Source organism: Sinorhizobium kostiense (genome assembly GCF_017874595.1).
Lineage (GTDB): Bacteria > Pseudomonadota > Alphaproteobacteria > Rhizobiales > Rhizobiaceae > Sinorhizobium > Sinorhizobium kostiense.
In genome coordinates this window covers 402,096-517,438 of the sequence record NZ_JAGILA010000003.1, presented here as the reverse complement: position 1 = coordinate 517,438, position 115,343 = coordinate 402,096, and the positions used below count along the sequence as shown (strand labels likewise).

104 protein-coding genes and 6 pseudogenes are annotated in these 115,343 nt (G+C 60.1%); 53 read left to right on the top strand and 57 right to left on the bottom strand.

Features of this window, described 5'->3' with window-relative positions:
- Positions 1-6: 6 nt before the first annotated feature.
- Positions 7-283 (top strand): annotated as a pseudogene (locus J2Z31_RS29340) (family 16 glycosylhydrolase); the annotation flags it as partial.
- A gap of 36 nt (positions 284-319) precedes the next feature.
- On the top strand, positions 320-592 hold the full coding sequence (locus J2Z31_RS29830) for a hypothetical protein (RefSeq protein WP_328243453.1): 273 nt from the start codon (positions 320-322) through the stop codon (positions 590-592).
- A 59-nt stretch (positions 593-651) separates the two neighbouring features.
- Here the strand turns inward: J2Z31_RS29830 and J2Z31_RS15150 are convergent.
- Positions 652-2,392 (bottom strand): annotated as a pseudogene (locus J2Z31_RS15150) (EAL domain-containing protein).
- A 478-nt stretch (positions 2,393-2,870) separates the two neighbouring features.
- Between J2Z31_RS15150 and J2Z31_RS15145 the strand changes: the two are divergent.
- The 8 genes from J2Z31_RS15145 (at position 2,871) to J2Z31_RS15110 (ending at position 9,044) form a co-directional block, all read left to right on the top strand.
- Entirely contained in the window at positions 2,871-3,242 is a 372-nt protein-coding gene (locus J2Z31_RS15145; protein ID WP_209602414.1) for an ArsR/SmtB family transcription factor, read from the top strand.
- On the top strand, positions 3,242-3,745 hold the full coding sequence (locus tag J2Z31_RS15140; RefSeq protein WP_209602440.1) for an arsenate reductase ArsC: 504 nt from the start codon (positions 3,242-3,244) through the stop codon (positions 3,743-3,745). Before J2Z31_RS15145 ends, J2Z31_RS15140 begins: the two co-directional genes overlap by 1 nt.
- A gap of 76 nt (positions 3,746-3,821) precedes the next feature.
- The gene (locus tag J2Z31_RS15135) at positions 3,822-4,520 is read left to right on the top strand and encodes an aquaporin (RefSeq protein ID WP_050577655.1); all 699 of its coding nucleotides are present in this window, start codon (positions 3,822-3,824) and stop codon (positions 4,518-4,520) included.
- A 2-nt stretch (positions 4,521-4,522) separates the two neighbouring features.
- Positions 4,523-4,948: an arsenate reductase (glutaredoxin) gene (gene arsC, locus J2Z31_RS15130; protein ID WP_209602439.1), complete on the top strand. Its 426-nt coding sequence runs from the start codon at positions 4,523-4,525 to the stop codon at positions 4,946-4,948.
- On the top strand, positions 4,875-5,648 hold the full coding sequence (gene arsH / locus J2Z31_RS15125; protein WP_209602413.1) for an arsenical resistance protein ArsH: 774 nt from the start codon (positions 4,875-4,877) through the stop codon (positions 5,646-5,648). Before arsC ends, arsH begins: the two co-directional genes overlap by 74 nt.
- A gap of 431 nt (positions 5,649-6,079) precedes the next feature.
- Complete coding sequence (locus J2Z31_RS15120; RefSeq protein ID WP_209602412.1) at positions 6,080-7,981, top strand: potassium transporter Kup; 1,902 nt, start codon at positions 6,080-6,082, stop codon at positions 7,979-7,981.
- 360 nt (positions 7,982-8,341) lie between these two features.
- The gene (locus J2Z31_RS15115; protein ID WP_209602411.1) at positions 8,342-8,512 is read left to right on the top strand and encodes a hypothetical protein; all 171 of its coding nucleotides are present in this window, start codon (positions 8,342-8,344) and stop codon (positions 8,510-8,512) included.
- A 364-nt stretch (positions 8,513-8,876) separates the two neighbouring features.
- The gene (locus J2Z31_RS15110; RefSeq protein WP_150852081.1) at positions 8,877-9,044 is read left to right on the top strand and encodes a hypothetical protein; all 168 of its coding nucleotides are present in this window, start codon (positions 8,877-8,879) and stop codon (positions 9,042-9,044) included.
- A gap of 89 nt (positions 9,045-9,133) precedes the next feature.
- Here the strand turns inward: J2Z31_RS15110 and J2Z31_RS29825 are convergent.
- Positions 9,134-9,484: pseudogene (locus J2Z31_RS29825) on the bottom strand (hypothetical protein); the annotation flags it as partial.
- A gap of 466 nt (positions 9,485-9,950) precedes the next feature.
- Here J2Z31_RS29825 and J2Z31_RS15105 point away from each other — a divergent pair.
- Entirely contained in the window at positions 9,951-10,229 is a 279-nt protein-coding gene (locus tag J2Z31_RS15105; RefSeq protein ID WP_209602410.1) for a hypothetical protein, read from the top strand.
- 582 nt (positions 10,230-10,811) lie between these two features.
- Here J2Z31_RS15105 and groL read toward each other — a convergent pair.
- On the bottom strand, positions 10,812-12,440 hold the full coding sequence (gene groL / locus J2Z31_RS15100) for a chaperonin GroEL (protein WP_209602409.1): 1,629 nt from the start codon (positions 12,438-12,440) through the stop codon (positions 10,812-10,814).
- Between the two features lie 55 nt (positions 12,441-12,495).
- Positions 12,496-12,810 carry a co-chaperone GroES gene (groES, locus tag J2Z31_RS15095; protein WP_209602438.1) on the bottom strand — a complete coding sequence of 105 codons (315 nt, stop codon included), beginning with the start codon at positions 12,808-12,810 and terminating at the stop codon, positions 12,496-12,498.
- 1,051 nt (positions 12,811-13,861) lie between these two features.
- Between groES and J2Z31_RS15090 the strand changes: the two genes are divergently transcribed.
- Positions 13,862-14,134 carry a hypothetical protein gene (locus tag J2Z31_RS15090; RefSeq protein WP_209602408.1) on the top strand — a complete coding sequence of 91 codons (273 nt, stop codon included), beginning with the start codon at positions 13,862-13,864 and terminating at the stop codon, positions 14,132-14,134.
- Positions 14,135-14,185: 51 nt separating this feature from the next.
- On the top strand, positions 14,186-14,371 hold the full coding sequence (locus tag J2Z31_RS15085; protein WP_209602407.1) for a hypothetical protein: 186 nt from the start codon (positions 14,186-14,188) through the stop codon (positions 14,369-14,371).
- Between the two features lie 24 nt (positions 14,372-14,395).
- On the opposite strand, the gene J2Z31_RS15080 is transcribed toward J2Z31_RS15085, so the two are convergent.
- The 5 genes from J2Z31_RS15080 to J2Z31_RS15060 form a co-directional block, all read right to left on the bottom strand.
- Positions 14,396-14,539 carry a hypothetical protein gene (locus J2Z31_RS15080; protein WP_209602406.1) on the bottom strand — a complete coding sequence of 48 codons (144 nt, stop codon included), beginning with the start codon at positions 14,537-14,539 and terminating at the stop codon, positions 14,396-14,398.
- 533 nt (positions 14,540-15,072) lie between these two features.
- Entirely contained in the window at positions 15,073-15,246 is a 174-nt protein-coding gene (locus tag J2Z31_RS15075; RefSeq protein WP_234939446.1) for a hypothetical protein, read from the bottom strand.
- A gap of 983 nt (positions 15,247-16,229) precedes the next feature.
- On the bottom strand, positions 16,230-16,721 hold the full coding sequence (locus tag J2Z31_RS15070) for a DNA ligase-like domain-containing protein (RefSeq protein ID WP_209602404.1): 492 nt from the start codon (positions 16,719-16,721) through the stop codon (positions 16,230-16,232).
- Positions 16,722-16,799: 78 nt separating this feature from the next.
- The gene (locus J2Z31_RS15065; protein WP_234939445.1) at positions 16,800-17,105 is read right to left on the bottom strand and encodes a hypothetical protein; all 306 of its coding nucleotides are present in this window, start codon (positions 17,103-17,105) and stop codon (positions 16,800-16,802) included.
- Between the two features lie 530 nt (positions 17,106-17,635).
- Entirely contained in the window at positions 17,636-17,938 is a 303-nt protein-coding gene (locus J2Z31_RS15060) for a hypothetical protein (RefSeq protein ID WP_209602402.1), read from the bottom strand.
- A gap of 360 nt (positions 17,939-18,298) precedes the next feature.
- On the opposite strand from J2Z31_RS15060, the pseudogene J2Z31_RS15055 reads away from it, so the two are divergent.
- The 3 genes and pseudogenes from J2Z31_RS15055 to J2Z31_RS15045 form a co-directional block, all read left to right on the top strand.
- Positions 18,299-18,544 (top strand): annotated as a pseudogene (locus J2Z31_RS15055) (IS110 family transposase); the annotation flags it as partial.
- A 468-nt stretch (positions 18,545-19,012) separates the two neighbouring features.
- Positions 19,013-19,606 (top strand): DUF6088 family protein, encoded by a 594-nt coding sequence (locus tag J2Z31_RS15050; RefSeq protein ID WP_028002879.1) that lies wholly within the window; start codon positions 19,013-19,015, stop codon positions 19,604-19,606.
- The gene (locus J2Z31_RS15045; RefSeq protein WP_028002878.1) at positions 19,599-20,636 is read left to right on the top strand and encodes a nucleotidyl transferase AbiEii/AbiGii toxin family protein; all 1,038 of its coding nucleotides are present in this window, start codon (positions 19,599-19,601) and stop codon (positions 20,634-20,636) included. Before J2Z31_RS15050 ends, J2Z31_RS15045 begins: the two co-directional genes overlap by 8 nt.
- Before the next feature lie 192 nt (positions 20,637-20,828).
- Here the strand turns inward: J2Z31_RS15045 and J2Z31_RS15040 are convergent, their stop codons facing one another.
- From J2Z31_RS15040 to J2Z31_RS15030, 4 genes and pseudogenes are all read right to left on the bottom strand, one after another.
- A complete protein-coding gene (locus tag J2Z31_RS15040; RefSeq protein ID WP_028002877.1) occupies positions 20,829-21,032 on the bottom strand; it encodes a cold-shock protein in 204 nt (67 codons plus the stop codon).
- A gap of 65 nt (positions 21,033-21,097) precedes the next feature.
- Positions 21,098-21,169: pseudogene (locus tag J2Z31_RS30120) on the bottom strand (recombinase family protein); the annotation flags it as partial.
- Entirely contained in the window at positions 21,166-21,393 is a 228-nt protein-coding gene (locus tag J2Z31_RS30115) for a recombinase family protein (RefSeq protein WP_028002876.1), read from the bottom strand. The pseudogene J2Z31_RS30120 and the gene J2Z31_RS30115, both read right to left, overlap by 4 nt.
- A 220-nt stretch (positions 21,394-21,613) precedes the next feature.
- Positions 21,614-21,961 (bottom strand): hypothetical protein, encoded by a 348-nt coding sequence (locus tag J2Z31_RS15030; RefSeq protein ID WP_028002875.1) that lies wholly within the window; start codon positions 21,959-21,961, stop codon positions 21,614-21,616.
- Positions 21,962-22,446: 485 nt separating this feature from the next.
- Between J2Z31_RS15030 and J2Z31_RS15025 the strand changes: the two genes are divergently transcribed.
- Positions 22,447-24,078, top strand: coding sequence for a RecQ family ATP-dependent DNA helicase (locus J2Z31_RS15025; protein ID WP_209602401.1), 1,632 nt, complete (start codon positions 22,447-22,449; stop codon positions 24,076-24,078).
- Positions 24,079-24,520: 442 nt separating this feature from the next.
- Here the strand turns inward: J2Z31_RS15025 and J2Z31_RS15020 are convergent, their stop codons facing one another.
- Genes J2Z31_RS15020 through J2Z31_RS15010 form a run of 3 tightly spaced genes read right to left on the bottom strand, consistent with a single transcriptional unit; the run spans position 24,521 to position 30,093 of the window.
- Positions 24,521-25,270: an NYN domain-containing protein gene (locus J2Z31_RS15020; protein WP_028002874.1), complete on the bottom strand. Its 750-nt coding sequence runs from the start codon at positions 25,268-25,270 to the stop codon at positions 24,521-24,523.
- 60 nt (positions 25,271-25,330) lie between these two features.
- Positions 25,331-28,831, bottom strand: coding sequence for an AAA family ATPase (locus J2Z31_RS15015; protein WP_028002873.1), 3,501 nt, complete (start codon positions 28,829-28,831; stop codon positions 25,331-25,333).
- The gene (locus tag J2Z31_RS15010; RefSeq protein ID WP_028002872.1) at positions 28,831-30,093 is read right to left on the bottom strand and encodes a metallophosphoesterase family protein; all 1,263 of its coding nucleotides are present in this window, start codon (positions 30,091-30,093) and stop codon (positions 28,831-28,833) included. Before J2Z31_RS15010 ends, J2Z31_RS15015 begins: the two co-directional genes overlap by 1 nt.
- On the opposite strand from J2Z31_RS15010, the gene J2Z31_RS15005 reads away from it, so the two are divergent.
- The 5 genes and pseudogenes from J2Z31_RS15005 (at position 30,058) to J2Z31_RS29810 (ending at position 34,267) form a co-directional block, all read left to right on the top strand.
- The gene (locus tag J2Z31_RS15005) at positions 30,058-30,297 is read left to right on the top strand and encodes a hypothetical protein (RefSeq protein WP_150852078.1); all 240 of its coding nucleotides are present in this window, start codon (positions 30,058-30,060) and stop codon (positions 30,295-30,297) included. The genes J2Z31_RS15010 and J2Z31_RS15005 overlap by 36 nt on opposite strands.
- 67 nt (positions 30,298-30,364) lie before the next feature.
- Positions 30,365-30,667, top strand: coding sequence for a hypothetical protein (locus J2Z31_RS15000; RefSeq protein ID WP_150852077.1), 303 nt, complete (start codon positions 30,365-30,367; stop codon positions 30,665-30,667).
- A 67-nt stretch (positions 30,668-30,734) separates the two neighbouring features.
- Complete coding sequence (locus J2Z31_RS14995; RefSeq protein WP_028002871.1) at positions 30,735-31,721, top strand: hypothetical protein; 987 nt, start codon at positions 30,735-30,737, stop codon at positions 31,719-31,721.
- Between the two features lie 12 nt (positions 31,722-31,733).
- Positions 31,734-33,557, top strand: coding sequence for an ABC transporter ATP-binding protein (locus J2Z31_RS14990; protein WP_028002870.1), 1,824 nt, complete (start codon positions 31,734-31,736; stop codon positions 33,555-33,557).
- Between the two features lie 239 nt (positions 33,558-33,796).
- Positions 33,797-34,267, top strand: a pseudogene (locus J2Z31_RS29810) (NUDIX hydrolase).
- Between the two features lie 158 nt (positions 34,268-34,425).
- Here the strand turns inward: J2Z31_RS29810 and J2Z31_RS14980 are convergent.
- On the bottom strand, positions 34,426-34,803 hold the full coding sequence (locus J2Z31_RS14980) for a winged helix-turn-helix transcriptional regulator (RefSeq protein ID WP_028002869.1): 378 nt from the start codon (positions 34,801-34,803) through the stop codon (positions 34,426-34,428).
- An 87-nt stretch (positions 34,804-34,890) separates the two neighbouring features.
- Between J2Z31_RS14980 and J2Z31_RS14975 the strand changes: the two genes are divergently transcribed.
- The 9 genes from J2Z31_RS14975 to J2Z31_RS14935 all read left to right on the top strand — a co-directional run bounded on the left by J2Z31_RS14975 (position 34,891) and on the right by J2Z31_RS14935 (position 43,144).
- A complete protein-coding gene (locus J2Z31_RS14975) occupies positions 34,891-35,508 on the top strand; it encodes an FMN-dependent NADH-azoreductase (protein ID WP_028002868.1) in 618 nt (205 codons plus the stop codon).
- A gap of 20 nt (positions 35,509-35,528) precedes the next feature.
- Complete coding sequence (locus tag J2Z31_RS14970) at positions 35,529-36,173, top strand: SDR family oxidoreductase (RefSeq protein WP_028002867.1); 645 nt, start codon at positions 35,529-35,531, stop codon at positions 36,171-36,173.
- Between the two features lie 316 nt (positions 36,174-36,489).
- A complete protein-coding gene (gene gcvA, locus J2Z31_RS14965) occupies positions 36,490-37,407 on the top strand; it encodes a transcriptional regulator GcvA (protein ID WP_028002866.1) in 918 nt (305 codons plus the stop codon).
- Between the two features lie 219 nt (positions 37,408-37,626).
- Positions 37,627-37,908: a hypothetical protein gene (locus J2Z31_RS14960; protein ID WP_028002865.1), complete on the top strand. Its 282-nt coding sequence runs from the start codon at positions 37,627-37,629 to the stop codon at positions 37,906-37,908.
- 42 nt (positions 37,909-37,950) lie between these two features.
- Positions 37,951-39,105, top strand: a complete 1,155-nt coding sequence (locus J2Z31_RS14955; RefSeq protein ID WP_028002864.1) for a flavin monoamine oxidase family protein — start codon at positions 37,951-37,953, stop codon at positions 39,103-39,105.
- A gap of 13 nt (positions 39,106-39,118) precedes the next feature.
- A complete protein-coding gene (locus J2Z31_RS14950) occupies positions 39,119-40,159 on the top strand; it encodes an alcohol dehydrogenase catalytic domain-containing protein (protein ID WP_028002863.1) in 1,041 nt (346 codons plus the stop codon).
- Positions 40,146-40,826, top strand: coding sequence for a cupin domain-containing protein (locus J2Z31_RS14945; protein WP_028002862.1), 681 nt, complete (start codon positions 40,146-40,148; stop codon positions 40,824-40,826). Before J2Z31_RS14950 ends, J2Z31_RS14945 begins: the two co-directional genes overlap by 14 nt.
- A 40-nt stretch (positions 40,827-40,866) precedes the next feature.
- Positions 40,867-42,093: an MFS transporter gene (locus tag J2Z31_RS14940; protein WP_209602400.1), complete on the top strand. Its 1,227-nt coding sequence runs from the start codon at positions 40,867-40,869 to the stop codon at positions 42,091-42,093.
- A gap of 283 nt (positions 42,094-42,376) precedes the next feature.
- The gene (locus J2Z31_RS14935) at positions 42,377-43,144 is read left to right on the top strand and encodes an alpha/beta hydrolase (protein ID WP_158500214.1); all 768 of its coding nucleotides are present in this window, start codon (positions 42,377-42,379) and stop codon (positions 43,142-43,144) included.
- An 8-nt stretch (positions 43,145-43,152) separates the two neighbouring features.
- Here the strand turns inward: J2Z31_RS14935 and J2Z31_RS14930 are convergent, their stop codons facing one another.
- Complete coding sequence (locus J2Z31_RS14930) at positions 43,153-44,052, bottom strand: LysR family transcriptional regulator (RefSeq protein ID WP_028002860.1); 900 nt, start codon at positions 44,050-44,052, stop codon at positions 43,153-43,155.
- Between the two features lie 116 nt (positions 44,053-44,168).
- Between J2Z31_RS14930 and J2Z31_RS14925 the strand changes: the two genes are divergently transcribed.
- From J2Z31_RS14925 to J2Z31_RS14870, 12 genes are all read left to right on the top strand, one after another.
- Entirely contained in the window at positions 44,169-45,407 is a 1,239-nt protein-coding gene (locus J2Z31_RS14925; RefSeq protein WP_028002859.1) for a MalY/PatB family protein, read from the top strand.
- Between the two features lie 12 nt (positions 45,408-45,419).
- Entirely contained in the window at positions 45,420-45,887 is a 468-nt protein-coding gene (locus J2Z31_RS14920; RefSeq protein ID WP_028002858.1) for a RidA family protein, read from the top strand.
- 114 nt (positions 45,888-46,001) lie between these two features.
- On the top strand, positions 46,002-47,018 hold the full coding sequence (locus tag J2Z31_RS14915; RefSeq protein ID WP_028002857.1) for an amino acid ABC transporter substrate-binding protein: 1,017 nt from the start codon (positions 46,002-46,004) through the stop codon (positions 47,016-47,018).
- Positions 47,019-47,130: 112 nt separating this feature from the next.
- Positions 47,131-48,384: an amino acid ABC transporter permease gene (locus J2Z31_RS14910; protein WP_028002856.1), complete on the top strand. Its 1,254-nt coding sequence runs from the start codon at positions 47,131-47,133 to the stop codon at positions 48,382-48,384.
- A 1-nt stretch (position 48,385) separates the two neighbouring features.
- Complete coding sequence (locus J2Z31_RS14905; RefSeq protein WP_033058307.1) at positions 48,386-49,675, top strand: amino acid ABC transporter permease; 1,290 nt, start codon at positions 48,386-48,388, stop codon at positions 49,673-49,675.
- A 26-nt stretch (positions 49,676-49,701) separates the two neighbouring features.
- Positions 49,702-50,478: an amino acid ABC transporter ATP-binding protein gene (locus J2Z31_RS14900; RefSeq protein ID WP_028002854.1), complete on the top strand. Its 777-nt coding sequence runs from the start codon at positions 49,702-49,704 to the stop codon at positions 50,476-50,478.
- Positions 50,479-50,715: 237 nt separating this feature from the next.
- Positions 50,716-52,500 (top strand): hypothetical protein, encoded by a 1,785-nt coding sequence (locus J2Z31_RS14895; RefSeq protein WP_028002853.1) that lies wholly within the window; start codon positions 50,716-50,718, stop codon positions 52,498-52,500.
- On the top strand, positions 52,500-53,027 hold the full coding sequence (gene larC2 / locus J2Z31_RS14890; RefSeq protein WP_028002852.1) for a nickel pincer cofactor biosynthesis protein LarC2: 528 nt from the start codon (positions 52,500-52,502) through the stop codon (positions 53,025-53,027). The genes J2Z31_RS14895 and larC2 overlap by 1 nt, the downstream gene beginning before the upstream one ends.
- A gap of 15 nt (positions 53,028-53,042) precedes the next feature.
- Complete coding sequence (gene larC / locus J2Z31_RS14885; protein WP_028002851.1) at positions 53,043-54,350, top strand: nickel pincer cofactor biosynthesis protein LarC; 1,308 nt, start codon at positions 53,043-53,045, stop codon at positions 54,348-54,350.
- On the top strand, positions 54,347-55,150 hold the full coding sequence (locus J2Z31_RS14880; protein ID WP_050577642.1) for an asparagine synthase-related protein: 804 nt from the start codon (positions 54,347-54,349) through the stop codon (positions 55,148-55,150). The genes larC and J2Z31_RS14880 overlap by 4 nt, the downstream gene beginning before the upstream one ends.
- A complete protein-coding gene (larB, locus tag J2Z31_RS14875) occupies positions 55,150-55,830 on the top strand; it encodes a nickel pincer cofactor biosynthesis protein LarB (protein WP_028002849.1) in 681 nt (226 codons plus the stop codon). Before J2Z31_RS14880 ends, larB begins: the two co-directional genes overlap by 1 nt.
- A gap of 50 nt (positions 55,831-55,880) precedes the next feature.
- The gene (locus J2Z31_RS14870) at positions 55,881-56,927 is read left to right on the top strand and encodes a HoxN/HupN/NixA family nickel/cobalt transporter (protein ID WP_028002848.1); all 1,047 of its coding nucleotides are present in this window, start codon (positions 55,881-55,883) and stop codon (positions 56,925-56,927) included.
- An 89-nt stretch (positions 56,928-57,016) separates the two neighbouring features.
- On the opposite strand, the gene J2Z31_RS14865 is transcribed toward J2Z31_RS14870, so the two are convergent.
- From J2Z31_RS14865 to J2Z31_RS14805, 13 genes are all read right to left on the bottom strand, one after another.
- Positions 57,017-57,322 (bottom strand): antibiotic biosynthesis monooxygenase family protein, encoded by a 306-nt coding sequence (locus J2Z31_RS14865; RefSeq protein WP_028002847.1) that lies wholly within the window; start codon positions 57,320-57,322, stop codon positions 57,017-57,019.
- Positions 57,319-57,735, bottom strand: a complete 417-nt coding sequence (locus J2Z31_RS14860; RefSeq protein WP_028002846.1) for a cupin domain-containing protein — start codon at positions 57,733-57,735, stop codon at positions 57,319-57,321. Before J2Z31_RS14860 ends, J2Z31_RS14865 begins: the two co-directional genes overlap by 4 nt.
- 10 nt (positions 57,736-57,745) lie before the next feature.
- Entirely contained in the window at positions 57,746-59,146 is a 1,401-nt protein-coding gene (locus J2Z31_RS14855; protein ID WP_028002845.1) for an NAD-dependent succinate-semialdehyde dehydrogenase, read from the bottom strand.
- A 63-nt stretch (positions 59,147-59,209) separates the two neighbouring features.
- Complete coding sequence (rraA, locus tag J2Z31_RS14850) at positions 59,210-59,683, bottom strand: ribonuclease E activity regulator RraA (protein ID WP_028002844.1); 474 nt, start codon at positions 59,681-59,683, stop codon at positions 59,210-59,212.
- Between the two features lie 13 nt (positions 59,684-59,696).
- Positions 59,697-60,335, bottom strand: coding sequence for a 3-oxo-tetronate 4-phosphate decarboxylase (gene otnC, locus J2Z31_RS14845; protein WP_028002843.1), 639 nt, complete (start codon positions 60,333-60,335; stop codon positions 59,697-59,699).
- The gene (gene otnK / locus J2Z31_RS14840; RefSeq protein WP_209602399.1) at positions 60,332-61,603 is read right to left on the bottom strand and encodes a 3-oxo-tetronate kinase; all 1,272 of its coding nucleotides are present in this window, start codon (positions 61,601-61,603) and stop codon (positions 60,332-60,334) included. Before otnK ends, otnC begins: the two co-directional genes overlap by 4 nt.
- Positions 61,604-61,635: 32 nt before the next feature.
- Positions 61,636-62,577 carry an amidohydrolase family protein gene (locus tag J2Z31_RS14835; protein WP_028002841.1) on the bottom strand — a complete coding sequence of 314 codons (942 nt, stop codon included), beginning with the start codon at positions 62,575-62,577 and terminating at the stop codon, positions 61,636-61,638.
- 50 nt (positions 62,578-62,627) lie between these two features.
- Positions 62,628-63,287: an aspartate/glutamate racemase family protein gene (locus J2Z31_RS14830; protein ID WP_028002840.1), complete on the bottom strand. Its 660-nt coding sequence runs from the start codon at positions 63,285-63,287 to the stop codon at positions 62,628-62,630.
- A 66-nt stretch (positions 63,288-63,353) separates the two neighbouring features.
- Positions 63,354-64,430, bottom strand: coding sequence for an ABC transporter ATP-binding protein (locus J2Z31_RS14825; protein WP_028002839.1), 1,077 nt, complete (start codon positions 64,428-64,430; stop codon positions 63,354-63,356).
- Complete coding sequence (locus J2Z31_RS14820) at positions 64,423-66,183, bottom strand: ABC transporter permease (RefSeq protein ID WP_028002838.1); 1,761 nt, start codon at positions 66,181-66,183, stop codon at positions 64,423-64,425. The genes J2Z31_RS14825 and J2Z31_RS14820 overlap by 8 nt, the downstream gene beginning before the upstream one ends.
- A 63-nt stretch (positions 66,184-66,246) precedes the next feature.
- Positions 66,247-67,353 (bottom strand): ABC transporter substrate-binding protein, encoded by a 1,107-nt coding sequence (locus tag J2Z31_RS14815; protein ID WP_028002837.1) that lies wholly within the window; start codon positions 67,351-67,353, stop codon positions 66,247-66,249.
- A 118-nt stretch (positions 67,354-67,471) separates the two neighbouring features.
- On the bottom strand, positions 67,472-68,566 hold the full coding sequence (locus J2Z31_RS14810; RefSeq protein ID WP_028002836.1) for an isocitrate/isopropylmalate dehydrogenase family protein: 1,095 nt from the start codon (positions 68,564-68,566) through the stop codon (positions 67,472-67,474).
- An 87-nt stretch (positions 68,567-68,653) separates the two neighbouring features.
- Positions 68,654-69,604: a GntR family transcriptional regulator gene (locus J2Z31_RS14805; RefSeq protein WP_234939444.1), complete on the bottom strand. Its 951-nt coding sequence runs from the start codon at positions 69,602-69,604 to the stop codon at positions 68,654-68,656.
- Positions 69,605-69,766: 162 nt separating this feature from the next.
- Here J2Z31_RS14805 and acnA point away from each other — a divergent pair, with 162 nt between their 5' ends.
- Complete coding sequence (gene acnA / locus J2Z31_RS14800; RefSeq protein WP_028002834.1) at positions 69,767-72,343, top strand: aconitate hydratase AcnA; 2,577 nt, start codon at positions 69,767-69,769, stop codon at positions 72,341-72,343.
- 315 nt (positions 72,344-72,658) lie between these two features.
- Here the strand turns inward: acnA and J2Z31_RS14795 are convergent, their stop codons facing one another.
- The 9 genes from J2Z31_RS14795 to J2Z31_RS14755 form a co-directional block, all read right to left on the bottom strand.
- Positions 72,659-72,952, bottom strand: a complete 294-nt coding sequence (locus J2Z31_RS14795) for a hypothetical protein (protein WP_209602398.1) — start codon at positions 72,950-72,952, stop codon at positions 72,659-72,661.
- Between the two features lie 295 nt (positions 72,953-73,247).
- The gene (locus J2Z31_RS14790; RefSeq protein WP_033058303.1) at positions 73,248-74,453 is read right to left on the bottom strand and encodes an NAD(P)/FAD-dependent oxidoreductase; all 1,206 of its coding nucleotides are present in this window, start codon (positions 74,451-74,453) and stop codon (positions 73,248-73,250) included.
- Positions 74,450-75,268, bottom strand: coding sequence for an NAD-dependent epimerase/dehydratase family protein (locus J2Z31_RS14785; RefSeq protein ID WP_028002831.1), 819 nt, complete (start codon positions 75,266-75,268; stop codon positions 74,450-74,452). Before J2Z31_RS14785 ends, J2Z31_RS14790 begins: the two co-directional genes overlap by 4 nt.
- Before the next feature lie 11 nt (positions 75,269-75,279).
- Positions 75,280-76,485 (bottom strand): pyridoxal phosphate-dependent aminotransferase, encoded by a 1,206-nt coding sequence (locus tag J2Z31_RS14780; protein WP_028002830.1) that lies wholly within the window; start codon positions 76,483-76,485, stop codon positions 75,280-75,282.
- Complete coding sequence (locus tag J2Z31_RS14775; RefSeq protein WP_028002829.1) at positions 76,482-78,101, bottom strand: hydantoinase B/oxoprolinase family protein; 1,620 nt, start codon at positions 78,099-78,101, stop codon at positions 76,482-76,484. The genes J2Z31_RS14780 and J2Z31_RS14775 overlap by 4 nt, the downstream gene beginning before the upstream one ends.
- Before the next feature lie 3 nt (positions 78,102-78,104).
- Positions 78,105-80,183 (bottom strand): hydantoinase/oxoprolinase family protein, encoded by a 2,079-nt coding sequence (locus J2Z31_RS14770; protein WP_028002828.1) that lies wholly within the window; start codon positions 80,181-80,183, stop codon positions 78,105-78,107.
- Positions 80,180-81,856, bottom strand: coding sequence for a thiamine pyrophosphate-binding protein (locus J2Z31_RS14765; protein WP_028002827.1), 1,677 nt, complete (start codon positions 81,854-81,856; stop codon positions 80,180-80,182). Before J2Z31_RS14765 ends, J2Z31_RS14770 begins: the two co-directional genes overlap by 4 nt.
- Positions 81,857-81,941: 85 nt before the next feature.
- Positions 81,942-82,688 (bottom strand): SDR family oxidoreductase, encoded by a 747-nt coding sequence (locus tag J2Z31_RS14760; protein WP_028002826.1) that lies wholly within the window; start codon positions 82,686-82,688, stop codon positions 81,942-81,944.
- On the bottom strand, positions 82,681-83,430 hold the full coding sequence (locus J2Z31_RS14755; RefSeq protein ID WP_028002825.1) for an SDR family NAD(P)-dependent oxidoreductase: 750 nt from the start codon (positions 83,428-83,430) through the stop codon (positions 82,681-82,683). The genes J2Z31_RS14760 and J2Z31_RS14755 overlap by 8 nt, the downstream gene beginning before the upstream one ends.
- 491 nt (positions 83,431-83,921) lie before the next feature.
- On the opposite strand from J2Z31_RS14755, the gene J2Z31_RS29805 reads away from it, so the two are divergent.
- Both J2Z31_RS29805 and J2Z31_RS14745 read left to right on the top strand, forming a co-directional pair.
- A complete protein-coding gene (locus J2Z31_RS29805; protein ID WP_028002824.1) occupies positions 83,922-84,653 on the top strand; it encodes a FadR/GntR family transcriptional regulator in 732 nt (243 codons plus the stop codon).
- 529 nt (positions 84,654-85,182) lie between these two features.
- Positions 85,183-85,929 carry a GntR family transcriptional regulator gene (locus tag J2Z31_RS14745; RefSeq protein WP_028002823.1) on the top strand — a complete coding sequence of 249 codons (747 nt, stop codon included), beginning with the start codon at positions 85,183-85,185 and terminating at the stop codon, positions 85,927-85,929.
- 3 nt (positions 85,930-85,932) lie between these two features.
- Here the strand turns inward: J2Z31_RS14745 and J2Z31_RS14740 are convergent, their stop codons facing one another.
- On the bottom strand, positions 85,933-86,724 hold the full coding sequence (locus J2Z31_RS14740; protein WP_033058299.1) for a shikimate dehydrogenase family protein: 792 nt from the start codon (positions 86,722-86,724) through the stop codon (positions 85,933-85,935).
- Positions 86,725-86,864: 140 nt separating this feature from the next.
- Here J2Z31_RS14740 and J2Z31_RS14735 point away from each other — a divergent pair, with 140 nt between their 5' ends.
- Both J2Z31_RS14735 and J2Z31_RS14730 read left to right on the top strand, forming a co-directional pair.
- A complete protein-coding gene (locus J2Z31_RS14735; RefSeq protein ID WP_028002821.1) occupies positions 86,865-87,062 on the top strand; it encodes a tautomerase family protein in 198 nt (65 codons plus the stop codon).
- Positions 87,063-87,083: 21 nt separating this feature from the next.
- Positions 87,084-88,385: an NAD(P)/FAD-dependent oxidoreductase gene (locus J2Z31_RS14730; RefSeq protein ID WP_084617851.1), complete on the top strand. Its 1,302-nt coding sequence runs from the start codon at positions 87,084-87,086 to the stop codon at positions 88,383-88,385.
- 34 nt (positions 88,386-88,419) lie between these two features.
- On the opposite strand, the gene J2Z31_RS14725 is transcribed toward J2Z31_RS14730, so the two are convergent.
- From J2Z31_RS14725 to J2Z31_RS14700, 6 genes are all read right to left on the bottom strand, one after another.
- Positions 88,420-89,259: a sugar phosphate isomerase/epimerase family protein gene (locus tag J2Z31_RS14725; RefSeq protein WP_028002820.1), complete on the bottom strand. Its 840-nt coding sequence runs from the start codon at positions 89,257-89,259 to the stop codon at positions 88,420-88,422.
- Positions 89,259-90,989, bottom strand: a complete 1,731-nt coding sequence (locus tag J2Z31_RS14720; protein WP_028002819.1) for a hydantoinase B/oxoprolinase family protein — start codon at positions 90,987-90,989, stop codon at positions 89,259-89,261. Before J2Z31_RS14720 ends, J2Z31_RS14725 begins: the two co-directional genes overlap by 1 nt.
- Before the next feature lie 37 nt (positions 90,990-91,026).
- Positions 91,027-93,099 (bottom strand): hydantoinase/oxoprolinase family protein, encoded by a 2,073-nt coding sequence (locus J2Z31_RS14715; protein WP_028002818.1) that lies wholly within the window; start codon positions 93,097-93,099, stop codon positions 91,027-91,029.
- 100 nt (positions 93,100-93,199) lie between these two features.
- Entirely contained in the window at positions 93,200-93,973 is a 774-nt protein-coding gene (locus J2Z31_RS14710; RefSeq protein WP_028002817.1) for an ABC transporter permease, read from the bottom strand.
- Positions 93,966-94,754, bottom strand: coding sequence for an ABC transporter ATP-binding protein (locus tag J2Z31_RS14705; protein ID WP_028002816.1), 789 nt, complete (start codon positions 94,752-94,754; stop codon positions 93,966-93,968). Before J2Z31_RS14705 ends, J2Z31_RS14710 begins: the two co-directional genes overlap by 8 nt.
- 7 nt (positions 94,755-94,761) lie before the next feature.
- On the bottom strand, positions 94,762-95,769 hold the full coding sequence (locus J2Z31_RS14700; protein WP_150852074.1) for an ABC transporter substrate-binding protein: 1,008 nt from the start codon (positions 95,767-95,769) through the stop codon (positions 94,762-94,764).
- Between the two features lie 279 nt (positions 95,770-96,048).
- On the opposite strand from J2Z31_RS14700, the gene J2Z31_RS14695 reads away from it, so the two are divergent.
- On the top strand, positions 96,049-96,699 hold the full coding sequence (locus J2Z31_RS14695) for a TetR/AcrR family transcriptional regulator (RefSeq protein WP_028002815.1): 651 nt from the start codon (positions 96,049-96,051) through the stop codon (positions 96,697-96,699).
- A gap of 135 nt (positions 96,700-96,834) precedes the next feature.
- On the opposite strand, the gene J2Z31_RS14690 is transcribed toward J2Z31_RS14695, so the two are convergent.
- From J2Z31_RS14690 to J2Z31_RS14660, 7 genes are all read right to left on the bottom strand, one after another.
- The gene (locus tag J2Z31_RS14690) at positions 96,835-97,869 is read right to left on the bottom strand and encodes a proline racemase family protein (RefSeq protein WP_028002814.1); all 1,035 of its coding nucleotides are present in this window, start codon (positions 97,867-97,869) and stop codon (positions 96,835-96,837) included.
- 66 nt (positions 97,870-97,935) lie between these two features.
- A complete protein-coding gene (gene betC, locus J2Z31_RS14685) occupies positions 97,936-99,495 on the bottom strand; it encodes a choline-sulfatase (RefSeq protein ID WP_150852073.1) in 1,560 nt (519 codons plus the stop codon).
- Positions 99,496-99,507: 12 nt separating this feature from the next.
- Entirely contained in the window at positions 99,508-100,254 is a 747-nt protein-coding gene (locus tag J2Z31_RS14680) for an amino acid ABC transporter ATP-binding protein (protein WP_408022034.1), read from the bottom strand.
- 95 nt (positions 100,255-100,349) lie between these two features.
- On the bottom strand, positions 100,350-101,447 hold the full coding sequence (locus J2Z31_RS14675) for an amino acid ABC transporter permease (RefSeq protein ID WP_234710703.1): 1,098 nt from the start codon (positions 101,445-101,447) through the stop codon (positions 100,350-100,352).
- Positions 101,444-102,580, bottom strand: a complete 1,137-nt coding sequence (locus J2Z31_RS14670) for an ABC transporter permease subunit (RefSeq protein WP_028002811.1) — start codon at positions 102,578-102,580, stop codon at positions 101,444-101,446. Before J2Z31_RS14670 ends, J2Z31_RS14675 begins: the two co-directional genes overlap by 4 nt.
- An 86-nt stretch (positions 102,581-102,666) precedes the next feature.
- Entirely contained in the window at positions 102,667-103,701 is a 1,035-nt protein-coding gene (locus J2Z31_RS14665; RefSeq protein ID WP_028002810.1) for an amino acid ABC transporter substrate-binding protein, read from the bottom strand.
- Between the two features lie 563 nt (positions 103,702-104,264).
- On the bottom strand, positions 104,265-104,933 hold the full coding sequence (locus tag J2Z31_RS14660; protein WP_028002809.1) for a GntR family transcriptional regulator: 669 nt from the start codon (positions 104,931-104,933) through the stop codon (positions 104,265-104,267).
- A 258-nt stretch (positions 104,934-105,191) separates the two neighbouring features.
- Between J2Z31_RS14660 and J2Z31_RS14655 the strand changes: the two genes are divergently transcribed.
- From J2Z31_RS14655 to J2Z31_RS14640, 4 genes are all read left to right on the top strand, one after another.
- Positions 105,192-106,601, top strand: a complete 1,410-nt coding sequence (locus J2Z31_RS14655) for a glycerate kinase type-2 family protein (protein ID WP_028002808.1) — start codon at positions 105,192-105,194, stop codon at positions 106,599-106,601.
- A 1-nt stretch (position 106,602) separates the two neighbouring features.
- Positions 106,603-107,877: a phosphopyruvate hydratase gene (gene eno, locus J2Z31_RS14650; protein ID WP_028002807.1), complete on the top strand. Its 1,275-nt coding sequence runs from the start codon at positions 106,603-106,605 to the stop codon at positions 107,875-107,877.
- A 52-nt stretch (positions 107,878-107,929) separates the two neighbouring features.
- On the top strand, positions 107,930-109,051 hold the full coding sequence (locus J2Z31_RS14645; RefSeq protein WP_028002806.1) for a tyramine oxidase subunit B: 1,122 nt from the start codon (positions 107,930-107,932) through the stop codon (positions 109,049-109,051).
- Between the two features lie 350 nt (positions 109,052-109,401).
- The gene (locus J2Z31_RS14640) at positions 109,402-111,645 is read left to right on the top strand and encodes a methyl-accepting chemotaxis protein (protein ID WP_033058291.1); all 2,244 of its coding nucleotides are present in this window, start codon (positions 109,402-109,404) and stop codon (positions 111,643-111,645) included.
- A 349-nt stretch (positions 111,646-111,994) separates the two neighbouring features.
- Here J2Z31_RS14640 and J2Z31_RS14635 read toward each other — a convergent pair whose 3' ends face one another.
- The 3 genes from J2Z31_RS14635 to J2Z31_RS14625 form a co-directional block, all read right to left on the bottom strand.
- Entirely contained in the window at positions 111,995-113,374 is a 1,380-nt protein-coding gene (locus J2Z31_RS14635; RefSeq protein WP_028002805.1) for an aspartate aminotransferase family protein, read from the bottom strand.
- A gap of 149 nt (positions 113,375-113,523) precedes the next feature.
- Complete coding sequence (locus tag J2Z31_RS14630; protein ID WP_028002804.1) at positions 113,524-114,567, bottom strand: Ldh family oxidoreductase; 1,044 nt, start codon at positions 114,565-114,567, stop codon at positions 113,524-113,526.
- An 11-nt stretch (positions 114,568-114,578) separates the two neighbouring features.
- Complete coding sequence (locus J2Z31_RS14625) at positions 114,579-115,334, bottom strand: SDR family NAD(P)-dependent oxidoreductase (protein WP_028002803.1); 756 nt, start codon at positions 115,332-115,334, stop codon at positions 114,579-114,581.
- Between the last annotated feature and the right edge of the window lie 9 nt (positions 115,335-115,343).

Below are 115,343 nucleotides of genomic sequence, written 5' to 3'. Positions count from 1 at the left end.
CATAATCATTCCAATGCAACCGGATCGCACACCATGAGCCAAGACGGGGTGAAGGTTGGCGATACAAGCGGGTTCCACAAATGCGGCGTGCTTTGGGGAAGACGAGATCGTCTGGTACTTCGATGACGCCGCGATTGCACGCGCGGACACCCCCTCGTTCATGCACGATCCAATGTACATGCTCGTGAACCTTGCGGTCGGAGGGATGGCCGGCACGCCGAGCGACGGACTTGTCGACGGATCAGAAATGAAGATCGACTATATTAAAGCCTATTCATTGAACACGCTGTATCTGAACGCCGGCATCACCAAGGAGCGCATGATCGGCACCAAGACCGCAGTGTCGCTGCCGACGCACCTGGTGAAGATCGGCACCTACACCACACTCGGCGCCATGGCTGGACATCTCTGGCTGCTCGGGCTTGCCGCGGGAGCTGCCGCGCTGGTGTCCACTTGGGTCGCAAAGCGTCTGCTCAGGGATATGAGTGAGACGAAGTTCCGCACAATTGTGGTCGGGTTCATGGCGCTGAGCGGAGCCGCCATGCTTTGGCAGCAGCAAGAAACTGTGCTCGCGATAGTCGGCGGCCGGTGATCACACTGATTTTCTTCGAACTTCATCAGCTTCGTCGGCCGAGTACGGCATTGAGACCACTAGCTGGTGGCCTCCGCATTCCCACTGTTTCGCCGTGGATTGGCAACATGGCTTTGCTCTGGCCGGACAGCGACGGCCGATCGGCCGCGCTCGAGCTGCTCGTTTTCCTCCGCCCGGCCAACGTATTTGGCATAATGCGAGATAGGACGTGGCCGGCCCACGAGATAGCCTTGAACTTGGTCGCATGACTCGCGCGTCAAGAATGCAAGCTGATCCGTCGATTCCACACCTTCAGCGATAATGGGCAGATCAAGTCCGCGTCCAAGTCCGATCACGGCGCGAATGATCGCTGAAGACTGTGCAAGCCCGATATTCCGGACGAACGACTGATCAATCTTGATCTTGTCGAACGGAAAAGACTGCAGATACGATAGGGAGGAATAGCCGGTCCCGAAATCGTCCATAGCGATCCGGACACCAAGCGCCTTTAGGTGCCCCAGCGTCGAAATGGCACGTTCAAGATTGTCGATCAAAACGCCTTCCGTGATTTCGAGCTCTAGACGTGCAGGCTCCAGTCCCGTTTCGATCAGGGCTGACTTTACGAGCCCGGAAAGATCCCCATGCTTGAATTGCACGGGAGAGAGGTTTACGGCTACCGACAGTTTCCGCGACCAAGAGGCTGCCTCCCGACAAGCCTCCCGCAATACCCACTCTCCGATCTCGATTATCAGACTGCTCTCCTCGGCAATCGGAATGAATACGGTCGGAGGGACATTGCCGCGCGTCGGGTGGTTCCACCGCAGCAAGGCCTCAAAGCCAGTGATATCCCCCGCCGATGTTGGCCTGTGGTTGATAGACAATAGACAGCTGCTGTTCAGAGATCGCAGCTTGCAAATCACGTTGTAAGGCTCGTCGCTCCCGCAACCACTTATCCATTTGCGGTTCAAAAAACCGAGCCGTGCCACGCCCGTCGGCCTTGGCGCGATAGAGAGCCGCATCGGCATTGCTGATAAGTTCGGCGGCATTGTCCCCGTCCGCGGGAAAGATCGCTACGCCGATGCTCGTACCCATTCGGATCCGGGTGCCTTCGATCTCTGCGTCCTCACTTAAAACGGTGATAGTCAGGTCGGCAAGCTGCGCCGCAGAGCTGGCATCCGCTTCTGCCAAAACCATGAACTCGTCACCGCCGAGGCGGGCGACGAATGCACCCACCGCAGCCGCGCACAGACGTTTGGCGGCCAGGCACAGAACCATATCGCCAACATTATGACCGAAGAGATCGTTGACCTCCTTGAACCGGTCCAGATCGAGACACAGCACCGCAAACTGTGATCCTTGCGTGCGGTGCTGCTCGAGCAGTGTCTCGAGTTTCTGCTTCAGTGCGGCGCGGTTTGGTAGATCGGTGAGTGGGTCATGCAATGCGAGATGGGCTATTTGCCGTTCGGCGTTTCGGTGCTCGGTGATGTCCTCGTGCGTCGAAACCCATCCGCCATTGGCTGTTCTCTCGTGGTGGACGCGAATGACCTTGCCCGACTTCAGCTCCATCGTCCAATCTTGCGGCGAAGACTTGGAGTTGATCGAGTCGCACCAGGCCAGATATTCATCGTGCGGCACGACTGGACAAGCGCCGACGGAATAACGCAGCTGGGTAATCTCACTTAAGGTCATGCCGGGCCTGACCAACTCCGGAGGCAGCCCATATACTTCCGCATAACGCCGATTGGATAATATGAGCCGCTGGTCCGAGTCGAAGAAGCACACACCCTGGCCGATGTTTTCCAGTGTTGTGGCGAACTGCATGTTGCGCTGAGCAAGCTGTTTCTGCGTCTGCAGCAGCTCGATTTGGGCTCTCACCCGCAGCAGCAACTCTTCGGTGAGCACTGGTTTGATGATGTAATCCACCGCGCCCGCAGCAAACGCGCGTGTTCTGTCAGCGGCTGTCGAGACGAGATGAATTGCCGGAATAGCTTGGACCTGTTCACGACGCTTTGCATCACCAAAGAACTCCTCGTAAATGCCGATGTCCAGCAGTAGGAGGTCCGGCTTTAGCCATCGCGTATGTTGCTCGAACGTCCGGTAGTCTGGAGAGCAAACGCACGAATACCCATTTTCGCGGAGTTTGCGGGCGACTCTCGATGCATCCCGATAACTCCCTCCGGCAAGAATGAGCGATCCAGTCACGGCGGCGGGTTTCATCATAGGTGCTTCCTTCCACAGGCATGCGCCCAATTAAAAGGGCAGATAGGAAATCCACTTCCCACGATACAACGCGAGATATATGGAACAAGAAGAAGCCATTCTGGCCCTCGCGGCACTCGCCCAGTCGACCCGCCTGGAAACCTTCCGGTTGCTTGTCCGGCATGAGCCCGAGGGGCTGCCGGCAGGCGACATCGCCCGCGCGCTGGCGATACCCCACAACACGATGTCGACGCATCTGAACATTCTTGCCCGCGCTCGCTTGGTTTCGTCCGAACGGCGCAGCCGCCTCATCGTCTATCGAGCGGAAATGCAGCGCTTGCGGGAGATGACCCTGTTTCTCCTCAAGGATTGCTGCGGCGGCAATGCCAGCCTCTGTGCGCCGCTGATCGAGGAGCTCGAACCCTGTTGTGCAAAGGAGGAGGTATCTCGGTGTCCAGAAAATTCAACGTGATGTTCCTGTGTACGGGAAACTCGGCCCGCTCCATCATTGCCGAAAGCGTCCTGAGAAAGGATGGCGGCAGCAAGTTCAACGCCTATTCCGCCGGAAGTCAGCCAAAGGGGGAGGTGAACCCCCTCGCGATCGAGACCCTCGCCGGCCATCACTACCCGGTCGAGGATCTGCGCTCGAAGGGCTGGGAGGAGTTCGCAGGCCCCGATGCGCCCGAGATGGATTTCATCTTCACCGTCTGCGACAGCGCAGCCGGTGAAGCCTGCCCGGTATGGCCCGGCCACCCGATGACGGCGCACTGGGGCGTCGAGGACCCGGTCGCCGTCGAGGGGACGGACGCCGAGAAGCGGGTCGCCTTCGCAACGACGCTCCGCTACATGAAGCTCCGCATCGCAGCCTTTGCGGCCCTGCCTGTCGAGAGCCTCGAGCGGATGAGCCTGACGTCGAAGCTCCACGAGATCGGTCGGATGGAAGGCACCACGTCGATCGGATCCGACTTCGCATGACAACGGCGCTCCACTCGATATCCGCCACATGGACAGTGGCAGGTCGCAGAACACCCAAGACCAAGCGGGCTGAAGCATGGCCTTCGACTTAACGCGCCGCCTCGCCGCGGAGGCGATGGGCACCGCCATCCTGGTTGCCACCGTCGTCGGTTCCGGGATCATGGCTGACCGCCTCTCCGACGACGTAGCGGTCTCGCTGCTCGGCAACACGATACCGACAGGGGCGATCCTCGTCGTCCTGATCAGCATTCTCGGGCCGATATCCGGCGCGCACTTCAATCCTGCGGTCACCATGGTGTTCGCGGCCCGACGAGAGATCGAAGCATTCGCGGCAGCGCTCTATGTCCTTGCGCAGGTCGCGGGCGGCATCGCCGGAACGCTGATCGCACATGCGATGTTCGACCTGCCGCTGTTCCAGGTCTCCGAAACGGTCCGGACGGGCACGGGTCAGTGGGTCGCCGAGGCGGTCGCCACCTTCGGGCTCGTCCTCACGATCCTTGCCGGTTTGCGCTTCCGCGGCGAGGCAATTCCATGGCTCGTCGGCCTCTACATCACGGCCGCTTATTGGTTCACGGCCTCGACGTCGTTCGCGAATCCTGCCGTCGCCGTCGCCCGTGCCTTCTCCAACACCTTCGCGGGCATCCGCCCGACGGATGTGCCGGCATTCATCGTCGCGGAGGTCACCGGGGCGCTCATCGCCACTGCCGTCGTTGGCTGGATGCTCGCCGAACGAAACACCTCAGCTTCGCGATTAAGCGTCAAGGAAATCGAATGACCATGGACGTTACCATCTATCACAATCCCTCGTGCGGCACTTCGCGCAATACATTGGCGCTGATCCGCCACGCCGGCATCGAACCGACGGTGATTGAATATGTCAAGACGCCGCCAAGCCGGGAGGAGCTTGCCCAAATGATCCGCGATGCCGGCCTCTCGGTTCGCGAGGCAATCCGTGAAAAAGGAACGCCCTATGCGGAGCTCGGTCTCGACGATCCGGCAATGTCCGACGACCAGCTTCTGAGAGCAATGCTCGAGCATCCGATCCTCATCAATAGGCCGTTCGTGATCACCTCGATCGGCACACGCTTGGCGCGGCCATCCGAGGCCGTTCTCGACATCCTCCCCGCCGATGCCTTCAAGGGGCCTTTCGTCAAGGAAGACGGGGAAGCAGTTCTGGACGAGAAGGGTCGCCGTCTTGTCTGATCTGCCAGCCGCCGATCCGCGCCACCTCCGCAAGCCTGATACCGAGGCGCTTCGGCCGCCGTTCTCGACCCATCCGCCGCGCATTCTCATTCTCTACGGATCGCTGCGGCAGGTCTCCTATTCCCGGCTGCTTGCCGAAGAGGCCGGCCGGCTGCTGGAGCACTTCGGGGCCGAGGTTCGCTTCTTCAATCCTTCGGGGCTGCCGCTTCCGGACGATGCGCCCGTCAGCCACCCGAAGGTGCAGGAACTCCGGGAACTCTCCGAGTGGTCCGAAAGCCAGGTCTGGGTGAGCCCGGAGCGGCATGGAGCGATCACCGGCATCATGAAGGCGCAGATCGACTGGGTACCGCTGTCAATCGGGTCGATCCGCCCAACGCAGGGCAAGACTCTCGCCGTCATGCAGGTGTCGGGCGGGTCGCAATCCTTCAACGCGGTCAACACGCTCCGCCTGCTCGGCCGCTGGATGCGCATGATCACGATTCCGAACCAGTCCTCGGTCGCCAAGGCGTACCAGGAGTTCGATGCGAACGGACGCATGAAGCCGTCGCCCTATTACGACCGGGTGGTCGATGTCTGCGAGGAACTCGTGAAGTTCACGCTGCTCACTCGCGACGCGTCGGCCTATCTCGTCGACCGATACAGCGAACGCAAGCAAGAGGCAGAGAAGCTAGATCAGCGGGTCAAGCTCAAGTCGATTTGAGCGGGTATCGTCAGCATCTTGCCTTCCCATCAACGGTGACCTGTTGCGGCCGCCAGGACGACCAACGGTCGCGCGTGGCGGCCTCGAGGGGCGCCCGCCCAGCGGGGGCATCGAGCCGTCATGAGATAGGGCTGCAGGGACTGGACGAGCACCGCCCGCCGCGTCGGGTTAGCGCGTGACGGTACCATCCTCATCGGCCCCTTCTGAGCTCGTGTTTCTGGAAGGAAAGGGCTCGCTCTTTATGAAATCTTTACGCGCGCAACCGAAATCCCCAATCGAATCCAGACCTCGTACGGACGTAAGGTAGACGCAAAGCGGTCTGCAAACGCATATAAGGCCCATTCGGTACAGCGATGCTGGCACAAGATCCTGACCGCCTCGCAATCGGGCTTTGCGGATAATCGCAGAGCGAGGCATTTTTCGGAGAGCCGATGACAGCGTCCATGGACCATACGCCCGCGCAGGCAAACAACCTGCGTCAATTTTTGGTGCTCACCCTTGGCTCGGTCGGCGTCGTCTACGGCGATATTGGGACGAGCCCATTGTATGCCTTCCGCGAGGCACTCCGTCCCTTTGCCGCAGGAGGGGTCGAGCGCGGGGAGGTCATCGGCCTCATTTCGCTGATGCTCTGGGCGCTGACGATTATCGTGACCTGCAAATACGTGCTGTTTCTGCTGCGCGCCGACAACGACGGTGAGGGTGGGATGCTGGCGCTGCTGGCCCTGTTGATGAAGAAGGCACCCCGCCAGACGACGATCATGCTTATGGCTGGAATCTTGGGTGCCGCCCTCTTTATCGGCGATGCGATGATCACGCCGGCGCTTTCCGTCCTTTCGGCGGTGGAGGGGCTCAAGCTCGTCACGCCAGCGTTTCAGGATTACGTGCTACCGCTCGCTGTGGCGATCATAGTGCTGTTGTTTGCCATCCAGTCCCGCGGCACGGGAGCCGTGTCGAACCTGTTCGGACCGATCACGCTCGTTTGGTTTCTCGCCATGGGGGCGGCCGGCATTGCCCACATCGGCGACGATTTAGGGATTCTGGCGGCCGTCAATCCCGTTCACGCCGTGACCTTTCTATGGAACGGCGGTCTCGTCGGCTTCATCGTCCTCGGCGCCGTCTTCCTAACGGTGACAGGAGCCGAGGCGCTCTATGCCGATCTTGGACACTTCGGTCGCCAGCCAATCCAGGCGGCTTGGTTTGCGATCGTGTTTCCGGCACTGGCCTTGAATTATGTCGGACAAGGCGCCCTGGTGCTGTCGCATCCCGAAGCGATCTCTGATCCATTTTTTCTGATGTTTCCAAGCTGGGCTCTGTTGCCGATCGTGATTCTGGCAACCGCAGCAACTATCATCGCCAGCCAGGCAGTGATCACCGGAGCGTTTTCACTGGTGCGGCAAGCGATTCACCTCGGATTCCTGCCGAGGTTTGAGATCTGCTACACTTCGGAAACGCAGACGGGACAGATTTACCTGCCTTTGGTCAACACCGCGCTGTTGATCGGCGTGCTCGCTCTCATGTTCGTGTTCGGCAGTTCCGAGTCTCTTGCTACCGCCTATGGTGTCTCGGTCACTGGCGCCATGGTCGTGACGACCATTCTCGCCTTCGAATTCGTCCGCCATCAGTGGAACTGGCCCATATGGATCGCGACTGCGGTCCTGCTGCCCCTGTTCCTGCTGGAGCTTACCTTTCTCGGTGCCAACCTCTTCAAGATCCATGACGGCGGCTACGTGCCCATCCTCTTCGCCGGCCTGGTGATGACGCTGATGTGGACCTGGCGCAAAGGCGTTCGGATCCTGCGTGAAAAGACGGCCCGCCAGGATGTTCCGCTCGACACGTTCATTGCCGCGGTCGAGCGAAAGTCCGAACACGCTCCCGTCGTGGTACCGGGAACCGCAATCTTCCTGACCGCAACACCCGATATGACCCCGGCCGTTCTGTTGCACAACATCAAGCACAATCACGTATTGCACGAGCACAACGTCATTTTGACGATCAAGACCGCCAGGATACCTTATGTCCAGGAGCAGGACCGCTACACGCTGACAAAACTCTCCGACCGGTTCAGCAAACTTGAACTGCGCTTCGGCTTCATGGACGACCAGAACGTCTCGCGGGCGCTCGCTCGTTGTCGCAAGGAGGGCTTCAAGTTCGAAATTATGACGACGTCGTTCTATCTCGGCCGCCGCAAGCTGGTCGCAGACCCGCTGTCGGGCATGCCGAAATGGCAGGACAAGCTATTCATCGCGATGGCGGACTCGGCGATCGATCCAACCGACTACTTCCATCTCCCCGCAAACCGAGTCGTCGAGTTGGGCGAGCAAGTCATCGTTTAGTCTCGCGGGCTCCAGGGACCTAAATCCGAATCGCGTCATCCGCCGCGGCGACGACAATCGTGACCGCAGCGGCGGTGACAGTGACCGCCGCAGGCCGCAGCGACGGCGGGGGCTGCGCGGACCCGGAACCGTTTCCGTCGCCGCAAGGTCCAAGCTAGTCGAGCCCGGCGATCAGGTCAGCCTGAAAGACGCTGGACTTTGATTGATCGCCCGCGTGATGGCGCATTCCGCAGCGGCTTCGCTCGGGGCTGGCTTAGAAGGCTCAATCTGTTTGAGCAGTTCACCCCGCCCTGCGAGTGGCGCGATCGCAAATGCGGAACATTCTCTCAGCCGCGGTGTTTTCTCACTAGGAGCGGCGACATGAAGAAGCCCTACAGGGACCTGCGAATCCGGCGGGAAATGGCAACTGATTACGATGTCGATTTCCTCCGATCCCTTCCAGTATTATCCAAAGTCCTGCCAAAACTGCCCAAGAAAATAAGGGTTCTCCTCCAGCGGTTACAGTATGTGGAGAAAGCAGGGAAGGAATGATCGACCTCCAAGCAGACGGCGTCCGTAGCCCATTCGGGCGGCGCCCCTAATTCTTGACTGCAACTTGCGCTGTGCGACCCTAAGACCTCTCGGTTGTAGTGCGTAAGGAGGCAGGCAATGAAAATCAGAAGGGCGAAGAAGAAGTATCCCGGAAGCGTCCAAACACCAAATGGAACCGCGTCCGTTACCGAGGAAGGCTTCAACGCCATTGGGCTCGGCCTCCATAGTCTTGGTTTCTCGTATCGCGGGATGTGGACTCACGAGGGGTGCCCGGGAAGCTTCGAGGCGTGGCTCGTAAGCAAGGGTGTCATCTCGAGTAGTGGCCCACGGGAACGGCCACTAACACGCTGAGAGTCAAGCTCCGATGACCTTCGACGACGACGTTGAGATGGCGCTCGCTCGCGCCGGTGAAGAACTTGAGATGAAGCGACAAGAGCTAATCCGCCTCATCATTCGCGAATGGCTGGAGCAGTACGGCTTTCTGCCTTTCCATGAGTTGGACGAGGGTAGCGAGACGGAGGGGAGTGCGTGAGACGCAAGCTGCGGCCATCCCGTTGAGCGAGCTGCCGCCTTCACGAACACAACATAGGCGGCCGCGGCCGACCACTGGCCCCGCTGCCAGAGGCTGACTGTGTCGAGGGAAAAGGTAGAGAAGGTGGTGAAGCCCCCGAGATTCCAGTCGGGAGAAATAATCGAGTGTCCTGCGCGAAGCCGCCGTGGAATGCGAAATATTCGGCCAAGACTCCCATGACCACTGAACCGACGATACTCACATTCAGCGTTCCGTAGGGAATCCGAAGCCAAATAGCAACGCGGCCGACTGGTTGACCCCGTGGCGCAGCATTCCGCCAAGTCCGGGACCAATGAAGGCAATCGAATACCCCACGAATCTACTCCTTCGGTCAAACGGCGTTGAATAGGCTCATCAGCTTCGTCGACGAAGCGGTTCGGCTCAATGCCTGCAGAGTCCATTGCAAATGGAAGCTGGCGAAGCCAGGTACTCTGGCAGTCTGCTCAAGCACATTGTGATTGGCTCGAAGCCGCATGCCCATGCGCGCGACGCCGTGATCGCGGCGAGACGTTGGCTGGTAGTAGCTGACCACCTTATAAGCCGGAGGGCAGCTGGCGGCACACGGCGAGCGAGTTTCTCGCCCAGCTGAGTCTCGAAGCCGATGTCGTCGCAATCGGCTCGGAAGGCAGGTCCGTAGGGGAAGCCATTCTTGGATTTGTCAGTTCGAGGAAAGTGCCCCCTGTCTGGGTCGAGATCCGCGAACCACCATAGCCACGCGCTACCGAGCGGATGCCAGCTTCGGTGATGCTGGTCCACCGTGTTCATGCGGCCGTCGCAAGGAGGTCGGCGAAAAGGGGCAGCGTCCGGGAACGAAACGGGGCGATCGGGGTTTGCACTTTTGCAATTTACGGAGGTAGCGCTTCTTCAATGGCGCAGAGTACTAAACGAAGGTTGATGAAGGCGAGCGAAATTCCCGCCTTCGTCGATGAAATCCTTGAAACTGGCTGTGATATCCGCGCGGTCGGGCACGACAAATACGTTATTGGAGACGCGGACCTCTCGCCGGCTGCCTATGAGAAAATAAAACACAGGCTTGGCGATATCGAGGATGTCTACGGCGATCGTGATTTCCTCAAGTTGGAGATTGTGGCCTATCTGCGCTCAGTGGGAAGGTACGTCGACCTCGGTAAAAACGGCTCGGAATAGGGGTTCGCGACCGGACGGATGGCGGCGAATTGATCTTTTCGGGTCGTCAGCGCGATCGAACCAACGTTGTCAAAGCTACCGCATTCGCCACGGCGACGGAGGCAAAGAGGCCGACCTTCGCGTCGACGCCGGCGATTACGGACGTGTTCCAGCGTGAACCGCTGGAGGCCTCGTCGCCGCTGTGGAATTAATCTCAAGGTGACCATCACACCTCATGTCGCGAGTTTCTCGGTGGATTCTGGGATCGACTAGGTCGCCAATCTCTGCGGTCAAGTCGCAAGAGGCCAGCCTTTGTCCAACAGGATCGACCTCGAACTCGGTTACTGACCCGGGTTAGCCCGGAATGGACGAGTGCGCGAATACGCCAACATATTTCGACGACGCGTGGTCATTTTGGCCCCGATTTCTTCAGATCCTCCTTCGGAGCGGACTGGCGGCCTCAGGCTCGTCGAAGCCACGTCTCGGGCACCTGCCAACGTGCTCCAAATCGATCTCGAATGCCTTCCCAGCAAGGGGCGAGGCATCAGTTCACAACTCTACCAGGCGGGTCCGCGCCGTCGGCGCGGACCCCGGTTGCTTCGGTCAGAAGTCCATGCCTCCAGACGGCATCGGTGGAACCGGCGCTTCCTTCTTCGGCTTCTCGGCGACCATTGCCTCGGTGGTTATCAGCAGTCCGGCGATCGAGGCGGCGTCCTGCAGCGCGGTGCGGACGACCTTGACCGGGTCGATCACGCCCTGCTCATAAAGGTCACCGAACTCGTTCGTCTGGGCGTTCCAGCCATAGCCAAATTCGGACTTCTCGCGCAGCTTACCGACGACGATCGAGCCTTCGGCACCCGCGTTCTCGGCGATCTGGCGCACTGGCGCTTCGATCGCACGGCGGACGATCTCGATGCCGTGCCTCTGGTCGGGGTTCTCGGTCTCAACGCTGTCCAGAGCCTTGACGGCTCGCAGGAAAGCGACGCCACCGCCAGGCAGCACGCCCTCCTCGACAGCCGCCCGCGTTGCATGCATCGCGTCATCGACGCGGTCCTTGCGTTCCTTGACTTCGACCTCGGTCGAGCCACCGACGCGGATCACCGCAACACCGCCAGCGAGCTTAGCGAGACGCTCCTGCAGCTTCTCGCGATCATAGTCCGAGGTGGTCTCCTCGATTTGCGCCTTGATCTGAGCGACGCGGCCCTGAATCTCCGTCTTCGAACCAGCGCCGTCGACAATCGTCGTATTTTCCTTTTCGACAACCACCTTCTTGGCCCGGCCGAGCATCTCGAGCGTGACGTTCTCAAGCTTGATTCCGAGGTCCTCGGACATTGCCGTGCCGCCCGTCAGGATGGCGATGTCTTCGAGCATGGCCTTACGACGGTCGCCAAAACCAGGAGCTTTCACGGCAGCCACCTTCAGGCCGCCACGCAGCTTGTTGACGACGAGCGTGGCGAGCGCTTCACCCTCGACGTCCTCGGCGATGATCAGCAGCGGTTTGCCGGATTGAACAACCAGTTCGAGAACTGGAAGCAGCGCCTGCAGATTGGACAGCTTCTTCTCGTGGATGAGCACATAGGGCTCCTCCAGCTCGACGCGCATCTTGTCGGGATTGGTCACAAAATAAGGGGAGAGGTAACCGCGGTCGAACTGCATGCCTTCCACGACCTCGAGCTCCGTGACCGCGGTCTTAGCTTCCTCGACCGTGATCACGCCTTCATTGCCAACCCTTTCCATCGCCTCTGCCAGGAAGCGGCCAACCTCCGTGTCACCATTTGCCGAGATGGTGCCGACCTGGGCGATCTCATCGTTTTTTGTGACTTTGCGGGCGTTCCTCCGCAGCTCCTCGACCACAGCGTCCACCGCCTTGTCGACGCCACGCTTGAGGTCCATTGGGTTCATGCCGGAGGCGACCGCTTTCGCTCCTTCCCTGACGATCGCCTGCGCGAGAACCGTTGCCGTGGTGGTGCCGTCACCGGCGATGTCACTGGTCTTCGACGCCACTTCGCGCACCATCTGGGCGCCCATGTTCTCGAACTTGTCCTCGAGCTCGATCTCCTTGGCGACAGTGACGCCGTCCTTCGTGATCCGCGGAGCGCCGAACGACTTGTCGAGTACCACATTGCGACCCTTTGGGCCCAACGTCACCTTCACCGCATTGGCGAGAATGTCGACGCCGCGCAGCATCTTCTCGCGGGCTTCGGTATGGAATCTCACTTCCTTGGCAGCCATTATTGTACTCCTTCCTGGGTCAGCATTTCTTGTCTGGCATGGGTCCGGATCGGCACTAGGCTGCGTTTCTCGCTGCGGCGTCGAACTCGATCACGCCCATCACATCGGATTCCTTCATGATCAGAAGCTCCTCACCATTGAGCTTGATTTCTGTGCCGGCCCATTTGCCGAACAGAATGCGGTCGCCGGCTTTGACGTCGAGCTCGACGAGCTTGCCGCTGTCATCGCGCGCCCCCGGGCCAACGGCGATGACCTCGCCTTCCTGCGGCTTTTCCTTCGCCGTGTCGGGTATGATGATGCCGCCGGCCGTCTTTTCCTCGGCTTCAATGCGGCGCACCAGGATGCGGTCATGTAAGGGACGGAACGTCATGTTGCTCTCCTCGTTGACAAACAGATTTTTGAGGATCCTCGGCGCCGCATCCGATGCGAATCCGACGCGGGACGCACGATGTTTTGGCATCGCGCCAATCGATCTGGTTTCTGGCTTTTCGAGTTTCAAGAGGGCGACGAAATTTTTTAGCACTCCACCACGTGGAGTGCTAAAGCCATGATTTGGCGCCACGATTTGGGCCGATCTCTGTTTTAATGGTCTCGACTCCACCTCTTGACGCGACGCTCTAGAGTCCCCCGTGAGATTATTTTGGACCAATCGTCACGAATAGGGCTCATCGCAAACTCCTAGCTTGGAGGGTGAAGCACAGGCATCTTCCCGTGACGGCAGCGCCATTGGCAAGCAACCGTCGATTGAGGGTAGTTCCACCCGCAGAGCCTTATTGGGCGGGTAGTACTTTAGTCCAGCGCCCGGTGCCAAAGGTCTGAAGCCGGTTGCAAAATAGCTTTACTGACGCACAATCGGAGGTAATCGAAAACACGGACGGACTGTTGTTTCTTACCGGTCCCAGCCAGTTCTATCGGGGTTATTAGATATGGCGATGTTGGAAAGTAGATGGAAAAATCGAATTTCCGATCTCGTTTGGGGCGTCACATCCGGTCCTGGGTCAACGGCAATCTACATAGCAGCCGCCATGTTGATTGCCGCTTTCGCGAGCGCAAAGACAGGCATTCCGCGATATATACTTGTGGCGGCAGCGGTTGTGTTGGTCCTGTTCATCGATCCCTCGGAGAAGATGCGAAGACACCGACCACCGCGGCGCCCGCGCCGATGAAATTGCAGGTCCAGATCGGGAAGCCCGACGCGGTCCCGTGATGGGTCCCAGAGCGAGGCCCCAATAGTCCCTTCTCGGTAGCAGTGCTCTGGGGCTTCACCATCTGGAAGCACGCTTGGCGCTTCCCGGTACCTTGCGGCACAGAGCCGGGCTGACAAGACCCGAGCCCCTTGCTCTTCAGTGCCCATTCGGGATCGATATCCGAAACTAAGCGCCGGAATGAACGTTAAGATTAAAGCAAGAAGGAGACGAGCTATGAAACTCATGGCCATAGTTGCCGCCGCCGGCATGGCGTTCGCGGTTCTCACCGGGAATGCAGTGGCCGATCCTTGGAAGGACGAAAGCGGCCATGGGCGCTGGCATTCCTACCGCTACTATGATGAACCCCGCTACGAGCGCAGAGCCTACAAAGAAGAATACCGTCGCGGCCGCTGCAAGATCGAGCGCAAGTGGGACGATGACGAGTATAAGGAAGAGATCAAGTGTAAGCGCGGTGCTCGACCGGTCTACGGATATTATCGGTGGTAGGTAGGTCGCCGAACGGCTCGCTCTCCCTCAACTTCTTACGGGAGTGCGAAAATGAATTTCCGAGATTATCACGATCCGCCAGAACGGAACGCCTCAACAGCTTTCCCGATCGCCGTCATCTTACTCTCCATGGCCGTCATTCTCGCCTACTTGGCAATCGGCGGCGCTTGGTCGGAGAACAGGACCGAAACAGCGGTCTACACACCACAGATCACAGACGTCCCCAAGCACCGCTGAGTCCGGCCACGAGCGCATTTGGGCTCACTGAGTTACCCGGTTGTAGGCCTTGAAACTCTCCACCGCGAAGAGCGTATAGCGGATGATCGCCTCATTACCGCCAGCCCATCCGCGAATAAAGACCTCTTTCAGAGCCTCGCGCCAGAAGAGCCGCATCGCCTCATCCATCGCCTCGTCGATCGGGCATAAAAGACGGCTAAGACGCAGATCTCTCGGAGCTCCGCGTCAGTCATGCTCTTGATCTCTGATGTGAAGTCCACGAGGCTCTCCTGCCGGCGGCGAGCTTCCGACCAAGCGTTAATGCCGAACGCGCCTACGAGCCAGAGATGCCCCTTCGCAATTCGCTCGTAAGCATCGGGAGCGGCGATGCATAAAGAATCGTACTTGTTTGAGGCGGCTACGGGGATTCAGCTTTTCTGGTTACTTTCAACCGCCACTCACTCCACGAAGCGATGGAAAGTTCCAGTGAAACCTTTTGGCTGTTGAAGCGTTCTGGCGCATCGCTCCCCCGCATGTGACCCATGCAGTCCCCAAGAACGGGAGCGAAGAGTCCCCGGAAATCACTCGGCGCCCGCAATTAGCGGGCGCTTCTGGTTTTGACGCCTTTGAAGCACCTTGAAGAGCCCTCAAGGACGCGGGGTTGGACGGTTCATCGAGGGACAGCGGCGGGCGGAAAGGCACCGCAGTTCGCGAGTTGATCGTCACGCGCCGTTAGCCGCGCCATCGAGCTGGCCCAACAGTCGCAGAACCTCGTCTTGAATGCTTGCACAGATGTTGCGGTATTCCGAGGTGAGATCGGGTTGCTGCGGCTCCTCCGTTTGCAACGTTTCCAGCGCTTCGGCCGCAAGGGCATAGCCTTCGAAGAGGTCGTCCAAATCACGGCTCTTCGCTGAGAGCAGTTGCTTTCGACACTGCGGCAGAGCCATCGCTAGGCGGGCTCTGCCGGCACGCACTAAGGACATCTTCGTGCCTGATTGAGAATGATCCTGAGCCGGCCTTCGTTCGGCCGAGGGTGGACGCCCTCGGCGGCTCGGGTCTTGTCCGATCTTGGGCTCCAGCCGAACTCCTCTCCCAACGCGTCCCTGGCTTGGGCCCCTTCCAGTCGATTAAGAAGTGCGATGACCATTTCTCTGTCACTTATTCCGCTGTCCGGCGACAAATAGACCAACAGGTTTCTACGGCAATCCTCAATGAGCGCTCTCATTTTTTGGCGTCCATGGTGGACCTCGAGGGAAGCTCGGGAAGGGCAGTCTCAGAGCGTTTGCCGAAGGGATAGGAAGCTGCGCTCTGGACCTCGCACCACTATAGCAAAAGGGAGTTAACCCTCGCATGGGTGCTTATCGCTTGAATATGTGGCGGGAAAAATGCCCGGCAATGGACATCAGACCTTTGGCCTCACTGCGTCGGACTATAGTCCCATCGGCTCGGCGCGCGGGAACCGGACAAGGCCATTACTAAGGAGAGGCCGGGGAAGCGCGGTCTTCGTAGCCCCAGCCGCCGCCTTCGCCGTCAATCGGCAAGTCGCAATCCGGCCGCGGTCTCGCTGCAGCGGGTCAGGCGCGCAACCAGGTCTTCAACGGCCGACAGCGACAACAAGCCGAAGTGAGCCCGCCCGCTCTCGCGGGCGCCCGCCGTGGATGGGGAGGGGCCACGAGGAGAGGGGTGTCAAGGGCGCCCCTCGTTCCGTCCCTGGCCCGTTCGATGCGGGCTCGGGAACGCCGGAGGGCGGAGGCCGTTGGCTGGACGCGACACAAAACGGCTGATGCTCTGATCAGCCTCGCGGAGAATCACGCGCTTGCAATCGAAGCGAATGACAAGACAACGACTCTGCACGCGCATTCGCTCGTGACACGTCGCTTCATTGAAAATTTGAGCCACTCCCGGATGTGTTCTGGTTAGTCCGCATAGAAGCTAAACGTTGCGCACAAGCCGGGGCTATTGATGTCCTGAGGAACGTTCTTCGACCCAAATACGGCACGCTAAGCAGGGGAGTTCCATCGAAAAGCATGTCTTCATGGAAGACGATATATCGGGCTGGATTTCCGCACAGGCGATTTCCATTTTCTAGTGTCCCGGGGTCGCTGTTCATGCGGAAAGCCTCAGCCGTCACTTTTCGAGGTCCCGTGATGTCCCACTCGCGCCACGAGGCTTCTACGGCGGTCAACGCCACCGTTTTTCCATTGCCGAAGGTGATCGTCATTTTGCTGCTCGGAGTAGCAAAATGCGCGTTTCCAGAGAGTTTAAGTGGGCCAGTAATTGCTTGTGCGGTTCGGCTCATTGGCTCAAATGACCGCTTCTCTTGCCAGACGTGATGTTCGGGCGCAGCTTGCCCCATTGCCAGTTCGGGCACTATGCACACCAGGACGCCAATTGATAGTAGCTTGTTTACAGGCAACTGGTTACCCTCAGTGTTTCAGGGGCTCGGCGTCTATCGCTCCCGCTTCCGAACCGCAATGAGATCTTTGTTGAGCTCGATCATCTTTCTCTCGTGAGCAGCTTCTTCTAACGGATCCCGCCCCGGCCAATAGCCGAGGAGCGGGAAGAGAAGTAGAACGAAGGCGGTAATCGTCACCACCTTGAACCAAGTGTGCTCAGCGTAAAATCCCGACGCCCATAACCACAGCGATTCCGTCCAGGCCTCGGGCAAAAACAGATACGAAAACGTCAGCGCGAGCCAATATGCGACGAAACCTCCGAGCAAGAGGCCGCCGGCGGCAACGACGAGAAAGTTCACGACCAACAGCCCTGTCCATACTGCGCGGAATGGCAACTTAACTATCGCGATCGCCCTTCTCAGAACGGACATGTGCTCGCCTCCGTCGGACTATCCTGATGCCCTGAAGTTGGGCCTTCATTCGGGTCTGTGAAGCGCCTTCTATGGAGCGGCGATGCGTTCGCGGAACCATCCAGCCATGCCAATGCCACTCCCCCTGGTTGAAGCCGATAATAGCTGCTAAACCATCTAGATCAAGGCGGCTGCAGGCAGTAACGAAGCAAATGAGGTTGGCAAGGTTATATTCAAAGAGATGAACCGCCTGCGGTTCCCTCCTGCTGAAGTCGTGAAGAATGCACAGGATGCCGGGTACCCCAGGTTTACGCTCCACTCTGGAAAGCGCTGGACGCTAAGGGAGAAGGAAACAAAGGGTACGGTTGCGAAGGCGACTACAAAGGAAGCTGGGTCTGGTTCGATAAATGGGTTGAACGCGTTCTCGAGCACTGTGAGGAGGAGGGCGCTCGCTATAAATAGAGACCGTGAAGTGGCGTCTATGCCTCTTCAGCCGCTCCACCTTGCGACAGAACTTGTACCAGGCGGTTGCAATCGGCGTTCTGACCGGACAGCAGGCTTACCGGATCGACTACACCTACGCCGACGCCTACCGCATTTGCGGCAGCCCATGCCCAATCTTCCTGGGCTCGCTCGAGAAGCCTCGGAGCCTCCGTGGCAATGCACGCGCGTCCCGCCTCGACAATCTCGGGTGATGGCACGCCCTGAAGGCGCTCCGATACTTCAGCCTGCAGCGGGCCCACGACAAGAATGGCGAACAGATAGCTTAGGAATTCGGACACTACATTCTCCCGGTTGGTTGCTGCGGAAGATATAAGGGTCAGTGCAGACCAGCACCAGAGTGCGGATGCGAATCTGTCGCGTTGAAGGTCGTTGCCGCTCTGAAAGCTTACAATTACAAAGGCTTAGATGGGGTATTCGGCTTGGCGCCTCATCTTCAGGGTGACTTGGGATTGTAGCCGGGGTGCTGCGCTTCGAGGGATGATAAAACGTGGTCTGTATCGCAACAGCCACAAGCATCTGAAAGGAAGCGCAGCATGAAGCATTATGTCGGAATGGACGTCTCTGTGAAAGAGACTTCACTGTGCATCGTCGATGAAGCGGGCGGGATTTGCCGAGAGTTAAAGGTCTCCAGCCGCGTCGGCCGAATTTCCCTGTGTGGTGACATAATGATGCGAACGCTGCTCTATGAAGCGGCTCAAGTCATGCTGACGGTGGTCAGAAAATGGTCCTGGCTTAAGGCGTGGGCGATGAATATTGCCAAACGTCGCGGCCATCAAAAGGCAATTGTGGCCTTGGCACGCCGACTGGCTGTGATCATGCACCGCATGTGGAGTGATGGTACAGACTTCCAGTGGTCAAAGGACTCCGGATCGGCGAAGGCCTGACCATTTTAGACGACCAGATTCCACCGCGGGTGGAAAGAGGTCCTTCACGGGACGATGAATGAAGTGAGTCCGCTATGGAACTCGTACCGATCGGCTTCACCGACCAGGACGCGTTTTAGATTGTTCAACTTCATTCTACTGACCCCATAATGGGAGGGGCAATGCCCGATCCCGAAGAGAAGCAAGGCTCCGTGAACGACGTCAACCAACGGTGAAAGTGGAAGGCTCGATAGCGCTTGACCTCAAGACGCCGAATAGAGAAGTTCCATAATACATATTATGCCACAATGTAATTGTATAACATAACGGATAGAGACAGACCGGCGCGAGTCCACCAAACTGGCGCCGCCAGCATAGAGGTATAGTAGAAGCCTCTCGTCGAGCATTTCCCCCGCCTTGAATGTCAGAAAAATATGCACTATTTTCTGACGCATGAGCAACTCTGTGACGTCGGTACCGGATCGGATCATGGGGCGCGCCCGCGCTGGCGGCCGCGGTGGCGTTTTCACGCCCAGTGATTTCCTGGACATCGCCGCACGAGCGGCAGTCGACCAGGCGCTTTCCCGTCTGGTCAAGGGTGGCAAGCTCCGGCGTTTGGCGCGAGGCCTCTACGACTTCCCGAAAGTCCATCCGCAACTTGGTCCCCTTTCGCCAGCCCCCGATGATGTCGCGCAGGCATTAGCGCGTGAGACTGGATCCCACGTACAGATTACGGGTGCGCGTGCAGCAAACGCGCTCGGTCTTTCGACGCAAGTTCCGGCAAAGAGCACCTATCTAACCGATGGTCCCTCGCGGCGTGTCGCATTGGGCAAGCGCGTGGTTGATCTGCGTCACGCCTCGCCCAAGCATCTCATCGCTCCGGGAAGCGCTGCAGGGACGGTCGTTCAGGCCCTTCGTCACGTGGGGGCGGTACGTGCCTGTGACGTTGCGCAGATCGCGGCGCGTCGTCTGTCGGCCAGCGACAAGAAGACACTCGCATCCACTGCTGTCCAAGCGCCTGCCTGGATGCGGCCGACGCTCGTCTCGATCGCCAACGCAGCGTCGGGTGAGGTCGATGGATAAGGTCGCTCTTCTTTCAGATCGCGATCGGGCGGCCCTGTTTGGCGAAACGGGTGCTGGCCGAGGCGTCGCCAATACGATCATCGAAAAGGACTTCTGGGTCTGCTGGACATTGAAGCGGCTTTTCGGACTGCAGGAGAAAGACGCGGCCACCCTTGTCTTCAAGGGTGGCACCTCCCTCTCCAAGGCGTTTGGTGCGATACGCCGGTTTTCCGAAGATATCGATCTCTCTTTCGATCGAGCGGATCTCGGTTACACGGGTGACCGCGATCCCGAGAAAGAAGGCATCAGCAAGAAACAGGCGAACAAACTCATTGAAGCCCTTGTGAGCGATATCGAGGAGCATATTGCCGAGAAGCTGCTTCCGGCTCTTCGGTCGGCGATCGTCGAGCAACTCGGGGAGCCGACGAAAGGCGAGTGGTCGCTGGAGATAGATGCCACCGACGCGCAGACGGTGAACTTCCACTATCCCAACGCGCTCGCCGCGACCGAATACGAGAGCATGGGATACATCACACCACGGGTGAAGCTCGAACTTGGCGCCCGCGGAGACCCTTGGCCGATAGAGAAACGGATAATCCGACCCTATGCGGCGGACGACTATCCCGGCTTCTTCGATAACCCCGACACCACCGTCATCGTCCTCTCTGCCCACCGCACCTTCTGGGAGAAGGCGACTGCGTTGCATGCCGAGGCGCACCGCCCTGCAGAGTCCCCCACGCCACAATATTTCTCGCGGCACTATTACGATCTCGCCATGCTGCTTGCCACGCACGAAGGCAAAGCCGCCGCGACCGATTTCGAGCTTCTCGCGCAGGTGGCCAAGCACAAGGCTACCTTCTTCCGTTCCGGCTGGGCTAGTTACGACACCGCCCGTCCTGGTACGCTACGGCTCCTGCCGGACAAAAACCGGATCAAGGACCTCCGCGCCGACTACAGGGCGATGGCCCCCATGATGTTCGATGACAGGCCGCCATCGTTCGACGAGATACTTACGACAATCGCGGCACTCGAAGAAACAACAAACAAATAGGCGATCCGCTGGGGAGGAAAGGTCCGTCGGACGCTAATTTTCACAGACTCCCGTAGCGGGTAAGGACCGGCCGAACAACCGGTCGTTCGCGGGATAAAGGCGCGTGCAGTCGAGCATCCTCAAGTGATCGAAGCTGTGTCGAGAAAGAATAAGGCGGCGACGCAAGTCGCGAAACTTTGATGAAGGTGACGGTCAAATTGATCTGACGTTTTCCGCCTTCGACTTTCCGGTCTTGCGGTCCTGGCCCAGCTCGTAGCTGACCTTCTGTCCGTCTCGAAGAAGCGCGGAGCCCTGCACCGCCGACACATGGACGAACACATCTGCCGCACCATTGTCAGGCGTGATGAAGCCGAAGCCCTTATCCTGGTTGAAAAACTTTGCCGTACCGGCTGCCATGAAATCCTAATCAGCCGCCGCTCGAAATGCGCAATGACGCCGAACACGTGGAAGATCAACTCACCGGCGGCCGAGGATGTGCCGATCTTCTCCTCGAGACTGAGAAGGTCGATCTGTCGCTCTCGCAGTATCTTCATCGTTTCCAAAAGCTCCGCCAGTGACCGTCCGAGCCGATCGAGCCGCACGACGGCGTGTCGCCGGGGCGGGTCAGCAGCTCGGCTAGGCCGGGACGGTCCATGCTCTTGCCTGATCTGATGTCGGTGAAAACCCTGGTGGCGCCGGCCTGTTCGAGCCGCATCGTCTGGCCAGCGACATCCTGATCACCGGTCAATACGCGCGCGTAGCCGAGAATTGCTCCCATATTCCTGTCTCGCTGAGGCAGGTCGGCAAGCACCCGCGGAGTGCGGCCGCAGGATGTCGACGGACATGATCCGCGTCGTAGTTTCGCATGGGCCCATGGTCCCCAGCGGTGGCGGCCGCCTTGCTGAGGTGCTGAGACGGGTCGCAAGCTGAAACTTAGGGATTGCACTAGGCCGCATGGTCTCGCGGTAACAGCGGATCACCAGCATTCGGCTGATCAACTAGTGCGTGGCCACGCCCTGATCCTTGGTGTCCGTCAGCGTGGGGCGGACGTCAACGAAGCCAATTTCGAACAATCGCGACCTCTCAGCGGCTTTATGGGCAAGGCTCTGCCATGCATCACGTATCGTGCGCGCGGCCCCGACGAAGACCTGATCGGCTCCGGCATTCTCCATTTCGACGAGCAGGGTTCCGAGCCTGCCGATGCAGTCGTCGATGTGACCTCGAAGTTGCGAGACCTGGTCGAGAGTGACCGCTGGGTGCGCTAGCATCCTGGGCACCATTGCCGCCGCGCGTCTTGCCAGGTCCCCTTCGCCCAAGAGAGTGTCTTGCCAGTCGTAAGTCATCATGGCTGCTCCTCGTCCGTGAGGAAGCATCGCCGCTTGGTAAACCCTAGTCAAGACGGACCCAGCATGACCCAGAGCGCGGCATAGCTGCCTGGGCGCGTCGTCTTTGAATACCTTGTCTCGAAGGACGAGCCGATCGGCCGATCGAATTCTTCAGCGCTTCCACGAGGGCGTGCATCCGCCGCGTCTTGCGGGCACACTCGCAGCCGCTCGCACGATACAAGACGAGGAGCGGCTCGAACGGGTATGGGAACGCTGCCCTGCGGCTCTTTGGCGACGCCCGTGCAGCAAACCGCGCACGGGTCAGACTTCCCCTATCAAAGGAGGCGAGCGGCCGGGTGCCTCCGTCAACAACGCTCAGTTCACCGAACGAGCGCGAGAGCGGCGCCTAGCAGTTACTTTTTATCAGCGAGTTTCCGGCATCTTCGCGAGCGAGGCAAACGTGTGACGAGTTCGGTCTGGTGAGGAACTGGTAAGAGACGCGACGCTTGGTTCTTGAGCGAGACGGATACCAGTGCGTCTCGTGTTCCACGAAGCTGAGTTCGAGCAACGCCGATGTCCATCATCTCCTTCCGAGATCGATGGGCGGCTCCGACGCGCTCTCGAACCTTGTCACCCTTTGTGACGGCTGCCATGCGGCGCATCACCCCAACCTCGCCGGGGGCCTGGCACGCCGGGTGATCGAACGATGGGCGATGCGTCTCGCCCGCTGGCTGGATGAAGAAGCCCGCGCACTCGAATCGGACATGAACTTCGGCCCCGCCCTCCGGCTGTTCGGCGCGTCCCATTTTCGAGGAGGGCAGCTTCCAATCGTCCTTGCGGCGCTGGCAGGGAAATCGATCCTGGTCGTCAGTCCCACTGGATCAGGGAAGTCGCTGTGCTTCCAACTCCCTGCCCTGCTTCGCCGTGGGCTTACGATCATCGTCAGCCCCCTCAAGACCCTCATGAGCGACCAGGTCTCCGGGCTCTTGCGAAAAAAGATACCTGCCACGTTTATCAACAGCGCACTCGGATCTGAGGAAAAGGAGATCCGCTATCACTTGATTGGGAAGAACGCAGTGAAGTTCCTTTACGTTGCTCCCGAGCGCTTCTTTGTAAAGCGGCAGGGAGAACGCGACGCACTGTCGCGCACCCGGCCCGAGTACCTCGTCGTCGACGAGGCCCACTGCGTCGATCAATGGGGCCGTGACTTCCGGCCAGAATATGGGCGCCTGCGCGAGGTCCGTGCCAGCCTCGGTTCGCCTCCGATCCTTGCCTTCACTGCGACTGCGGGACAGGCCATGCAGAAGCGAATCCTTTCGTCGCTAGGCATCGAGGACGCGACAGTGTTCGTCCGCGGCGTCGACCGTCCAAACATAGCGCTGATCCGGTGGAGCGCTCCGGCCTCAGCTCGTCACCGCGAGATCACCAAACTGCTACGGCTTCCAATGTTTGCCAGTCGCAAGGCGATGATCTTCGTACCGACCGCGCGGATCGGGCAGGAATTGCAGAGTAATCTCAGCAGCGATGGCCTGGACATTCCCTTCTATCATTCGAAACTTGGAACTGAGTGGGATCGGCAGGAACTGCTGAAGAGGTTTCAAGGAGAAAGCCGTCCGCTCGTCAACCACATCATCTGCACCAGCGCGTTCGGCATGGGTTTAGATGTTCCAGACGTCCGTTTGGTGATCCATTGGCAGCAGCCAGCATCGGTGGAGGACTATCTGCAGGAGTTCGGCCGAGCTGGTCGCGACGGCAAGCAGTCCGTCGCCGTTACGTTCACTGAAACCGGTCGCCGTGCCGGCCGTGATGTCGGACTTCTTCGGTTCATGGCCGAAAAGACCGCGAGTGGTTCGGGACTCGACGAGGTCACGGCGCGGGCGATGTTGCTGCGGCGGTTCTCTCAAATAGACGACCTCGCCGCCCTGCTTGGGTCGAAGGACTGCTTCCGCAAGGTGCTCGTCGAGTATTTCGAGGGCCCGAAAGTGACCGCGCGCCAAGGACTTGGACGGGGCATTTTAACCTCGGTTTTTGCCAAAGAGAGCAAGCCTCAGCGCTTCAGATATTGCTGCGATCGGTGCGCGGGCCTCAACCCCCGCCAGGAATCGCTGCCGGATCATCTGACGTCAGTCTTTGGCTAGGCGAGTTCGTCGCGATCATCGTCGCTCCTCCGGAGGACGCTGCGTCTAGGATTTGCTGTAAAGTCTCTCCGGCCCCAAAAAGACGTCCGCACCGAGGAGCCGGCGGTTCGATCGAACGGATCAGTCCGAGAGCTCCCGTTGCCTGGAATGCCGAAGAGGGCCGCAGCAAGTAGGCTCCTCTGTTTCCCGAGCTCAACACCATGGTCCTTTCAGTGGTAGACGAGTCCGCGGTGCTGGTTCTTGAAGGCCATTGCTGCAGACGACCCCGAACGGGCCAACGAATTCTCGCGCAGGGAAGGCGAGCGGTGACGTGCAGCGGCCGGCCCTTGCGCATTTCGTCTGATCTGGAAGCGCGGAGTTCAAGAGCTTTGTAGCGGAAGGCCCGCGTATTCTGGCCCAAGACTGCTATGTGCCATTGTCTCGACTCGGCGCCTTCCTTTGTTCAGTTTGGGCGCAAAAGCCGGACGAGAATGCCTTTTTGTGCTTTGCCGGATCGGTCCAGCTCGAACTTTGCCGTCGCTTCGACGAGATCGCTCAGCCGAGCAAAACCATAGTTCCGGCAGTCGAAATCCGGCTTTTGTTTTGCCACGTGACTGCCGACGGCGGCGAGATTGGCCCAGCCGGTCTCATCGGAAACGGCAACCACGGCGTTCCGGAGCATGGAGAGCAGCGTCTTATCCCTGGCGTTTTTCGTCGCCTTTGCCTTCGCCTCTTGCTGCGCAGCAGGGGTTGCCAGCACTTCTTCTCCCGGCGCTTTCAGCACGTCGAAGTAGACGAACTTGTCGCAGGCCGTGATGAACGGGCGAGGCGTCTTCCGCTCGCCAAACCCGTATACCGTTACGCCCTGTTCGCGGATCCGTGCCGCGAGCCTTGCGAAATCGCTGTCGCTCGACACAACGCAAAAACCAGAGAAGCGGCCCGTATAGAGCAGGTCCATCGCATCGATGATCATCGCACCATCGGTAGCGTTCTTGCCGGATGTATAGGAGAACTGCTGGACCGGCTGGAGCGAATGCTCAAGCAGGCATTCCTTCCAGCCATTGAGATCGGGTTTGGTCCAATCGCCATAGACACGCTTGACGCTGGCAGTGCCGTAGTTGGCGATTTCAGCGAGCAGGCCGGCAATGATCTTCGGCGAGGCGTTGTCGCCGTCGATCAGGAGCGCGAGCGTCGAAGGAATGTCGTTTGCCATGGGGTGTTTTTCGCTTTCGTCCGCGAAAGTTGCAGGTCTCGTATCCTGATCACGCGTCTTCTATTCGGCCGCGACGATCTCGAGCCTGGTCGCCCCGACCTTATCAAGATCGTGGAGCCGGACTCCGGGGCAGACCTTCCGCGCGATGTCTGTAAGGTGCCGGTGGTGCGTCAGGTAGATGACCTGGCCACGCTGCGCCATCTCCGCAAACAGCTTGAAAGCTTCCTCCGCGCGGAAGTCGTCGAACGTTTCCATGATATCGTCGGCGATGAACGGCACCGACACCCGATTGCCGACGAATTCGTGATATCCGGCCACCCGGAGGGCTAGGTACAACTGGAAGCGAGCGCCCTTGGACAGTTCGTCTGCAGCCTTCGAACCGCCAGCCGCCGTTACCGCGATCAGGACGTCTCCATCCTTGCCAGGCTGGGCGGCGACGCCTTGGTAGGCTCCGCGGCTTATCGTCCTAAAGGCTGCCGACGCCCGAGCCATCATGCCGCTGCGATGACGATCCCTGTATAGCCGGAGACCGTGCTCCGCCGCCGCAATTCCCGCGCGCAGCTCCATGTAACGGCGAGCGCCGTCCTCTATTTCCAGAATGGTCGTTCGCCGCTGCTCCTCGATCTGCGCGACCATTGAATCGCCCCCGATGGCATCGATGGCGTCCTGCGCCCTAGAACGGTCTCTGAACACTTCGCTGCACCTGAGGTCCTGATCCTCCAGGACTGGCGTAAGCCGGGCAAGCTCCTCTTCGAGTTCCATCTTGTCTGCGACGCCGACCAGTGTCTCGACGCCTGCGATGTCGCTCGCGCCGCTGCTTTCGATAAGCTCCTGCTCCAGCTCAAAGATCGATCGCGACAGTTCCCGACGCCTGCCTGCGAGGTCGCAATATGCCTCAACCTCGTCCAGCGTATCTACTCCGAAGAACTCGATCATCTTGCGCGCCCGTGCTTCCAGAAGCTGCTGCTCCAGCCTCAGGCCGTGTTCCTCCTTCCGGGCTGTATCGAGATCGCGCTCCAGTTTTTCGAGGCGCTCCTGATTAAGTCCCGCCCCTCGGACCTTCTCGACCACCGCTTGGGCGAGCTCGCCCGGTGATCCGTCGGGCGGGATCGAGAGCATGCTGCAGAGCTCAAGCACCCTCGCCTGAAACTGCGCTTTGTCCTTCTCCATCTTTTGAATGCGGTCGATCAATGTGTCCTTGGTCTCTATGGCTGATGCAAGCTTTTCCAGCGTCGATAGGATCTCCGTGACCGCGTCGACGCTGGGAAGGCCATTCAGCTCGCCAAGCCAGCATGCTTCGCAGGTCGTCTTCCAGGCCAGCGCCCATTCTTCCGCCGCCCCCTCCGCCACGTGGAGCGTGTTTCGGCGCTCCAGGACATCCTTCCTGAGACGCTCCATCCGTCTCGCATGAGACAGCGCTTCGTTGTACGCTTGCAGCGCTTCGTCTGCAGCGGACGCCAGTCCCGCTAGATCGGCGTCCGGATGGAAGCGCACTTCGGCACCACTCAGCGCCTGCGTTAGCAAACGTCTCGCTTGAGCTAGTCGATCCCGGACATCGGCCATGTCCTGCTCGACGGCGGCAAGATCATCCCGCGCCTTGAGAGCCGCATCTCGATTACAAAGCCATTCTTCCAATTCCTGCGGATCGGCGGCGAGCCGAAGGTCGGGAGAGATCGTGCTCACCTTCTCAGCGACCTCTGATCTGAGCTTCTCGAGTTCGCCCTCGGCGCGCTTATGGGACTCAAGAACCGTTTGGATGTCCGATCGCACTGTTGCGCGGCGCTGCAGAAGCTGCTTGAGCTTACCTAGCTCCGCATAATGCAGCAGGCGTTGAGAGAGAAGACGATCGTCGGCCATCATCGCTGCCTCGAACAGGTCCGCCGACGCGGCGTCCATCGTCTGACGATGTTCCACCCACGCCCTGTCACGGGACATGCGACTTGCCGTGGCGGTAGCCTCATCGATATCCCCGGCCTGACTACGCAGCGCTTCTATCTCGGCCTCTAACCGCCGCGCCTCGGGCTCGAGCCGCTCCAGGTCCGCGCGCGCGGACCTCAAGTCTTCTTCGCTGCTCTTGAACAGCTTCTTCCAGCTTGCGATTGTCGCGGCCGAAGGGCACGCCATCGTACCGAGTTCGGAAACGGCGCCGCGCCAGGGAAGAAGACGGGACATCGCTTCCGACAACGCACCGGAAGCGGCGTCGCGCCGCCGAGCGAGCGACCGAAGCACGAGCTCATCTTCCGCCCGGGGCTGCGCCTTCAAAGTCGCGGCAAGCAGGTCGAACGCCTTCGTCCTTTCCGCTGACTGGAGCGCATCGGCCTCCCGAAAGCCGACGCTTTCCTCCGCCAGGCCGTGCTCCGCCTTCGCGAGTTCGTCCGCGGCCCCGGCCTTCCGAGCGTCTACGCCGGACTTCGAGGCGATCAGCGCTCTGAGTGTTCCGACGGTAGCAGCGTCGAGGATAAGCCTGCTCGGCGAGGCTTCACCCGGTCGTCCTAAAAGCAGAAGGATGCTTTCGATCGAAAGCTCGGCTGCGCGCGCCGAAAGCTTTGGTATGTCCTTCTCGGCCGTGAGGTATCTGGCCTTGAGCTCAGAAAATTCCTCCATACTGGCGGCCAGCTTGAGCGCGACGGGATCGGCTTCGAGGCTCGCGATCTCCTCTTGCAACGAGGTCGACGAACGGGAAAGGTCCTCCAGCTTGACGCGGTGTTCGATCTCCTTGCTCTTTAGCTGAGGTAGTTCCTGTCGCCAGGATTCCGGCGGCTCCGGAACCACCTCCAGGTCGGCCAGCTTCTGCCGTAGCCCCGACAGCCGTCCCATGGGAGGAATGGCCTGCAGAATGCGCCTAATTTCATCGATCCGCTTCTGCGTTTGCGTCCTTTCCGCGATGGCGCTGTCGTAAAGCCGGCTGAATCGATCCCTCTCGGCCACCAGCCGCTGGAAGTCGCTCGCCTGCAGATCGATTGCCTCCCGCTGCTGCTTTAGATCCTGCAGCCTCGCCTTTAGGTCGCCCAGGGCGCCGCTGCGTGCACGGTACCTGTAGAAGGCGTCGGTCTCGCCGCGGATTTCCATGAGCTGGCGGCTGAGGTCCGACAGCCCTGCGCTTGCGGAGAAAAGCAGCTCGCCGAGGTCGCCTTTGCTTGCAAGAATGCTTTGCCCGCCTCTCTCAAGCGTGTCGTCGTCAAGAGAGAACATCGTCGTGAAGGCGTTCCGGTCGATGCCACCAAGATCGGCCCTGATCAGAGCGTCGGACAGAATCCGCTCTTCGTCGTCAAGGAGGCTGTTCTGCGGACGCTTGATTCGGACGAATTCTCGATCCTCTCCGGCGACGCGGATGTTCGCGCCTATCCGCATCGACGCATACGGATGCAGGAAGCCGTATTTGCTCGTGGTGCCGATGCCGAAGATCAGGTCCAGGATGGCGTCGGAGGTCGTCGACTTTCCGGCTTCGTTCGGCCCATAGATGATATGAAGATCGGGCGAGCCGACGGGACAAGATCCGAAATCGATGACGCCATCCGTGAATTTGCCATAACGCGTCAGGTCAAGCCGGTTGATGCGCATCAGTCAACCTTCTCCCGGCGAAGACGCGCCAAGACTTCGGCGGACCCGTCCCTGGCAACGTCGGCGAGATTCTCCTCGAACGATACCTCGTCGGAGCCGAACATCTCGCGAAGCTCGGCTGGAAGCTGCGCGCGCAGTTCCTCGGCGATGGCTCTGAGCTCCTGCCGGTAGCCTTCCGACCGAGTCACTTCGTCTTCCATGATGGCAGCCAACTCCCCTGCCGCTCCCGACCGACTGTTGACGCTGCCAGGAGGCAGGCAGACGGATTGCACCTTGTCGATCCAGAGGTTTCCGATGAGCGTCCCGCGGGTCTCCAGCTCGGTGCGGACGAGGTCGAGATCGCGACGCAGCCGCCAAGCCAGGTCGCTGGTTCCGGTTATCTGGACGCGTGCCACTAGGTGTTCCGCGGTGACGGACGCACGCAGTTTGTGGAGGCCAGACGAGACTTCGCCGATCATGCCCTTCCAGTCGGTTGCCCCCGACACGTCAACGGCAAGGCGCTCAAATTGCGCTACCGCCGTCGGTCGTTCCTCGACCACGATCGACCGGTCGTCCCTGATCGTGACCAGCGAGATCGACTTAGGCCCGTCTTCATTGATGTCCCTCCCCTGAGGCATGCCCGGCATAACGATGACCGAGGCGGCGTCTTCGACCACCGACCGCTTGTGGATGTGACCGAGAGCCCAGTAGCGGAAGCCGCTCTGCTGTAGGTCCGCGACACTGCACGGAGCATAGAGGTCATGCTTCTCCGATCCGCCGAGGCTGGTATGCATAATGCCGATGTTGACCGCGTCCGGGACTGGAAGCGCGTAGTGCCGAAGCAGGCTCTGCGGGGCGTGCGGCTTCGCGAAGCTGAGGCCATGGATCGCAATGGGAGAGTAGCCGGCACCGTCGATCACCACCGCTTCGGCGCTCGCCCCGAACACCTTCACCGTGTCCGGCATCACAAGCTCCGTCGTGATCTTCGACAGGGCGTCGTGATTGCCGCGGATGATGAAGGTTCGAATGCCCGCCTCATGAAGACGGCGAAGCTGCTCGGCGATGAACCGGGCCGTTTTCATCGACGTCTGATCGCCATCGTAAAGATCGCCAGCAAGAACAAGCGCGTCCACCTGCTCTTCCAGGCAAAGATCGACCACGCGGATGAAGGCCCGCCTCGTTGCCAGACCGAGCAGTTCGGAGAGTTCCGGATTGCGCAGAGCGAGCGTCTTCAGAGGCGAGTCGAGATGAACGTCGGCGGTATGCAGGAAGCGATAGGCCAATTGGATACCTCAAGCATTGACCCGTCTTCATATGGCAACAACCGAGTCGGCGCGATAGCGAATTCGCGTTTTGTTCTGTTCTCCACACCTTTGTCCGGCGGGTTTTTACGTTTTCGCCGGGTCGATCGCGTCATCGGCTCAGCCGGTGCGAAGGCTGACAAAAAGCCGGCGACTTGGCAAATTATTACAAAATTATTACAATAGATAACCAGCTTATTACAATAGATAACCAGCGCCGTGAAAATAAATCGGCTTTCAATGGAGTTTGGGGGTGTTGCCGCCGATCATTGTGACTATAAGAAACAATTGTTGGTGGATACATCTGTTTCCACCACGTAAAACTACATTAGAAACGGCTTATCTCTGCGTAGGTTGTTCAAACGAAGAAGGATTTACTATGAACGAGGCCACGAAAACTGATGCCGCCAAGACTGTTGTAATGGAGACCTTTGCGCAAGGCCTGTCGGTTGGGCTGACGCGCCCGGAATGCACGGATGGTGGTCATGATGTGGGTGGCGGCGGCGGTATCGGCGGCGGCTGGAGCCGTGGCGGGGTCAAGCCCGCTAACGCCTGATCGACGTGCCAATCCAAGGGGCGCTGCGCGCCCCTTGTTCGTTGCCAGAGTTGAGGAAACCAGGGATATGCCAGCTTTTGACGCCGCGCCAATTGTTACCCTAGATGAGAACGCAGTCAGGGAGTTTTGTGAAACCACTCTCCTGGAAAACGACTCGCCGATACCTCTTGTGGCGACGAGCGACGCCAATCTGGTTGCTAGATTGAGCGCCCTGGCGGGAGAGGTCTTTTTTGAGGAGATCAGGCGGATTAGAACGGAGATATCCAATGCCGACGTTGGCATAGCTGCCATAGACGTTCCCGTCATTTACGAGGACGTGACCAAGGATGCCATAACCGGTGCCCTGGTCGCTTTGTCCATTTCGCAACACATCATGCCGAGTGTCCTCGACCGAGAGAACAGAACCCCGTTCTCCATGTTCAACGCGTCAGAAGAGAACAATGCCGCTCTGAATGAGCTCGGCATCAAAAACATATCTCCAGTTGACGTTCTGGAATTTCATTCAGACGGAACGATCCGGGGCAATACGCTGGCTGTGCCGGATCACATAGCGCTCTACAACGTCTTCATCAATTACGCGAAAAGAGGAAATTTCTATTGGGTCCCCTCCACGTCTATTCCCTCCATGCACGGTTATGTCAGCAACCTCGGCTGCAACAATGATTATCTTTTCGACCTGACCCCATCGGTCTACAGCAACAGCGAATCCGGGGTAAAATTCATATCTCCACACCGTGCAAGAACCTCGGTTTTCCAAGAGGACGAGTATGGGCGTGTCGTGACTTTCATGAATGGCACTTTCCTTGGACGGGAATCGGACACTGGGGGAAGCGCAACTCGTCGCTTGGCAGAATTTCAGCAAGCAATCGCAAACAACCCTTTTCGCTATGCTGTGCCTCAGGAATCGCGGAGAATGATCATTCTCAACAACGCCGCCGGTTTCCACGCGCGCGATGTTTTCGAAGAGCCATTCAAAGAGGCGTCGGTCACCCGATGCTATCTGCGGAGCGCTTCCCTATCCGGGCGGGTTATGGGAGAAATCCTCGCAAACTAGGCGAAGCGATTGATGCTTGATAGGGTATTTAAGAAGTTCGAAAACCTCATCTCGATTCGAGAGCATGATTTGTACTTGCCCGTCGATGCGGGCGCCTTTCAGGTTCTGCTGCGCTTCCTGAGACCGTTTCGTTGGACGATTGCCGCATCCGTTGCCAGCGGAATGCTCCTGACAACGTTTGATCTTGCCCGGCTTTGGGCGATTGCACACCTTGTCGACGTCGTCACTTACTCCGGGGATCTTCGGCTATCGGCCGAAACCCTGCTGACCTTCGCCCTCCTCGTTCTTGCCTACGCCCTGCTCGATCCGGCTGTCTGGTTCGTGAACTACGCTCTGCGTATGCAGGCGCTGAAAAGTCAAACGAAGGCCTCTTCTTTGTGGCAGTCTCACCGGGCAGCGGGACGCCACGAGATGATGTACTTCAACAGCGTCCATGCCGGCCAGGTTGCCGGACGCATCGCCCAAGTTTCAACTGCGGTACAATCAGGCGCGGAGCTGTTGGCCGGGCGATTTCCGATTGGCCTGATACGGTTTATCGGGTCGGCCGCCCTGATCCTTTACCTGGCGCCGATCTTCGTCGTGCCCGTTCTGGCGTGGATCGCATTGAATGGTGTCTTCGCTGTGTGGCTTGCACCGAAGGTAAATTCGCAGGCGCGAAAGATCTCGGAGACAGCGAGCATCGTCAATGGTTCCATCACAGAGTTCTTCTCGAACATTCGCGCGATAAAAACCTCCTTTGCCCACGAAGAGGAAAATGCCCTAGTTCTGGGCGCGATCGAACGGCAGAACAGCAACAGCCTGAGGATCAATCGGCTGACTACGTTCACCGGCCTTTCCATCCGCCTCCTGAATACGGGACTCATGGCGGCGGTCCTGTTGTTGGGTCTCTACGGCCTGAATGCCCAGAGTGTTACGCCGGGCGAGTTCGTTGCTGCGGTGACGCTGGCGGGTGGCATGGCAGCGGATGCCGGATGGTTCGTGTCGATTTGGGAGGGTTTGACACAGACCCTCGGAACGATCGGCGACGCTCGATCGACCATAAGCGCCGGATCGCAGACGTCCGCGCCTTGCGGCTCCGATGCGCCAATTGCCAAAGTTCCTCTCATCAAATTCGACCAAGTCGGCTTTGGCTACGACCCTGCGCGAGCTATTCTCAGGAACGTTACGCTTGAGATTCAACCAGGCGAGCGGGTTGGCATTGTCGGTCCGTCGGGTGCCGGCAAGTCTACACTCATTGATTTGTTGCTTCGTCTCTACGATGTGACGGCGGGCGTGATCACCTTTGACGGGGTCGACATCAAGTCCCTTCCCGTCGGAACCCTGAGAAGGAACTTCGCCGTCGTTTCCCAAAGCGATGCGCTGTTTCACCGATCCATTCGAGATAACATCGCGTTTGCCGCCGAACGCACCGACGACGAACAAATCGTTAGTGCGGCGAGAATGGCGGACGCGCACGCATTCATCGAGAGTTTGAATCTCGAAAACGGCTACGACACTATAGTTGGTGACCGTGGCGCAAAGCTGTCCGGGGGACAACAACAACGGATCTTGTTGGCACGTGCTTTTCTGCGAAGGCGGCCAGTCCTAATCCTCGACGAAGCCACGTCCGCTCTCGATTCAAAAAGCGAAAGCGTCGTTCAGGACGCGATCGCTTCCTACTCTAGGGAAGCAACCGTGATCGCGATTGCTCATCGTCTTTCCACAGTGCGTGGCTTTGACAAAATTGTTCTTTTGGAGGCAGGGCGTGTCTCGGCAATCGGTAGCCACGAGAGTCTGCTCGAGTCCAGCACTCTCTATCGTGAGCTCTGGGACAGGCAAGTAGCTGGGAGCGACTGAGCCCGTTTGTTGGAATGCTGACGCGAGCGCCCGTGCGAAAGGCAGATCCTCGTGACGCGTGCCTTTACGTTGGCGTTCGTCATCCCAGCATGGATCAAGATGCCTCTCGAATGCCGCCGGATATGTGAGTTTCGCGGCGCAACAGGGAAACATCACGCACCTGCGTCAGGACGACTTCTGGATGAGCCGTTCTGTCATGGCCCTGGCTGATATCTCCCACTTGAGACCTGAGGCGACAAATGGCTGACATCCCCGCACGTTGTTTTGTTGTGTCCGTTGTACTCCTGCGCGTCGTCGACGCTCAGCCGGAGGTCCTGCTTCTTCGCAGGAATCACACGCTGGTCGGCGAGTGGTGCCAAGTTGCAGGAGCCATCGAGGATGGCGAGAAGGCATGGGAGGCTGCTCTCCGCGAGGTGAAGGAAGAGATCGGACTGGCATGCAATAGATTGTACTCTGCCGACATTTGCGAGCAGTTTTATGAAGCTGACTGCGACGCGATCACCTTGCTGCCGGTCTTCGTCGGCTTTGTGGATTCCTAGGCGATCGTTGTCATCAACCACGAGCACAGCGAGTTTCGCTGGGTTTCGTTCGAGGAAGCATTGACCATGGTTCCGTTTGCGGGGCAGCGCCATGTACTCAGGCACGTGAAGGTGGAATTCGTCGAGCGCGAGCCGGTCCGGCATCTGCTCATAACAGCGGCGGGTATCTAGTCTCTCTAGATCAGGGGACGTCGAGACCCTGTGCAGCCGTTTTGAGATGCAATAGGCAAAGACTGCTTCGAGCCCGCTGCGGTCCTTGACGTCCAACGCAGCGAATGGCGCGATTGCGTGTGTCGTGCAGACGTTCACCTTCGAGTGGCCGGCTCGATTTAACTTGCGTCGTATCGTTGGCGCGCCTTCTCGATCACATCCCGATTTGAATCTGCCCAGGTTACCAAGGCCATAACCGGCGCGAGGAGCGTTCTTCCGACAGCGGTCAGTTCGTAATCCACGCGCGGCGGGATTGTCGGAAAAAGGGTTCGACTGATCAAACCGTCCCGCTCCAACTGACGAAGCGTGATCGTGAGCATCCGCTGCGAGATGCCGTCGATCTGCCGTCGCAATTCATTGAAGCGGACCGGCCCATCCCTGAGCGCCACGAAGATGTACAGACTCCACTTATCGGCGATGCGATCGAGGATTTCCCGCACGACACGGCAGTCGGCGTCTTTGCTGGGGGTAGGAAAATCCATGTTACTGAGTGTCATGAAAGTGCCTTCTTGCGGATTGCTCGTCGGGAACATTAATAGTGTTGGTCACAAATTGATACCACCCTATTCTCCCAAGGAGCAAACATGACCAACATCCTCCTCATCACCTCGAGCCCACGCGGACCTCAAAGCCTTTCCACCCGATTTGCCCGTGACATTGCTGAGAGTCTCAGCGCTCGATCTGGCGGCGCAATAATCGAACGCGATCTTGGCGCAGTACCGCTGCCGCATGTCACGGCGGCCTACATCGATGGCCGTATTGCGCCGCCCGAGGCACGCACCCCCGAACAGATCGAAGCCGTCGATCTCGCCCAAAGCCTCGTCGACGAGATTCAAGCCGCCGATGTGATCGTCATTGGCTGGGGCATGATCAACTTCGGCCCGCCGACGCAGCTCAAGGCCTGGTTCGATTATATCACCTGGCCCGGCGTTACCTTCCGCTACGACGCAACTGGCCCGATGGGACTGCTACCTAGCAAGAAAGTTTATCTCGTGACGGCAACCGGCGGCGTCTTTTCGGAAGGCAGGAATGCCCCATTCGATTTCCAGACCGGCTACCTCACTCACCTTCTCGGTTTCATCGGACTGAGGGATATCGAAGTGATCCGGGTGGAAGGAACGCTCATGAGCCCGGACCGAGCCATGGCTGCCATTGCCTCCACCGAAGCAACGATCCGAGCTGCGCTGGAACGCGCCGCCTGATTGTTTCCGGAGGCGTCAAGATGAAGATTGCACTTTTCGGGTCAACAGGACCCACCGGAAAATACATCATCGAAGAAGGTCTTCGGCGGGGATACGAACTCTCTGCCTACACCCGCGAGGCGGCCAAGCTGTCGGACTATGCCAGCAAGATTGAGATCATCACCGGCGACCTCAAGAATCGGGAGGCGATCAGGAGAACCATCACCGGTTCCGATGCCGTGATCAGCGCCCTTGGCCCGAACGGTGCCAAGACGCAAGAGCCACGGCCCGTCATGAATGGTCTGCGCAACGTGATTTCGGTCATGGACGAGCTGAATATCCGGCGACTTATTCAGGTCTCGACCGCAAGCTACCGCGATCCAAAAGATGGCTTCGACTTGAAATCGAAGGCTTTGGTGATGCTGTTCAAGGTGATCGCACGGAGTTCCTACGACGACATCAAGGCGACCGGCGAATTGATTGCAGGCTCCGGCCTCGACTGGACTCTGGTGCGCATTCCGTTCCTGAAGGAAGGTCCCGTCGACGGCGGCTTAGCGGTTGGTTCCTACGGAAGGACAAAGCTCGGCATGAAGCTGTCCAGGGGACATCTGGCGAAGTTTCTTTTTGATCAAGTCTCGAATAGAGAGTTTGTGCGGGCCGCTCCTGGCATTGCCGACCATTCGTAAACCGACATGGAAGCTGATCGTGTGCTGGCAACATGAACATCGATGCTGACGATGGCGACGCGCTTCAGGTCCACCGCTTCCTGTCGCCTGATCTGCCTCATCATTGGGAACGGCTCGATGCGTGCGAGGGAGCCAGCGTCCAAGTCCAAGCCGAAGCCCGCGAGACAAGTGTCTCGTTTAACCACCGCCGACGCTAAGAGCCCTTTGGATACATATCTCGTGCTCTCCGGACCAATCTGCTGGATGACAAGAAGCGGGTAGCTTATTTAGTGTTGTTGCACTCCATCCTCCTCGCTTCCCGTAAGAGAATGCTGCCTTGAATAGAAAATCGCCAGTCTATCTCAACGCCCTTCGTGCTTTTGAAGCGAGTGCGCGCCACGGGAGTTTTTCGGGCGCAGGCGAAGAGCTCAATGTCACCGCCGCTGCCGTAGGGCAGATGGTGCGTGGACTTGAAGAATGGCTGGGCATGCCGCTGTTTAATCGCAGCACCACCGGCAAAGCCCGCCTCACCCTGACGGAAAACGCGGAGCGCGCGTTGCCGGACATCCGTGCAGGCTTGGACCGGCTGGGCATGGGCCTGGATCGGCTTCGCGAGTCCGCGACCGGCGGCATCCTCAACGTGACCGTCAGCCCCGCTTTCGCCGCCAAATGGCTGCTACCGCGCATCGATCGCTTTCAAACCAGATGTCCGGACACCGACATTCGGCTCGAGACGAGTTTGAGGCTCGTCGACTACAAGGCCCATGGCATCGATGTCGGCGTGCGGTATGGCGACGGCACCTGGCCGGGCCTTGTTTCGGAAAAACTGATGGAAGAGGAGATCTTCCCGGTCTGCTCCCCCAGTTTCACCGATTCGAGCAGTTTTGCCGAACCGGCCGATCTGACGCGGACCACACTCATCCACGACCTCTCCGTCGATCCAGCAATTGGTTTCATCACCTGGGACATGTGGCTGCGCGCAGCCGGGGTGCGCGAGGGCCAGGCACAAAGGGGCATGAGAATCGACAATTCGGCGGCGGTGCTCCAGGCCGCGATCGAAGGGCGCGGCGTGGCGCTGGCCCGCAGCATCCTGGCGCACGACGATCTGGCGGCGGGTCGGCTGCAGCGGCTCTTTCCCGAGATTCAGGTCTCGTCGCGACTGGCTTATTATGTGGTCTATCGGGAAGAATATTCGTCGCTTCCCAAGCTTCGGACCTTCCGGGATTGGCTGATGGAAGAGGCGCTCCAAGCCTGACAGGGCTCGAGCGATTCTGCCATGCAGCAGGCGACATAGGCCAGGACGGCAAAGACTTTCTTCGCCGCACCCAAGAAACTCTCATTTGTCAGAACGTCCCTCAAGCGGCACTCAATCACCGTAACTGGCGCTTCGATAACCATCCCGGACGCGCTCGTTAGGGATGATCCGCCGGCAATCCGGCGCATCGAACACGAAGCTACGCTCAAGAGGACGATCATGGCCTATCTGGAAATCACGCTGCAGATTGCCCCCGAAAACCGCCGTGCTGCGGTAGGCGTCTATCAAAAGTACAAGCAGCCGTTCCTCTCCCAGATCGCCGGCGCAATATCCAAGGAGCTTCTCGTGCGGGACGATGACGTCCAGGTGCTCCACGGCTTCAACAGCGTCGAGGACGCAAAAGCCTATCTCGAGAGCGCGCTGTTCACCGAGAATGTTTTGGCCGGGCTCAAGCCGCTTTTGGCAGTTGCACCGGAAATCCGCATCTACGCCGTGGCCTAAGCTACAGGGGAAGGACCGGACCGCCGGTCCCTGGTCTTCACGATGAGCACATCCGCGTCACAAACCATTCTGATCGTTGGCGGCGGGCTAGCTGGCCTGACCGCCGCTCGTCTCCTCCATCGAGCCGGTGTCGAATTCAAGCTTCTTGAGGCCCGCGAACGCCTGGGCGGCCGAATTCTGTCGGTCGACGCCACCGGTGAACCATCGGGTGACGGCTTCGATCTTGGTGCGTCGTGGTTCTGGCCCGACATGCAGCCAGCGCTCAGCGACTTCGTCCATCATCTCGGGCTTCACTACTTCGAGCAGAACGGCGACGGCGACGTGATCATTCATCGGATGTCCCGCGAAGCTCCTCAGCGCTATCGCGGGATGCGACAGGAACCACAGTCAATGCGGCTCGTCGGTGGCACGAGTGCGATCATAACGGCGCTTGCCGACAGCCTGCCCGCACAAAGCATTCAACTCAGTGCGCGGGTGACGCATTTCTCGCTCGAGGGCCAAGACGTCGTTGTGCGGTACGTCGACGCGAGCGGAACATCCCATAAGCACCGGGCGTCGCATGTTCTGTTCGCACTGCCGCCGCGTCTGCTCGAGGCAAAAGTCTTGTTTTCGCCCGCGCTCGACTTCGCGACATCCGAGCGATGGCGGCGGACCCCGACCTGGATGGCGCCACATGCAAAGTTCTTCGCGCTCTACGATCGCCCGTTCTGGCGCGACGCCGGCCTTTCGGGCACGGCGCAAAGCATGGTGGGGCCGTTGGTCGAGATCCACGATGCGACAACCGCCTCCGGCCGAGCCGCCCTGTTTGGCTTCATCGGCATTCCGGCCGATGGGCGCGCAGCCGCTGGACGCGATGCGATCGTGTCGGCTACGGTTCAACAGCTCGCTCATTTGTTCGGGCCAGAGGCCGCTACACTGCGGGCGACGTTGTTCAAGGACTGGTCGGACGACCCGATGACCGCGACGGCCGATGACAGGCAAGCGGGTGGCCATATAAGTCCCGACTCACGGCCATGGGTCAATGGAAAATGGCGGGACTACATTTCATTGGCGGGCAGCGAAACCAGCCTCAGTGAACCCGGCTATCTGGCCGGCGCAGTCGAAGCTGCCACCCGAACCGCGAACGAAATCATCAGCAAGCTGAACAGGTCCGAAGGGCGCCCGTTCGCCGCCCGATCCGAAGACACCCGGACATAGGGATTGAAGCATCATGAAGACCACCTATCGAGCCATGCAGGTGACGACGGCGGGCAACCTTGAGCTGGTTGAGCGGCAAACGCCTGAACCAAACGCGGGTGAAGTGCTGATTGCCATCGAGGCCTGCGGCATCTGTGGCGCGGATGCGAGTGACATAGATAGGGCCGATCCGACGCTGCAGCCGCCGCGCGTTCCCGGCCACGAAGTGGTCGGCCGCGTGGTTGCCGTTGGTGCAAACGCGCCGTCGACCTGGAAGATCGGACAGCGCGTCGGCGTCGGCCGTCTCGGAGGCCACTGCAACGAATGCAGCGAATGCCGCCGCGGCCGTTTCAATCTCTGCCGCAATCAGCCGGTTGTCGGATCCTCCTGCGACGGCGGCTATGCCGAGATGATGATCGCGCGCGCCACCGGCCTCGTCTCCATTCCGGACGAACTCTCGTCCGCGGAGGCCGCACCGATCCTCTGCGCCGGCATTGCCACATTCAATGCGCTGAAGAAGTCGGGCGCCGAGGCAGGCGACACGGTCGCCATTCTCGGCATTGGCGGCCTCGGCCATATGGCCCTGCAATATGCCCGCAAGATGGGATTTCGTGTCGTGGCGGTCGGCCGTGGTGAGGACATCGCCGAGGAAGCGACAAGGCTCGGAGCGCATCGCTACATCGACACGATCAGGGAAAACCCAGCGGATGCAATCAACGCGATGGGCGGCGCTAAAGCGATCCTGACCACGACCGCCAATCCGATGGCCGTCACCGCTCTGATGCCCGCGCTTGCGCCGGGAGGTCGACTGATCGTGCTCGGCGTCGGCAAGGATCCGCTGCCGGTATCGACCGGCTACCTAGTGGGGGCCGAACGCGCTGTGATCGGCTCGATCACCGGCTCTCCGTTCGAGAACGAGAAGACGTTGGACTTCAGCGTGCTCACGGGCGTGCGGCCGCGGATCGAAACCATGCCGCTGGAACGCGCCCAGGAAGCTGTTCAAAAGATGAGATCCGGCGAGGCGAACTTCCGGGTCGTGCTGACGATGGGAGACCAGACCAATGCGTATCAATGAAGACCTGACCAAACCCGTGATCGTTCACTCGGCAAAACTCGACTGGATTCCGAGCCCGTCGGCCGGCGTTGATCGCCGGATGCTCTACCGCATCGGCGGCGAAGTGGCGCGCGCCACCTCGATCGTGCGCTACGCGCCCGGAAGTGCCTTCCCCCGCCATGTCCATTCCGGCGGCGAGGAAGTTCTCGTACTCGAAGGCACCTTCCAGGACGAGCACGGCGACTATCCAGCAGGGACCTATTTTCGCAATCCACCCGGCACCTCGCATGTTCCCGCGTCGAAAGACGGCTGCACGATCTTCGTGCGTCTCTGGCAGTTTCGCGAGGGTGACGAAACGCAAATCGTCCGCCAGCCCGGCGAGGGTGAGGCCGCTGCACTGCGTGAAGGGGTCGAAGCCGCGCGTATTTTGTTCGACGACGGACAGGAACGCGTTTCGATCGAAAGCTGGCGCCCGGGTTCCACTGTCACTGTGGGAAACCCGCGCGGCCTGGAGATTCTCGTCCTTGCCGGCAATCTGACGGTTCGGGGCGAGACATTGGAGCCCCAGAGCTGGCTTCGATTGCCTCAACGGGAGCGGTTCGAGGCGGTGACAGGGCCGGCGGGTGCCGAGATCTGGATCAAGGATGCGCCGCTCCAGCACCCCGACGTGCTGCAGATGCCAGCCTGATCCACTTGCATTTCCAGGAAGGTGAAAGGACGCTCGAATTATGGGGATTGTCGACCCGACGCTCCGCAACGGGACAGTTGTGCCGGAATCGCATGAAATCGCCGCGAGGAATGTTTGGGTGTTGACGGCAGCCCAGTCTCTCGGTGGAGCAAACTCGCCGATCATCATCTCGCTGGGCGGGCTCGTCGGTCAACAACTGGCGTCCGATCCTCAAGCCGCCACCTTGCCGGTCAGCCTGCTGAACCTCGGACTTGCGGTGGGCACCCTGCCTGCTGCGGCCATGATGCGCCGCTTCGGCCGTCGGACCGGCTATGTCGTGGGTGCCACGCTCGGCGTCGCCGCCGGGCTCATCGCAACCACGGGAATAGTCCAGGCGAGCTTCCTCGTCTTCTGTATCGGCACCTTCCTTGCGGGCTTCTACACGGCTTACGTACAGAGCTACCGTTTCGCCGTGACGGACGGCCTTGAAGGAGCTGACCGCGACCGAGCTATTTCCCGCGTGATGGTGGGCGGCCTTATCGCGGCGATCATCGGCCCGCAACTGGTCATCTGGACGCGCGAGGCACTCCCCGCACACGCCTTCGCAGGGAGTTTCTTAAGCCAGGCAGCTCTTGCCGCGCTCGCGATCCCGATCCTGCTCTGCCTGCGCCGACCGCGGCCTTCTGCAAACAGTCATTCGGAGATCGCCGGCGGGCGGACGCTTTGGGAAATTCTTCGCTCGCCCCGTTACCTCCTGGCGGTCGCTACCGGCGTCGTCTCCTACGGGCTCATGACCTTCGTCATGACGGCCGCACCGATGGTCGGACATGGCCATTCGGTCGACTCGGCCGCGCTCGGAATCCAGTGGCACGTGCTGTCCATGTTCGGGCCGAGCTTTATGACCGGTCGGCTGATGGCGCGCTTCGGCAAGGAGCGGGTTGCCGCGGTAGGCCTTATTCTGATCGGGGCATCGGCGCTGATCGCGCTCGGCGGTCTGGATTTCGCGCATTTCTGGGGCGCGCTGATCCTCTTGGGCGTCGGCTGGAATTTCGGCTTCATCGGCGCAACCGCGATGGTCGCAGACTGCCACTCGCCGGCCGAGCGCAGCAAGGCTCAGGGCGCGAACGACTTCCTGGTCTTTGGCACGGTTGCCTGCGCATCCTTCTTCGCCGGATCGCTATTGCACGGTTCCGGGTGGACGACGGTCAACTGGCTTGTGCTCCCGGCCGCGGCTTTCATCCTCGTTCCCCTTGTGTGGCGGGCAGCCACTTTGCCGAGAACCGCATGAGGAGAAGCGGCCAGATAGCCGGTCATCTGCGGGCGCTTACGGATAGTTTGTTCGAGCCACCGTGGACGCATTTCGAAGGTGCTGGAAGGTCTTCGGACCTGCTGTCTCCACCGATATGGCGCACCAGCCGTCTGACTTTCTGAAAACTCAATACTCATCGAAGCGAGGTTGCTCACGCATGCTGCGCATTGCCCGAGTTGGCGTAACCATCTTGATGGCCGCTTCTTTCCTAATGCTCTCGTCGCGGACTGAGGCCAGATCCGCTTGCTCGCAAGACAAGCGCATGACCATAGAGTTGCCCGATCCGGTATCGGGCAGGCGATATGAGATCTATGTCAGCCTGCCAGCTGGCTACTCGGTGGATACTCTAACGAGCTATCCGCTCATAATAATCGCCGATGGCGGCCGTGCTTTTCCGAAGCTGAGCTGCGACGCCCGAATGCTACAAGAGAACAAGGCCATCGGCCCAGTGGTCGTCGTGGGTCTCTCCTACGCACTCGGTGAAAACTTAGAGGACAGCCGGCAGCGGGATTACACGCCCTCGCCTCTTTCCGGGAGCGGCAAGGTGTATGGAGGGGCTGCTGGCTATCAGCGATATGTGCGGGGTGTTGTCATCCGCTATGTCGAGGAGCATTACCGCATCGCGCCCGACAAGCGCATCTTCTGGGGCCATTCTTATGGAGGACTGTTGGGCGCTCACATTCTTTTCACAGAGCCGTCCCTCTTTCAGACCTACATTCTCGGCAGCCCCTCCTTCTGGTTTGGCGACGAGGCGATTTTCGGCCTCGAAGCAGGTATCGCTCAGCGCCAACGCCAGCTTAATGCGACGGTACTCCTCTACGCCGGCGGCCTTGAGACATCCCGCTACGACCCTGCACGCAAGGGAAAAACCCGCGACATGATTGCCGGCATGCAGAAGTTTGAGGAGCGGCTTCGCTCACGTCGGTACAAGGGTCTCGAAATCGTCTCGACCGTGATCCCTGGAAAGGATCACATCAGCTCCGTGAGGCCGGGATTTGCCTGGGGGCTCAGGGCCACGCTCGCAGACTAGCTTTGCCATCAGGGCAGCGGCGAACGTCCCATCTCGCTCGCGAGCTTCAGAAAGCCGTCGATGTAGGAGATCGCCTCCTCGCCTCGTCGCACGCCGAGATTGATGCTCTTCTCAATGCCGGCCTCGCCGAGCCGCAGGGCCCGGATTGGCAAACCGGCGGCATCCTCATTGAGCAGCCAGTCCGGGAGCACCGTCACGCCCCTGCCCGCGCAAACGAGTTGCAGCATGAGGTCGATGGTTTCGGCGGTGCGATGCTGGCGTGGCCGACAATGTGCGGGGACGAGAAACTGTGTGTAGATGTCCAGGCGTTCCAGAGTGACCGGCACGGTGATCAGTTCCTCGTCGATGAGATCCTGAGGCTGCACGCTCGCTCGACTGGCGAGGGGATGCGACTCATGCACCATCAGGACAAGCTCGTAGTCGAAGACCGGCGTGAAGATGAGGTCCGTCGCTTCCACTGGATCCGGGGTGATGAGGAGGTCGATCTCATAGCCCAGAAGCGCTTCGACACCATCGAAGCGAAAGGCTGTCCGAACGTCGAAGTCGACATCCGGCCAACGGGTCAAATAGGGTGTAGCAATGCGCGACAGCCAGCGTTGGCAGGGATGGCATTCCATGCCGACGCGCAGCGCTCCCCGCCGGCCGACAGCGAAGTCGTTCAGCACCCGCTCCGCGTGCTCCATCTGCGGCAGGACCCGCTCGGCAACGCTAAGCAGATACTCGCCGGTCTGCGTCAGGCGCAGGCCGCGGCCGGTTTTCATCCAGATCTTGATCCCGTGCCGTTCTTCAAACTTCGCAACGGTATGGCTGAGCGCCGATTGCGTGACGTTCAGTTTCTCGGCGGCGGCCGTGACGCTGCCGCGACGGCTGACCTCCCGCAGAATTGCCAGATGTTGTCGATCGATCATTATGACCCAGCCTCATGAATGGATGAAAACATACCATTTCCGCTCATAATGCAGCGCCGCTAAGCTTTTCGTCAACAAGCAGGCTGGAGAGCCTGGACGGACGAAAGGATATCGCAGTGACGAAGCTCGCAACTGCCCACCATCGGCAAGCCGACGATGCCCCGGACTCTTCGATCTTCGACGAGGTCATCGACCGCAAGAACAGCAATTCGATGAAGTGGGCCTATGCCGAAAAACTGCTGTCGCCCGACGAAGCAGCCGCCGATCCCTTGCCGATGTGGGTCGCCGATACCGACTTCAAGGCGCCGCAAGCCGTCATCGATGCGCTTCACGAGGCCGTAGATCACGGTGTGTTCGGTTATCCGGGCGGCGCAACATCATCCTACCTCGATGCTGTCGTCGGCTGGCAGCAGCGGCGTTTCGGCTGGGACGTTGCCAAGGAGTGGATCCTCCAGACCTCGGGCATCATCACGACGCTGAAGACGGCGGTGCAGGCTTTTTCCGCGCCGGGTGACAGCGTCCTGATCCAGCCGCCGGTCTATGCACATTTCCACAACGACGTGCTGCTGAACGGCCGGCACCTCGCCTGCGCGCCTCTGGAATTCACAGGCGACGGTTACCTGTTCAACGAGAAGGCCTTTGAGGAGGCCATTCGTCCCAACACGAAGATCTTTATCCTCAGCCACCCGCATAATCCGACCGGCAATGTCTGGTCGGAGGACGAGTTGCGGACAATGGGCGAAATCTGCGCCCGCCACGGCGTGCTCGTGATTTCCGACGAGATCCACGAGGATCTGATCCTCAATCCGCAGAAGAAGCACATCCCCTTCGCGTCGCTCGGCGAAGAATTCGCTCAGAACAGCATCACCTGCACCGCGCCTAGCAAGACCTTCAATTTGCCCGGTCTGCAGAGCGCCAATGTCTTCGTGCCGAACAAGAAGCTCAGGGAGGAGTTGCGCCGCCAGTATGAGCGCAACGTCTTCGAACTGGTCAACGTGCTGGGGATGGTCGCGGCAGAAGCGGCATATGCGCATGGCGAGCCGTGGCTCGAGGAGATGCTCGATTATCTCAGGGCAAATCACGCGCATTTTGCCAGGACGGTCAACGAAGCCGATCCGCGCCTGAAGGTCCTGCCGACGGACTCCCTCTATCTCGCATGGATGGACTGCCGCGCTCTCGGCATGGATGCCGAAGCGCTCAACAAGTTCATGCTGACCAAGGCCCGCGTCTGGCTCGACAAGGGACAGAAGTTCGGGATCGAAGGCCATGGCTTCATGCGCGTGAATCTCGGCTGCCCGCGCGCGACAGTCGATGAGGCAATCCGGCGCATCACCTCCGCCGTCGCAGAAATCTAAGAGGAGGAACCGATGTCACAGACGATCCGGGGCCGCCTGGCTGAACTCAATCTCGAGCTGCCGGCGGCGGCCAAATCAGTCGCCAATTATCTGCCGGTCATGGCGAGCGGAAACCTCGTCCTGACCTCCGGCCAGCTGCCGCTCGCCGACGGCAAGTTGACCGCCACGGGGCTGCTTGGACGGGATCTCGACGTCGCCGCGGGAGCGCTCGCTGCCAGGCAATGCGCCTTGAACATTCTTGCTCAGGCCGAAGCTCATCTCGGCAGCCTCGAGAGGATTGCAAGGGTCGTCAAGATCACGGTCTTCGTGGCCTCGGCTCAGGAGTTCACGGAGCAACACCTCGTCGCCAACGGCGCTTCGGACCTGCTGGTCGCAGCCCTTGGCGACAACGGCAAGCATGCTCGTTCCGCCGTTGGGGTGGCGGCGCTGCCGATGAATGCACCGGTCGAGATCGAAGCGATCATCGAGATCGCTCACTAATCGTGACTGTCGGCGGCGTCGCCGACGGTCACGTCTATTCGGGAACTCAACCGATCCGGTTGGCGGGAAAAGGCAAAAGCCACCGCCGCCGGATCACAAACAGGGAGAATGCATATGAAATTGACGATTGCACTTGCCGCCGTGGCGGCGGCGACGCTGACATCAGGCATCGCGACGGCCGGAACGATGGCCGACATACAGGCGCGCGGCAAGCTGAACTGTGGTGTTACCGGCGGTCAGGCCGGTTTCTCGGCGCCCGACGCCTCCGGCGTGTGGCATGGCATGGATGTCGACTACTGCCGGGCGATCGCCGCAGCGGTGTTGAAGGATCCGAACGCGGTCAATTTCATTCCGACGACGGGGCAAACGCGTTTCACCGCGCTTGCCTCCGGTGAAATCGACATTCTCTCGCGCACCACGACGTGGACCTTCTCTCGTGACGTCGACCTCAAATTCACCTTCGCCGGCGTAAACTACTATGACGGCCAGGCGTTCATGGTGCCGAAATCGCTCGGCATCAAGAGCGCAAAGGATCTCGATGGCGCTACGGTCTGCATTCAGACCGGCACGACCACCGAGCTCAATCTCGCGGAATATTTCCGCAAGAACAACATGAAGTACGAACCGGTGCCGGTCGAAAACAATGCCGACGTCCAGCAGAAATATCTCGCCGGCGGCTGTGACGTCTATACGTCCGACGGCTCCGACCTCGCTTCCACCCGTTCGAGCTTCAAGAACCCTGAGCATCACATCATCCTTCCGGAAGTGATCTCGAAGGAACCTTTGGGTCCGCTGGTGCGCCAGGGCGACGATCAGTGGGCAGACGTCGCGCGCTGGACCCTGAACGCGTTGATATCAGCCGAAGAACTCGGAATCACCGCTGAGAACGTCGAGAAACTTTCCGCCGGCTCCGACAATCCGGACGTCAATCGCCTGCTGGGCAAGGAAGACAAGCTGGGCGAGATGCTGGGCCTCGACGCCGAGTGGGCAAAGCGTGCAATCGCAGCCGAGGGCAACTACGGAGAGATCTTTGCGAGGAACCTCGGCGACAAGACGCCGATTGCACTGCCTCGCGGCCTCAATGCGGTCTGGACTGACGGCGGACTGATGTACGGTCTGCCGCTTCGCTGAGGTGACCATCGGGCGCGGGCCAGTCCCGCGCCTTTCCTTTTCGTCCCGTTCACCTCTACCGCATCCGATTTCGTGCCGAAGGTCGCCGAGCGGCTCTTCAGGGAGATTACGCATGGCCACGAATAGCGGCGCTCCGCGCCAACCGCTTCGCCTCAACATGCTCTTCAACGATGCCCGCTACAGAGGCCGGACAGTCCAGGTCATAGCATTTTGCATCCTCGTTCTTTCCGCAGCCTGGCTCGTCGACAACACGATCCGCAATCTCGCGGCTCTCGGAAAAGACTTCTCGTTCAGCTTTCTGTGGAGCAAGGCCGGGTACGACATCGCACCGCATGCTATTGACTATTCGAGTACGAGCACCCATGGCCGCGCGGCCCTGGTCGGCCTCCTCAACACGCTGATCGTTGCAGCGATGGCTTGCGTCATGGCCACATTTCTCGGCGTGCTCGCCGGCGTTCTCCGGCTTTCCGACAATTGGATCGTTGCCCGGCTGATGACGGTCTATGTCGAGTGCTTCCGCAACATCCCGACGCTCCTCTGGATCATCGTCGTGGCTGCGGTCATGTCGGAGGCCATGCCGGCGCCGAACGCGTTTCGCGGCGAAAGCCCGACGGCCTCCATGCTGTTATGGGACAGTATTGCCGTTACCAATCGCGGCATCTATCTGCCCGTGCCGGATTTCTCACGAAGCCTCGGCCAAGCGCCCGGTGCCCTTGGATCCTTCGACCTCAACTACGCGGCAATCCTCGCCGTGCTCGCGCTTTCGCTTCTGGCACGTTGGGCTTTGTTGAAGCACGCGCAGCAGATCCAGAGTGCGACCGGCGAGCGACCCGTGACCTGGTGGAAGAGCTTGTGCATCTTGATCGCGCCAGTCGTAGTGCTGCTTTATGCGATCGGCTTTCACCTCGACTATCCCGCGCTGAAGGGCCTGAACTTCACAGGCGGTCTGCAGTTGCGCAATTCCTTCATCGCGCTCTGGATCGGTCTCAGTGTCTATACCGGCGCGTTCATCGCCGAAAATGTCCGCTCCGGCATTCTGGCGATCTCCCGCGGGCAATCGGAAGCCGCGCACGCTCTGGGGCTCTCGTCCGGCCGCACCATGCGTCTGGTGATCCTGCCGCAGGCACTCAGGATCATCGTTCCGCCGCTGATATCGCAATATCTCAACATCACCAAGAACACCTCGCTGGGCCTCGCCGTCGGCTACATGGACCTGCGCTCCACGCTCGGCGGCATCACCATCAACCAGACCGGCCGCGAGCTCGAGGGCATGCTCATGATGATGCTGATCTATGTCGCGATCAGCCTCACGATCTCCGGCGCCATGAACATCTACAACAATCGCGTCAGGCTGAAGGAGCGTTGAGATGAACATCCACAATGCCTCCTGGGTCCGCCAGGACATAATAGCCGCATCGCCACGACCGGCCGCCCAGGGCGGCGTCGCTGAATGGGCCAGAAAAAACCTCTTCAACGGCTGGCTCAGCACGCTTTTGACCGTCGCGTCCGTGACTATAGTCGTGTGGATGGCAATGGCGCTTGCGCCCTGGCTTTCAAACTCCATCTGGCGGGCGAACTCGCTTGCCGAATGTCGCCAGATCCTCGATGGCGCGTCCGGCGCCTGCTGGGGCGTCATTCGGGACCGCTGGCCGCAGCTTCTCTTCGGCTTCTATCCGCCGCACCTCTATTGGCGGCCCGTTCTGACATTCGCGCTGCTGATCGCAGCGCTCGCGCCGATCTTGTTCCGCGCAATTCCGCAACGGGCCCTCTGGTTCAGCGCCGTCTATCCCGGCTTCGCCTATTGGCTGATCTGGGGCGGCAGCCTGTGGTTCCCGGTCGCGGTCTATTGCGGCGTCGTGGTCGCAGCCGGGCTCCTCTATCTGACGGCCCGGGTTAGCCGTGGTCTCGCTGTCGCGAGTGCAACCGTTGGCGCGGCTCTATGGTGGACCTATGCGGTGCAGCTTGTCTCGGCACTTGCAGACGACGTGTTGCCGATCGCGCTTACTCCTGTCGCCTCGCGGGAGATCGGAGGATTCCTGCTCTCGATCATCATCGGGGTGACAGGTATTGCCCTGTCATTGCCGCTCGGGATTTTGCTCGCGCTCGGTCGTCGGTCGAGCCTGCCCCTCATTCATCTCCTGAGCGTCACCTTCATTGAGTTCATTCGCGGTGTTCCCCTGATCACGCTGCTGTTCACCGCCTCTCTGCTGCTCAACTATTTCCTGCCGCCGGGAACGAATTTCGACCTCATCCTGCGGGTGGTCATCATGGTGACGCTGTTTGCCAGCGCCTACATGGCCGAAGTCATTCGCGGCGGTCTCGCCGCTCTGCCACGCGGCCAATACGAGGCAGCGGAGGCTTTGGGACTCGACTACTGGAAGGCGCAGCGTCTGGTGATTCTGCCGCAGGCCCTGAAGATCTCCATTCCCGGGATCGTCAATTCCTTTATCGGTCTCTTCAAGGACACGACGCTCGTCATGTTCATCGGCTTGCTCGATCCAATCGCCCTTGCCGCGGCCATCCGCGCCAACACCGATTGGCAGGGAATCTATTGGGAACTCTTCATCTTCATCGGGGCGGTGTTTTTCGTCTTCTGCTTCGGCATGTCGCGTTACTCGATCCATCTCGAGCGCCGACTGAAGACCGACCACCGTTAGGAGGAATTCGCATGACCAAGACACTGATGAGCCAGGCATCCTCGCAGAACTACCGGTTCATGCTTCAAGACGTCGCCGTCGAGATCACAGGAATGAACAAGTGGTACGGTGAGTTCCACGTGCTGCGCGACATCAATCTCAAGGTGCGGCGCGGCGAACGCATCGTTATCTGCGGTCCCTCCGGCTCGGGTAAGTCGACGATGATCCGCTGCATCAACCGCCTCGAGGAACATCAATCCGGCAAGATCGTCGTTGACGGCATCGAACTGACCAGCGACCTTAAGAAGATCGACGAAGTGCGCCGCGAAGTCGGCATGGTGTTCCAGCACTTCAATCTCTTTCCGCACCTGACAATCCTGCAGAACTGCATGCTCGCCCCGGTCTGGGTCCGCAAGGTGCCGGAAAAGCAAGCGAGGGAACTGGCCATGCATTTCCTCGAGAAGGTGAAAATACCGGATCAAGCGCAGAAATATCCGGGCCAGCTTTCGGGCGGCCAGCAGCAGCGGGTGGCGATCGCGCGCTCGCTCTGCATGAAGCCGAAGATCATGCTGTTCGACGAGCCGACCTCGGCGCTCGATCCGGAGATGATCAAGGAGGTGCTCGACACGATGATCGCATTGGCCGAAGACGGCATGACGATGCTCTGCGTGACGCATGAGATGGGATTTGCCCAGGCCGTCGCCGACCGGGTGATCTTCATGGATCAAGGCCAGATCGTGGAGCAAAACGAACCGAAGGCATTCTTCAGTGCTCCGGCGTCCGAGCGCACGCGAAAGTTTCTTGGCCAAATCCTTGGGCGCTGAATTAGGGATCCGCGGGAATTTGCCGAGCATTATGAACTGTACTCATGCATCCATGAAAAAATGCCGCTTATTGGCATAGAAATCCCGTGATATCCCTCCCGGCTTACGTCCTGATCCGTCTTCGCGCCGTCTGCTCGCGCTGGAAAATCACGGAACAGGACGCAGCGAAGAAACGACGCTGCTTGGCCGGTTCAACCTCGAGCGACGATGCGAGGTAACGGGAGATGGAGAGAAACAATGACGGACGCAACCGCGCAACGGGAGAAGGTTATTCTTGCCTCCATCATGGCGGCGAACGCGAATCCCGGCTGGCTAACCAGCGATCGCGTCGAGGCGCTGACCGGCGGGCACGGCATGCTCAACATCCCGGTCGTCGCCGTCTGCAACGTCATTGCCACCGAGCTGCGCCGGGGTGTCAGTCCAGAGGTCAAATTTGCGGACGCCGTCCACCAGCCGATCGATGATCTGCTCGCCAAGACCGTAGCAGTCGCCAAGGCGGGGGGTGCCGATGGCGCAAACGCCGCGCTCATCGCGGCAGCCCTGCTCTACCTCTGCGGTGCAAATGCACAGGTCGGCATCCCGGCCGGCAACCGAAAGCTCGGCTCCTCGGCGCGCATGATCGCCGGCGTCAGCCGTTCTGGCCTTGCCGCCGTGCCCACCGCCAAGATGAACAACAAGATCTCGGGCTTTGCCGCGGTCGCCGCCGTCTATGAGGCGATGATGAAGGGCGAGCTTTCGCCGGTCCAGGGCCGCGATATTCCCGAAGGCGTCGGCGGCGGCGTCATGGTCGGCCATGGCGCGCTGGGCGAAGACATTATTTTTCCCGGCATGGCGGAACGGGGAGCGACCATCGGCACCAAGGCGATGATGGACGCCATGTCAGGTGCAGGAATGCCGAGCCAGAAATTCCTCTGCGCACTGTTTGGCGCTGCCGCGATCCTCGAAATCATTCACCCGGATGCCGATGTCGCGGAGGAATATGGCCCCTATGGCAAGGTGACAAGCGCCTTCGTCGCCGGTCGCGCCGCAGCGCGCACAGCGGGACTGCCGGACAAGCTCCATGTCCGCATCACCGGCAAGGAGATCGAGACCGCCAGGCTGATCGGCGACCTTGGCCTGATCCTCAAGGATATCGGTGGGCCGACGGTCATCGGCATTATGGCGCTCGACGAGATCATTTCCGTTTTCGAGGAAGGCATTTGCGGTGGCGGCGCCGGGCCGGTCAATCCCCCCCTCGGCCATATCTGCGGCGACGCTGTCATTGCCTTGATGTGCCTGCTTGAGGACGGCTCGACCGAACAGAGTGTCGCTCAGGCCCTGAGGGAACGGCGGCTCGGTTTCAGCTTCGATCCGGAGACGGCCATGGTGGCGATGAACATCGTCGCGCGCAAGGCGACGCAGATCTGCAATGGGCCGGTCACCGATGCCCTGATCATGTCTTCAACTCCGATGGTCACCAAGGCACTCTATGCGCGCGCCGCGCGCAGCTATGACGATCTCGAAGCCGGAAAGACTGTCGGCGAGATCGTCCGCGCCATGGACGAGGAGCGACAGTTGCTCGTCGAAACGCGAGGCTCCGAATTCCTGACCAAGGCCAAGGGCAAGACAATCAAGGTGCATTTCACCAAAATCAGCAAGGGCGCCCGCCGATCCAGCAAGATGGCGGCGCGCTGGCTCGCCTTCGACCCCGCGCTCGATGCCGAAGTGACGGTGGGCGAGGAGACGATCCACATGGAAGGCATCATCAACGCGGTCATCCCGGAGGTCGCCCAGGGTGTAGGCAAGGAGCGTGCGCCGTTCCTGACTGCGCTGGCGCCGATCGCCAGCGAATTGCTGCTCGCAGGCAATGTCATCATGAACGTGACCGTGCCGGCCGTCGTTGCGGCGGCCATGGGAAAGATGAGCGCATCCGATGCAGCAAGCGAGGCGCAGGCGGCCGGGCTGATTTCAGCGGGCATCCCCGGCACGAAAGCCAAGGCGGAAGCCGCGGCACGGGTCGCCATTGATACGATGGGACTCTGATGGCTAGCGACGTCATCCTCATCATGGCCCAGATCGACGACGCGCCGGGCGAATTGCTCGGCCATGTCATCGAGCAGATGACCGAGATGGGAGCCAAGAACGTGCAACTGCTCCCGAGCCTCGGCAAGAAGGGCCGCCCCTCCTATGTGCTCCTTGTCGATATCAAGGCGGAGGACGAACCCGATTTGGCCGCCCTCCTGGTCGGCGATCTCGGCATCTGGGGCTATCGTGTCCTGGAGTCCCGGCACAAGCATTTCGAAATACTTCGCTACAGGACCACGCTCGAGCTGCAATGGCGGGGAGGCGTCCGCCGTTTTCCGCTCCGCGTGAAACGAATCCTAAATGAAGGCGTCTTCATGCGGGCGAAAGCCGAGCATGATGATCTCGTTGCGATCTCGGAAGAGATGCAGCCGGAATTTCGAGTTTCGGTGGCCGTGCTGAAGGCTGCGATAGAAACTGCCCTCGGAGCAGGAGAACCGGGCGAAACGCTTTGCGTCGATATTGCCGGCTGGCTTCGAGAGCAATGACGAAGGAAGGCGGCCATGCATATCCATCTTGACGCGGTGGGCGGAATTGCCGGTGACATGTTCGTCGCCGCCATGCTGGACGCCTGGCCCGAATTCGCAGGTACGGTGCAGGAAAATCTGCGCATTGCCGGTCTCGAAAGCGATGTCCGGGCCGAGATGCTGCCGCATGACGACGGCGTGTTGACCGGCCACCGGTTCGATGTGACGAAATCGACGTCTGAACCTGTCGGCGACGCCGATGATCGTCGTTCCGAACATAGTCGTGATCATCATGCACACGAGCATGATCACCATCACCATGACCATGGCCATCATCATCACGTCCATAGCCAAGATCATGACCATCGCCATGACAGGCACGGTCACGACCACACCCATTGGCGGGAGCTGCGCGCCAAGCTCGCAGCAAGCGGGATTCCTGAAAACGTGAAAAGCACCGCCATCGGCATCTTTCAGGAACTGGCGGAGGCCGAGGCTGCGGTCCACGGAAAGAAGGTCGAGGATGTTGCCTTTCATGAGGTCGGCAACTGGGACTCGATTGCCGATATCGTTGCGGCGGCCACCATGATCGACGCGGTCCATCCTGAAAGCTGGTCGGTGGGCTCTCTTCCGCTCGGCCGCGGCTTCGTCGAAACCGCCCATGGCCGCCTGCCGGTACCGGCGCCGGCCACCACGCTGCTCCTCCGTGGCTTTGCCTTCCACGATGATGGCCGGCACGGCGAGCGGATCACGCCGACGGGAGCTGCGATCCTGCGCTTTCTGAAACCGGCGACCAGCATCGGACACAGGCCGCAGGTGCTGGATCGCACCGGGACCGGGTTCGGCACGCGCCGGTTTCCCGCAATGAGCAATGTCCTGCGCGTGCTGGCTTTTACCCCTGAAGCCGCCGAACAGGATCAGGTCGGGATCATCCAGTTCGAAATCGATGATCAGACGGGCGAGGAACTGGCCGTCGGAATCGACCGGATTCGCACCACCGAGGGCGTTATCGACGTGACGCAAACCCCGACCTTCGGAAAGAAGGGTCGGATGATGACCGCTATCCAAGTGTTGACCCGTCCCGAGGCCATGGATGCCATCACCGCTCAATGCTTCAGGCAGACAACCACGCTCGGCTTGCGAAGCCGCGTCGAAACACGCGTCATCCTGCCCCGGCAGGCGGTGAAAACGGAAAATGGCGTGCGGGTTAAAATCGCCGAACGCCCCGGCGGACCCACGGCAAAGGCCGAGATGGATGACGTCCGATCCCTCGACGACAGCCACAAGGCCCGCGCCGAACTGCGCCGAGACGCCGAAGAACAGGCATTGGAGGCGAAGAAATGATCGCGAGCGAAGCATTCATAGGTCGCCTCAATGCCGTATTCGACAGCGCCCGGCCGGCCGCCGTGGCCCTCTCCGGCGGCGTCGACAGCATGACGCTCGCCTATGTCGCACATCGGCGGATGGGCCAGGACGTGACCATGTTCCATGCCGCATCGGCTGCAGTTCCGTTAAACGCCACCGAACGGGTGAAGGCCTATGCCGATCGGCATGGCTGGAGCCTTCGCATCGTCGACGCGGGGGAATTTGCCGATGAACGTTATCTTGCCAATCCCTCGAACCGCTGCTTCTTCTGTAAGTCCAATCTCTATGGGACCTTGGCATCGCTGACCGATGCGCAGCTCTTCTCCGGCACCAATACCGACGATCTCGGCGACTGGAGGCCGGGCCTGAAGGCGGCTGAGGCCAACCGCGTCCGTCATCCCTTCGTCGAGGCGGGAATGGCCAAGGCCGATGTCCGCGCGCTGGCAGCCTACCATGGCCTTGCCGACCTTGCCGAACTGCCTTCGGCGCCCTGTCTTTCGAGCCGCATGGAAACGGCCCTGCGCATTGAATCTCACCTGCTGCGCGCGATCGATCAGGTTGAAACTCGTCTCAGGACGGAGCTCTCGCCGGAAACCGTGCGCTGCCGCGTCCGTCAGGCGGGCGTGGTGGTCGAGCTGGACGGCGAAGCCTTGTCCCGTCTTTCCGCCAGCCAGCGTGTGCAACTGACAGATCAGATCCGGTCTGCATTCGGAGAAGACCGCCCCGTCCATTTCGAAACCTACAAGCGCGGAAGCGCCTTTCTGCGGGAGCAGACGTAATGAGCGACGAGATCCAGCTGGATTTCCAGCGTCCTGAGCGCATCGGCTTCGATGAAGCCATCCTCTGCGCCCGCAAATCCGATGCCCAGCTCGCCGTCATCATGGAACGGGTCCTCGAACGCAACGGACGAAGCCTGCTGACACGACTCGAGCCGGACGTTTTTGCCCGGATTGCGCCCAACTACCTGGAGAAGCTCGACTATGATCCGGTTTCACGGACTGCCTACTTGAATTGGACGCCACCCCTCGATACTGAGTCTGCGCAAATTGCCGTCGTGTCCGCCGGCAGCTCCGACATGCCACAGGCCGCGGAAGCCATTCGCACGCTGGCCTATTTCGGCGCGCCGGCAAAGCAGTTCATCGATATCGGCGTGGCGGGTCTCTGGCGACTGCTCGAGCGCGTGGAGGAGTTGAAAACCTTTCCTGTGATCATCACCGTGGCAGGCATGGACGGCGCGCTTCCGAGCGTCCTGGGCGGGCTCGTCCCCGGCGTCATCATCTGCCTGCCGACATCGACGGGCTATGGCGTGTCGAACGGCGGGCAAACCGCTCTTCACGCAGCACTTGCATCCTGCGCGCCGGGCCTCGCGGTGGTCAATATCGACAACGGCTACGGTGCCGCCTGCGCCGCGTTCAGAGCTCTCAACATGATCCGCAGGGCTCGAACTGCACATGACTGAGCAAGGCTGGGTCCAGTGCATTCAAACGGTTTTGTGCAGGAGATCGCGGAATGCGTCGCATTTTCGATGACCGAACCAATGACGTAGGATCCAAGATCGCGATCGTCTTTGGTCTCCTGATCGTCGCCAATATCGCGGCCTGGACTTGGGCCTGGACGGCTTTCGCCGACAAGCCTGCCTTGCTCGGCATAGCATTCGTAGCCTATATGCTCGGCATTCGTCACGCTTTCGATGCGGACCATATCGCCGCAATCGACAATGTCGTCCGCAAGCTGACGCAGGAGGGAAAGCAGCCGTTTTCGGTGGGTCTCTTCTTCTCGCTCGGTCATTCCTCGGTCGTCGTGCTGGCGTCCCTCGCCATCGCTGCCACGGCCACTGCCATGCAGGGTGAGCTTGATGCATTTGGGACTGTGGGAGGCATCATCGGAACTTCCGTATCTGCGCTGTTCCTGCTGGCGCTCGGTCTCGTCAATCTGATCATCCTGAAGAACATCTGGGCGGCATTCTCTCGCGCACGACGCGGGGAACGGATTGTCGATGAGGACCTCGATGCCCTGCTTACAGGGCGAGGCCTGTTGGCGCGCTTCTTTCGCCGCACCTTCAGGATCGTTTCGCGCTCCTGGCACATGTATCCGGTTGGCTTCCTCTTCGGCCTCGGCTTCGACACCGCAACCGAGATCGGCCTGCTCGGCATTTCGGCGGCACAGGCATCCCAGGGAGCGGCTTTCTGGACGATCCTGATCTTCCCTGCATTGTTCACTGCGGGAATGTCGCTAATGGATACCGCGGACAGTACGTTGATGAGCGGCGCCTATGGCTGGGCCCTGATCAATCCGGTTCGCAAGCTCTGGTACAATCTGACGATCACGGCCGCCTCTGTGATCGTTGCCTTCTTCATAGGCGGCCTCGAAGGCCTCGCGCTGATCTCGGAGAAGCTGAATCTTCAGGGCAAGGCGTGGCAGGCCATCGCCACTTTCAACGATAGTCTCGGAAATCTCGGCTTCGCGGTCGTATGCATATTCATTGCGAGTTGGATCATCTCGACGGTGATCTATCGAGCGAAGGGATATGACCGAATTGTGCTGAGCCCCTCATAGGTGAGACAGCCGACACCGTCCGACATCATGCTGCTTGCAATCCGAGAGCAACACGACAGCAGTTAACGGCCTTTCATACTCATCTCTCCTTAATCGTTGTTTGACAAAGCCACGGCTTCGGAATGGGTCACCTTTGGGGCGCCATCGAAACAGGAGCTGACGAGGCGCCGCCACGCCTGGAAATCCTCGGAGTTGCGGAAGCCGACCATGTGGTCGTCGACCGTCTCCCATTTCACCAGCAGACGATAAACGCGCGGTGTCTCCACCACCCGATGCAGAGCCACGCCGTGGCAGCCTTTCGCTCTCAAGAACAGGGGCGCGGCCTGGGACACGCCCGCTTCGAAATGCGCCTCGCTGCCGGGCTTGACCGTAATTTCCGCGGCTTCAACAATCATGATTGTGTTCCCTGCTGGTGATGTTCCGCGTCGATGGGGCGCTCCTCCCCGGTCGCCATCATCGTCCGCGTCGCATCGATCGAGGCATAGATCCAGAAGATGCGCATCGGCTCGGTCTGGGACGCATTGATGAACCGATGGGGCACGTTTGCCGGGATCCAGGTCGTGTCGTTGGGTCCGAGCGGGTAGCGGACGCCGTCGATCTCGGCGATCGCCTGACCGTCGAGGATCATCACGCTCTCTTCGCAATTGTGCTTGTGGAGGCCGATCGAAGCCCCCGGGTCAAAGGCGGTAATCCCGTTGATCATGCTCGTCGAGCCGCATCTGCGCGTCACGAGCGGCGTCGTGCGGGCGCCGTTGCCACGATCGTTGCTCTTGAGCTCCTTAGGGCGGAGGATTGCTGGCTGGGTCATGCGGTGCTCCTCACTCGGGCGCTTTGGCGACAGGCTGGGCTGCTTTGGCCGGGCCGATCCAGACCGTCTTGATGTTGACGAACTCGCGGATGCCGTAGACACCGAGCTCGCGGCCATAGCCTGAACGCTTGATCCCGCCGAAGGGGTATCTGGGGTCGGAGGCGACCATGCCGTTGATGAAGACGGCGCCCGCGTCGATGTCGTGCGCAAGCCGGCGGGCGCGCTCCACGTCCCCGGTCCAGATCGCCGAGCCGAGACCGTATTCGGTCTGGTTGGCCAGCCGAACCGCTTCGTCGGCATCCTTGACGCGGATGACGGCGGCGACGGGACCGAAGGTCTCCTCACAGAACGCGGCCATCTCCGGACGTACATGGTCGAGCACGGTCGGAGGATAGAAATAGCCCGGCCGGTCCAGCGGCGCGCCGCCGAGCTTGAGTTCAGCACCCGCGGCAATCGTCTTTTCGACCTGTGCATGCAGGCCTGTCATCAGGTTTTCCCGCGCCATCGGACCGATATTTGTATCTCCCTCTGTGGGGTTCCCCACCTTCAGGTTTGCAACCTTCTCGCAGAACAGCGCGACGAAACGGTCGGCGATGCTTTCCTCCACGATGAAGCGCTTGGCGTTGACGCATGACTGCCCGACATTGATGTAGCGTGCCTTAACCGCGACGCTCGTCGCCTCTTCGAGATCGGCATCGGCAAGCACGATGAAGGGATCGGAGCCGCCGAGTTCCAGTACCTGCTTTTTCAGCGCCTTGCCGGCCTGCGACGCGACGATGGCGCCCACTTCCGTGGACCCCGTCAACGTGACGGCTGCAATCCTATCGTCGGCAATGATGCCGGCAACCTTGGCCGGCTCGATCAGCAGGGTGGCAAAAAGGCCCTCGGGGCAGCCTGCCTGGCGCATGATCTCCTCGATGGCGAGCGCACATTCCGGCACGTTGTTCGCGTGCTTCAGCACGGCGCCGTTCCCGGCGGCAAAGGCCGGCGCGGCGAAACGGAAAAATTGCCAGAACGGATAGTTCCAGGGCATGATGGCGAGCACGACACCAAGCGGGTCGAAGACGACGGCGCACTCGGTCGCGTTCGAGGCGATTGCCTCGTCGGCGAGGTGTTGCGCCGCGTGCTCGGCATAGAAGTCGCAGTTATAGGCGCATTTTTCGATTTCCGCCTCGGACTCGACGATCGGCTTGCCCATCTCGCGGGTGATCATCTCGGCATAGCGCGACTTGCCGGCACGCAGCACCCTGGCCATCGCGGCAAGCAGTCGAACCCGCTCTTCGACGGGCTTCTTGCGCCACGCCTTTTGCGCCTTGGCAGCGGCCGAAAGCGCTGCATCGACATAAGCGTCGTCGTGGAGTTCGTATCGGGCGAGTTCCTCGCCGGTGGCCGGGTTGGTGGTGACGATCATCGCCATTCTCCTACATTCGTTTTGCTTGAGTGAGGCCTCGCAGCGCGCGGCCATTTCGCGGCGTCAACGCAGGTCGCGGCTGCTCGTCAGCACGCCATCGGCATCGACATAGGCGTAGGCGCCAGGGGCAAAGGTCACCCCGCCGAACTGGACAGGGACGCCAGCCTTGCCGGCTCCGTCCTTCACGGACTTCTTTGGGGTCATGGAAAGGCAGAAGACGCCAACGTCCATGTCGTCGATCTCGGCACTGTCTCGGATGGAACCGTTGATGATGATGCCGGCCCAGCCGTTGTCGCGGAGGATCATCGCGATCTGGTCGCCGAGGAGCGCAACGCGGCTCGACGCGCCGCCATCGACGACCATCACCCTTCCCTCGCCCGGCTTTTGCAGCTCGGATTTCAGGAGCGCGTTATCCTCGAAGCATTTCACCGTCACGATCGGGCCGGAAAAGGATTTCCTCTTCCCGAGCTTCAGAAAAGGAAGATTGCAGAATTGAACATCGTCGCCATGGGCATCGACCAGATCCGCGGTCTTCATCCAAATGTCTCCTTCAATATGCGCCGAACACGGCTTTGAGTTCGTGAACGTTTTCGTCCGATAGCATTCGCTTCGGCGCTTCCTTCAGCAGGATGAGGAGCTTCGCCGTCTCTTCGAGCTCCTCGGCAGCGTAGACCGCCGTGGCTATGTCCCTGCCGGTGACGACCGGGCCGTGATTGGCAAGCAGCACGGCGGCGTAGCGGCCGGCGAGCTCGCGGATCATGTCGCCCATCTTCTCATCGCCCGGCTTGACGTAAGACAGCAGCTTCACCGCGCCGACCCGCATGACGACGTAGGGCGTCAATGGCGGAATGCAGTCACTGGGATCGATGCCGGTCAGGCACGACAGTGCCGTCGCAAAAGTCGAATGGAGATGGACGACTGCTCCGGTTTGCGGTCGGGTCTCGTAGAAAGCCCGATGGAGGAACACTTCCTTCGAAGGCTTGTCGCCTGAGATGTGATTGCCATTACGGTCAAGTTTCGAAAGCCGTGCCGGATCCAGAAATCCAAGGCAGGAGTTCGTCGGCGTCATGAGAATGCCGTCGTCGACTGCGGCACTGATATTGCCGGCCGAACCCACCGAAAATCCGCGGTCGAACAGCGACTTCGACAGGCGAACGATGTCCTCGCGCAATTTGCCTTCAGCGGTCATCGTCCTGCAAGCCTTTCCAGCGCCTTGGCGAAGAAATCCGGCGCTCCGAAATTGCCGGACTTGAGCGCTAGCGCTACGGGTTCATCTCCGTTCGAGAAAAGAACCGGAACGCCGGGATCGATCTCGGGCCCGATCGCCAGCGCCCCGATATCGAGCGCCGAAACCACTGCACCCGATGTCTCGCCTCCGGCGACAACGAGCCGGCGGATTCCGGCATCGATCAATTGCCGGGCAGTGTCGGCAAAGAGAGTGTCGAGGGTATGGGCAACCTTCTCACGGCCAAAGCGCGCCTGGATCGCCTGAACCTCGTCGGGGGTGCCGGAGGAATAGACGAGCGGCGCTCTCCCCAGGTTGGCGAGCAGGAACGAGATCAGGTCCGAGGTTGCGACCTTTCCGCTCATCACGCCTGCCACATCGATGGCTAGGGTCGGATGATCCTTCTTATGGATTTCGACCTGTTGCCGCGTGGCGCCGGAGCAACTGCCGGCGAGGATCGCCTCCGGTCCGTCGATGCCGACTGTCGCGGAACCCTCGCCCTTGGCCAGCCCCCGGGCAATGAAGTTTGCCGACAGGCCAATGGCTATCCCCGATCCCCCCGTAACAAGCCGGTGATCCGCGACCGCCTTGCCGATCGCGACGAGGTCGTCATCGGTGACCGCGTCGACGATGACGAGGACATGGTTTTCCTCACCATGTCTGCGCAAGGCCGCCTCGATCGCCGTGGGGCCAGCCTGAACGGCCGAGATGTCGACATGGCCGACATCCGAGACCGTCTGCAGCCGCAACCAGCGCCGGATATCGGCATCGGTCATCGGATTGAGCGGGTGGTTCTGAAGACCGGACTCGTTCAAGAGCCGGTCCTTCACGAAGAGATGCCCCTGATAGACCGTGCGTCCCGCCCCTGGGAATGCCGGGCAGGCGACGACACCCTTGACGCCGAGCGCTTCGGCAAGCGCCTCGGCGACCGGACCGATATTGCCTGCCGGCGTCGAATCGAAGGTCGAGCAATATTTGAAGACGATCTGCTGGCAACCCTGTTCGAGCAGCCATTGCAGCGCATCGATCGATTGCCTGACGGCCAGTCCAGCATCGATCGAGCGGCTTTTCAGCGCGACCACGCCGGCCTCGACCTCCGGGTCGGAAGCTGCACTCGGGACACCGAGATATTGCACCGTGCGAAGACCACCCTGCCCAGGCAGCCCCTTGACAATCGTATTGGCGATATCGCTCGCGCCGGTAAAATCGTCGGCAATGACCCCGAGTAGCATTCTTGTTTCTCTTTCCGTTCGTCGGCCCACGCTCAAAAGCCGTAAAGGCCGGCGGCATTCTCGACAAAGATCTTGCTTCGGGTCGGATCATCTCCCGCCCACTCGGCGCAAAGGTCCATCAGCAGCGCATCATCCGGCTTGCCGGACTTGCCGGGTGAAGGATGGGGCCAATCGGTGGCCCAGAGCACGCGGTCAGGTGCTAACGCCAGATAGGCCTTCGCCAAACCACCCATGTCCGCGTAGGTCGGCGGCCCGACCAGCGTGTCCTGATAGATGCTGGAGAGCTTGGTGTAGGCCTTGCCCTTTTCGAGCAGGTCGGCCACGACCTTGAAGGCCGGATGCTCTTTGCCGGCTGGTTGCGGGATTCGGCCGAGATGGTCGAAGACCGTGATGACCGGAAGGTTCTGGAACAGCCCGGCATGTTCTGCGATGCTGTCGCCCTTGATATGAACTTGGATATGCCAGCCGAGATCCGCAACGCGTTTCGCAAGCGGCTCGATCATGTCCACGGTCGTGGCGCCGGCTCTCGCGAGATTGAAGCGAATGCCACGAACGCCGGCGGCGTCGAGCCGCTTGAGTTCACCGTCGGTTACGGACGTGTCGACCACGGCTATTCCTCGCGCCGCATCCCCGAGCTCGGCCAAGGCTTCGAGCAGGCAGGAATTATCCGTTCCATAGGTGGAGGGCTGAACGATGACGCTGCGTTCGAAGCCAAGCCGCTCCTTGAGACGGTGATAATCGCTTACGCTCGCATCCTGAGGAACGAGGCTCGCATTGGCGGCCGCGGGAAACTTGCTGTTGTAGATGTGGAAATGCGCGTCGCAGGTCTTCGGTGGCGCCTTGAACTTCGGATGGGCACTCCCCGCCGAGAAGGGAACTTCCTGCGCAAAAGCATTGGCCGGTGAAAGGACCGCAGCAGCCGCCACCGCCATCCCTTGCAACATTTGCCTGCGTGTCAGATCTGCACTGCTCATTCAAGTCTCCTCCAGTTTGAACTGCTCGTCTGAAGATGCCCGCTTTCCGCCTAGGTCAGCAGGCGGCGAAGCTTGGCAACCGCCGCATCCGGGCTGGTCAGAACCGGGATAGGCGTGGCCGCCTGCACGGCCTCAAGCGCCCGCGCTGTCGAGAAATGCGCCAGCGTGATCGCGTCGAAGCCCTCGATCGTGGCTGCGGTCTCGGCTACCAAACGGTTGTGGGTCGCCTCGTCGCCAGCGCGGACCGCGTCAATGGCTCCGTCGACGAGAAAGCTTTCGATTTCGGCTGAAGGGCTCACTCGCGAAGCCTCTTCACGGAACTCGGCTTCCATCCCCTCCCGCGCCGGCGGGAAGGTGTAGAGCATGGCCGTACGGCCACCCTTGCGGATCGCGGCTTCGAACATTGCTTCGTTGGGCTTGAGAACGGGAATATCCAGTGTGCTCGCCGCCCGCTGGATAGCGGTGCCGAAGGACGAACAGGTGAAGAGGACCGCGTCGGAGCCGATCATGCGGGCGTACCTGGCCAGCGCCACGATACGATCGGACATTTGGTCAGTGATAGCGCCGTCTCTCGCTCTGTCTGGAGAAAGGCTATCTTCGAGGATGTTCACCCGCTCGGCCTCAGGCCAGCCGGCCTCGAAGGCGATCCCGATCGGATCGATTGCGATCGGCGTCGCGTGAACAAGCGCGATCCTTTTTCGTGACGTCATCTTGACTATCCTGGTTAGGAGGTGGCGGCCGCCCGGGAGGAAGGGCGGCCGCCGCTTGAGACCTTGCTACTGCTGGCCCGCCGAAAACACCCAGACGCTTTCAGGTGGAATGCGCGCCCAGACGGTTCCCGATTGCAGTTGCTTGGCCCCGTGCGCCTTGGCGACAAAATCTCCACGGCGCAGACGATATTCCCACCTGTCCCCGAGATAGATGCTGTCGTCGAGATTCATCTCGAGCCCGCCTGATTGCGGCTGGTCGCTGACGCTGATCTGCTCCACGCGGATGACCGCCCGCGCATCCTGCGAGGCGGCCAAGCCGGACGCCTCGCGTATGGTGCCATCGAGGCTCCAATTGTCGCCGCCGATAACGGCGCACTTGCCATCGATCGTCTTCACCTTCGCCTTGACGATATTGTTGGCCCCGAGGAAGTCGGCCGAATAAAAGCTGTTCGGGTTGGAATAGATCTCCTGCGGTCCGCCTTGCTGGACGATGCGACCGTCCTGCAGCAGGAGAATATTGTCAGCGGCGGCCAGCGCCTCACTTTGGTCGTGGGTAACGAGGATCGCACAGATTTCAAGATCCAGAATGAGCTTGCGGATCCAGTAGCGTGCCTCCTCGCGCAGCTTGGCATCGAGGTTGGAAAGCGGCTCGTCGAGCAGCAGTACGCGCGGCTCATAGACGAGCGCGCGGCAGATCGCGACGCGCTGCTGTTGCCCGCCGGAGAGCTGCGACGGGAAACGGTCGGCCAGATGACCGAGGCCCATGCGATCGAGGATCGCCTGCACCCGCTTTTCGATGTCGGCCGGCGCGACGCTTCGCAGTTTCAGCCCGTAGCCGACATTCTCCTTGACGGTCCGATGCGGCCAGAGTGCATAGGACTGGAAGACGAGGCCGATATTGCGCTGCTCCGGCGGAAGCGCCAGTTTCTTCTCGCCGTCGAGAACGGTCTTGCCGCCGATGACGATCTGACCGACTTCCGGCTGTTCAAGCCCGGCGACACAGCGCAGAAGCGTGGTCTTGCCGCTGCCCGACGCCCCGAGCAGCGCCACGATCGAGCCGCGCTGGGCGGTAAACGAGGCGCCTTTGAGGATCTGCAGGCCGCCGAGCCATTTCTGGACATTGCTGACAACGAGTTCAGTCATGGATTTTTGCTCCCAAACGGAGGGCGAGTGCGAGGCCTGCGCCCGTCAATACGATGCTGATGAGGGCGAGCGCGGCGATGGTGTTCATCGCGCCGGTCTGCAGGAGCGAGACCATCAGCGAGCCGATCACCTCGGTGCCGGCGCCCATGAGGTAGACACCCGTCGCATATTCGCGAAGGAAGATGATCATGATGAGCGCCCAGGCGCCGGCGAGGCCGGGACGGACGATCGGGATCACCACGTCCTTCCAGGTGCGGCCGATCGTGGCCCCGGTCGTCCGCGCCGACTCTTCAAGTTCCGGCGCGACCTGTATGAGCGTGCCTTGCAGCAACCTGAGGCCATAGGAGAGGCCGACGACCAAGTAGGCCACGAAGAGGCTGACCAGGGTCGGCCGCAGCGGCGTGAGGAACGGCACGAACAAGAAGACCCAGAAGAAGGCAAGACCGACGACCAGGCCCGGTAGAGCGCGTGGCAAGAGCACGATGTAATCGAGGATCGTGTTCGACATGCCCCAATTGCGATGGCCGGCAAGGCCGACTGCCAGATAGATCGCAACCGCGACCGCGCCGCCGACAACCGACAAAAGGATCGTGTTGACGATGCCGTTGTAGAGGCTCGGGACTTCCAGCATACGGCTGAAATTTGCGAGCGTCAGCTGGTCGAAAAGGCTCACGCCCTCACCCCAGGCATCGACGAAGGCACGCACCGTGATGCCGCCGATCGGCAGGGCGACGGAGACGAAGAGCCAAAGCCCGATAATCGAAAGGGCGATGATCTGGCCGCTCTTGCCGAGCTTGAGAGTGGAGACGCGCGCACCCTTTCCGCCCATCGCCGCATATTTGCGGGCATTGCGCAGCAGCTTGCGCTGCATCCAGACGAGCGGAAGCGTGATCAGCACCAACACCACGGCGACTACGGCCATCAGCTGATAGGTCGGCGTGCCGAACAAGGTGGTGAGCTTATAGATATAGGTGGTGAGAACCATGATGCCGTTCGGGTCGCCGAGCACCAGCGGAATGCCGAAGGTCTCGAAGCCGAGCAGGACGTTGAGTGCCGCCGCGAAGATCAGAGCCGGCAGCACCATGGGAAGGGTCACGTCGCGCGAAACCTGCCAGACGGAGGCACCGGTCGTGCGCGCGGCCTCCTCGAGATCGGAGGGAAGATTGCGCATCGCCGCGGAGACATAGAGATAGACATGCGGCACATGGCTCAGGCCGGCGATCAGGATCATGCCGGGCAGGCTGTAGATGTTCCAGGGAACGACGCCGATGATATCACGGATGAAAAGTGAAACGAAACCCGTCGGGCCGACCGAAACGGTGTAGCCGAAGGCGAGCACGATGGAAGAAATGAACATCGGCACCAGCACGAGGATTTCGAGCAGGCGCTTGGCCTTGATGTCAGTGCGGGTGATCAGGAAGGCAAGCAGGCCACCGAGCGGCACGGCGATCGCGACCATACCGAAGGAGAAGATCGCCGTCGTGCCGAGCGCCTTATAAAAATTCTTGTCGAAGAAGACATAGCGATAGGCGTCGAGACCAAACCTGGCACGCGGGCTGAAAAAGGCGGCGGTCAGGAAACTCTGGTATATGATCAGGCAGACGGGCGCCAGAACGGCGATTGCAAGCAGACCGATAACGATGCGCCTATAGAGGCTTGCATTGCCATGGCGGGGCATTCTCGCCGGATATTTCTTTTCGGCTGCGGCTTTTGAAAGCTCGACTGCGGCCGGTGCTTGAGCGTGGGTAGACATTCCTTGCCTCTCGCATGAAGGAGCAGAGCCGCGGCGCGATATCGCGCCGCGGACGGCGATGCATCAGCGGCCGAGCGCTGCCTTCCAGTCGTTGAGGAACTGGACGCGCTTCATCTGATCCATGTATTCGAGCACGCCTTCATCGACGGCGATCGGCTTCAGGCCCCCACCGACACGCTCATTGAGCGTCTTGATGTTGAGACCGGCGGTCACGTCTTCGCGGACGGACGGCAGGCCACCTTCCGCCAGGAGCGCCTGTCCCTCGGCCGACAGCATGTAGTCGACAAAGAGCTTTGCGGCGTTCGAATGCGGAGCATCCTTGGTGATCAAGGCCAGACGCGAGAAAGCCGGCGTATAATCCTTAGCGAAATGGACACCGAGGTTCGGGCTCTCCTTTACCCAATCGAGCGCGTAGGAACCGATGATGTTGATCGCGATGACGTTCTCGCCGGACACGACCGTTTCCTTCATGCCGCCTGAACTCGAATAGATCTTGGCACCGTCCTCGCCCATGGCCTTGGCGAGGTCCCAAAAGTCCTTGCGGTTGCGCGCGTCATTGGAGTGATGAAGGAAGCCGGAGCCGCTCTTTTCAGGATCGAAAGTCGCCACCTTGCCCTGCAGCATCGCCTTGTTGTCCCTCAGGAAGGTGATCATCTCAGCATAGGTCTTCGGCAGCTTGTCCTCCGACAGCGCCTTGGTGTTGTAGATCACGCCGATCGGCTCTACGGTCGTGGCATAAAGCGTGTTCTTGTAGTTCGCCCAGGCGGGCAACTTCGCTGCTTCAGGCGAAGCATATTCGACCCCATAACCGTCCTGGACCAGAGTCATCTGCAGATCCATCGCCGAGCTCCAGACGACGTCGGCCGTGGTTTGCCCGGCCGCCGCTTCGGAAATCACCTGATTATATGTGCCGTTGGTCCCAAGATCGTTATAGGCGATCTTGATCCCGTATTTCTTGGTGAAGCCGTCCTGCAGTTTTTGCGACTGCGCTGCATCCGTCGACGTGTAGACTGAGACGGTGCCCTCTTCCTTCGCCTTGGCGATCAAGTCGGCATAATCGGCCGGGTAGCCGGCAGGGACGTCCTGCGCCAGTGCAGGGACTGCAAATGCTGTGATGATGGCCGTGGTGACTGCGAAGGCTGTCGACCGGACGGTAATGTGCCTGTTCATTTCTGATCTCCCAAAATGCGCCCGGCTCCATTGCTCCTCCGGGCATGTGCGCGAGGGCTCGCGCCCTCACATCCTGCAATTTTGCACTTTGGATTTATAATACCCAAAGTGCAAAGGCTTAGGCGTTGGCCGCCTTCCGGTCGCCGCCGCGGTTTCGAACTGCCTTGGCGACAGCCGCGCCGAAGGCATCGGTATTGGTGGTGCCACCGAGATCGCGCGTGCGCGTCGCCGGATTCGCCAGCACCTCGTCGACCGCGCGCTCGATTTCCGCGCCGGCTGCCTCGAATTGTGGCAAGCCGCGCTGCTCGCCGAGCCAGCTCAGCATCATCGCCGCCGAGAGGATGAGCGATGTCGGGTTGGCGATATTTTTATTCTGGATGTCCGGCGCCGAGCCGTGCTGGGCTTGGGCGCAGACAAGGCCGGTTTCGGCATTGGCATTGATCGAGCCGGCAAGACCCAAGCTTCCCGAGAGCTCGCTGGCGAGGTCGGAAAGGATGTCGGAATAGAAATTGGTGGCGACGATCACGTCGAAGCGCGAGGGGTCGCGCACCAGATGCGCCGCCATGGCGTCGATGATGAACTCGTTGAGTGTGACCTCGGGGAATTCGGCTGCGACCTTGCGCACCTGCTTGAGGAACAGGCCGTCCGTCAGGATGAAATTGTTCGCCTTGTGGACCGCGGTAACCTTCTTGTTGCGCTTCATGGCAAGGAGAAAGGCCTGGCGGGCGATACGCTCACAAGCCGAAGCCGTGATCTTCCGGACAGACAGCGCGACGTCCGGCGTCGGCATGAATTCACCCGTGCCGGCATACATGTTGCGGTCGGGGTAAAAGCCCTCGGTCGCCTCGCGCATGATGACGAGGTCCATCTTCTTGGCGTCGTTCAGGAACGGACGGGAGCGTGCCGGGCGGACATTGGCGTAGAGATCGAGCTTGACACGGAAGCCGGCCGAGACGTTCACGCCGCCCTTGTCACGGGGCGGATAGTCCATGTGCGACTGGGGACCGAGAATGATGCCGTCGAAGGTGCGGGCAAGCTCGATCGTCTCGTCCCGGAGAGTCGAACCATGTTTTTCCAGGCTCGTGAAGCCCGTGTCCTCGAAATGGTATTCGAGGCCCAGATCGAAAGCCGCGTCCGTGGCCTTCATGACCTCCATTGTTGCCGCGGTGATTTCGGGACCGATCCCATCACACGGCGTCACGAATATTTTCATCTGACAAATCTCCCATGAGGCAACGACCGACAGGCCGCGCAACGTCACGGGCAGATTATTGGCTTTTTAAATCTGAAAATGCAATGGCTATTTTCCGAGCAGCTCTTTTTCATGCGCCTGGTGCGACCAGGACCAGGTCACCGGCGATTTCTTGGAGAGGGCACCGCCGAGGTGCCGGCGCATGGCGTAAGAAGCCTCGACGACCTCGCCGCGCTCGAGAAGATCAAGAATTTCGAGATGTTCCTGGCACTGCCGCACAGTGCGGCTGCGGTCGACACGGGAGCGATATTCGAGCAGACGCCGCATCCGGTTCACGCGCACGAGCGAGAGGTGGAAAAACGGATTGTTCGACATCTTGATCAGCTCTTCATGGAAGAGCGCGCCGTTGTGGAGAAGCCGTTCCGCCGGCAGCCGTTCAATATCGGTCTCCAGCATGCGCAACTGAATGCGGCGTTGCTCCTCGATGATCTTCCGATCCAGCCGGAACTCGGGTTCCAGCATCGCGGCCGGCTCGATCAGCATACGGAAGCGGTAGATCTGCTCGAAAGCCTCGGGCGTCTTGGCGACCGGCAGGAAGCGCCAGCCGTAACCCTGCTTGCGCTCGGCCCATCCCTCACGAGACGCACGCATCAGGACATCATTGACCTGCGATTTCGTCAGATCGTAGCGCTCTCTCAGCATCTGCTCGGTAACTTCGGCCGGTATCCGGTCGGTGAGCCAGTCTTCTGCAAGACGCTGGTAGTCATTGGCCACCTCGAATGGCTCCGCATCCTCGCGAACGCGTTCGGCGATGCTGTCGGTGACCTCCTTGACAAAGAAGCCCCTGTTTTCCTTCTGCTCGAGAAGACCTTGCGCAGCCAGCATGTCCATCGCTTCCCGCACTGGCGAGCGGGAGACGCCAAAGCGGTCTGCAAGCTGTTGCGTCTTCAGGTGGTCGCCGACCGACAACTCTCCCGAAGTGACGAGCAGGGTGATTTCATTGGCAATGGTTTGTGCCAGTTGGCTGGAGCGCATCTCGATCAACCCCGTATGAAACAACGATGTCGCCGCAGGTTAATCCATGACGGCGACAAAGGGAACAATTCGAGCGAAACAATTTGCATATCTGACTGCTAGAAAAGCCAAAAAGCGGCATAACCTCCATTGACACCGCGCCATTTTTGGCTTTTTGAATATTAAAATTCATTCTATGGAGAACACATGAGCTTTCTTCAGCTAGCGACCCCATACGGAATCGTCAAAGCGCTCGATCTCTCCGGTATCTTCGGCGGCGATTTCGCGAGCCTCCCCTACATCCATCGAATCCTGCTGGAAAACGTCGCCAGAAGAGACGCCGATCGCCTGCCGTCCATGATTACTGCCTTGCGGGGCTGGCTTGTCAGCGGCACGAGCGAGACCGAGATCGCCTTCCATCCCTCGCGTGTCCTCATGCATGACACGACCTGCGTGCCCGCATTGGTCGACATTGCTGCCATGCGCGACGCCATCGCCGAAGCCGGCGGCGATCCCAAGAGCCTCACGCCGGTTCTGCCGGTTGACGTATCCGTCGATCACAGTATCGGCGTCGACATGCATGGACAGCCCCGCTCTCGTGCCTTCAACATGCAGCGCGAGATGGAGCGCAACAGCGAGCGCTATCGCCTGATGAAATGGGCGACGACCGCTCTTCCGGGTGTGACCGTGCATCCACCGGGCACCGGGATCATGCACACGCTCAATCTCGAGCAATTGGCGACCGTCATCCGCCTCGAAGACCGGAACGGCGAGACCTGGGCCACGCCGGACACACTTATCGGAACCGACAGCCACACGCCAATGATAAACGGTATCGGCGTTCTTGGCTGGGGTGTGGGCGGTCTGGAGGCGGAAAGCGTCTTCTTTGGTTTCCCCGTCACGATACGGCTTCCGGATGTCGTCGGTGTGCGCCTGACCGGACGGCTTCCTCCCGGCGTGCTGTCAACGGACTTGGCGCTGGAAGTTACGCACCTCCTGCGGCGTCACAACGTCTCAGGAGAGTTCGTCGAATTCTTCGGGCCGGGTGTCGCAACGCTCTCAGGCGGAGACCGCGCCGTCGTAGCCAACATGGCGCCCGAATATGGCGCATCAACCGGTTATTTTCCAATCGACGGTCGGACGATCGAATATCTGCGGCAAACAGGTCGAGCGGCTGAACATTGCTCGCTGGTCGAACGTGCCGCGCGTGTGATGGGCCTCTGGTTCGATCCGGAAGCCGAGCCTCGCTACACCGGGGTCATCGAACTCGATCTCGGCAATGTGCGTGCCCTTTTAGCCGGGCCGCAGCGCCCGCAAGACAAGCTGGGGCTGACTGAAGCTGTATCTGCCTTGGAGGCGGCAGTTGGCAGGCCGCTTGGCGAAGGTTTCAAAGGCATTCCGGACGGCGCGATTGCGATTGCGGCCATTACAAGCTGCACCAACACCTCCGACCAGCGTCTCCTGGCCGCCGCCGGTCTTGTCGCCCGTAAGGCAAACGGGCTCGGTCTTCGCCCGCCTTCATGGGTCAAGACATCATTGGCGCCGGGCTCGCCATCCGCCGAACTCTTCCTGAAACGGAGCGGTCTGCTGGTGGACCTGGAGGCCATCGGCTTCGGCATCGTGGGTCACGGCTGCACCACCTGCATCGGCAACTCGGGGCCACTCCAGCCGGACATGGCCGAGGCAATCGCCAACGGCACGGTTGCCGCCGCCCTCCTCTCGGGCAATCGCAACTTTCCAGGGCGGGTGCATCCGAGCTTGCAGTTCGGCTTTCTCGCCTCGCCGCCGCACGTCGTCGCCCTCTCGATGATCGGAAAATTCTGTCGAGATCCGCTAAGTTTGAAAGTCGCGGACACCGCGGACGGATCTGCCGTCCGCCTTCGCGATCTCCTCCCGTCCGATGAGGAGATCGATGCTAGTTTGCGAGACTTCTCAAAGCGCGAAGATTTTGGCCAAGCCTTTGACGATGCGGCGAAGAACGAGGCATGGCTGGCCCTCGATGCGTCCTCATCTCCAACCTTCCCGTGGGATGAAAACTCGACCTATATCCGGCGCCCGCCTTTCGCTGCCGTGAGCTCAGCCAATCGACTCGGAACCTATGCGGCCCATCCGCTGCTCGTGCTTGGCGACGACATGACTACCGATCACATCTCTCCCGCCGGCCAGATCAGTGCCGAAAGCTATGCCGGGCGTCATCTTGTTGCTGCCGGCGACCGGCCAAACGATCTCAATGTCTACGCGGCCCGGCGAGGGAATTGGCAGGCCATGGTTCGCGGTCTCTTCGACAATCGGACTGCCGCCAACCTCCTGCTTGGCGGGGAACCAGCCTCAAGGACCGTGCATGCGCCTTCAATGGAGGAAGGTCCGCTATGGGAGGTCGCCCAACGCTACCGGCAGGAAGGCCGGTCCGTCGTCATCGTGGCCGGAGAGCGATATGGAGCCGGTTCATCACGCGATTGGGCAGCCAAAGGCGTCGCATTGCTGGGCGTGCGCGCCGTCATTGCGAGAAGCTTCGAGCGCATCCATCGCACCAATCTGATCGGCATGGGCATTTTACCGATCGTGATCGAAAACTCGATGCCCTCGCTCTCGGCACTGGATCTCATCGAAATTGAGGCCACGCGCATCCGTCCGCGCTGCGACGTCAGGATTTTGCTACGCTATGTCGCTGCCGCAACCGCGGAACTGACCGGGCGTGCAGCAGTGGAAACGGAGCAGGAAGCGGAAACGCTTCTAAGGGGAGGGATGATTCCGCTTATTCTCGATCGTAACTTGGCAGCGTAGGCCAAGTCCAAAAACTACACGGTGTCGGACAAGAGCTCATTGGTCGTCGGCCGAGGACCTTTTTTCCGAAAGCAAGACGGCTCACCGGCATTCTATCGCTGCATCAAGTACCTCAAAACGGATGATTGGACCGTCCCAATTGGGCGTGCGCGAATCGAGTTCGGATACGTTCAATACAGATTTGCATCCGAAAATCGCTGCCCGCCAAAATCTTAATGCAAGCGTATTCTTGCGAGCAACAGCCACTTCCCATGATCCGCACTGTTGCTCAAACAATCGTTGCGCCGCCAATCGACCCAGGCCATGCCCCCGATGCTATCGCACTACGAAGAACTCTGCGATTGAATGATCGGCATGCAAAGTTGAATGGGTCTCGTCGTTAACAAGTGCGAAGCCGACGAGGACGTCGGCCGTCTTGAACAGGTATGCACGCCAATCGGCACGTTCGAAATACCGATGAATCGGATAGTCAGGGAACCGCCCGTCGCCACAAAGTTCTCCACGCTGCGTGCCCGCCCAGAATTCCGAAAAATCATGAGTATACAGCTGCATAAGATTCTGGAGCGTCGTCAGGTCGGCCTCCGACGCCTCGATCAGGTCGATGTGCATGTCATTGTCTTTTGAATTGCGTTTATCACATTGTAGCGTCTTTCTACCAAAGAAGAGCTGCGGCACTGGGAATGCAACTGCTTCGGTAATCGCTGTCGACTGTAGAAGAGTAGGACGCAGCTCAGAAGGAATCCTGTCGGATATGACAATCAAGCTAGTGCCGTAGCTCCTGTCGACTGACGCGGCACCGGCCGCGCAATGAGCTCATGAGCGCATCACCATGGGTACCGTAGCCGACTATCAAGAGAATTACCGCACCCCCACATTCGGCTGGCCGCATCCGGCGCCGCTGGCATTATATGACGGCCCTTTCGATAAAAGGTCGATTGCTGAGGACTCTCTCGTACCCGACGTCCGTCAAATCGAGGGTTCGATACTCGTCATAAATGATAAGTTCGGACACACCTCGGCCGGTGGCCGGTCCCTGCTGCAAACCGTGGCCCGAAAAGCCATTTGCGAAGACGAAGTTGCGCACGTCAGGATGGCGGCCGACGACCAGATTTTGGTCAAGAGTGTTGTAATCGTAATGACCTGCCCATTGATTGACGACCTTGATCGCCTCGAATTTCGGCGAGCGTTCGGCGAGTGCCGGCCAGATGATCTCTTCGAATTCTTCATAGCGCGGTTCGAAATCGTCCCAGTCTGCAGTTGGGTCCTCGACGGGTGGGCAGCCCGTCAGGAAAAAGCGGCCTTCCGGGCGGCAGAATACACCGCTCGGGTCGATCATCAGCGGCAGTCGGCCATCGTTGATGTTGGCCGTGCCTTCCGGTGTATCGGCGCAATCGAAGACAAACAATGTGCGCTTGCGCGGCTCCACCGGGATATCGAGGCCCGCCATGCGCGCCGTCAATGCCGCGCGCGGACCTGAGCAGTTCACGATCGTGCCGGCACCGACGGTCGTACCCGACTTCAGGGCAACGGAGGTCACGCGGTTTCCTCGGCGCCCCACGCCTACGACCTCATCGGTAATATAGTCCACACCGAGCGAACGCGCCTTGTTGCGGAAGCCGTACATCAGGCCGGTATTGTTGAACCAGCCCTCGCCGGACCGGCCGTAGGATGCGAGCTCGATATCGGCGACATTGAGATGCGGAAACGCGTTGGCGAGTTCATCCCGGTTGAGAAGCAAAACGTCGGCGCCACAGGATATCTGCGCCGCATGGTTTTCGCGGAGCGTCTGCACTTGCTGCGGCCTGTTGGCAAGAAAGAGATAGCCGCCAGGTTGAAAACCGAGATCCGGGCGATCGTCGCCCACCTGCATCATGTCGGCGAAGTTGCGAATGACCTCGGAACCATACTGGCTGATCCTGACATTGATCGGATTGGAGAATTGCGTCCGGATTGAAGACGACGACAGGGAAGTCGACGCCTTCGCATAGGTCGGGTCCTTCTCGACCACGAGAATCGAGCCGTCGAAATCCGGATTGGCGGAGAGATAATAGGCGACGGCCGAGCCGATGACAGCGCCGCCGACGACTACGACATCGTAGGAATTCTTCATTTGGATGCCTCGTCGTCGGGGTGCGGCAGGTCGACGAACCAGCCGCCTAGATGCTGGCTTGCGGGCGCGTGCGGGTCGAGGCGCGGCACGGCGGCCTCGACTTTCTGGCGCGCGAATTCGGTATTGTCCCTGGGATGATAGCCCAGCCTGCCCCAATTGGTATTGTCGACCGGGCAGACCTTGTTGTCGGACAGGCCGAAGGCGATGGTGCAGCCGATATGCGGCGCAGTCAGCGCCGCCTCCACCAGCCGAACGCAATCGTCGAACGACAGCCAGGACCACAGCATGCGACGCTCCGGCGGTTCGGGGAAGGATGAGAAGATGCGCAGACAGGCGCTTTCCAGACCGAACTTGTCCCAATAGAACTGCGCCAGCGCTTCGACAAAACATTTCGAGACGCCGTAAAGGCTGTCCGGGCGCACCGGGGCAGCCTCGTCGATATTGTCCGTCAGCTTGTGGTAGCCGATGGCATGGACGGAGGAGGCGTAAACGACTCGCTTGACGCCGTGGCGACGCGCCGCCTCGTAGATATTGTAGCTGCCCTCGATATTGGACGCGAGGATCGTCTTCCACGCCGTTTCGAGCGGCGCCCCACCGAAATGGACGATGGCGTCGACGCCTTTTACTGCATATTCGACCGCTTTGGCATCCGCGAGATCGAAGACGAAATCTTGTTCATGCGGCGCCAAATCGGAGATCTCGACCCGGTCGGCGACGCGGACCTCGCTGGCAAGATGCGCCAACCCGTTGCGGAGCTGGGTTCCCAGGCGGCCGGCGGCGCCCGTGATTAGAATGCTGTTGAAATCCTTGGCCATTGTCGTGTCCATCACTTCTTGAGCTTGGCAACGGCGCGGCCGATGCGCGTCACTGCCTCGATCAAAACCTCTTCCGATGTTGCCGTGGAAATGCGGAAGAACGGCGAGAGGCCATAGGCTGTGCCCGGCACCGCCGCCACATGACCTTCATCGAGAAGATACTTGGCCACCGCGACGTCGTCGGCAAGTGTTTGGCCGGAGGAGGTGACGGCACCGATCAGCGCAGCACAACCTATATACGCGTAGAACGCACCTTCCGGGGGATCGAGTGTGAGCGCATCGATCCTCGATATGCCCTCGACGACAAGATTTCGGCGGCGTTCGAAGGCGGCGCAGAACGTCGATACCTCGTCCTGCGGCCCTTCGAGCGCAGCTTTGGCAGCGATTTGGGCGGGCGCGCTTACGGATGTGCAGGACTGGCTCTGGATAGTCGCCATCGCCTTGATGAGGTCCTTCGGGCCGGCGGCATAGCCGACGCGCCATCCGGTCATGGCATAAGCTTTTGAAACGCCGTTGACCACCAGTGTGCGTTCGAGCAGTTCCGGGCAGGCCGCGCCGAAGGAGACGAATGTCCGGCCGTCGAAGATGATGTGCTCGTAGATCTCGTCGGACAGGATCAGGACCTGCGGGTGTTTCGCCAGCACCGCGCCGAGCGCTTGGAGCTGTTCCTTGGAATAGACCGCACCCGAGGGATTGCCAGGCATGTTGAGGAAAAGCCAGCGCGTTTTGCCGGTGATCGCTGCTTCGAGGACCTCTGGCGTCAGCCGGAAGCCCGCCTCAGCCAGGCATTCCGGCGTCACCGGGACGCCCCCGAACAACTTCGCCATTTCGGGATAGGACACGAAATAGGGCGCGGGAAGCAGGATCTCGTCGCCCTCCTCCACTGTCGCCATCAGCGCATTGAAGATGATCTGCTTGGCGCCATTGGCCACGGCGATCTGGTCGAGCGCATAATCGAGGCCGTTTTCGCGCTTGAACTTGGCCGCAATCGCCTTGCGCAGATCCGGCGTTCCCAGCGACGCCGTGTAGAGCATACGCTCCCGGCTGGCGGCCTCGAACGCAGCCTTGGTGATATGGGCGGGTGCGGCAAAATCCGGCTCGCCAAGCCCGAGATCGATGACATCGATACCGGTCGCGGCAAGCTCCTTCGCTGCCTGGGAAACGGCCATGGAGGCCGACGGCTTCACCGCCGACAGTCGGCTAGCAATATAGGTCACGACTTCTTCTCCGTAACATATCCCTTGGACAGATCTTCGGCCCGGGCTTCGGGCGCGCGTTCGGCCGGATCGCCGAAGCCGCCACCGCCCGGCAGTTCGAGCTTCACCCTGCGGCCTGCGGGCACGTGCTGCCACCCCTTGGGACGCAGCTTGGTGCCGTCGTCGAGCGTGGCCGAGCCCGGTGCGCCATCCCTACCGCCGGCACGACCTCGTGCCGGCGTGGAGATGCGGTCGAACATGGCCGAGAAATCGAATTCGTGGCCCTCGGCGGGGGCGATTTCGATCACCTGGCCGAGGCCACCGCGATACTTGCCGTCACCGCCGGAATCCGGGCGAAGCTCCTTGCGCCAGATAACGATCGGGCCGGTATGTTCCGTTGCCTCGATCGGCATCGTGTGGACGCCCGAGGGGAACGCGGTCGATGACAGGCCGTCGAGATCGGGTCGCGCGCCCATGCCGCCCGAATTGAACATCAGCACCTCGGCTCGGCCGCCGGGTTCACCGGTGACCGGACGCACGGAAATATGCACGTTCCAGAGCGCGGCCGCGCCTTCCGCAAGGATCTGACCGGGAAGCGCCTTGGCCAGGGCGCCGAGGACAACGTCCGGAACCATGTGGCCGATGACATGGCGCACGGAGACCGGCGCCGGACGCCCGGCATTGAGGATATTGCTGGGCGAGGACACATTGAATACAGCGAGCGAAGCCGCATTGTTTGGGATGTCAGGCGCGACGACGCATTTCAGTGCATAGCAGGCATAGGCTTTGGTATAGATCAGAGGTACGTTTATGCCCCAGCGGCTTACCGCCGCGCTGCCGGCGAAATCGACATTGACGCCGTCATTGGTGATCGTGACCTTTGCAGCGAGCTTGACCGGCTCGTCATAACCATCGGTCAGCATCTCGTTCGACCACGACCCCTTCGGCAATCCTGCGATGCGCTCCATGGTCGCGGCATGGGTGCGCGACAGAATGAAATCGCCCAGCGTGTCGAGATTGTCATAGCCGACTTCGTTCAGCATCTCGATCAGGCGGCGATGGCCGACGTCGTTGCAGGCGGCAAGCGAGAAGAAGTCGCCGATGACCTGGTCGGGTTCGCGCACGTTGAGACGGAGGATCTTCAACAGATCCTTGTTCACCACGCCGCGTTCGGCGAATTTCATGATCGGGATCTGGATGCCTTCCTCATAAACCGACTTGCCGTCGGCGCCGAAGCCGCGCCCGCCGACATCTACGACATGGGCGGTGCAGGCAAAGAAGCCGATCAGCTCGTCGCCCTTGAAGGACGGCGAGACCATGGTGATGTCATGGAGATGACCGGTGCCTTTCCAAGGGTCGTTGGTCACATAGGTATCGCCCGGGTACATTTCTTCGCGTGGAATCTCGGCGATGAAATGCAGCACGGCCTCTGCCATGGTGTTGACGTGGCCCGGTGTGCCAGTCACAGCCTGGGCCAGCATTTCGCCCTTGGCGTTGTAGACGCCGGCTGACAGATCGCCCGCCTCACGCACCGAGGTGGAGAAGGCGGTCCTGAGCAGGGTCAAGGCCTGTTCCTCGACCACCGAGATCAGGCGGTTCCACATGACCTGCATGCGGATTTCATTGATGTCGCCCATGGATCAGAGCCCTTTCCGCACGAGCAGGATGGTGCCGTCCGCCTGGATCACTGCATCGAATGGCGAAGTGACGACGGTTGAGGTTTCGCTCTCGACGATGACGGCGGGACCGGAGATCCGGTCGCCGGCTGCGAGCGTGTCGCGCGGTACGATCGCAGTTTCCAGCTCCTTGCCGGAGGCCGGATCAAAGACGCTGCGCGTGGCGTGACCGGATGCGGGCCGGCCGCTGGCCTCGAGAGCGAACTTCTCGCCTTCGGGACGAATATCCTGCGCCTTGACCGACCAAGTCACGAATTCCACTTCCGGACCCTCCACCGCGCGGCCGAAGAACAGTGCGTAGCGCTCTTTGAATGCCTTCTTGATCGCGGCCTTATCGGCGTCGACGAAAGCGCCATCGGGCATCGGAACCGGGATTTCCCAGCCCTGACCGGCATAGCGCATGAAGGCCGTCACTTCGCGGGTGAACACACCCTCGGTGCCCGCCTGCACGAAGCCTTCGGCGGTTGCCTTCAGCTGGTCGAGCATCGTGTTGATCGACGCCGCGTCGAATTTCGACAAGCTGACAATCTTGGAGGCAAGCGCTTCGTAGCCGAACGGCGCTTTGAGAAAGCCGATCGCCGAGCCGACGCCGGCGCCCTGCGGGATAAGGCAGCGATCGACGCCGAGCTTTTCGCACAGGCGCGCAGCATGCAGCGGAGCTGCGCCGCCGAAGGCGATCATCGTATTGTCAGAAATGTTCTTGCCATGCTCGACCGCATGTACGCGTGCGGCATTGGCCATGTTCTCGTCGACGACCTCGACGATACCGAAGGCCGCCGCCTGTGGTGCGAGCTTGAGCTTGTCGCCGACGTCGCGCGAGATCGCAGCCTTGGCATTGTCGACCGAGAGCTTGATCTTGCCGCCGGCGAAATTGTCCGGATCGAGCTTGCCGAGCACCAGGTCGGCATCGGTAATGGCCGGATGTTCGCCGCCACGCTGGTAGCAGGCCGGACCCGGCTCGGAAGCGGCCGATTCCGGCCCCGCTTGAATGCGTCCCATGGCATCCACCCAGGCGATCGAACCGCCGCCGGCGCCGATCTCGATCATCTCGATGACGGGAATCGATATCGGCATCCCCGACCCCTTGCAGAAGCGATATGTGCGGGCAACCTCGAAGGTTCGCGCGGTCTGCGGCTCGAAATCCTCGATGAGGCAGACTTTCGCCGTTGTGCCACCCATGTCGTAGGACACGACGCGGTTCAGGTCAAAGCGGCGGGCGATGTCGGCGGCGAAGATCGCGCCACCAGCGGGGCCAGATTCGACAAGCCGCACCGGGAACTCGGCCGCGGTCTCGACCGAAATGAGGCCGCCACCGGAATGAATCATGAAGACTGGGCATTGCGCGCCCATCTCCTTGAGCCGCACTTGCAGGCGTGAAAGATAGTCGGCCATCTGCGGCCGCACATAGGCGTTGGCGCAAACCGTATTGAACCGCTCGAACTCCCGCATCTGCGGCGACACTTCCGACGAGATCGAAATCGGCATGGAGAGTTTGCGCGACAGGATTTCCCGCGCCCGCTGCTCATGTGCCGGGTTCATGTAGGAGTGAATGAAGCCGATGGCGATGGCGCCGAAACTGCCTCCGGAAATAGTGTCGGCGATCGCTTCGAGCGCAGCCTCATCGAGCGGCTGGAGTTCTCGCCCCTGCGCGTCGATGCGACCCTTGACGACGAAACGGTCCTCTCGCGGGATGAGGGGCCGGGGCAGCACGAGGCCGAGGTCGTATTGCTCGAAGCGGTTCTCTGTCCGCATTTCGAGCACGTCCCGGAAGCCCTCTGTGGTGACCAGCGCCGTCCGGGCGCCACGACGCTCGATCAGCGCATTGGTCGCAAGCGTGGTGCCATGGATGACGATGTCGATGTCACCCGGTGCAATGCCGGCATCCCCGACAACAATCTCGATGCCGTCGAGGATGGCCTGCTCCGGCGCGGCATAATTGGTCAGCACTTTTGTTGAATAGAGCTTACCTCTGACGTCGAGTGCGATGTCGGTAAAGGTGCCACCGATATCGGCGCCCAGACGGATTTGGTGACGCGATGTCATGCGGGTTCCTTTGCAGCGAGAGCGGCCTGACGCATCTGGCTGAGCGTCCGGCGTGGCGTCAGTGCCTCCGGAGAGATGGCGAGGTCGAGCAGGGCTCCGGTCCTAGAGACACGGGCACGCTCGAATGCCGCGGCGAAATCCGCGGTGCTTTCGACACGCTCGGCATGGAAGCCATAGGCTTTCGCGAGCGCCACGAAATCGGGATTGACCATGGTCGTGCCGGAGACACGCGCCGGGTAGTGCCGCTCCTGGTGCGCACGGATGGTGCCATAGATGCCGTTGTTAAGGAGCAGGATGATCGGCTGCGCATTGGCCTGCAGCGCGGTCGCGAGCTCCTGGCAGTTCATCTGAAAGTCACCGTCGCCGGCGAAGCAGACGACCGTGCGGTCGGGATGCGCCACCTTGGCGGCAATCGCCGCAGGAACACCATAGCCCATGGCGCCGGACTGCGGCGCCAGCAGGCGCGCGTTCCGGCCGAACTTGAAGAACTTGTTCGGCCAGACGGTGAAATTGCCCGCGCCGTTGGTGAGAACCACGTCGTCCGGCAGGACGTCGTTGAGCAGCACGGTGACCTTGCCCATGTCGACGGGTGACGGCAGATCGCCGAGTTCGAAACCGTTCACATAAGCATCGCGGCCACGCTTGCGCCATTCCGACCACGCCCCCGTGACTGGCGCCAGATCGCCCAATGCCTCGGCAAAGGCGTTCGGCCCGGCCTGGATGCCGAGTGAAGGACGATAGACCTTGCCGATCTCGAGGTCAGAACCGTGGACATGGATGATGGCCTGCTTCGGGCTTGGCACGTCGAAGAGAGTGTAGCCGTCCGTGGAATTTTCGCCGAACCGATTGTTGATCGCGAGAATGACATCGGCATCTTTGAGAATCCTCTTGACGGACTCGACCATGCCGACACCGGCTTCGCCGCAAAAGGTCGGTGAATTGTTGTCATATTGGTCCTGGTAGCGGAACACCGCGACCACGGGAATATCGGAGGCCTCGGCGAATTGCTGCACGAGCGCCATCGCACCCGGTTTCCAGTTGCAGCCACCGTAGAGGATTACGGGGCGCTCGGCACTGCCGAGCATTTCGCGAAGCCGCGCCATCGCGACGGCCGATGGCGCCGGCTCCGATATGTCGAGCGGACCCGAGAGAGGCTCGGCATCGGTCACTGAAGTGAGCATGTCTTCCGGCAGGGCAATGACGACAGGTCCGGGACGTCCGGTGACGGCCATGGTCCAGGCACGGGACAGGATCTCGGGAATCCGGTCGGCATTATCGATCTCGACGGCCCATTTCGCAACCGTGCCGAAAGCCGCCCGGTAGTCGACCTCCTGGAAGGCTTCACGGCCCCGCATGTCGCGTCCGACCTGGCCTACGAACAGCAGCATCGGAACTGAGTCCTGCATGGCGGTGTGCACACCTATCGAGGCATTGGTGGCGCCCGGCCCGCGCGTGACGAAGCAGATACCGGGCTGCCCCGTCAACTTGCCATAGGCCGCCGCCATGAACGCCGCCCCGCCTTCGTTGCGGCACAGAACATAGTCGAGGCGCCCGCGTGTGTCGTGCAGTGCATCTAGGACCGCGAGATAGCTTTCGCCTGGCACACCGAAACTCTTCGTCGCACCGAGCCCGATCAAGCTATCGACGAGGAGCGTTCCTCCATTCCGTTTCATACTGGTTTCCTTGGTCTCTCTAGACGCGTCGGCACCGGAAGACAAATATGTCCCAAGTAGGCCCGGGGGCCGACGGCGTCAGCGACTATTGTTCGAACTTGACCATCTGACCGCCACCCGCGGCCTGGTCGGTCGGCAAGACCTCGACCCGAGCGACGTCGACAAAAACCGGCAGCTCTATGGCGTTAGCGATGACGGTCGCGATGTGCTCCGGCTGGATAGGCCTGTAACCGTCATAGAGAACGGCCTGCGCCTGATTATCGGCAATGGCCGTGCGGTAGAGATCCGTCTGCACGCGACCGGGCACGATCTCCGTCACCCGTATCGACGTGCCGAGGAGATCGCAGCGTAGATCGTCGCAAAACAGGCTGAGCCCGGCCTTGGACGCCCCATAGGCGCTCATGGAAGGATAAGGCGCCTGGCCGCCGGTCGAACCGATGAAGATCAAGTGTCCCTTTTTGCGAGCGACCATCCCGGGAAGGACGGCGCGGGTGAGATGCATAGGAGCCTTGAGATTGACATCGATCATCGCATCGATTTCGGCGGGATCGATCTCGTGGAACAGGGCGCGGGTCGACAGGATGCCGGCATTGTTTATGAGTATGTCTACCTCGATATCCGCAAACCTGGCAGCCAGCGCAGCCTTGTCGCGCACATCCGCCTGGACGGCTTTCGCGCCGGATGATGAAGCCAGCTCCTGGAGCGCGGCGACATCGCGGCCGATCGCGTAGACATCAAGCCCCATCTGCCGGAGCTTGAGCACGGTCGCGCGGCCTATTCCGCTCGTCGCCCCGGTGACGACGGCCGTTCTGTAAGCCATGCCGTCAGACATAGATGTAGCCTCCGCTGATCACCACGTTCTCGCCGGTGGCGTAGGTATTGCGGCTGCTCGCCATCATGACGATCCACTCGGCCATCTCGACCGGTTCGGCCGCGCGGCCCAGGGCGCTTGCCTTGGCAAGCTCGGGAAGGAAGCCGAGCTCTTTGGCGCGGTCGGTGGCAAAGCCGGCCGGCGCCACGGAGTTCACCAGAATGCCGTCGGCAGCGCATTCCTGCGCGAAGGACTTGGTCAGGCTCACGACCGCGGCCTTGGTGGCTGCGTAGTGGGCGTTCTGCGGATGCGCCTTGAACGCATCCACGGAGGTGACATTGACGATGCGGCCGGCGATTTCGGGCGGGTTCACGAAACCGCGCATGTGCCGAACCGCCGCTACCATCATGTGATAGGTCCCCTTCACGTTGATGGCGTTCTCGAGGTCCCACTCTTCGTCGGTGATTTCGAGGATCGGCCTGCGCGGATAGATGGCCGCACTGTTCACGAGCGCATGAATCCGGCCGAGCTTGCTCACAATGTCGTCGAAGCCGCGATGCGCGGTCTCGGCTCGGGAGATATCCGCAACGGCTGTCGCCACCTCGACGCCGAGCTCCCTGATAGTGGCGGATGAATTTGCCAGAAGCGCCTCGTTGCGGTCGATCAGGCCGATCTTGGCCGCACCGCGCTGCGCCATCAGTTTGGCTGTCGTCATCCCCAGCCCCGAAGCTCCACCGACAATAATAACGGTCTGTTGCTGCATGTCTGACCTCGCGCTACCGGATTGCATGTGATTTAAATTGGTATGTTATCACTTATATGATAAATTCTTTCAGCGAAACAAGCGTTTTTTCGTCCGCAAGAATGGCTAACGCCGCTCGTCCTAGACATGGATTGGCCATCCAACAGGCCCAACACACGAGCGCGGCTTCTTCCTTCATTGCACGGCGCGGACAACCGTCGCCTCGGCGAGGGACCGGTGGCAGGCCTTTTCAGGGCCTCCGCGTGGCCCCAGCCTTTGTGTGCCTTGAGCTGTGCAGACGGGTCCACACGATGAGTTGCCAGACGAAATGAGCCGCGACGACGACGCCTAACCGCTCGCGACATTACGTGCCGGTCTCAAACCCAGAAGTTTGCCGGTCGGCGCCTTCGTCATTCGGTGGCTCCTGAACGATCTCGCATCTGCAACGACCGTGGCCGTGTGGAATGATATGTGATATGTGTTGAATTCGTATGGGTGTCATAGGAGAATTCGTGTCGGTCATAACTCAACGCGGCAACCTCGCCGAAATTGTCGTAGCCCAGCTCACGAGCCGCATAGATTCCGGGATTTACCCACCCGGTGAGAAGATACCTTCGAGCGCGCAGCTATGCGAAGAGTTTGGCGTAAGCCGGACTGTGATCCGGGAAGCTCTCACCTCACTCAGGGTCGCTGGCAGGGTCACGTCTCGCCAGGGTGACGGCGTCTACGTTACGGAGCGCGATTCCAAGGCGCTCAATTTCGAGATCAGCCGGATCGAGGATATCCGTTCGGCAATGGAGATTTTGGAACTGCGCCTCGGTGTGGAGATGCAATCCGTGGCGCTCGCCGCCGCGCGGCGCACCCCGGAGGCGCTCGCCGATATCGCTCGGGCGTTCGACTATCTCGATAATCTGGAGAGCGATGACGTCGAGTTGGAGGCGCGGGCCGATTTCGAATTTCACCTGGCCATCGCCCGGGCAACGCGCAATCCGCACTTCCCGCAATTTCTCCAGGCGGTGTTCAGTGAAATCAGCTTCGATCTCGTGATGAAGCATCGCCAATCGGCGCGGACTTACCAGACCTATCTAAAAAAGATTAATAAGGAGCATGCCGCGATTTTCGCAGCCATCACCCAGGGCGACCCCAAGGCCGCGAAGAATGCTTTGGCGGCCCATCTTGAAGAGAGCCTCAACAGGTATCGGGCGATGCTGGACGAGCCGCAAATCGTGGAAAGCGCCGACTAGCATCCATGGACAAGACAAATAGCCAGCTTTAGCTTGGACGGATAGGAGCGTTCAAATGGCGGCAGAATCATTGTCGGATGTCGATGCTCCACGAGTCGAATCCAGGCCTGCATCTATCCGCGCTGTCCTCGATGCACTTTGGATCGAGTTCAATCAGCTCGGCGGCAACAATCGAACCTGCATCGCATCGGCATTACCCCCTGTTTTTCCAGGTTCGGCGGGATTGATAATGATGTTGTTGTCGCGACCGAATTAGCTGCTTTGCACCGCTGAAACATCTTCTGAATTGCGGATGCGCACGATTGCCGCGGGGGCTTGAGCCTCGCGGCAAATCGGCCTAGCGGTGCGCGGCCTTTGACGTTCGAGCTATCGTCCTAAACGTTTGGACGGGCGCGTAATTCCCTGTCGACAATTGTTCATACAACAGGCAATATTGTCAGCGGCGTCTTTTGAGACGGTACGGCCATTCGTCAACGTCAGAGAACAAGGCGTCCTGACCCCCACTTCTATATAATCCTGGGAAAATGAATTGGAAAAAGCGCAGAAAGTTGAAAATGTGAGCGGTGTGAAGGAAACCGGCAGTGCACGCGTTTATAAGAAGCTTCGAGACGACATTCTTCGCGTCCTCATCGCCCCAGGAACTTCGCTCGATGAAGTCAGCCTTAGCCAGCGATTCAAGCTTTCCCGCTCACCTATTCGAGAGGCGCTCGTGCGGCTCTCCACCGAGGGGCTGGTGCAAATCCTACCAAACCGCAGCATCATCGTGACACCTATGGAGTTCGATAAGATGCCGGAGTTCCTCGACGCGCTGGACTTGATGCAGCGGGTGGTGACGCGGTTTGCCGCGCTTCACCGCACGCCTGCCGATCTCATTAAGATTCAGAACGCCCAAAAAGGATACGAGCAGGAAGCGAGCAATGCCATACGCACAGGCGATTCCATCGGCATGATCGAAAAGAACTTCGAGTTTCATATGGCGATTGCTGCAGCCTGCCGGAACTCCTATTTCGCGGATTCCTACCGGCGACTGCTGCAGGAAGGCAGACGGTTGCTGTTCTTCCATTTCCAGTATCAATCTCTGGACCCCAACCTGACACTGGACGACATGGCCGCGGCGCATCGCGCCATGATCGATGCGATTGAGAAGCGCGACGCCGACCGGGCCGAACATGAGGCCCATCTGCATGCAGTCCAGTTTAGGGGCCGCTTCATGGATTTCTTGAACAGGAATCTCACAGCCAAGCTTACGCTCAACTACGCGGCACAAGCAGGCTAATCGCTAGTAGCCGAAGTAGGACACCATCAACGCGATCTGCGAATCAAGCATGCCTGCGCCATACCGGACCTGGCAGCCACGAGCGATTGCCGCCTTCAACAACGGTGTCTCGCGGGGCTTCATGATAATGTCGGCGACGAGAATGTCCGGCCGCAATTGGGAAATGTCGACCGGCAGCGGATCGGTCTCGGGATGCAAGCCGCACGGCGTGGCGTTGACGAGCATGTCGGCACCGTCAAGATCAGCATCGGAAGCAGTGACCGACAGGCCGCGGTAGCGGGCTGCCACATCCTCAGCCAGCAGCTCGGCTCGACCGAGATCGACATCGCTGATCCGGATGGACTTGCAGCCGCTTCGCGCGAGGGCGAAGGCGATCGCCTTGCCGGCGCCGCCGGCCCCGACGAGCAGCACGTCGCGGTCCCTGGCGTCCTGCCCGTTGTTCAGCACTCCACGCAGAAATCCGAGGCCGTCCATATTGGTGGCAATCATCCGGCCATCCGGGTCACGCCGGATGACATTCGCAGCGCCCAGTTCCTCGGCCGCGGCCTCGACCTCCTCTGAAAGCGCATACGCCTGCTCCTTGTGCGGGACGCTGACGACGAGACCGCCAAGATTGCGCGTTCTTTTGATAGCCTCCCAGCCGGTCGCGAAGTCTTCGGGCATGAAGTGCACAGGCACCATGACGGCGTCGATGCCGCGCTCGGCAAAAAGTGGATTGATGACCTCCGGCGTGCGGACATGGCCGATCGGGTGCGCCAGCATGTAAAAGATCTTCGTGGTACCGGAAATCATCATCGATGTGCCTCTCAAATCTGCCGCGAACGCGTGGACGTTTCCCCAGCCAACTTTTTTGCATACTGTCTATGGAATGTCGACATTAGATATGCAATATTTGCTGCGACATCTCAAGAACATATCCGACCAGGGAGTTTTTCATGCCTGTTGTACACGTCGACATGCTTGCGGGCCGCACATATGAGCAGAAGGCCGAAATCGCGGACGTCTTCACGCGAGAGCTCGCGCGGATCGCCAAATGCGCGGAGGACGACGTGCAGATCGTCTTTAACGAATACGAACGCAGCAGTTGGGCGAAGAACGGCGTCATGATCGACGCGAAAACCCGAGCGAAGTGACCAGATTGGGAAGGCTTATCGGTGAGTGACATAACGATAGTCGGCGGCGGCATCGTCGGCGTATGTTCGGCCATTGCGCTGCAGGATGAAGGCTACAGCGTCGAGTTGGTGGATCGAGGCCTTGAAACCGAGGCGGCAAGCTACGGCAATTGCGGCCTGCTGGCAGTGGGCGAAATCGTGCCGATTTCTAAGCCTGGCATCCTGCCGAAGGTCCCCAAGTGGCTGTCGGATCCGAAAAGCCCGCTGTTCGTGCGGCCCAAGGACATGATCACCCAGATGCCCTGGCTCCTGCGCTTTCTCTGGTCTGGCAGGCGAGCCAAGGTGCTGGACATCGTCGCAGGCATGACCCCGCTCCTGTCGCGGGCCGAACAGGACTATCGTGCCCTGCTCGACGCTGCCGGTCTTTCCGACAAGCTTGTAAACAAGCCGAATATCATGGCCTTCAATTCGAAGGCCGATATCGAGGGCGACAGCTTCACTTGGAATCTCAGGACTCAGAAGGGTTTCCGCCACCGCTTCCTCGATAAGAAGGACCTTCAGGCAATTGAGCCAGCGCTTTCGGGACCGATCACCTGCGGTCTGCTTCTCGAGCAGTGGCTGCAATTCTCCGATCCCGGCATCGTGCGTAACAAGCTGGCGGAATTCTTCCTTTCGCGCGGCGGCACGCTGAGAACCGCCTCTGTGTCCGGTCTCGTCGCCAAGGCCGGCAAGGTGATCGCAATTCGCCTTTCGAGCGGCGATCAGGTCAGTGTGAAACGGGTCGTTCTGGCAGCCGGCGCCTGGAGCGGCAAGCTTGCGCGCGACATCGGCGTACGGGTGCCCCTGGCGGCCTTGCAAGGCTACCATCATCAGCTGCCCAATCCGAATGTGACCGTCAATCACGCTGTGCTCTATGCCAATGGCGGCTTCGTGCTGACACCCATGGAAACCGGATTGCGAATCGGCGGCACGATCGAGGTCGCCGGGCTTAATCCAAAGCCTAATTTCGAACGCGCCAATATCATTGCCGAGAAGGCGAAATCCGTTCTTCCTGGATTGGACACTTCCGGCGGCAAGCAGTGGATGGGACCCCGCCCCTTTATGCCTGATACCATGCCGGTCATCGATAAGGCGCCTCATCACGATAATGTCGTCATGGCATTCGGGCATGGCCAAGTCGGTATGACGCTCGGAGCGACGACCGGAAGATTGGTTGCCGATCTCGTCGCAGATCGCAGGCCGACTTTGGACCTCGCTCCATACCGGGCAACACGGTTCTGGTGGAAGTCGAATGTTGCCAAGTCGGAAGAGGGCAACGATCCTATTCGATACCCTCCCTACTGATCGGGCTGCCGCCGTCGTCGAAGGCAAGTAGCCGCTATTTGCGCGGCGCGATCAGAGGACCGCAACGCTCGATTGCGATACGCACTGTTTCGGCCGGATCGCGTTCCCACCAATCGAGTTCGGAGAACAATTCCAGTTCGAACGGGCCCTCATAGCCGATATCGTCCAGCCAGCCGCGAATGCGAGGCAGGTCTATGACACCATCGCCCACCATGCCGCGGTCACGCAGGTTCCGGGTCGGAACAAGCCAGTCGCAATAGTGGAAGGTTTGGATGCGCTTCGGCCCTGCCCGGCGCAATTCCCGCTCGAATGCCGGATCCCACCAGCAATGATAGACGTCAGCGACGAGGCTGGTCGCCTCATCGCCCAGTTCATCGATCATGTCGTTGCAATCGGTGATCAGGTTCATCGCGCTGCGGTCGCCGCAATACATCGGGTGCAGCGGCTCGAGCCCGAGCTTGACCCCAACCGAGCGCGCATAGGGTGCGAGTTCGACGAGCGCATCGCGAATTCGCTGCCTCTGGGCGCCGAGGTCCTTGTCGCCCACAGGCAGGCCGCCGACTACCATGACCACGCAGGGAGCACCGATTGCTGCGGCCTGGTCGAGAATCCGCTTGTTGGTGTCGATCGCCGCTCGCAGCCGCACTGGATCGGTTTCATTCACCCAGGCACTGGTGCACAGGGAGGCGACCCACATCCCGGCATCGCGCAGATGTTTGGCAGTCGCCTCGACGCCGTAATCGTCGAGGAAATGGCGCCAGACCGCAATGCCGGGAATGCCTTGCGAGACATAGCCTTCAATGGCTTGCGGCATCGACCATTTCGGCGTGGTAATCTGGTTGATGGCAAAACGTGACAGATCGTAAGCGGACATTATGCGACCTCCTGGCGGCGAGCCGCCGTTTTTGCTTCGTCAATGGACGTTCCATCCGCGGTGAAAACCACTCCGTGGTTGGCCTCGGCATAGGCAGCGCTGATCTTGCCATTGGTGAGGTCGTCACGGATGAGATCGAGGGGACGCTTCAGCGGATCGCCATAACCGCCGCCGCCAGCCTGTTCGTGACGGACAACGACATTCTTGCCGATCGTGCGGGTGATCTTGGCTGGCAGAACGATGTTCTGGCCATCGGGATCAAGAATATTGACGCATTTTGCAGCCGGCTTGCCGCCGAAGAGGCCATAGGGCGCATGATCGTGCCGATCGGCGCGGATCTGCAGCACGGCTTCCTCGGCCAGCAGGCGATATTGGCGGATGAGACCGAGGCCACCCCGGAATTCGCCGGCGCCGCAGGAATCGGGCCGCAGGCTATATTCGTCCATCATCATCGGATAGCGAACTTCCAGCGTCTCGACCGGCAGGTTGGACATGTTCTGCGAGGGATTGGTGACACCCTCAACCCCATCCTTGTTCCAGCGGCCGCCCCAGGCGCCGTTGATCATATCGACGAGAACGAACGGCTCGCGGGTTTCCTTGTCCCAGCCGCCGAAGGCAAGAACCGTGTTGCCGCCCTCGCCCGCCGCCATCACCTTCTTCGGAGCTATCTGCGACAATGCGCCGAGCACGGTATCGACAACGCGATAGCCAGTGAGCGCTCTCGCTGCGACCGCTGCAGGCATCTGCGGGTTGAGAATCGAACCTTCGGGCGCGGTGATGGTGATGCAACGGTAGACGCCAGCATTGTTCGGCACTTCGGCATCGAGCGCGCAGCGTACCGAGAGATAAGTCGCCGACTTTACGAACGAGAGCGTTGAATTGATCGCGCCCTTGACCTGCGGCGACGAGCCCGCGAAGTCCACGTTGAGATGATCGCCCTCAACCGTCAGTTTGACGCGGATCGGAATCGCGTCCGTTGAGAAGCCGTCACCGTCGATGAAATCCTCGAAGCTGTATTCGCCATCCGGCCAGGAGCGGATCGCCGCACGTGTGAGCTGTTCGCCATAGTCGATCAGGTCGTCGAAATAGCTGTCGAGTTCATCAGCGCCATAGCGCTCGATCAGGCGCAGGAGCTCGCGTTCGCCGAGATTGCAGGTGGCGAACTGGGCTTCGAGATCGCCGAAGACCAGTTCCGGCAGTCGGACGTTCTTTTCGATGATGCGCATCAGCGTGTCGTTGCGCACGCCCTTGCTGTAGAGCTTCATGGGCGCGATCCGCAGGCCTTCCTGGTAGATTTCGGTGGAATCGGCCGCATTGGAACCGGGCACGCGTCCGCCGACATCGCAATGGTGGGCGATGACCACGGAGAAACCGCGCAGGCTGTTATCGCTGTGGAAGATCGGCCGGATCATGAAGATGTCCGGCAGATGCATGCCGCCTTCATAGGGATCGTTGAAGATGATGACGTCGCCTTCGGCGAGATCGTCCGCATACTCTTCCATGATCACAGCCATGGCATCCGGCACGGCGCCAAGATGCAGCGCGACGGTTTTCGCCTGCGACAGGATGCGGCCGTGCTTGTCGCAGAGCGTCACCGAGTAATCGAGCACGTCACGCACGATCGGCGAGCGCGCAGTGCGCATGACGGCAAAGGCCATGTCATCGACGATTGTGTCCAGCGCGTTCTTGATGACGGCGAATGTAATGGGGTCATTTGTTTTCTGGGCCATGGGAACAGCTCCTTGAATGGGGTCAGGCCAACGAGTCTCAGGCAAGCGTGGCGACGACGTTGCCGAAGGCATCGAGATCTGCCTTGGCGCCGGGTGGAACGACGATGGTTGTATCGGGGCTCTGGATGATCAGCGGCCCGACGGCGCCGCCGCGGAAGGTGGCGCGCTGGTGGATCGGCGTGTCGATCCAACCGTCCTTGCGCGAGAAATAGACTTTTCGCGTGGTGACATCAGCCGGACCGTCCTCAGGCTTGTGGGCGGTGAAGGCGAGGCGGTTGCCGCTATTGCCGCCGGCATTGAGCCTGATGTTGACAATCTCGACGCTGTCGTCGGAGGCATAGCCGTAGATCGCCTTGTAGGCTTCGCGGAACGATGCGCGCAAGTTTTCGCGGTCGGCCTCCGTCACTGTTTCAGGAAGTGCAACCGGAATCTCGAAATCCTGGCCCTTGAAGCGCAGGTCGGCTTCGAAGGTGCATTCGATCTGGTCATCGCTATAGCCTTCCTCGGCGAGCGAAGCATGGGCGTCAGCGCGCATGTCCTTGAGCAGCGCATTGACCTCGGCGACCGGCAACTGGTCGAGCCTGCCGTGGAGGCTGCGCAGGAGATAGCGCTCGACCTTGGCAGCAAGCATGCCGGTCGCGGTGAAGACGCCGGGCGAGCGCGGGAAGATGACGCGGGAAATGCCGAGCGTGCGTGCGAGATCGCAGGCGTGCACCGGGCCTGAGCCGCCGAAGGCGAGGATGGCGAAGTCGCGCGGGTCGACGCCACGCTCCACCGTGACAGCCTTGATGGTGCGGGCCATGTTGATGTTCACTACTTCGCGAATGCCGAAGGCGGCGTCTTCGATCGAAAGCTTCAGCGGATCGGCAAGATCGCGCTTTATCGCGGCGCGGGCGCCCTCGACGTCGAGCTTCATACTGCCGCCAGCCAGCGCTGCCGGCAGAAAGCCGAGCACCACATTGGCGTCTGTGACGGTCGGCGAATTGCCGCCGATGCCGTAGCAGACCGGTCCTGGATCAGCGCCGGCCGACAGCGGCCCAACATGTAATAGGCCGCCCTCATCGATGCGGGCGATGGAGCCGGCGCCGCTGCCAACCTCCGCCACGTCTACCGTAGGGACCCGCATCAGGTAGCCGCCCGCCTTGATGAAGCGGCTCGGCGTGGAAATGCCGGCGCGGAATTCATATTCGTTGGCGCGCGACAGCTCGCCCTTGTGGATGAGCGAGGCGGAAGCCGTCGTGCCGCCCATGTCGAATACGACCAGATCCTTCTCGCCTGCAGCTTCACCCAGTCTGCCCGCACCGACTACGCCGGCCGAACGGCCGGAGGAGATGAAGAAGACGGGCTTCTCCTGTGCCATGCGGGCGCTGGAGAGGCCGCCGTTGGAATTGCTGATCAGGAGCGGTGCGGAGACGCCGATTTCGCGCAGGCCGTTTTCGAGGCGCTCGAAGTAAGCGCGCAGCGACGGCAGCACATAGGCGTTCACGGCGGTGGTCGAAGTCCGCTCATATTCGCGGATCTCGGGCAGCACCGAGACCGAGGCGGTCACCCACATGTCGGGAAAATGCTCGCGCATGATTTCCAGCACCCGGGTCTCGTTCTCCGGATTGCGGTAGGAATTGATGAAGCACACCGCGACGGATTCAACGCCTTCTGCTTCGAAGAAGCGCCCAATATCGATCACTTCCTGCTCGTTCACCCCCTTGAGGATGCGCCCGTCGGCTGTCGACCGCTCGTCCACTTCCATGCGGTAACGGCGGGCGATCAGCGGTACGGCCTTTTCCCAGCTAAGGTCGAACATGGTCGGGGTGCGGACGCGCCCGATCTCCAGCACGTCGCGAAAGCCCTTGGTGGTGATCAGGCCGGTCTTGGCGCCGACCTTCTGTAGCAGCGTGTTCGAACCCACGGTCGTGCCATGGACCACTTCGGCCACCCTGGACACGGAAATGCGTGCCGTCTCGGTGATCTGGCGAATGCCGGTCAGCACCGCTTCCTCGGGCCTGGCGGGCGTGGATGGCACCTTTGTGAAGAAGGTCTCGCCGCCGTCGCCGAAGAGAACCAGGTCGGTGAACGTTCCGCCAATATCAACGCCAATGCGTGCGTTGTTCATCGTATGCCTCCTGCGCATCAGCGCTTTTTTGGGTCGAGTTCTCCCGTCGGCCGAGTTGATCTCGCCCGCGGGGGTCATTCATGCGTTGCGTGTTTCGTGGTTAGTGAGAGCGGACCGACGTGTGCCAGGGGATCGACAGCCGCTCTATGCCTTCCATGAGGTTGAAGAGGAGCGATCCCATCGCGATCAGAAGGACCAAACTGACAAAGAGACCGGGGGTGTCGAACTGTCCCTGCGCAGTCAAAATCGCAAATCCGAGGCCCGAGGAGCTGCCGACGAATTCGCCGATAATCGCACCGATCAGGGCCAGCGAGATGGCAACCTTCAAGCCGGCGAAGATGCTCGGAAGGGCGCAGGGGAGCCGGACCTTCGTGAGAATCTGCCAAGCGCTTGCCCGCCCGACACGCGCCAGATTGATCATGTCCGGATCGACGGACCGTAGCCCTAGGACCGTATCGATGACGATGGCGAAAATGGCGAGCATGACCGCAATGGCGATCTTGGGTTCCGGCCCAATGCCCATCCAGACCACGAAGAGCGGCGCCAGAGCGACCTTGGGGACCGAGTTCAGGGCGACCAGCGCCGAGAATACAGGGCGCTCGAGCGTCTTCGACGACACGATGACGACTGCCAGCAGGATGCCGAAGACCGCGGCCAGAAAAAATCCGGCAAGCGTCACAACCAGAGTGACCCCGGCGTTGTAGAGGAAGAAGGCCGGCATTTTCCAGAACTCGACCCAGACCGCCGACGGCGACGGGAGGAGGATCGGGGAAATCTGGAAAAGCCTGACGCCGATTTCCCAAAGCGCCACCGCCGAAACCAGCGTTATCAGGCCGGGCAGAAAGCGTGTGGTCATGGACGGCATGTTACGCATTCTTGAATATCCCGAGTTTCGTGAACACCTGGCGGATATGGCTGCTGTAATGTCCGAATTTCGGTGTCTCGCGGACGGAGAGCTGCCGCGGACGGGGAAGGTCGATATCAAGGATTTCGACGATCCTTCCGGGATGGCGGTCGAGGATCACGACACGATCCGAAAGGAAGACCGCTTCGCTGATGCTGTGGGTGATGAAAATGATCGTCTTGTGCGCCTCGTGGGAGATGCGCGCGACCTCGACATTGAGGTCATCGCGCGTCATGGCGTCGAGCGCCCCGAACGGCTCATCCATAAGCAGGATGTCGGGATCGGTCAAAAGCGCCCGGCAGATCGACGCCCTCTGCCGCATCCCGCCCGACAGCTCCCACGGGCGCCGGTTCTCATAGCCGCCGAGGCCGAAACGCGCGAGCTGCGCGCTCGCCCTTGCCCGCATCTCCGCACTGACCTTGCCTTGGAGCTCGACGGTAAACAGGACGTTTTCAAGGATCGTCCGCCAGTCGAGCAGCATGTCACGCTGGAAGACCATGCCGAGGCCCTCCGGTGGACCGTCGACCATAAGCCCGCGGGTCGTGACGCTCCCGTTGGAAACATCCTCAAGCCCGGCGATGCATTTCAAAAGCGTGCTCTTGCCGCAGCCGCTCGGACCGAGAATGCTGACGAACTCGCCCTTCCTGATGTCCAGATTGATGTCTTGAAGAACAAGCGACGCATCACTGCCGCCGTAGCGCTTATCGACGCCGGAGACCCTGATATAGCTGTCCTTGACCTGGTCCAACATCTCGACCTCACCCAATGAAGTCGTTGGTGAAAATATCGGAAAGCGTCAATCCGGACGGAATTGCATTGGCTTTTTCCATCGACGCCAGCGCGGCGTTCCAATCCGCGTCAGCCTGCCAGCCGATCGGTTTTCCCGCCGTCGCCGGGGTCTCGAAGGTTTCGATCGTCAATTCGATCTGCCTGGTCAGAACTTCCTTCGTCAGCTTTATAGTTGGCCGTTGCTGGATCATGGCCTCAGCGCCCTCGCCCGCATTGCCGTCACGCAGATAGGCCCACGCTTTCTGCTGAGAGGCCACGAGGGCCTTCAGGGCATCACCACGTTTTTCGATGGTCTCGTCACTGGCGATGAGGCCGTAGCTCGGGAAATTGACGCCAGCGTCGCTGGCGAGGATGCCGCGCGAAGGACGAACGGCTTCGGCAGGCGGGATGATCGAGGGGCCGGTGGACAGGATCGCATCCGCCCGGCGCGTGGTATAGGTGCTCCAGAGGGCTGCCGGGTCGACCAGGAGCAGCTCCACAGTAGAGCGGTCAAGCCCGCCCTGCGCGAGCCAATAGTCGATGAAGGGCGCCCATGGGCTCGCCGCGAAACAGACGATGCTCTTGCCCTTCAGATCGGCAACCGTCTTGTAGTCCGAGTCGCGGTCGACGACTGCCGCGAGATCCGTAGCGCGAGCGAAACCAGCGAAGGAGCGCACGGTCGCACTCTTCATACGCGCCTGGGGGACGAGACCGAGCTGCACCTGGCCAACATCAACCTGGCCCGCATTCACAAGCTGCAGGGTGTTCGCAGAGCCACGGCCATCCTGCACATCAATGTCCAGGCCGACATCTTTAAACCACCCTTTCACCTGGGCGAGATGCATGGCCGCTTGAACACCCCAAGGCGCAAAATCCATGCGGGCCGACAGCGCCTGAAGGCCTTGAGCACGTACCAAGGACGGCATAGCCAGGGCGGCAATACCGCCAGCAAGAAACGCGCGTCGAGTCGTTTGGAACTTGGACATCCGGTTGCTCATTTTCAGAACCCCTCTTGCTCTTATAGAACTATTTAGTTTATTAAGGACAGAGCTAACCTGTTTCCGACTGTCTGTCAATCGCGCAAAAACCAAAAGCCGGAGTATTTTATTATGCCGACAATTCAATGAGTTAGCGCGACACGGCAACATCTTTTCGAACGCGAAAACGGTCTGTTTCCGCGGCGCTAGAGTTTGCCGTGAGCATGGAAAATGCTAAGCAGAGGCTGCTACGATAAACTTCAATGTTTAAGGCCCAAGGGCGTGTTGATGGACCAGAGAATGGAACTTGAAAAAAGCGGCCCGGACAAAAAGAAGCGGATCCGCGACCCTGAACGGACGAAGCAGAGGATCATCGACACGTCGATTGACGAGTTCACGGAACGCGGGTTTGATGGCGCGCGGATAGATGCGATCGCCGAGCAATCCCAGACAAACAAAAGCCTGATCTACAAATACTTCAACAGCAAGGAAGAGCTGTATATAGCCAGCCTTTCGAACACCTATGAGAAGCTGCGCGCTTCCCAGCATGAGATTGACCTCGATGAAAATGACCCGGTGGGCGCAGTCAGGACGCTCGTTCAGTCAACCTTCGACACGTTCGCCAACAATCCCCGCATTGTTCGAATGCTGACCCATGAAAATGTTCAGAATGCCCGTTTTCTGAAACAGGCGCTCGGCATCAAGAACCTCTACACCCCCCTTCTCGCCAAACTGTCGCGGGTGATCCGCAGTGGCCAGGACAAGGGCATCTTCAGAGCAGATGTCGACTTGAAACACCTGTACGTGTCCATATCGGCTCTGGGCTACTTCTACTTCTCCAACATCCACACGCTATCGATCGTGCTGGATGAAAAACTGGAGAGTAGCGTTGAAGTCGCCAAACAGCGTGACCAGACAGTCAGCATCATATTGGCATATCTGAAAAGGTAGATTTCCGCCTCCTTGCTGGGGCGAACCGTCGAAAATGACGATCGTTTATCTCCGTAAACCGCAGACCTCCGGCTAGCGCCGGCCAAAAAAATGGCTCCATGCCCGGAGGCATGGAGCCTAGGCCTTGGGAGCCAATCAATCCAGAAGATGCACCTGCGGACCCCAGGTGTCGGAAAGGGCAAAGCCCTTGACGAAGGGATCATCGGCGACGAGGCGTAATTCCTGCTTGCCATAGACGAAACCCTGGCCGGTGATCCGTGGGATGACCGCCTTGCGTCCGCCCACTTCGGTTTCCTCCAGCGCCTGGACATGAAATTCCCCGCCGATGATCGAGCGAGAGACCTTCGTGTCTCCGACCGCGATCAGACCACGTGCATGAAGGCTTGCAAGATTGGCCGAGCTGCCGGTACCGCAAGGAGAGCGGTCGACGCGGCCGGGTTTCAGCGTCGTGCAGGTGCGCACCGCGCCATCCGGCTCCTGAGAACGGAACATCACATAGGCGATCTCATCCACACCCGGCAATGTCGGATGTCGGACTTTGACCTGCTCTGCCAGAAGCGCCTTGAGTTCGATACCGGCCTCCGCCAGTGCACGCGCATTCTTCGGTTCAATGGTAAGCCCGACCTGCTCGACATCAACCAGACCGTAATAGACACCGCCGAAGCAGATATCGGCCTTTATGCGACCCCAGCGCGGCGTCTCGACCTCCTGGTCGAGAGCTTCCGCAAAGGCCGGGACATTGTCGACGCTGACGGAAAGGCAACGGCCATTTTCGCAGCGCGCCCGCGCTGTGACCAGACCTGCCGGCATATCGAGACGCACAATCGTTTCGGGCTCAACCATGGCCACCCGGCCGCTCTCGAGAAGCGCGGTTACGACGCAGATGCAGTTCGAGCCCGACATTGCATGCGCACGGTCGGCCTGGAGCACGATGAAGCCGGCATCCGCGTCGGGACGGGTGGGTTCCAGCAGCAAATTGACGGTCATGGCGACATTCGCGCGCGGCTCGAACGTCACGAAACGGCGGAGGCTGTCGTCGACATTGTTGATGTAGTTCATCTTGTCCAACGCGGTTGCACCGGGAATTTCCGGTGCGCCGGCGACGAGAACATTGCCGATTTCTCCCTCGCAATGAACCTGGAGAATCTCAAGCTTTTGGTCGGATATCATGGAGGCCTCTCATTGCGGGCACGCGGCCCGACTGTACTATTCTACTGTCCTTCAGGAGGTCCGTCCTCAATCACCGTAAGGCAGATAGGATCGTCTCTCCACCTCGGGGAAGCGTTCGCCTGTGCGGACAAATTTGGTGTGCTCGCGGATCGGATCGGGATAGTGCTCCCAGTCGCGCAGCTTGCCTTTCTGCATGGCGCGATTGACGAATTGGCGGACGCGCTGGCTGCGCATGACATCCAGCTTCAGACCCGCCAGGTCCCAGATTTCTCGCACCCCGGCCATTAGCGCCTCGACCGTTTCGCTCCATTCAGTCTCGTCCGCCAGATTGCGCATCTCACCCGGATCGCTCGCGAGGTCGTAAAGCTGCATCGGATAGGCTTCGGAGACGACGAGTTTATGTGGGCCGCGCCGCAGCATCACGCGTGGCGCATTGGTGCCTCCGTCAAGATGCTCGGCGTAGACCGTCCGGTCCGACCTGTCCTCGCTCATCAGGGGCAAAAGGCTGTCGCCCTCGTGGTCGGTGATAATCACATCAAGCGAACCGGTGGCGAGCTCCACCAATGTCGGCATGATATCGACCAGCGAAACCGGCGCGGCGACGCGCTTCAGGCCCTGCCGCCGCGGATCATAGAGCACCAGTGGTACGCGGATCGCCGGATCGAAGAGGTTCTTTTTGAACCACAGGCCGCGCTCACCGATCATGTCGCCGTGGTCGGAGGTGAAGATGATCACCGTATTGTCGGCAATGCCGGCATCTTCCAGCGTTTGCCTGAGTTCGCCGAGCTTGCGATCCACATAGCTGATCATGCCATAATAGCCGCGGCGAGCCCGGCGGTAGATGGCATCAGTCACCTCGAACTTGTCGAGACTGTAGTGGAGATAGAGCGAACGGCTGTGCGGATCCATTTCCTCCAGCGGGATCGCTGGTGTCCGTGGTGGATCGATCGCTTCGTCCGTGTAGAGATCCCAGTAGTCGCGCGTGGTTACATAGGGATCGTGCGGCTGGGTGAAGGACACGGTCATGAACAGCGGGCGCCCATCGCCATAGCGTCGCCAGTCATAGATATGCTGGGTCGCGCGGCGGGCGACCTCGTCATCGTAGTCAATCTGCTGCGACCGCGCGAGCGGCCCGGCATCGGCGATCGTCTCGACACTGGAGACGCCGAAGGGGACCTCGCCCTTGGTCTTGAGTTCTTCCGCCTCCAGCTCATCATAGGTCTTCGGCGGAACCCAGCTGAAATCGGCCGGATAAATTTCTGTCGTCAGACGGTCCTCGTAGCCGTGATGCTGGTCGGGTCCGACGAAGTGCATCTTTCCCGATATGCAGGTGTAATAACCGGCATCGCGCAGGTAATGCGCAAGCGTCGGCACGGCCGCAGGGAATTCCGAGGCGTTGTCGAACGCGCCGATTCGCGACGGCAACCGGCCGGTCATCAAGGCAAATCGGGACGGCGCGCACAGCGGATAATTGCAATAGGCATTGTCAAACACCGAACCCTGTCCGGCAAGCCGGTCGATATTGGGCGTCTTGCATACCCGATTGCCATAGATGGACAGGGCAATCGCGGTCATCTGATCGGCCATGACGAGCAGAATATTCGGCTTTTCGGAAACCGATTGCACGCCCACGCCCTCTCAGTGTCCGAGAATCTGGCTGAGGAAGAGTTTCGACCGCTCATGCTGCGGGTTGTCGAAGAAGTCTGCCGGCGGCGCATCCTCGACGATCTTTCCCTGATCCATGAAGATCACACGGTCGGCGACCTTGCGGGCAAAGCCCATTTCGTGCGTTACGCACACCATGGTCATGCCGCCCTGGGCAAGTTGGATCATTACGTCGAGTACTTCCGAAATCATTTCCGGATCGAGCGCCGAGGTCGGCTCATCGAACAGCATGATTTCCGGCTTCATGCACAGGGCCCGGGCAATCGCCACCCGCTGCTGCTGGCCGCCGGACAGTTCCCCGGGATAGTTCTTTGCTTTCTGCGGGATCTTGACGCGCTCGAGATAGGTCATAGCCTGTTCCTCGGCGGTCTTGCGATCAATCTTACGGACCAGCATCGGTGCCAGCACGCAATTTTCCAGCACCGTCAGATGCGGGAAGAGATTGAAATGCTGGAACACCATGCCGACTTCGCGACGGATCTCGTTGATATTGTCGATCTCGTCGTTGAGTTCGGTGCCAAGCACGCGGATCCTGCCCTGTTGGTGTTCCTCGAGCTTGTTGAGGCAGCGGATCAGGGTCGACTTGCCCGAACCAGATGGACCGCAGACGACGATCTTTTCACCCGGTTTCACCGTCAAGTTCACTCCGTGAAGAACTTGATGGGCGCCGTAATATTTGCACAGACCGTCGACTTCGATCGCCAGAGCGCTTGTGGTCATTTGCATTACTCCCAAAATCCTGCCGTCGCGCCGAAGAGCGCGGGAATGCCCGTCATGTCGGATCCGAGGCCCGACACATGCTTGCCGCTCTCGTGCTACCGCAAGCCCAATTTCATGGACCGTTCGAGATAGCTGCCATACATCGACAGCGAGTAAGTGAAGACGAAATAGATCAGAGCGACAAAGCTATAGACCTCGGTATGGAAGGGCTTCCATCCGCCTGTCGAAAATGCCGCATTGCCGGACGCCGTGATCTCGAAGAAGCCCAGAATGACGATCAGCGCCGTTTCCATGAAGGCGATCACCACCTGATTGATCGTCGGCGGGAGCGCAAAGCGGAAAGCCTGCGGCAGGACGATGCGCGAGATCGTCTGCCAGTAATTAAGGCCAAGTGCGGTTGCCGCTTCCTCTTGCCCGGCGGGCAAGGACTGGATACCGCTGCGAATGATTTCCGCCTGATAGACCGCAAAGAAGACGGCGGCGCCGATAATGACGCGGTACAGCTTGTCGCCAACCAGGAAACCCGGCAGCGTCAAAGGCAGGATGATAGCGGCGGTGAACAGAATCGAGAGAAGCGGCAGCGAACGAATGCCATCGATGAAAAGTGCCGTGACGGTCGAGACCACCGGCAGCCTGGAGCGTCGCAAGAGCGCAAGAACAATGGCAAGCGGCATGCCGATGACAACGGTGGACGAGAAGACGAAGACTGTCAGCGCAAGCCCGCCCCACTGGGTTTCGAGCACGACGGGCATGCCAAATACGCCGCCTTTCATGAGAAAATAGAAGAGGCCGTAGCCCAAGGCCCATAGCACCGGCAGCCGTTTCGCGGACCAGAAGAATGGAACGCACGACAGAATGACGGTCGCAAGAATGGCGAGGCACGCAAGCGCCGAACGCCACTGCTCCTCATAGGGATAAAGGCCGAAGAAGATCAGGCGATAGCGGTCGGTGATGACGGCCCAGCAGGCGCCGGCAGCCTTGTGGCAGTCCTCGGGCGTGCCGAACCAGACGGCATTGACCAGTCCCCAGTTTACGAGAAACCACAGCGCTGAGAGGATCAACGCCAGGCAGACCAAGGTGAGGATCGTGCGTCCGACCGAGGAGAAGTAGTCGCGCCTTACGCTGTCGAGGAGGCTGTCGTTCAACGCCGGCGCCTGGATCTCGGTGGTGGCCGTCATCGTTTCCGCTCTCATTTCTTATGTCCCGGCAGGGCAAGCGCCCGATTGATCGCGTTCATGGTGAAGGAGATGGTCATGTTGATTGCCCAGAAGCCGATGATCAGCAGGAAAATCAGCGAGATCGTCTGCCCGGAATGGTTGATTGAATTGGCGACCACGCCGAAATAATCCGGAAACCCGATGGCAATGCCGATCGTGGTGGCTTTCATTAGCCAGATGATCTGGTTGGTCATCGTCGGCAGGATGCGCCGTATCATCAGTGGCAAGCGGATGCGCCAGAAGATGTGCCAATTGCCGAGGCCGAGCGCATGCGCGGCTTCGATCAATCCGGCTGGGATGGAAAGAAAGCCGGCGCGGACGATTTCGGCGACATAGGATGCACCAAACAGCGCGATCGCAACGATGGCGGATCCAAGCTCCGGCGTCATCGTGCCGCCGCCGAGAAAGCGCAGGCCCTTGGGCTGGGGCATATCGAACAACGGCGTGTCGGCAAGGCGTCCGGCATAGCCGATGATGCAGGCGAGGGCCAGCGAGATCAAAATCCCGACCAGCGACGAGCCGCGGCCCGTGCGGCGCGCAACGGTGACGGAAATGACAGAGCCGATGATAAAGAGTGCGATCGCGGCCAGCAGATACCAAGCCTCGATGTTGAACATCGGAAAGAAGATACCGCGGTTGGAAATGAAGAAACCGCCCTGCACAGCGATCGCTTGGCGTGGCGAGGGGAAATTCACGAAGATCGCATACCAGAAGAAGGCCTGGAGGATCAGCGGAATGTTGCGGAAGATTTGCACATAGACGCCGGCGATGGACTTGACCAGCTTGTGACTGGAGAGCCGCGCCGTGCCGATGACCGTGCCGAGGAGGACCGCCAGCGAGACCGAGATCGTCCCAAGAAACAGCGTGTTGATGAAGCCGACCAGCAGCGCTCGGGCAAAGCTTGAATCAAGATCGTAATCGATCAAGGAGAAGACGATCGAAGAGCCTGTCGCATAGTTCAGAAAACTCCATCCGACACTCAAGCCCTGGATTTCGAGGTTTCGTCGCGTCGTCATCACGGCGATGAGCAGCATGGTCAGGATGACGGCGAGGAATACAGCCTGCAACAGGATATCGCGCTGCTTTCGGTTTCCGAACGAAAAGGTCATGGGCCCATGTCCACCTTGCCTCAGAAGGAGGCCTAAAATGAAATGAACCTCCGCCGGGACCCGGCCCGGCGGAGGATGGCATTTTTTTAGTCGAGGACCGGGGCGTAGAAGACGCCACCCTTGTTCCAGAGCGAATTCAGGGCCCGTGGCAGCTTATAGCGCGACTCGGTTCCGAAGTTGCGGTTGTACATTTCCTCGGAATTGCCGACCTTCTTGATCACGTTGTAGGCCCAGTCGTCCTTGAGGCCGAGACGAGTGCCGATGCCGGGCGTGACACCGAGCAGCTTGCCGACAACAGTGTTCGGCGGGTTGGCCTTCATCTCATCGATGTTCTTCGAGGTCACGCCATTTTCTTCGGCGATGCGCTGCGCGGCGATGACCCAGTTCGCGATATCGACCCAGTTGTCGTCGCCCTGGCGCATGACAATGGCTTCCCCTTCCAGGGCCAGCGCGTCGGACAGAATGTCATGGCTTTCCGGATCGCCCGAGGTGGCGCGGGTCGCAGCAACGATGGGCCCCCATTCGGCATATGCATCGCATCGGTTGGCGAAATACGCGGCGGTGGCTTCGGTGTTCTTCTCGAAGGTCACGACCTTGACCTCGTATTTCTTTTCCTTGATGTAGTCGCTGACGAGCTTCTCGGTCGACGTGCCACCGGCGACGCAAACGGTCCCGCCAGCAAGATCAGCCAAGGATTTGGCGGCAAGGTCTTTATGCGCCATGAAGGTCGTGACGCCAATGAAGTAGGGCATAGAGAACTGCAGGCCGAGTTCGGTATCACGGCTGAACAGCCAACCCGAAGCCTTGATGACCAGGTCGATTTCGCCCGACTGCAGCGAAGGGAAGCGCTGTGCCCAGCTGATCGGGATCAACTTGAGCTTGTCGTCGCTACCGAAAATGGCCGTTGCGACGGCGCGGCAATAGTCGATGTCGAGGCCGTGCCAGTTGCCCTGTGCGTCAACTTCGGCAAAACCTTCGAAGTTGCCATCGCTGGACGTGCAGTTGAGTGCACCGCGTGCCTGGACTGCCTTGAGCGTATCGCCCGGGGCGGCCATCGCAGCGGGCGGCACTGCCGCCGAAAGTGAAAGAAGCGCTAATGCAAGCTTCAAGGCATTTCTCATGGCATTCCATCCTCTGTTGGTTTTGAGTCACTTCGTCTTTTCCGGGGAGCACCGTTCCGAACTCTTCGAGCCCCTCTCCTCCCGCCCGGCCTACAGTCTGGCGCCACCAAAACGCGAACCCTCGACCCGGTGCCAGCGCATCCGAATAGCCGCCTTCCAATGCGAGCCACGCGGGCCATAAGCACGGCTGCAAGCTCGTTTCAAAAAGGGCTGCTTCTGATTCCCACCATTGGCGCCCTGCGGCGCGGTTCCCGATGTTGGCTGAGCCAATCTATTCTTGTCGTTCTAATGTCGACTTTATTATTAGTCGTTCTAATGTCGACAATGTCAAGCGGTAATTTTTGCCTTCATGTCGACGCCGTATCGACAGCTATAATGTCGTCTTAGTGTCGACACCGTCAAGCGCAAAAATCCATTTGCTCTCAGTGCCGTAGCATTCATATTATATCACTTGTCATATATGTGTCAACATGGACAGAAGAATCGCTATGGCACGGGCGTAACGACAAAGGTCCTTCGCGCCGCAGAAGGTCGCCAGCTGATAACAGACCGATAGGGGCGATTTAGGCGAGCGGCACCGAAACGGTGAGCTTCTGACCCTCCCGAAGATTATGGTCTTCGGAGAGTTCGCCGGCCAAGGTGGAGTTCCGCGACAGGATCGCCTCAAGGATAGGCCGGTGCTGATCCAGGATTTCCTTGGAATCAGCAATGAGCGCGTCGCTCGAGCGGATATAGACCCTAATCTGGTGTTCGATCAGCCCGTATTGTGCGCGTAGCCGGGAATGACCGGAGGCGTCGACGACCGCCTTGTGAAATCCGAAATCCGCCTCAGCGATCTCATTGGGATTTTTGCGCTCGCATGCGATTTCAAGCGCATCGAAGGCTTGCTGGACCTCAGCCATCTGGGCCGGCTCAGCACTGGCAGCCGTCAAACTCGCCGCCAGCCGCTCGACGGCGCCACGCAGCGTATAGAGCTCCCAGATATCCTGACGCGACAGCTTGACCACCGTCCACCCCGTGTAGGGCACCAGACTGACTAGGCCTTCTTGGGCCAGTTGATGAAGCGCGGTGCGCACGGTGGCGCGCGAAAGCCCCATCTCGTCTGAAATCTGCACCTCGGTCAGCCGGGACCCAGCGGGAATCGAACCATCGATGATCCTGCCCCGCAAGACGCCCAGTGCGCGCACATCCGCCGGCATTTTCTCAATCTTAGGAAGCTTCGCTCGATCCATCACGGGGCCTCTTCGGCTGCGTTTCTGCCTGTTTATCCTCTTGAGCTGATTGAGAACAAGAACAGCACGTCAAAAAATATCTAAAAGGGCTATTGTCGACAATAGCCCTTTTGCGTATTGTGGCCTCGGCTCGCGGCCTGAGACGTCGCTGCAAGCGAAATTCACCCAAGACTTCAACCGCCGGGGCTGCCTGCCGGGCGGGCGACATGTTGCGCCCTTGCTCGTGCCGGACCGCGCCTGCAGCAATCGAGTGTCCAGATGAAAAAGATACGTAACGGAGATGAAATCCTGTCCGCAGGCGATCGATCTTCCCGGCAGATCGTGCTCGAGATCGCAGATAGGACGCTCGACCGATTGGATAGCTACCGACGCATGCGCGGCATCATGCGCATGGAAGGCAGTGTCCTCCATATCGGCACCCGCTCCTGGGATCTGTCGAACAAGCGCAACGTCTATCTCTTCGGGGCTGGAAAAGCGTGCAATCACATGGCCATGGCCGTGGATCACGTGCTCGGCGAACGCCTCACCAAGGGGATCGCCATCGTCAAGGTGCTTGAGGAGACAGATAGGTTCAACAGGACCGAGGTCTTCATCGGCGGCCACCCTCTTCCCAATGAGGAAGGTCACCGGGCCTCAAAGAAGATCATCGAGATCGTGGATCAGTCGGGTCCGGACGACCTCTTCATCTGCGTTATCAGCGGCGGAAGCTCGGCGCTGATGTCATGCCCGATCGACGGGATCAGCCTCCAGGACGAGATCGACACGACCGACGTCCTCTTGAAATCCGGCGCAGGCATCTATGAGATCAACGCCGTCCGGCGACACATTTCCGCGCTCAACGGTGGCATGCTGGCCAAACGTATTCAGGATATCGGTGCCGAACTCATCGGCTTCGGCATCAGCGACGCCGTCGGCAATCCCGCGACCGGTGATATTTCCGTGCCCTACGCTGCTTACAAGAGTACGCCGATCGGCCCTGACGCGACGACGCTGGACGATGCGCGGGCGACCATTATCAACCGCAATGTCGCCGACCGCCTGCCGAAAACGGTGGTCGACTACCTGATGAATGCCGGCCCTGAGGGCGAAACGCCGAAGGCATTTCCGGATAACACTTATTTCCTGCTGAACACCCTGCCGGACTCCTGCATCTATGCCAAGGAAATCTGCGAGGAGATGGGGATTCCGGCCATGATCGTGTCCTCTTTCCTCGAGGGCGAAGCACGGGACGCCGGCACCTTCTTCGCCTCGATGGCACGCGAAATCCAGACCTATGGCAATCCCGTCAAGGCACCTTGCGTACTGTTGAGCTCCGGTGAGGTGACGACACTCATTGAGGACAACAGCGTCATCCGCGGTCATGGCGGGCCGGGCCAGGAAATGGCCGTCAGCTTTGCCATCACGGCAGCCAAGACGTCGGGCGCCTGCCTGCTTTCGGTCGACACCGAGGGAACTGACGGGACGACGCGGGTGGCCGGCGGCATCACCGATTCCTCCACCGCAAGGGCTGCGGCCGACAAGGGGATCAATCTCTACCAGGCGCTACGCGACCACAGTTGCTACGAGGCACTGGAGGCCGTGTCATCGGCCATCTTCACCGGCAACACCGGCACCAATCTCTGCGACCTCACAATTATGTACGTCCCTGAACTTCAGCGAGGCGCGTGAGATGCAGGACAAGATCGTTTCCCTTCGCGCCCAGCAGATCATCGACTGCAAGTGCCGCCCCGCCGTTGAGGTGGAGATCCGCACTGAAAGCGGCGCTATCGGCCTCGGTGCTGCGCCGACCGGCACCTCCGTCGGCATGTACGAGGCATTCGTGCTGCGCGACGGCGACCCTTCGAGTTACAAGGGCTTGAGTGTTCACAAGGCGGTGAACAAGGCCGTCAACATCATCGGCCCCGCCCTGATCGGCATGAATGTGTTCGATCAAAGGGCAATAGACGAAAAGATGATCGGGCTCGACGGCACACCGGACAAACGCAATCTCGGCGGCAACACCATCTATTCGGCGTCGATAGCGGCCTTTCGCGCTGCCGCCGCTTCACGGCGCATTCCGCTTTACAATCACATTGCGGGCGGCGACATCAAGACCGTGCCGGTGCCCTGCTTCAATGTGATCAACGGCGGCCGCTACGACAATTTTACGCAATCCTTCAACGAATTCCTGATTGTCCCGCACGGGACGGACAGTATCGACGAAGCCGTTGAAATGGCCGTTGCGGTATTCAATCACCTCGGCTCCGTCCTGACCGCCTATCTCGGCCACAAGCCGCAGGTCGCCAGCTCTTACGGCTATGCCGCACCCTCCGACGATCCGATGGTCGTTCTCTCGATGATGCGTCGGGCGATCGACGAATGCGGCTACCGCGGCAGGATTTCATTCGCGCTCGATTGTGCTTCGAGCGAGATGTATGACGCGACGACCAAGACCTATCTTCTCAAAGGCGAGCGCGTCACCTCCAGCGCATTGATCGCTTACGTTCGCAAGCTCACTGAGACCTTTGACTTCGTCTTTATCGAGGACCTTCTCGACGAGAACGACTGGGATGGCTATCGCAAGGCCGTGCAGGAGCTGCCCCGGACGATCATCCTCGGCGACGATCTCACAGTCACCAGTCTTCCGCTGTTGCGCCGCGCCCTCGATGAACATGCCGTCGACGGCTTCGTCCTAAAACCAAATCAGGTTGGCACCATCACAGAAGCGATGGACGCCTATCGGTTCGCTGCAGAGCACGGAATGATCGCCGTACCGTCGGGCCGTTCCGGCGGCGTTGTCGACGATGTCGTCATGGATTTTTCGGTGGGCCTGCAGGTGCCGTTTCAAAAGAACGGCGCCCCGCGCTCCGGCGAGCGCATTGAGAAATTGAACTTTCTGATGCGCGCCAATGCCCGCAGCCCAGGCTGCCGGCTGTATGACATCAAACCGCTTCTGCGCTTCTGAACCAAATACCACCCCTGCTGATCTCCCTCCATACCTCTTGAAAGGCAACGCCATGTACCCGCGGATCGATTTTCTCTACCTCTCCGAACCCGACATGATCGCAGCCGGCGTGTTGGACGCCGAGCGCTGCGTCACTGTCTGCGAGGAAACCTTCAGTCTGCTGGGCGAAGGCGACTACCTGATGGGCGGCGCAAATCACAACAGTCACGGCCTGAACATCGTGTTCCCTAAGGAAACGAAGTTCCCCAACATGCCGGTCGCCGGACCGGATCGGCGCTTCGCTGCCATGCCGGGTTATCTCGGCGGTCGCTTCGACGTCTGCGGCAACAAATGGTACGGTTCCAATCATGCCAATGCATCGAAGGGCCTGCCGCGTTCTGTGCTGACGATGATGCTGAATGACAAGGATACCGGCGCGCCGCTCGCCCTGATGTCGGCCAATCTACTGAGCGCGGCGCGCACCGGAGGAGTGCCGGGCGTCGCCGCCAAGCATCTCGCCAATGCTGACTCGAAGGTCGTCTCCGTGATCGGCTGTGGACCGATCAACAAGGCCTGCTTCTCTGCGATTATGACCCAGCTCAAGGCGGTCGAGAAGGTCGTCTGCTTCGATATCTTCCTCGACAAGGCCAACGAGTTCGCGGCCTGGGTCAAGGAGACCTATAATGTCGAAGCCATGGGTGTGGATGATGCCGAGGCTGGCTTCCGCGGCGCGGACGTCGTTACCGTCGCCGCCTCACGTCTGAAGCCGCTTTTCTTCAACGATGAATGGATCAAGGAAGGCGCCACCATCCTTGTCTCCGGCCCGTTCAACACCGAGGAAAGCTTCCTCACCACCGCCAAGATCGTCTACGACCACACCGCGCTGCAGGAAGCCTATGTTGAGGACGCCGTCGCCTCGGGCAACAAGGACGCCTATTACAGCGGCGTCATCGGCGGTCCCTTCTTCCGGCTGATCGATGCCGGAAAGCTGCCGGCACTACATGACTCGACTGGCCTGGGCGACGTGGTCAACGGCAAGAAGCCCGGGCGCGAAACGCCCAAGGATCGCGTGATCTTCATCGCATGCGGCATGGCCGTCTTCGACATCAGCTGGGGCTATGAGTGCTACCAGACTGCGCTCAAGAACGGCATCGGTCAGTCGCTGAACCTTTGGGAAAAGCCGAGTCAGGCGTAACCGGCAAAGTGGGATCACCTGCCGGGCGCAATTCGTCCGGCAGGTTCAGATGGCATCACCTCGAGCGACCTGCGCGAATCGTCGAGCCGATCGCGTCTGCCTGCATAGTCGATGACTGCAGAATAGCGAGGTAGCGGAAGGGATCGAATCCGTTTTAGCGCTCGTCGATCCCTGGGCGCCGCGTCATGTCTTATCGACCGTGAGGCAGCGAGATCACAACCCGCGGCTCTTCCAAGTCAGTGGTCGCATCTTAGCACAGCGATCTACCGAATCTGACGACCGAATGTCGACACTAACCGATGTTTAACTGAGTTGTGCGATATTTGGCTTCGATTGACGGAGAAGCGACGATGAAGCTGCGCACCAATCTGGCTGCCAAGTTGAACTGGAGGATAAGCCGGAAAGTCCCTGCTTTGGTGCTTGGTGTGACGATCCTTGCCTGCGGTACCGTCGCCGGTTATGCGAGCTTCACCTCGTTTTCGACGACCAAATATCTGATTGGAACTCATCTCGAATATATTGCGAGCACAAAACGAGACATATTGGCTACGAAGCTGAATACAACAAAGCTCGACGTCGAGGCCTTGGCCGCCAACCCAGCGCTCGTAAAAGCGTTCGACAATATGGTCACGGGCTACAAGATACTGCCGACCGATCAGATGACGGCGTTGTCGGGACTGAAGGCCACAAGCAAGGATCTAGAGGCCGGAAACACTGCAAAGGCGCAGTTTTATCTCGGGGCTTACAAAACCGTTGACCCTTGGCTGAAAGCTCTTGCCAATGAACACGGCTATGCAAACATTATTTTCGTCAACGCCGAAGGTGAGCTTATCTACAGTACCGGGCAGGATCGTCTCGGTGCGCTTCAGCCAGACGGTCCTCTTACCAAGGCAATTAAACTATCCGAGAACCAAGCGGTCGCTGTGATGACCGATTTCAGCCCACCGTCCAGCTCAGGGCCCGGGATTGCCTATTTCGCGGTTGCCGTCGCCAATGCACTAATCCCCGATGAGCGGGGCGGTACGCTGCTCGTCGCCATGACTTCTTCTGCCATAGACGCGATCATGCATGACAGCTCCGGCTTTAGTGCCGAGGGCGAAGCCATTGTTGGCGGCACGGATGGCTTGGCGCGCTCGACATCGCGTTTCTCCGAAAGCAGGGTCGCGTCCTTGTCGGTCGACAAGAGTTTGCTAAAGCCGGGAATCTCTTTCAACTCGTATGGCAACCGGGACGTAATGGCGGCTTCCGAGCCCCTGTCGTGGGGTGGACAGAACTGGTCCATCATTGCCGTCGAACCGACCGCGTCGATTTTCGCCCCGGCTGTCGACATGCTTTGGAAAATCCTCACAATATCGGTCCTAACCGCTCTGGCCGCGCTTCTTTTGTCAGTCGTCGCGTCCCGTTCCATTTCCCGGCCGATCGTGCGGCTGGTGTCCGAAATGAAAAGGTTGGCGTCCGGAGACACTAACGGTGAGGTGTTCGGAACCACCCGCGCCGACGAAGTCGGAGATATGTCACGTGCAGTAGTCGTTTTCAGAGACAATGCCATCGCCAAAAGGCTGGCAGAAGAAGACGCTCGAAGAACCGAGGCGGCAGCTGACAACGAGCGCAGGCTTATGGAAAGCGATCGGCTTGAGCGGCTGCGCGTCCAGGCTGGGGTCGTCACCGAAATTGGCAATAGTCTCTCTGCGCTTGCCAACGGCATTCTGTCTCACAAGATCGTCAAGGACTTTCCAGCTGATTACCAACAGCTGAAAGACGACTTCAATGACGCTGTCGCTCAACTGAAGGACACGGTCATCACATTTGCCACACAGGCAAACTCGATTTCTTCCATTGCCAGCGAAATGAGCAGCGCAATGGATTCACTCGCCACGCGCACGGAGCACCAGGCCATCGTCTTGGAAGGTGCTGTCAATACGCTGGGCGCCGTCTCAACGGATGTCAATCGCACTGCCGAGGCGGCAAGCAAGGCCAATACTATCGTAGCCGAAGTGCACGCAACGGCTGCGTCCTCAGACGAGATCGTGTCTCAGGCGATTTCCGGCATGGGCGAGATTGAGGAATCTTCGTTGCAAATTGCCAATATCGTCGGTGTCATCGACGAAATCGCCTTTCAGACCAATCTTCTCGCCTTGAACGCGGGTGTCGAGGCATCAAGAGCCGGCGATGCCGGAAAGGGCTTTGCCGTCGTGGCCTCCGAAGTTCGTGCCCTGGCGCAGCGATCGGCAGACGCTGCTAAGGAAATCAAAGAATTGATCAACACCTCATCGCGGCGTGTCGAGCGGGGGACACAGCTTGTCAGTTCCACCAGCGAACTGTTGAAGAAGATTGCCAACCAAATCGATCTCATCCGATCTGTTGTGTCCAACATCGCCTCAACCGCCTCCAATCAGGCGGCACATCTCGGAGAGTTCAGCTCGACGATTAGGGAAATCGACCTGTCCACTCAGCAGACGGCGGCGCTTGCAGAAGAATCGACCGCCGCCTGCAAGTCTCTGGCCGGCGAAGCCACCCACCTCCTGCACCTCATTAGCCAGTTTCAACTTGATGATGTGGGGCACGCAACAGCGGCATTTAAAGACGTCGCCTGATCACTGACCTCTTGGACAATGAGCGCCGATCAGGTATCCCCCGAACATCGTTACATGGCACGCCGCTAACCCTCATTCGGCAAATCTGTCGAGCGCGGCCCCACCGAGGGTTTGGCGGGGCGCAGCCACCAAACGCCTCGCCGACAGGGATTCCAAGCCTTCTCCCTGATCAAACGCCGGCCGATCAATAGCAGAACATGCCCGCACTCGAGAGATCCGTCGCGGCAATGTGGACAACGGTACGACACGTGGCCAAGAACGTCGAAGGACCGCGTCAGCTTTATCGGCTGAGATTGCCGTGGAGAATCGGATCGAGGCCGGATCTTTGTCTGACCCCAATATCAACGCGTTACTTCAAGTCTTCGGCTCGAACCCACTTTGCTGCGTCGTCCAGGGTGCCGGCAAATGCGTCAATTACCGTAGACACGTGCTTTTCGGAGATGATCAGCGGCGGGCAGAAGGCAATCGTGTCGTAGATATTGCGGACAATTAGACCATGCTCATGCGCCTGCCGGAAGATGTAGCCGCCCAGCGCACCACGCGGATCGAACATGCGCCTGGTCTCCTTGTCGGCAACCAGTTCCACACCGCCCATGAGTCCGACCGTACGGACGTCGCCGACAAGCGGATGCGAAGCCAGACCGTTCAAGCCCGCCTGCAGGCGCGCGCCGACGACTTTCGCGTGGTCGACCAATTGCCGCTCCTCGATGATGTTGAGATTTTCGAGCGCAACGGCGGTCGCGACGGGGTGGCCGGTCGTGGTAAAGCCATGGGCGAAACTGCCGATCCTACCGCTGTTTTCGGTGAGAACCTCGCTGATTGCGTCGGAGATCACGATCGCCGCGAGCGGCTGATAGGACGAAGTGAGTTGCTTCGACAGCACCATGATATCCGGTTGGAAGCCGTAATATTGGCAGCCGAACATTGTGCCCAACCGGCCGAAGGCGGTAATGATCTCATCGGCGATCAGGACAATGTCATGTTGCCGGCAAATCGCTTCGACCCGTTGCCAATAACCTTCCGGCGCAGGGATCACGCCACCCGCGGCAATCACCGGCTCTCCGATGAAAGCCGCAATCGTCTCCGGCCCTTCCTCGTCAATGACGGTCTCGAGTTCCTGGGCAAGACGCTCGACGAACTCGGCTTCCGTCTCGCCTGAAAGCCCGAAGCGGTAGAAATAGGGAGCGGTGAGGTGCCGGACCGGAATGGCCGGTAGGTCGAAATCCCTATGGCTACGGGGAAGGCCAGTCAGGCTCGCCGAAGCGATGGTCGAGCCATGATAGCCCTGCTGCCTGGCGAGGAATTTCTTCTTCTGCGGTCGCCCCAGGGCATTGTTCATGTACCAGACCAACTTGATGACGGTGTCGTTGGCCTCCGAGCCGGAATTGGTGAAATGAACATGATTGAGGTCGCCGGGAGCCAGCTCGGCGAGCTTTGCAGCCAGCTTGATCGCAGGTGCATGCGTCTTGTGGGTAAAGCTGTGATAGTAGGGCAGCGTTTCCATCTGCTGGGTCGCGGCTTTGACGAGGCGATCCTCGCTAAAACCCAAGGCTACACTCCACAGACCCGACATCGCTTCGATATACGACCGGCCGTTGTTGTCGATGACGTAGACGCCGTCACCTTTTTCGATGACCGTCGGCCCGACTTCCTTGTGCCGCGCGAGATTGGTGAAGGGATGGATATGTGATGACAGGTCCTGCTGGACGAGAGAGTTGGAGAGGCTCATGACAATGTCTCTTCTTGCCGAGCTTACGAGCGGCATTCGGACGAGTACGGATTGAACCGGCGGTTCGTCAAACGGCTGTCGGCCCCTCGCCGACATGGATTAGACAAAGGCTCTTGCCATGCGAGGAGCCCAGTTCCCCAACGGCGATCCTATCGGGCCGGGCTCCCTCCAATTGCAAGAGCTTCCAGATTCTCGAAATCGGCGGCGCGGATGGGGATGCCATCCTTCATTGCCGCGGCACGACGCTGGTATCGCTGCTGCGATGGAAACCGCTCCTGTCCGGCATGGCGCAGCATTTCCAGCAAATCCCGAACGCGATTGCTGAATCCAACATTGCCGCCTCTCCTGGGATCAATGAAAATCAAAAGTTGGCCAGTCTTCGGTGCGTTGGCCTCAGGGTAGCCTGTGAAATCCACTTCCGCCGCGAACTTTCCGCCGGTCAGCGCCGAGGCCAGAACCTCGACCATCAGCGAGAGCGCCGCACCCTTGTGGCCGCCAAAAGGCAGGATGCCGCCACCGTCATTGATCACAACGGGATCGTCGCTTAGCCGCCCGTGGCGATCCACACCCGTTCCATATGGCACCTTTCGGCCCGCGCCGGCAGCAATGGTGAGATCGCCATGGGACATGTTGCTTGTGGCAAAGTCGAAAATCAGAGGATCGGAACCGCCGACCGGTGTCGCGAAAGCGATGGGATTAGTTCCAAGGACACGCTTGCGCCCGCCTGGGGGAACGACCACGCACCCACCCGTAACAACGCTAATACCAACAAAGCCCACCTGGGCGAAGGGCTCAAGTTCCGGCCAGAGTGCGCTGAAGTGATGCGAGTTGTTGATCGCGACCACCGCAACGCCGGTCGCCTCGATTATCTGGCCGATCTGCGGCCGGAATGCCTCAAAGGATGGCTGTGCGAAGCCGTTCCGGGCATCGATGCGCAGGAAGGATGGGCCAACCTCCTGGGCAGTCGGCACGGCCCTGCCATCCACCCATCCGGTTTCCAGGTTTGTCACATAGCCGGGCATGCGGAAAATGCCATGGCTGTGGCACCCATCCCGTTCGCAGGCCGCGCAATTGTCGGCCAGAATATCTGCGACCGTTTGCGCCGCACCCGCCTTCAGGAATATCCGCTTCAACAGGGCACGAAGATCCTCAAAGGAAATCTTGATGCTGTCGCCGCTGCTGCCGTGCGCCATGCGCTACTTCCTTACGCCACCGCTTGCGCGCCGGTGATTTCCACCAGCGAGCCGCAGATGAATCGCGCTTCGTCCGAGGCGAGGAAGGCGACGAGAGCGGCGACTTCCTCGGGCTTGCCGATACGACCGAAAGGGACCAGCTTGTCGAGGTCGGCAATGGTGCGGCCGGAGCGCTTGACCCCCGCTTCCAGCATCGGCGTGTGGATCTCGCCGGGACATACGGCATTCACGCGGATCTTGTCCGGCGCATAGTCGCGCGCGAGATTCTGGGTAAAAGCGGCAACGGCGGCCTTGGTCGTGTTGTAGGCGATGTGGTTTGGTGCGGGATAAAGACCCCATTGCGACGCGGTGTTGACGATTGCGCCGCCGCCGGCCTTGATCATCAGTGGCAGCGCCGCGCGGCAAAGGTGAAACATCGCATCAAGGTTGACGGCAAAGCTGATCGACCAGTCCTCGTCGGAGAGCGACAGCAGGTTGCCGCGCCGGTTGATGCCGGCATTGTTGACCAGCACGTCGAGGCGGCCACGCAGTGCAAAGCTGTCGGAAATCAGCGAAGCGCATTCGCCTTTCTCCGCGATGTTTGCCGTAATCATTTCGGCCTGCCAGCCAGCGGTGCGGATATCTGCCGTCACCGTCTTGGCAGCCTCTGCATTGGCGTCAGTTACAACGACCAACGCGCCTTCAGAGGCGAGGCGCTTGGCAATCGCCGAGCCTATTCCGCCGCCAGCGCCGGTGACCACCGCGACTTTGCCTTCGAAGCGTTGCATTCGATCTCT

Excerpts from the sequence above, each read along its gene's own strand:
- J2Z31_RS15105 (WP_209602410.1), top strand. The coding sequence starts at position 9,951 with ATGGCGCAGAGTACTAAACGAAGGTTGATGAAGGCGAGCGAAATTCCC.
- J2Z31_RS14945 (WP_028002862.1), top strand. The coding sequence starts at position 40,146 with ATGCGTATCAATGAAGACCTGACCAAACCCGTGATCGTTCACTCGGCA.
- J2Z31_RS14930 (WP_028002860.1), bottom strand. The coding sequence starts at position 44,052 with ATGATCGATCGACAACATCTGGCAATTCTGCGGGAGGTCAGCCGTCGC.
- J2Z31_RS14770 (WP_028002828.1), bottom strand. The coding sequence starts at position 80,183 with ATGACATCGCGTCACCAAATCCGTCTGGGCGCCGATATCGGTGGCACC.
- J2Z31_RS15045 (WP_028002878.1), top strand. The coding sequence starts at position 19,599 with ATGGATAAGGTCGCTCTTCTTTCAGATCGCGATCGGGCGGCCCTGTTT.
- J2Z31_RS14855 (WP_028002845.1), bottom strand. The coding sequence starts at position 59,146 with ATGATCGTCACCACCAACCCGGCCACCGGCGAGGAACTCGCCCGATAC.
- J2Z31_RS14755 (WP_028002825.1), bottom strand. The coding sequence starts at position 83,430 with ATGCAGCAACAGACCGTTATTATTGTCGGTGGAGCTTCGGGGCTGGGG.
- J2Z31_RS14760 (WP_028002826.1), bottom strand. The coding sequence starts at position 82,688 with ATGTCTGACGGCATGGCTTACAGAACGGCCGTCGTCACCGGGGCGACG.
- J2Z31_RS15115 (WP_209602411.1), top strand. The coding sequence starts at position 8,342 with ATGAAGAAGCCCTACAGGGACCTGCGAATCCGGCGGGAAATGGCAACT.
- J2Z31_RS14635 (WP_028002805.1), bottom strand. The coding sequence starts at position 113,374 with ATGAGCCTCTCCAACTCTCTCGTCCAGCAGGACCTGTCATCACATATC.
- J2Z31_RS15090 (WP_209602408.1), top strand. The coding sequence starts at position 13,862 with ATGAAACTCATGGCCATAGTTGCCGCCGCCGGCATGGCGTTCGCGGTT.
- J2Z31_RS15140 (WP_209602440.1), top strand. The coding sequence starts at position 3,242 with ATGTTCCTGTGTACGGGAAACTCGGCCCGCTCCATCATTGCCGAAAGC.
- J2Z31_RS14765 (WP_028002827.1), bottom strand. The coding sequence starts at position 81,856 with ATGAAACGGAATGGAGGAACGCTCCTCGTCGATAGCTTGATCGGGCTC.
- J2Z31_RS14720 (WP_028002819.1), bottom strand. The coding sequence starts at position 90,989 with ATGGCCCAGAAAACAAATGACCCCATTACATTCGCCGTCATCAAGAAC.
- groES (WP_209602438.1), bottom strand. The coding sequence starts at position 12,810 with ATGACGTTCCGTCCCTTACATGACCGCATCCTGGTGCGCCGCATTGAA.
- J2Z31_RS14825 (WP_028002839.1), bottom strand. The coding sequence starts at position 64,430 with ATGACTGAACTCGTTGTCAGCAATGTCCAGAAATGGCTCGGCGGCCTG.
- J2Z31_RS14695 (WP_028002815.1), top strand. The coding sequence starts at position 96,049 with ATGGAACTTGAAAAAAGCGGCCCGGACAAAAAGAAGCGGATCCGCGAC.
- J2Z31_RS14680 (WP_408022034.1), bottom strand. The coding sequence starts at position 100,254 with ATGACCACAAGCGCTCTGGCGATCGAAGTCGACGGTCTGTGCAAATAT.
- larC2 (WP_028002852.1), top strand. The coding sequence starts at position 52,500 with ATGGCTAGCGACGTCATCCTCATCATGGCCCAGATCGACGACGCGCCG.
- J2Z31_RS14870 (WP_028002848.1), top strand. The coding sequence starts at position 55,881 with ATGCGTCGCATTTTCGATGACCGAACCAATGACGTAGGATCCAAGATC.
- J2Z31_RS14710 (WP_028002817.1), bottom strand. The coding sequence starts at position 93,973 with ATGCGTAACATGCCGTCCATGACCACACGCTTTCTGCCCGGCCTGATA.
- J2Z31_RS15050 (WP_028002879.1), top strand. The coding sequence starts at position 19,013 with ATGGGGCGCGCCCGCGCTGGCGGCCGCGGTGGCGTTTTCACGCCCAGT.
- J2Z31_RS14705 (WP_028002816.1), bottom strand. The coding sequence starts at position 94,754 with ATGTTGGACCAGGTCAAGGACAGCTATATCAGGGTCTCCGGCGTCGAT.
- acnA (WP_028002834.1), top strand. The coding sequence starts at position 69,767 with ATGAGCTTTCTTCAGCTAGCGACCCCATACGGAATCGTCAAAGCGCTC.
- J2Z31_RS14920 (WP_028002858.1), top strand. The coding sequence starts at position 45,420 with ATGTCACAGACGATCCGGGGCCGCCTGGCTGAACTCAATCTCGAGCTG.
- J2Z31_RS15120 (WP_209602412.1), top strand. The coding sequence starts at position 6,080 with ATGACAGCGTCCATGGACCATACGCCCGCGCAGGCAAACAACCTGCGT.
- J2Z31_RS14640 (WP_033058291.1), top strand. The coding sequence starts at position 109,402 with ATGAAGCTGCGCACCAATCTGGCTGCCAAGTTGAACTGGAGGATAAGC.
- J2Z31_RS14955 (WP_028002864.1), top strand. The coding sequence starts at position 37,951 with ATGAGCACATCCGCGTCACAAACCATTCTGATCGTTGGCGGCGGGCTA.
- J2Z31_RS14975 (WP_028002868.1), top strand. The coding sequence starts at position 34,891 with ATGACCAACATCCTCCTCATCACCTCGAGCCCACGCGGACCTCAAAGC.
- J2Z31_RS29830 (WP_328243453.1), top strand. The coding sequence starts at position 320 with ATGATCGGCACCAAGACCGCAGTGTCGCTGCCGACGCACCTGGTGAAG.
- groL (WP_209602409.1), bottom strand. The coding sequence starts at position 12,440 with ATGGCTGCCAAGGAAGTGAGATTCCATACCGAAGCCCGCGAGAAGATG.
- J2Z31_RS14860 (WP_028002846.1), bottom strand. The coding sequence starts at position 57,735 with ATGACCCAGCCAGCAATCCTCCGCCCTAAGGAGCTCAAGAGCAACGAT.
- J2Z31_RS14725 (WP_028002820.1), bottom strand. The coding sequence starts at position 89,259 with ATGTCCGCTTACGATCTGTCACGTTTTGCCATCAACCAGATTACCACG.
- J2Z31_RS14820 (WP_028002838.1), bottom strand. The coding sequence starts at position 66,183 with ATGTCTACCCACGCTCAAGCACCGGCCGCAGTCGAGCTTTCAAAAGCC.
- J2Z31_RS14655 (WP_028002808.1), top strand. The coding sequence starts at position 105,192 with ATGAAAAAGATACGTAACGGAGATGAAATCCTGTCCGCAGGCGATCGA.
- J2Z31_RS14795 (WP_209602398.1), bottom strand. The coding sequence starts at position 72,952 with ATGCACATCGACCTGATCGAGGCGTCGGAGGCCGACCTGACGACGCTC.
- J2Z31_RS14810 (WP_028002836.1), bottom strand. The coding sequence starts at position 68,566 with ATGAAAATATTCGTGACGCCGTGTGATGGGATCGGTCCCGAAATCACC.
- J2Z31_RS14790 (WP_033058303.1), bottom strand. The coding sequence starts at position 74,453 with ATGAAGAATTCCTACGATGTCGTAGTCGTCGGCGGCGCTGTCATCGGC.
- J2Z31_RS14990 (WP_028002870.1), top strand. The coding sequence starts at position 31,734 with ATGCTTGATAGGGTATTTAAGAAGTTCGAAAACCTCATCTCGATTCGA.
- J2Z31_RS14935 (WP_158500214.1), top strand. The coding sequence starts at position 42,377 with ATGACCATAGAGTTGCCCGATCCGGTATCGGGCAGGCGATATGAGATC.
- J2Z31_RS14700 (WP_150852074.1), bottom strand. The coding sequence starts at position 95,769 with ATGAGCAACCGGATGTCCAAGTTCCAAACGACTCGACGCGCGTTTCTT.
- J2Z31_RS14675 (WP_234710703.1), bottom strand. The coding sequence starts at position 101,447 with ATGAGAGCGGAAACGATGACGGCCACCACCGAGATCCAGGCGCCGGCG.
- J2Z31_RS14815 (WP_028002837.1), bottom strand. The coding sequence starts at position 67,353 with ATGAACAGGCACATTACCGTCCGGTCGACAGCCTTCGCAGTCACCACG.
- J2Z31_RS14835 (WP_028002841.1), bottom strand. The coding sequence starts at position 62,577 with ATGAGCAGTGCAGATCTGACACGCAGGCAAATGTTGCAAGGGATGGCG.
- J2Z31_RS14630 (WP_028002804.1), bottom strand. The coding sequence starts at position 114,567 with ATGGCGCACGGCAGCAGCGGCGACAGCATCAAGATTTCCTTTGAGGAT.
- rraA (WP_028002844.1), bottom strand. The coding sequence starts at position 59,683 with ATGAAGACCGCGGATCTGGTCGATGCCCATGGCGACGATGTTCAATTC.
- J2Z31_RS14940 (WP_209602400.1), top strand. The coding sequence starts at position 40,867 with ATGGGGATTGTCGACCCGACGCTCCGCAACGGGACAGTTGTGCCGGAA.
- J2Z31_RS14970 (WP_028002867.1), top strand. The coding sequence starts at position 35,529 with ATGAAGATTGCACTTTTCGGGTCAACAGGACCCACCGGAAAATACATC.
- J2Z31_RS14830 (WP_028002840.1), bottom strand. The coding sequence starts at position 63,287 with ATGACGTCACGAAAAAGGATCGCGCTTGTTCACGCGACGCCGATCGCA.
- J2Z31_RS14785 (WP_028002831.1), bottom strand. The coding sequence starts at position 75,268 with ATGGCCAAGGATTTCAACAGCATTCTAATCACGGGCGCCGCCGGCCGC.
- J2Z31_RS14995 (WP_028002871.1), top strand. The coding sequence starts at position 30,735 with ATGCCAGCTTTTGACGCCGCGCCAATTGTTACCCTAGATGAGAACGCA.
- J2Z31_RS14715 (WP_028002818.1), bottom strand. The coding sequence starts at position 93,099 with ATGAACAACGCACGCATTGGCGTTGATATTGGCGGAACGTTCACCGAC.
- eno (WP_028002807.1), top strand. The coding sequence starts at position 106,603 with ATGCAGGACAAGATCGTTTCCCTTCGCGCCCAGCAGATCATCGACTGC.
- J2Z31_RS14915 (WP_028002857.1), top strand. The coding sequence starts at position 46,002 with ATGAAATTGACGATTGCACTTGCCGCCGTGGCGGCGGCGACGCTGACA.
- otnK (WP_209602399.1), bottom strand. The coding sequence starts at position 61,603 with ATGCTACTCGGGGTCATTGCCGACGATTTTACCGGCGCGAGCGATATC.
- J2Z31_RS14950 (WP_028002863.1), top strand. The coding sequence starts at position 39,119 with ATGAAGACCACCTATCGAGCCATGCAGGTGACGACGGCGGGCAACCTT.
- J2Z31_RS15040 (WP_028002877.1), bottom strand. The coding sequence starts at position 21,032 with ATGGCAGCCGGTACGGCAAAGTTTTTCAACCAGGATAAGGGCTTCGGC.
- J2Z31_RS14645 (WP_028002806.1), top strand. The coding sequence starts at position 107,930 with ATGTACCCGCGGATCGATTTTCTCTACCTCTCCGAACCCGACATGATC.
- J2Z31_RS14960 (WP_028002865.1), top strand. The coding sequence starts at position 37,627 with ATGGCCTATCTGGAAATCACGCTGCAGATTGCCCCCGAAAACCGCCGT.
- J2Z31_RS14690 (WP_028002814.1), bottom strand. The coding sequence starts at position 97,869 with ATGATATCCGACCAAAAGCTTGAGATTCTCCAGGTTCATTGCGAGGGA.
- J2Z31_RS15085 (WP_209602407.1), top strand. The coding sequence starts at position 14,186 with ATGAATTTCCGAGATTATCACGATCCGCCAGAACGGAACGCCTCAACA.
- J2Z31_RS15020 (WP_028002874.1), bottom strand. The coding sequence starts at position 25,270 with ATGGCAAACGACATTCCTTCGACGCTCGCGCTCCTGATCGACGGCGAC.
- arsH (WP_209602413.1), top strand. The coding sequence starts at position 4,875 with ATGCCTTCAAGGGGCCTTTCGTCAAGGAAGACGGGGAAGCAGTTCTGG.
- otnC (WP_028002843.1), bottom strand. The coding sequence starts at position 60,335 with ATGACCGCTGAAGGCAAATTGCGCGAGGACATCGTTCGCCTGTCGAAG.
- J2Z31_RS14895 (WP_028002853.1), top strand. The coding sequence starts at position 50,716 with ATGACGGACGCAACCGCGCAACGGGAGAAGGTTATTCTTGCCTCCATC.
- J2Z31_RS14900 (WP_028002854.1), top strand. The coding sequence starts at position 49,702 with ATGAGCCAGGCATCCTCGCAGAACTACCGGTTCATGCTTCAAGACGTC.
- J2Z31_RS14865 (WP_028002847.1), bottom strand. The coding sequence starts at position 57,322 with ATGATTGTTGAAGCCGCGGAAATTACGGTCAAGCCCGGCAGCGAGGCG.
- J2Z31_RS14665 (WP_028002810.1), bottom strand. The coding sequence starts at position 103,701 with ATGAGAAATGCCTTGAAGCTTGCATTAGCGCTTCTTTCACTTTCGGCG.
- J2Z31_RS15145 (WP_209602414.1), top strand. The coding sequence starts at position 2,871 with ATGGAACAAGAAGAAGCCATTCTGGCCCTCGCGGCACTCGCCCAGTCG.
- J2Z31_RS15015 (WP_028002873.1), bottom strand. The coding sequence starts at position 28,831 with ATGCGCATCAACCGGCTTGACCTGACGCGTTATGGCAAATTCACGGAT.
- J2Z31_RS14670 (WP_028002811.1), bottom strand. The coding sequence starts at position 102,580 with ATGACCTTTTCGTTCGGAAACCGAAAGCAGCGCGATATCCTGTTGCAG.
- J2Z31_RS14660 (WP_028002809.1), bottom strand. The coding sequence starts at position 104,933 with ATGGATCGAGCGAAGCTTCCTAAGATTGAGAAAATGCCGGCGGATGTG.
- J2Z31_RS14775 (WP_028002829.1), bottom strand. The coding sequence starts at position 78,101 with ATGGGCGACATCAATGAAATCCGCATGCAGGTCATGTGGAACCGCCTG.
- J2Z31_RS14880 (WP_050577642.1), top strand. The coding sequence starts at position 54,347 with ATGATCGCGAGCGAAGCATTCATAGGTCGCCTCAATGCCGTATTCGAC.
- J2Z31_RS14740 (WP_033058299.1), bottom strand. The coding sequence starts at position 86,724 with ATGATGATTTCCGGTACCACGAAGATCTTTTACATGCTGGCGCACCCG.
- J2Z31_RS15030 (WP_028002875.1), bottom strand. The coding sequence starts at position 21,961 with ATGATGACTTACGACTGGCAAGACACTCTCTTGGGCGAAGGGGACCTG.
- J2Z31_RS14625 (WP_028002803.1), bottom strand. The coding sequence starts at position 115,334 with ATGCAACGCTTCGAAGGCAAAGTCGCGGTGGTCACCGGCGCTGGCGGC.
- J2Z31_RS14980 (WP_028002869.1), bottom strand. The coding sequence starts at position 34,803 with ATGACACTCAGTAACATGGATTTTCCTACCCCCAGCAAAGACGCCGAC.
- J2Z31_RS30115 (WP_028002876.1), bottom strand. The coding sequence starts at position 21,393 with ATGGGAGCAATTCTCGGCTACGCGCGCGTATTGACCGGTGATCAGGAT.
- J2Z31_RS15005 (WP_150852078.1), top strand. The coding sequence starts at position 30,058 with ATGAACGTCGGCGGTATGCAGGAAGCGATAGGCCAATTGGATACCTCA.
- J2Z31_RS14905 (WP_033058307.1), top strand. The coding sequence starts at position 48,386 with ATGAACATCCACAATGCCTCCTGGGTCCGCCAGGACATAATAGCCGCA.
- J2Z31_RS15080 (WP_209602406.1), bottom strand. The coding sequence starts at position 14,539 with ATGGATGAGGCGATGCGGCTCTTCTGGCGCGAGGCTCTGAAAGAGGTC.
- larB (WP_028002849.1), top strand. The coding sequence starts at position 55,150 with ATGAGCGACGAGATCCAGCTGGATTTCCAGCGTCCTGAGCGCATCGGC.
- J2Z31_RS14735 (WP_028002821.1), top strand. The coding sequence starts at position 86,865 with ATGCCTGTTGTACACGTCGACATGCTTGCGGGCCGCACATATGAGCAG.
- arsC (WP_209602439.1), top strand. The coding sequence starts at position 4,523 with ATGGACGTTACCATCTATCACAATCCCTCGTGCGGCACTTCGCGCAAT.
- J2Z31_RS15110 (WP_150852081.1), top strand. The coding sequence starts at position 8,877 with ATGACCTTCGACGACGACGTTGAGATGGCGCTCGCTCGCGCCGGTGAA.
- J2Z31_RS14910 (WP_028002856.1), top strand. The coding sequence starts at position 47,131 with ATGGCCACGAATAGCGGCGCTCCGCGCCAACCGCTTCGCCTCAACATG.
- J2Z31_RS15135 (WP_050577655.1), top strand. The coding sequence starts at position 3,822 with ATGGCCTTCGACTTAACGCGCCGCCTCGCCGCGGAGGCGATGGGCACC.
- larC (WP_028002851.1), top strand. The coding sequence starts at position 53,043 with ATGCATATCCATCTTGACGCGGTGGGCGGAATTGCCGGTGACATGTTC.